Source organism: Natronococcus sp. A-GB1, assembly GCF_029688845.1.
GTDB lineage: Archaea > Halobacteriota > Halobacteria > Halobacteriales > Natrialbaceae > Natronococcus.
In genome coordinates this window covers 111,932-221,636 of the sequence record NZ_JARUKW010000003.1, presented here as the reverse complement: position 1 = coordinate 221,636, position 109,705 = coordinate 111,932, and the positions used below count along the sequence as shown (strand labels likewise).

Below are 109,705 nucleotides of genomic sequence, written 5' to 3'. Positions count from 1 at the left end.
CGAGGTACGGCGTCGTGTCGGTCATTACTACTGAACGTTTCCTCGCCGGGAACGCAAGAAGCTTCGTTCGATTACGAGCGGTGAGCCGTCAGACGGCGACGACGAACTCGACGAGGTACTGCGTCGCGGCGGCGACGACCGCACCGACCCACGTCAGGAGGACGAAGTGGACCAGCCCGCTGATGGGATGGCCGCGGTCCGTGAGTCGGATAATGACCGCCGACAGCGCCGCGTTGAGCAGGATGGTGAACGACAGCAGGTACTCGATGGCCGCGATGTTGTACTGTTCGGTGTGGAGCAGACCGTCGGTGAAATCGCCCGGCGTCGGCCCGCCGGCGACGTTGCTCTCGGGGTCCTCGGTGTCGTCGAGCTCCATCTCCGTGGTGATATCCATCATGATGTCGACGATCTCGAGCCCGATGAAGAAGGCGAAGACGCTCGCAGCGGTGATCCCGTACAGCACGCCGATGAGGGTCATCGTCTCCTGCTGGCGCTGCTCGCGGACCTTCAGCACCTGGTTGTAGTTCTTGCTGATGAGCTGCCCCAGCAGTTTCGGATCGCCGCCCATCCGGCGGCCGACAACGTACATGTCGCCGAACTTCTGGATGAGATACGAGCCGGTCTCGGCGGCGAACAGCCGCCACGATCGAACGCCGTCGATCCGCATGTTGAGCCGCTTGTACAGCGCGTCGATGTTCGCCGTCAGCGCGCCGAAGTCCTTGTGGCGCAGGCTCGAGAGGACGCTGCTCGTCGAGGTCTGTTTGACGCTCTCGACGGCCCCGAGCGTCCGGACGAAGCTCGGGAACTCGCCGTCGCGGATCTTGACCTTCTGCTCTTCCCGTCGCATCCTCCAGCCGGGATACAGAAGCGGCGTCACTGGAAGCGCAAGCAGGATCGGCAGCGGGACGTCGAGGTCGGGGACCGGCACGAATCCGGACAGGGCGACGAGGACGCCGAGTGCCAGTACAGCACTCGTCCCGACGCCGAGCGCCAGCGCGGTCGGGATCCCGTCCATCGGACCGAAACCGGCGGTCTCCTCTACGTACCAGACCGGGTCGGCGGGCGCGATCAGGTGGATCGCGTAGACGAAACCGAGCTGGACGATCAGGAACATGATGATCGTGCCGGCGATCAGCAGCGTCGGGTTCGTGCCGACGAGGATCGGGAGGACGATCGCGAACACGAGGACGAACGCAACCGACAGCATCATCGACATGTACAGCTCCTTCATGACGTCCAGTTTCGCCAGGTCGGCCTCGTAGCGGGTGACGAACTGCTGAATGATCGTATCCTGCTCGTCGATCAGGAACTCGCTGATCTGCTGGCCGCCGCCGACCGTGTACGCGAGTCGCTCGAGGAAGTCCGTCAGCAGCGGGCTCGAGGTCTGTTTGGCCCGTATCCGGCAGGCGTCGTCGAGGCTCATGTTCCAGGTGTCGACCATCGCGACGAGGTGGCCCATCTCGTCGGCCAGCGCGTCGTACTCCTCCTCCTCGGCCAGGGTTCGAAAGATCTCGACGCGGTTGATGTTCGTCATCGAGAGCACCGTAATGTGGGTCAAAAAGAGGTGAAAGCGCTGTCGGACCTGCTTTCGTTTGCGCTCCTGGAGCAGCTTCGGGTAGCTGACCGCGGCGGCGACCGCGAGCAGGCCGAGCAGGACGACCGGGAGCGTCAGCAACAGGGGGAGACCCAGCAACAGCGCCAGCACGGGCATAAACAGAAAGAACCCGACCGCGGGTGCGACGACAAACAGGAGGTACCGTTCGGTCGAGAACCCCATCTGTTCGTAGGCCATCCCGAGCTCGCGAAGCGCCGAACGGGCGGCGAGCTCCGGCGACGACTGGGTCTCCGAGGACATGTTAGGCGAACTGATCGAGCCCCCTGATCCGAACCGGCAGCCCCTGCAGGCCGTCGCGCTGGAAGTCGGCGATCGCCCGGTTGACCTCGTGGTAGCCCAGCACGTCGGCGTCGATCAGCTGGCGGACGATCTCCGCACGGCGGTCGAGTTCGTCGTAGATCCGGCGGGTGTCCTGGTAGCCCAGCAGCGTCGCGATCTGTTCCTCGAGGACGTAGGAGTTGTTCCGACCCGTAAACGAGACGACGTCGTCCCTGGGATCCCAGCGGAACGCCTGCCGGGTGACGACCCCGCCCTCGTAGTCGGAGTAGCCCTCGATCTCCTGGACCGAGGTGACCCGACGGAGGACGTCGTCGCCCTGCTTGACCCGGTTCTGGAACAGCGCGACGTCGCAGTTGTCCATGAACGTCTCCGGGACGTCGATCGGACTCCCGGTAAAGCGCTGGATCATCGAGACAATGTCGCTGGCGTGGAACGTCAGCATGACCGGGTGGCCGGTCTGGGCGGCCTGGAACGCCATCTGGCCCTCCTCGCCGCGGACCTCGCCCACGACGATGTAGTCGGGCCGCGAACGGAGCGCAGCCGCCACCAGGTCGAACATGTCGACGTCGGCGCTCTCGTCGCCCGACCCTTCCCGGGTCAGGAGCTGCTGCCAGGTGTCGTGGGGCGGAATTACCTCCGCAGTGTCCTCGGCGGTGTAGATCTTGGCGTCCCGTGGAATAAACGAGAGCGCGGCGTTCAGCGTCGTTGTCTTCCCCGAAGCGGTCTCGCCGACGACGAACACCGTCTGCTCGTTCTCGAGACAGAGCCAGAGGTAGGCCGCGAGCTCGGGGCTGAGCGTGCCCCACTTCGTGATCTGGAGGATCGAGAGGGGGACGTCCTCGCCCTGTCGGATCGTCAACGAGGGGCCCTGTACCGAGACATCGTCGGAGTAGATGATGTTGATCCGGGAGCCGTCGGGCAGCGTCGCGTCGATCACCGGATCGGAGTCGCTGACGGGGTGGTCCATCCGTTCGCCCATGTTTCGGAGCCACTGTTCGAACTCCGCTGGCGTGCCGAAGTCGACGGTCGCCTCGATCATCCCGTAGGTACCGTGGTCGAGGTAACACTGGCCGGGGCCGATGACGTGGATGTCCTCGTTGGCCGTGTCGGTCATCACCGGCTCGAGCGGGCCGAGCCCGACGATGTCGCGCTGGAGCTGGTAGCGCAGGCGGGAGAACTGCTCCTCGGTTACGGAGAGCGTGCTCGTCCCGAACGCGTCGAGTAGTCCGCTCGGAGTCGGCTCCTCGGTCGTCTCGGAACCGATCTCGACGACCTCATTTAACAGGGCGTCGATGTGTTCTTCGAACGCCTCGCTGTCGGTCGGGGCGGGCCGCGTGACGCTCTTGTCGAGGAGCCGCTGGCGGATCTCGTTGTACAGCTCCCCGTCGCTGTCCTCGAGAATCGGCTCGACGCAGTAGTACGTCGTCGAGATGCCGACGTCGCCGTGGATGTGACAGAAGATCGGCTCCTCGGGTGTGTAGATGACGTTCGGCCGAGGGGACTCCCAGCCGGGACCCGGCTCGTCGATCAGGACCGGGTACTCGTTGTGTTCGGCGTAGAACCCCTCGAGGTGTTCGCGGAGGTGGGGGTGGGCGTCGGCGAGGGCGGCCAGGTCGTCCTCAAGTCGCGGCGTTCCGAAGTCGGACATCTCAGGCGACCGTCCGGCTGATGATCGAGACGCCCCGTCCCTGCTGGACGCTGAAGCCGATCGTGTCGTCGACCGGGGCGTTCATGTTCTGGAACCGCCGGACGCGGACACTCCGCCTGATCTCCTGGCCGACTGCCGTCGTCTCGATGTCGAAGTAGACGTCGGCGACGCTTCGCAGCGGGTGCAGGGCGTCCTCGGCGATCCCCGACGGATCGACCGTCAGCACGATCGACTTGCCGCTTCTCGTCATCCGCCGGAAGAAGGTAACGAGTCGCTGGATGACCCGATCCTCGTCGTCGGTCTCGGCGCCTGCCTCGTAGTTCGGGTCGTGGCGCAACAGCGCCGAGAGGGTATCGACGTAGACGACGTCGGCCCGCCAGAGCCGCTCGGCGTCGACCAGCCGGGCGAGCAGCTGGCGGGTCGGCCCCGGGTCGTGGGTGTCGACGTTCGCGTGTAAGAACAGCAGCCGTTCGGCCAGCAGGAGATCGACGACGTCGTAGGACAGCGAGTGCATCTGGTCGATGAACTCGCCGGCCTCGAGCTCGCTCGAGACGTAGCTGACGTCGGTGCCCTCGGTCGCCATCCCGTAGGCGAACCGCTGGGAGAGCGCGCTCTTGCCGGCGCCGTCCTCGCCCTCGATCAGGACGATGCTTCCGGTCGGGATGCCGTCGCCGACGGCGTTGTTCACCCGATCTCGATCCGTCAGTCCGATAGAGTAGTGGTCAGTCATGGTTAGGTTCGAAATTCGAACACCGCGCGGCTGTCGTTTTTCGTGACGACCGCTCGGTGTTCCTCGCCGGTGCCGAAGCCGTCCTCAAGGCCGGCAGCCACGAGATCGATCTCGAGTTCGGCGACGGCGCCCGACCGCCAGTGGTCGTCGCCGTGGATCTCGATCTCGAGGTCCTCGCTCGAGACGTACTCGCCGTCGACGAGCACGTCGAGACCGGCGCCGTCGCTGGCGAGGGTCTTCTCGCCGGTGTTCTTGACGTACAGGCTGACGGTGTCGTCGTCCTCGTCGTAGACGGCGTCGCTGCCCGCGTCGCTGATGATCGCGATGTCGGTGTCGATCGCGTCCGCGGTGTTCCCGGTCTGGGTGCTGACGGAGCTGCTCACGTCAGTTACCGTCGTCACGAGGGTTCCGGCGACGCCCGCGGCGACGATCATCGCCGCGATGAACAGGATCAGACTCGAGATCGAGGTGCTCGACACCTCAGACCCCCTCCGTGGTTGCGACGCCGTGTTCGGTGACCAGTTTGACCCGCTCGGGGTCGTCGGGGAGGGCGGAGTCGTCGACGGCGATCGTCAGCTCCTCCTCGGGGAGCCACAGCTCCCGGTCGGGCTCGCCGTCGACTTCGACCTCTCGGTCGTCGGGGATCGTCCCGTCGACCAGTAGCGTCGTATCTGCCGCCGATAGCGACGTCGAGCCGTCGTTTCTGGCGGTCACCGTCAGCTCACCGTCGTCGTCGGTGACCTCGACGTCGTCGATCGCGGTGTTGTGCGTCTCGAGGGCACGGTCGTCCCGGTCCTCGATCGCATCCTGGCGTAAGTCTTGTGCCGCCTGCAGGGTCGGATACGCCACGCTAACGGCGACGAGAACGCCGATGAGGAGGATCGCGGTCGCGCCACTGGTGCTGAAGCCCATCTTCGATCACCCACTCGTCAGGGTTCGACGGTCCGTTTGATCTCATGGAGTTCCCGGAGCTGCATCACGTAGGCGTAGCTGTCGGCGTGGTCGTCGGCCGTCAGCTCCGTGGCCTTTGCGGATGCTTCGGTCTCAAGTCCCGGCCCACTTAGGACAGCTTCGAGCTGAACCCGGACTTCAGGGTCGATCCAGCCAAGTTCGACGTAGTACGACAGCGCCTCGAGGGTCGCCCGCGGCCCGCCCGACTCGAGCAAGTCCGCGAGCCACTCGAAGACAATCACGTCGGTCGCGTAGGCGTCGGGCAGCGATTGTAGCGTCGGCTCGTCGGCGTCGCGGTCCTCGAGCTGGGGGTCCGCGGTCGGCTCGGGTTCGGGTTCGTCTTCGACGGCGCCGGCGGGTTCGGTCTCGACCCCGCTTTTGAGGTCGTCGAACGAGATCGTCTCAGCCTCGGTCGCCTCCCCCGTGTCGGCGTGCTCGTCGCCGAAGACCTCGAACCCGTTGTCTGCCTCACCCTCGCCGGTGAAGGGGTTGATGTCGTCGGTCACCTGATCGTAGAGCCCGAGCATCCGCCGGACGCGGTCGTTGAGCTCGTCGACCTGTGAGACGACCTGCTCCTGGGAGTCCTGGATCGCGTCCAGGCGCATCTCCGTGTCCTCGATGGACTCCTCGAGGCCCTCGGTGCGGTAGTACAGATCGTCGATCGCCTCGTCGTCGGGGCCGTCCTCGCCGCCGTCAGCCTCGGCCTCCTGCTCGTGTCCGTCGTGGTCGTCCAGCGATGCAGGCTCGAGGTCGGCGAACTCGGCCTCGGCCTCGGCTTCGGCGTCGTCCTCGTGCGCCTCGGCTTCGAGTTCGCCGGCCGTGACATCCTCGTCGGCCCCCTCGGGTTCGGGGTCTGGCACGTCGTCCGAATCGGCGGGCGATACGCCCTCCGGGTCGGACTCGGCCTCGGAGCTTTCCCGACCGAGCCATCGGAGCAGCCAGTTCAGTCCCGCGGCCATCCTACTGGCCCTCCCTGGGATCCCCATCGCCGGCATCGGCCGGCCCGTTCCCTGTGCGATAGTACTCTGTCATACCCGCCTCTTCTAACAGGATCGCTAAAGTTCTCTCCACGAGTTCAGCGCTCGTTTCGAATCGTGAGTCGAGACTCGAATCGAGACGTGAGCTGACGATCAGCTTGATACTCACTGTATCTGATATTCTAGCGGGGACGAACCCCTGAATCCGCGCTTCCGTCAGATTCGCCCGAGCCGGCCTCGAGCACCGGTGCAGCTCTCAGCCCGCCGTCACAGCGTGTGGTCGCGGGGTGACGCTCGAGTCGGCGGCCGCCTCTCGAGTTCGTACTCGAGGTGGCTCGCGCACCCACGGGTGCGCTCGGGATGCGTGACACGCGGAGACACCAATACAATCAATGTTCGAAAATATAGCAGACAACGACGAACGTGGTCAGGTGGGTATCGGCACCCTGATCGTGTTCATCGCGATGGTGCTGGTTGCGGCGATTGCAGCCGGTGTCCTGATCAACACGGCTGGCTCGCTCCAGAGCCAGGCCTCCGATACAGGTACAGAGACCCAGCAGGCGGTGGCGAACCAGATCGAGGTAGTTCACGCGTATGGTGAAACCACTGACAGCGTCGACGGCGAGGACGGAATTGATAACTTAAATCTGGTTGTCAAGAAGTCTGCCGGCTCGGATGTTATCGACATGGAGTCGATGACACTTCAGTACACAAGCCCGAGTACGTCTGAAACCTTGGAGTACGATAGTGGCGGCGCAGGTGATGGAGTCTTCGGAACCGAGGCTCTCGCTGACACTAACGGTGACGGGGAGGCACTGACGGAAACGAGTGATCGGATCGAGATCGAAGTCGATATCGAGGAGATTGAAGCCGATGATGGCCTCGAAACTGGCTCCAGTGCAACCATCGAACTCATCGACCAGTCCGGTGCCCAGTTCAGCTACGGTGTGACTGTGCCCGCGACGTTCGACGAGGAGAACACTGACGTCGTGGAGGTCTAATCGATGTTCGAGCAGGTACACTCTGAGGATCAACGAGGTCAGGTCGGAATCGGGACGCTCATCGTGTTCATCGCGATGGTCCTGGTCGCAGCGATTGCGGCCGGCGTTCTGATCAACACGGCCGGTTCGCTCCAGAGTCAGGCATCCGATACTGGTTCCGAGACCCAGCAGGCGGTGGCCAATCAGATCGAAGTGACTCACGCTACCGGTTACACCAGTAGCCACGATGTTGTTGATGACTCGAATCTCGATGTTGATGACGACGAAATTGGATACGTCGACTTGATCATCAAGAAGTCGGCTGGATCGGATGTCATCGATCTCGAATCGATGACCGTTCAGTACACGAGTACGACAGCAGATGCGACGCTCGAGTATGAGACTGACGCAACTGGAGATTCACTAGATGACTTCGTTGATGATGAAAACGATGACAGTTTCGCGACGATTGAAGCCGGACAAAATCCAGATGACGATACAGTAGATGTGGACGAAGAAGGAATGGCCTTAACCGAAACTGGTGACCGCGTTCTCCTCCGACTCAATGCTGACGCAATCGAGGACGACTACGCACTCGAGTCCGGCGACAGTGCGACGGTCGCACTGACTGACCAGTCTGGTGCGCAGTTCACCTACGGCATCACGACGCCGCCGAGCTTTGTCGATAAAGACGTGGTGGAGGTCTAACGATGTTCGAGCGCATTCACTCCGAAGACGATCGTGGTCAGGTCGGAATCGGGACGCTCATCGTGTTCATCGCGATGGTACTGGTTGCGGCGATCGCAGCCGGCGTCCTGATCAACACGGCCGGTTCGCTTCAGAGCCAGGCATCCGATACTGGCTCCGAGACCCAGCAAGCAGTGGCAAACCAAATCGAAGTGACGCATGCTGCTGCCGAGAATCAGTTTGATTGGGATGAAGATGGAGTAGGAGACAGTATTGAGGACGACAACGCAGATGAAGTCGTCATCCCATTTGCTGACGATGATTCACCGGACAGCGCAGAGTATGAGCTCAACGATGAGTTCAACGAACTCAGACTCACCGTCAAGAAGTCGGCTGGATCCGACGTTATTGACCTCTCGTCGATGACGGTTCAGTATACGAGTGATGATGAATCACTCACGCTCTCTCACGAGAGTGTGGCTGAAAACCTCGATAATGGAGGCGGGGATGACGATGAAGCAGAACCGTTCTTCATCACTCAGGAAGCCGGTGAGCACGCCGATGGTACCGGTGAAACCTCGCTAACGGCTGGTGAAGAACGTATCGACGTAATCGTTCCGCTCGTTGGCGATGAAGACGAGTGGGACGCAGATCAGAACCAGCCGGAACACCTCGAACCCGGTGACAGCGTATCAATTCAGCTCGTTGACCAGTCTGGTGCCGAATACACCTATGGTGTAACGATGCCCCAGACGGTCGACAGCCCTGAAGAACAGACAGTCGTAACCGTATAAGATAATACTAATGATTAATACAGAACACTCGAACTCCGAAAACGATCGCGGTCAGGTCGGAATCGGAACGCTCATTGTGTTTATCGCGATGGTCCTGGTCGCAGCGATCGCGGCCGGCGTTCTGATCAACACGGCCGGCTCGCTCCAGAGCCAGGCCTCCGACACCGGTACAGAAACCCAACAGGCAGTGGCGAACCAGATCGAAGTCGTTCACGCGTACGCAGAGGACGACGAGGGAACAGATGGTGAGTTTGAGGAACTCAACCTCATCGTGAAGAAATCCGCGGGTTCGGATGTGATCGACATGGAGTCGATTACGGTCCAGTACACGGATTCCGATGACTCTCTGACATTGGAACACGACAGTGGTGAAGGTGACTCGGAATTCTCTACCGAAGAAGGGACCGACGACAGCGATGCGACCGCACTAACTGAAACCAGTGACCGCATCGAACTAACTGTTCCACTAGAAGGAGGTTCTGACCAACCTGAGGCACTGACACCTGGTGATAGCGCAACTGTCGAACTCGTCGATCAGTCCGGTGCACAGTTCAGCTACGGCGTGACGATGCCGCAGACTGTCGATGACGAGCAGGATGTCGTCGAGGTCTAACCACTAACAGTTTGGAGTCGGCTTGAGCCTTCACTCAAGCACACTCTGTTGCCGACATTTTTTGAACGTAGCGATATCGGTAGGGAGGTCTATGTTATAGCTTCTGATGTCGGTTCTCATTGAGGCCAGCCCCTTCCACTACTCACCGCTCGATATCGTCCAGAGATTTTTACACGCAAACTAACCACTGAGAGTATGATCGACGACGGCACTCCCTCGAGACGCCGCTTCCTCACTACAGCCGCCACCGTAACGGCGGCAGGGTTGGCCGGCTGTACCGGCTCCACCGGACAGATCACGCCGCAAGAACCGTCCGAGCCTCGAGAGGGCTCCCCGGAGGAGTTCTACTACTTCCTCGAGGACAACGGGGTCGCGGTCGAGGAACTCACTCGAGAGGACGACGAACTGTTCCTGACCTACGACTCCGAGGCCGAGACGATCGACGAATCGGACGAGGAGATCATGGTGATCTACGAGGTGTACAAGCTGGCGCTGATCCACCGGGGCTCGGAGATCGAGTACCTCTACAGCGAGATCGCGGACCCCTTCGAGGAGCAGGCGCTTGGCTGGGGGATCGACACCGAGTGGGTCCACCGGTTCGACGACGAGGAGGGCGACGAAACCGACGCCAACGAGTCGACGAACTCGAGCGTGGGCAACGAATCCGCCGAAGAGGAACTAGATATGGACCAGGTCACCCTCTGGAGCAACATCATGAACACCAAAGTGTACGAGGAGGACGTCGAGGCCGTCGGCAACGAGAGCGACGCGAACGAGACCGCGGCCAACGCGAGCGACGACGTCCTCGAGAACGAGAGCGACTAATCGTATGAGCGAGGAGTTCTCCCGCGACGAGGGCGTGCTCACCCCCGAGGAGCTCTCGCTCGAGACCGACGCCGTCGACGACCTCGGCGAGAACCGGTTTCTGGTTCGCTCCGAGGGCGACGATCCCTCGAGTGCGGTACTAACCGACGGCCGCGGCGGAGTCGAGCGCTCGAGCGCCGAGATCGGATCCGGGCTCGCGGACACTCCCCAGCCCCACGCGGTCGATATCGCGCTGAAAGTCGACGGCGAGGTCGCACGCCACCGGGCGTCCTCGAACGACGTCCGCGAGGTGTTCGCCGAGCTGCTGACCTGGTACGCGACCCAGCTCGACGACGAGCTCTCCCCCGAGGCGACCCTGCGGCTGATGCTCGAGCACGCCGACCTCGAGCGCTGACGAGGGGATGACGCGTCCTTTTTGGCCCTCGAGCGACGAAAGCGGTTCATGAGCAACCCACGCGAGGAGTTTCTGGCAGGGGAGCGTCCCGAGGACGTCGCCCTGTTCCTGGCCGACTCGTACGTCGCGGACGAGCGCTTCGAGAAGTTCGGCGACCCCGTCGACGACGGGATCGTGATGATCGTCGACGGCGAGAGCGGCCGCAACGCGTTCAAGGCCGCGACCGACACCGACGCGATGGGCTTCGCCAAGACCGCGATGCAACAGGAGGGTGAGATCAACGACGACCTCACCAGCGGCGAGTGCCCCGACGCCGACGCGGACGGCGACCACGACCCCCAGTTCGTCTTCGCGTTCGCCGAGGAACAGAACGAGGACGTCGGCGGGATCTACGCCGAGGGCGCGGTCGTCCACGCCTACGCGCAGTGTGCCTGCGGGACGGCCTACTCGGATCGCTGGAACGTCGCCGACTCGTAGCCGTCCCCACGCGTCGTCGCGACCGACAGCTCGTAGCCACGACCCGCAACTCGAGGACTCACACCGACCGACGACCCGGACGGCGACGAGCAGCGCCAAGGAGCAGCCTTTTCCTGACGGCCCGGCTACTCGCCCCCAATGAGTTCCTTCGAGACGCCACAGAAGACCGATCGCGGCTTCGGGCTGTCGCGACGCGAGGTGACGGTCGTCGGCGGCGCGAGCAGCCTGATGGCGGTCACCATCGCGCTGATGTACGCCTTCGCGATGACCCCGATCGCCGAGATCAACCAGCTCGTGTTCTCGGTGCCGATCGTCGGCGTTATCGTCTACGGCGCGGCGATCACGATCGGCGACCTGATCGCCGAGCGGGGCGTCAAAAACGACAACATGGGGACGGCGTTTATCGGAATGGTGATCCTCCAGGTCGCGTTCGCCGCCTTCGGCGCGGGCGTGATCGCCTTCGCCCCGCCCGATCTCCGGGTGACGATCCTCGGCATCACGGCGGTCATCACCGCGATCATGATGGCCGTAATCTCGGGGTACGTCTACGCCCGCTCGATCACGTTCGAACACTGGGGTCGGTTCTCGACGTACGCCTTCATCGGCGGCGTGATCGCGATCCTCGTCGGTAGCTTCGTCCTGCCGGAGCTGCTGCTGGCCGGCTTCGCGCTGTTCTTCCTTGGCTTCGTCCTCCGACTGGGTTACGAGATCTGGCAGGTCCGGGACAACCACAACGCCTCGGTCGGCCTGCAGACGATTGGCGTCTACGTCGCCGTCGCCGGGGTGTTCGTCCACGTCCTGCAGCTCGTCCGGGCCTACGTCCTCTCCCAGGAGTAGCTCCCACCGGCCGATTTACGTCACCGTTCGTGGAACCGTTTGCCGTGACACGTTACTACGAGGAGCTGACGGTCGGCGACGTTTTCGAAACCGGTGGCTACACCGTCACGAAAGACGAGATCGTCGAGTTCGCCGAGCAGTTCGATCCGCAGCCGTTCCACGTCGACGAGGAGGCGGCGGCGGAGTCGATGTTCGGCGAGCTGGTCGCCAGCGGGCTGCACACGCTCTGCCTGTCGGTTCGGCTGTTCGTCACCGACGTCGTTCAGGGCGAGGACGGGGTCGCGAACATGGGCGGGCTCGGGATGGACGACCTGCGGTGGCACGAGCCGGTCCGTCCCGGCGAGACGCTCCGCGTTCGCGTCGAGGTGCTCGAGAAGAACCCGTCGGAGAGCCGGTCCGACCGCGGCTACGTCACGTTCGGCCGGAGCGTCGTCGTCGACGAGACGACCGTGCTGTCGATCACCTCGGCGAACGTTATCCGGCGACGGGACGCCGCGAGGTAGTCGATTCCACCGTCGAAAGCGAGAACGCGTCTTCGGCCCCAATCGATCTCGAGGAACTACGTCTCGTCGGACGCGTCGGACGACTCGTCTTCGGCCGCCGACTCCGCGACGTCGCGGAACGCGTCGAGCAACACCTGCTTTGCGACCGCCCCCCGAGAAGTCCAGTGCATCGCGTAGTCGAGCATGTCGTCGTAGATATCGGGTTTGCAGCCCGCGGCCTTGGGGTGGCCGCCGCCGTTGACCTGGCCCGCGACCTCGTGGCAGCGTTCGAACTCGTCGGTTCCCCGGATCGAGGCGGAGCCGGCGGGTTTGACGATGATCGAGGCGTCGGCGCCGCGCTCGCGCATCGTCTCGGCGACCTCGTTTTGCGAGCAGCGCCCGTAGGTGATCCCCACGGTGTAGCCGCCGATCTCGCGGAACTCCGAGCGGCCGACGGCCTGCTCGATCAGCGCCTCCTTCTCGACGCGGCGCTCGGTCAGGTACTCCTGGACCCACTCGGGCAGGTCGACGCCGTACTCCCGGACGACCTCGACGTACTCGGCGGGGTCGGTCCAGTAGGCGTAGTCCGCGAGGTCGTCGCTGCGGGGGTCCTCGCGCAGCCAGAGGTCGTGATCCCGCGTCACCGCCGCCAGCTCCTCGTACATCGGGGCAAAGTCGTACTCGAGCGAGCGGTAGACGACGTCGGCCGAACACTCCTCCTCGGAGTCGCCGACGACGAGGTCGACCCCCGCCTCCCGAACTGCCTCGGCGACGTCGTCGTCCCACTGGTGGTGGTCGTACCACGAGACCCGGTCGACCGTCTCGAGGGCTGCATCGAGCTCCTCGTCGACGTACTCGTACCTGTCGGGACAGAGGTCGCAGACGAACAGGTCGATCCCCGGCTCCGCGTACTCGGCGACCCGCGCCAGCGCGTCCTCGACGTTGTGGGGACTCGCGGGGATGAGCGCGACGCCGTGGGGCGTCGGCTCGGGTTCGGCAAGCGGGTCGTCGGCCTCGCCTGCAGCGAGCGCGAGGTTCTCCTCGTGGGCGTCGTCGGCCGCTTCGGCATCCACATCGTCCTCCTCGTCCGTGTCGGGCTCCGGCACGTTCCGAACGTCGTCGTAGGCCTCCCGAAGCAGGGCAACGCAGGCCAGCCCGTCGGCGTCGGCGTCGGCGACGACCGCGACCTCGGCGCCCTCGAGGGCGGCCTTGGTCTGTTCGTCCTCGAGATCCTCCTCTAGGTCGTCGGGGAGGAAGAAGCCGGTTCCGGGGAGCACCGACTTGCGAGCGGTCGGCAAGTCGGCGCTGTCGATGAGCTCCTCGTACATACTCTTCACTGGAGGGGCTGGCCGGAAGTACCCGCCGATCGACGACCCGACCCGACTCAGGCCGCAGCGCCGTCGTTGGCCGTCTCGAGCTGGCGGACCGTCAACACTGGTACGGGCGAGCGACGAACGACGCGCTCGGCGACGCTGCCCAGCAGGAGGCGGTTCTCGCCGTGGCGGCCACGGGTCCCGGTAGCGACGACATCGGCGTCGACCTCCCGGACGTACTCGCAGATCTCGGAGGCGGGTCGACCCTCCCGAACCGCAGTGGTGACGTCGCCGTCGGTTCGGCCCTCGACGGACGCGAGCGCGGCGTCAGCGGTCGTCTCGAGTGCCGTTCGAAGTTCCTCGCGGAGCTGTTCGGGCGAGGCGTCGACTTCGCTGGCGTCGATTACCGAGAGCACGTGGACCTCGGCGTCGAACTTGTCGGCGAGGTCGAGTGCGATGTCGACCGCGCGGCTGACGCTGTCGGAGCCGTCCGTGGCGACGACGACCGTATCGAACATAGCCGACACGTACGGGCGCCAGGGCTTAAACGCTCCCGTCGCGCTCGAGGCGCCTCCGCTTCGGGGCGGCGAATCGTGCCACGGTGGCGTCCCCGCCGCTCGAGGACGGTGGGGAGTCTTTTTGACGCCGGAACACACACTGCCGCGTATGGATGCCAGCGAGTCGTTTACCGTCGACACGGTTCTCGCACCGGTCGACGGGAGCGAGGAATCCGCGACCGCCGTCGAGTACGCCGTCGCCGTCGCCGACCGCTACGACGCGTCGGTCCACGCACTGTTCGTGCTTGGTCGCGGCGTCGTACAGGGGATAGATGCCGGCACCGTCGAGGAGGAGGCCGTCGCCGACAGCACGCGGGGCTTTCTCGACGACATCAGCCACATCGCCGACAGCGAGGATGTCTCGCTGTCGACGTCGGTCGACCACGGGTTCTCGACGACGCGAAAGACTCGGCATCCGGGCAACGTCGTGCTCGACACCGCCGACGCCGTCGACGCCGACTTCATCGTCCTGCCCCGAGAGCCCGTCACCGGCGCCTCGGCAGAGATCCTCGAGAAGGCCGCCGAGTACGTGCTGTCCTACGCCAGCCAGCCCGTCCTCTCGGTGTAACAGGAGAGCGACGGTTCGTTGTCCGGACCCCGCTAATTCGGTGCGACGTGGATAGGCGCACCTAGAGCCATCTCCACGATCAACTCGTAAAGCTGCTGAGAGAGCCGTGTTGAATACACAGCGCGAACTTCGGGTCTCGTATAGTCCCACTGATCGACCAGCAGACCGGGTACCGCGAACAGCAAGTGGGCGTGACCGGGCGTACGGAACACTGCCGAAACGCCACTAGCTTCGAGGATTGCGGTAGCCGTTCCGATCCTCGAGATCAGGAGTGCGTGATCTTCGTCACTAGGAGTAACGGTCCGGACTGGATAGAGAGGGTCGATCTCGCCCCGGTCTGGGTGTCGAATCGACACTGGGTCCCCAGCACGAAACGCCGCGGTCGCGTCGCCAACGAGGATGACGACTCGCGACTACGCTTTGACAGGAATAGTGAGCCCCGCATCTCGTTCGAGAGTGACTGTTCGATCACTCGTGAACCGCCTCATCGTGCCGGTTCGATGTTCTGGTTCACCCGGAAGAAGTTGTCCGGGTCGTAGTTCGACTTGATCTCCCGAAGACGATCGTAGTTGTCGCCATAGGAGGCCTGAACCCGCTTCTCACCCTCGTCCATCATGAAGTTGACGTACGAGCCGCCAGCCGTGTGGGGGTGGACCGCCTCCCAGTAGTCGCTGGTCCAGTCGGTGATCAGCTCTTCGTTGGTCGGATCCGGATCGACGCCGACGATTGCCATCGAGTAGGTCGCGTCACGATGTCCCCAGGCGGTAGCGTCCGTGTCCATCTTGTGGACGGCACGGTCGATTGGATAGATGTGCATCCCGGACTTCGGGGTCGGAACCTCAGCGAAGCGCTCGTGTTCGGCGATCGACTCGTCAGTCAGTTCGTACACGAGATCCCCCTTCCAGTACCAGTGGTCGCCCGGGGGGTAGAGATCGTCGAACATGCTTTGGACTACCGGATACGGCATCGGATCAATGTGCTCAAACAGCGGTTCAGCGGTGTCTCGTGCCGGCTGAATAACGTCCTCGGCCTCCTCTTCCGGTCCTAGATAGCACCACATCAGGCCGCAGACGTTCTCACCGTGGATCTCTTCCGGGAAGGGATCACCCGGCACCTCGTGGATCAGGTAGAAGGCGTAGACGTCTTCGGGTTGCTCCGGCAGCCACTCGCGGTACCACTTCATCGTCTTTTCGAGGTCGTCGATCGGCCAGAACAGCGGGCCGGCGACGACCGTTTCGACCGGGTGCAACTCGAACTCGAACGAGGTGACGACGCCGAAGTTGCCACCACCGCCGCGTAACGCCCAGAACAGGCCCTCGTTTTCGTTCTCGCTCGCGTGTACCAGTTGCCCATCGGCCAACACGACGTCCGTACTCAGTAGATTGTCGATGGTCAACCCGTACTTGCGGCTCAGATAGCCGTGCCCGCCGCCGAGTGTCAGCCCGCCGACGCCGGTCGTCGAGATGATTCCGCTGACCGTTGCCAGCCCAAACGCGTGGGTGGCGTGGTCGACATCGCCCCAGGTGCAGCCAGGTTCGACGTGGACGGTCTGTGCCTCGGGATCGACACGGACTCCAGTCATATCCGACAGGTCGATAACCAGTCCATCGTCAACCGTAGCCAACCCTGCACCGTTATGGCCACCGCTACGAACCGCCGTTTCGAGGTTGTGATCGCGCCCGAAGTTCACGGCTGTGATCACATCGGCGACGTTGGAACACCGAGCAATCAACCGCGGGTGCTCGTCAATCATCGCATTGTAGATGACGCGGGTATCGTCGAACTCCGGATCGTCTGGCTGGATCAGATCGCCTCGGAGCGTCTCCCCGAACTGTTCGATTTCTGTATCGTCTGTCGTTGCCATGGGTTTCCTCCTTCCCCGTTCTCTTTTCGGAAGAACGGGTTGCTGCCCTCGGCACTGCGAATGCCATACGCTACCAAGTGCAGTGGTCGTCTACTACTTCCAGCGGAAAGTAGGCATCTGCTGATGATCCGGCAGCCACCGACGGTTGTGCAAACGATGGAACCCTCCACGAAGAAGTCGTAGACGTGGACTGTAATCGGGGGTGAGAGAACGAGCGCACTCCAACACCCGTCAGGTGTTCGGAGTGGGTCGCATTCGATGGGGTCGTCGCTGTTTGGTGAGTCGATACCCCGCTGGCCGGGACACTTCGGTTCAGACCGAAGACGATTTATTAGCCCGTTCAAGGTACGGTGGAACCGTGTTCGGATGATGGACAAACGATTGTCGATAGATCGGAGGAGAGCGTAAATGTGTACACGGCTAGTGTATCTCGGACCCGAGGACATCGTGATTACCGGTCGGTCGATGGATTGGCACGGCGAGATCGGAACCAATCTCTGGGTGTTTCCTCGCGGACTGGAACGAACTGGCGAAGTCGGTCCGAACTCCGTGGAGTGGACAGCTGAGTACGGCAGTATCACCGCCTCCGCGTACGACATCGCGACGAGTGACGGTATGAACGAGGCGGGTCTAGTCGCGAATCTCCTGTGGCTCACCGAATCCGACTACCCCGAGTGGGACGGCGACACGCCCGGACTCTCGATTTCGGTGTGGACGCAGTACGTCCTCGACAACTTCGCGACGGTCGCCGAAGCAGTCGAGAACCACCGAACCGAGGAGTTCGCCGTCGTCTCCGACGAAATCCCGACCGAGGACCGATTCGCCACGTTGCACCTCTCGCTGTCGGATATGACGGGTGACAGCGCGATCTTCGAGTATCTCGACGGCGAGTTGACGATCCACCACAGTCGGGAGTATCAGGTCATGACGAACTCCCCGCCGTTCGGCCGACAACTCGCACTCAACGAGTACTGGGCCGAGATCGGCGGCACCGTCATGCTACCGGGAACGAACCGGCCAGCCGACCGATTCGTCCGTGCAAGTTTCTTCGTGGACGCGATCCCACAGACACAGGAGCGCCGTATCGCAACGGCGAGCGTCTTCGGTGCGATCCGCAACGTCTCCGTCCCCTATGGGATCAGTACGCCGGACCAGCCGGAGATCTCTTCCACCCGCTGGCGCACGGTCGCCGATCACCGGGACCGACGCTACTACTTCGAGTCGGCGCTCTCACCGAACGTCTTTTGGCTGGACCTCGACGAAATCGACTTCACTTCCGATGCTGGTGTTCGGTGGTTGCCACTCGGCGGGAATCAGACGAACGTCTTCGCTGGGGAGGTCACCGATGAGCTCGTCGAAACCGAGCCGTTCAACTTTCTCGGCATTCCCGAACCAGCGGGCTGAGTTCGACCACCCCAGAGGCACCCTCCAATATGCACGCACCAGCGGTGACGTCCTCCCACAACTACAGTCGTGGGCTTCCGCTATGTTTGTGTCACTCCCGCACGAACACGAGTAGTCCGGTGGAAAAACGAGAGGTAAAGCGTCTCGTCGACGTCCTACAGAGCGCGATCCTCTCGCTGCGCGAAGATCGTTGCACTGCCGATACGTAACGAGACGTTGTGCGCTATTGCACTCGTTCCGGTCTCCGAACGCACACCGATCGTCAGGCGAGCAGGATCCCCATTTCCTGTTCGAAGTTCTCGGTGCCGGTAGGTTCGAACCCGACGCGTTCGTACAGCGCGATCGCGGGCGTGTTCCAGCGCTCGACGGTCAGCCAGACGTGGGTAATCCCCAGCTCGATCGCGTGTCCGAGCAGGTGTTTCAACAGCTTCGTGCCGATCCCCGACTGCTGGTAGGCCTGGAGGACGAAGATCGCCAGCTCCCACTCGACGTCGCCGACATCCTCGATCGAGTCGGGGTCGTCGGCGTCGGGGACGAGTACGGCGTGGCCGATCACGTCATCGCCGTGTCGGGCGACGACGTTGACGCTGTGTTCGGCGATCGTCTCGAGCCAGTTGCGGATCCGAGTCTCGCCCGTCGGCGGGATCCCCTGGGCGCGGTCGCTCGGGTCGAAATCGACGTACATCTCGACGGTGTCGTCGAGGGCTTCGTCCTCGAACTCGTCGACGGCCCGAAACTCGATCGTCCGACCCGACTGGTCCTCGGCGGTCGACGGCGGGGCGGGAAACGGTCCCGACGGCGTGTCGGGATACACTCTCTCGGGCATCGTTACCGCACCAGCTTGACTGTCGTCGGGGCGTTCAGCAGAACGAACTCCGCGATCGATCCCAGCTGAATCTTCCCCATCGGACTGATGGTCCCGCCGCCGATCACCAGCTGATCGAACTCGCCCTGTTCGGCGTAGTTGACCAGCGAGGCGCCCGGATCGCCCTCGAGGCGCTCGATCTCTGCGTCGAGATCGGCCTCCGAGAGCAGCTTCTCGGCCTGGCGGTACATCTCGTCCTGGGATCGCTCCGTGTCGGCCTTCTCGAGAACCGCGACGGTGAGGTCGTCGCCGACGGCGTCGGTACGTTCGATCGTTCGCCGCAACGCCGTGATCGATTCGTCGCTTCCGGCCAGTCCCAGCAACACGTTCATGCGTACGTGTGTGAGCTAATGGACGAAAACCATTGTGCCGCTCGAGCCGGCCTGCAAGCGTCGCCGCGTGACGACGACGTTAAGGGTGCGTAGAGAATACGTTGACCGAATGAGTGACGCAGCGCTCGATGTCGTCGAGTTCGTGCTCACGACGAGCGTGTATTCCGACGACAGGACGCTGGACGAGAACGATCTCCCGCCGTCGTACCGCCGCGTCTTCTGGACGGGCGGGAGCGGCGAGAGCGAGGACGACGATGACGGTCGAACGCGGGGCGGGATCACCCGACCGCTATCGGCGACCAACACCACCGCACGACAGGCGACGGACGTCGATCGACCCTGGGAGGCCGTCTCGGGGCTGATGTTTACCGACCGCGACGAGTTCTCCGGAACGATCACGTTCACCGAAGAGGGGATGGCCGAGCAGTGGTACCTCGACCGGACCGACGACGAACGGCTGCTCGAGAACCCGACACTCGCGAAACACTTCGCCGACCACGAGGAGTACGACGTCGACGTCAGCCACGAGGCGGCCCGCGAGCGAAACCGGCCGATCCAGGCGGATCGGGTCTGGATAGACGGCCTGCTCGAGGAGTACTTCGACGAGGAGGACGACGAGGAGATGCTCGATCTCGTCGACGTCCGCGCGCCCGAGGAGGTCGACGTCACGCTCGACGATCTCGTGTTGACCGAGGGCCAGGAAGCCGAGATCGACAAGATCGCGAAGGCGATCGAACACCGAGACTACCTCGCGGAGATCGGCCTTCGCGAGATCGGGAAGCTGCTGTTCGTCGGCCCGCCAGGCACCGGCAAAACGTCGACGGCACAGGCGCTGGCCCAGGACATGGACCTCCCGTTCGTCGAGGTCAAGCTCTCGATGATCACGAGCCAGTATCTCGGCGAGACGGCCAAGAACGTCGATAAGACCTTCGAGGTCGCCAAACGACTCTCGCCCTGTATTCTCTTTATCGACGAGTTCGACTTCGTCGCCAAAACGCGGCGCAGCGACGAACACGCCGCCCTGAAGCGCGCGGTCAACACCCTGCTCAAGAGCATCGACAACATCTCGCTGATCCAGGACGACGTGCTCCTGATCGGGGCGACGAACCACCCCGACCAGCTCGACGCGGCCGCCTGGCGGCGCTTCGACGAGATCGTCAACTTCCCCAAGCCCGACTACAACATGCGGGCCGACATCCTCCGGGTCATCACCCGGCAGATGCGTATCGACGAGTTCGACCCCGAACTCATCGCCGACGCCACCGAGGGAATGACCGGCAGCGACCTCCGGATGGTGCTCCGGGAGGCCGTCCTCGAGGCGCTGACCGAGGATCGAACCATGCTCACCCAGGAGGACCTCCTCAACGCCGTCGAGGAGTTCGAGGAGCGGGACAACCTGAAGAACATGGACATGATCGACGGCGACCACGACGCGCTCGTCGCGGGCGGCGACGTCGGCGACAGCAGCGACGGTCACGGTCACGATCACGACCACGACCACGATCACGATCACTGACGGCGTCAGTCGGACCCGTCACCGGTATCGAGAGCGCAACGACCAACTGTTCGGGTTCCGTCGAACCGGTATGTACGATTTCCACGCCCACACGAACTACTCCGACGGCTCCTTTTTGCCGGGGATGGTGCGGGCCGCCGAGGAGGCGGGGCTCGAGGGAATCGGCCTCACTGACCACTGTTCGATCAGCGCACGCGACCGGGCCAACGCCACTCGCAACCGCTACGCGTTCAACCTCGATCTCACCTACGAGCGGCGCCGCGACGCGATCGAACAGGTCCGCGAGCGCACCGGAATCGACGTCTACGACGCTGTGGAGATGGACTACGACCCTCGGGACGAGGCCGAGATCGAGCGCTTCCTCGAGGAGGCGGGGTTCCAGTACGCGATCGGCAGCGTCCACGCCGTCGAGGGCGAGAACGTCCAGGTGGCCTCGAACTTCGAGGGGCTCTCGGAATCCGATCGGGACACCGTCGTCGACGACTACATCGATCGGCTGGTGTCGCTGATCGACTCGGAGCTGTTCGACGTCGCGGCCCACCTCGACCTGATCGAGCGCACGCCGCCGCTACAGGGACGGACGACCACCGATCACTACGAGCGGGTCGCGAGGGCCTTCGACGACTCGCGGACCGTCCCCGAGATCAACGCCGGCCGGGCGACCCGCAAGGAGTCGATCGTCCACCCCTCGGAGGAGTTCCTCGAGGCCCTCCATACGTACGACGTCTCCGTGACGCTCGGCACCGACGCCCACGAACCCGAGGAGATCCGCGAGCGGACGACGTTCCTCGAGCAGTACCTCACGAGTCACGACCTCGAACCGGTGAGCCCGCCGAGCCTAGAGTCACACACGCGGGAGTGACGGTCTCCCTGGGGTCGCTGTAGTGACCAACCGCGACACACGTCCCGCCGACACCACGTTTTTCCGCGCTCCGTCCGACGGTTCGGTATGACCACCGATCCCGATCGGAACGTGTTCGGCACCGAGCTCGAGCCCTGTAGCACCGATCCGATGACCGGCTTTCTGCGGGACGGCTGCTGTCGACGCGTCGAGGGCGACCGCGGCCGTCACGAACTCTGTGCCGTCCTCACTGAGGAGTTCCTGCAGTTCAGCAAGGCCCGCGGCAACGACCTCACGACGCCCCGTCCGGAACTCGAGTTTCCCGGCCTCGAGCCTGGCGACCATTGGTGTCTCTGTCTGGGACGCTGGCTCGAGGCCGAGGAGGAAGGCTGTGCACCCCCGGTGGTGCTCGAGTCGACCCACGAGGCCGTCCTCCGGGACGTCGACCCGGATCTGCTCCGCGAACACGAGTACGACCCGCGAGACGACGATCCGTCGGGCTCGAGTTCCGGTTCGGCTTCGGGGTCGACGAACTGATCAGCGACACGCTTTCCCACTCTCTCCCCGTTTCCGAGAGGACCCTCGCTCCAGACTTTCAGCTGTATTGTGTATTTCCACTACCCCGAACTTCATCGATCCACCACGGAATTTCACAGAGGTCTTGCTCTAGCTCTTCCGGATCTTGCTGAGGACGGGGGCGGCTGATCTCGAGACCAGTATCGGTGATCCGAATGAGTCTGAGTACGTTCCCACCGTCACTAACTGTGCCCTCTGTCCACTCGCTTTCATCGTTCAGCCGTCCGCCATACCGATACGTTCCTGCCCGGCTGGGCCACTCACAGGGAACGCGCTCGTATCCTTCCTCTGGGAGCGTGAGCGATTGCTCGACGACGACGTCACCATCGGCGAGGACGCGAACGTCGAGTGTCTCTCGACGGTCCGTATGGTTCTCGATAGTTAGATAACGGAGCGTCGTCGGGTTGTAGGCCGAAACTGCACTGAGGCCGAGTACGCCGATCGCACCTGCTGCCAGCAGTGACCGTCGTGTGATCCACCTGTCTTTACTCATCGCTAATAGGTTGCTTGCACGTCACTTAAACACGGCTCTCGTCAAAAGAGCGTCTGAGACGTCAAACTGCGCTCTTCTCGCTAACTGCTGGATGCGTTTTCGATCACCAGCCCTTCGCCGACAGGGATCGAGTGCGTTGCAAGCGACCGCGTCACGTCGGTCTCCGATTCCGTCTACTCCTCGAGCAGCTCCCAGAACCGCTCCTGGTCGCCCTCGAAGCGCTCGAGCAGGTCCCGGACCTCCCGGCGCACCTCGTCGTCGACGACGACGTGGACCATCCCCTCGTCGGGTTGGCCGTAGACGACGCTGGCGCCGTCGGGCGCGACCATGATCGCCGGCAGCACCACCAGATCCTCCTCGCCGTCGACCAGGACCGTCGTCGGCTCCTCGCGCTCGAGGCTCTCCCGAAGCGTCTCGAGGACGTCGGCGGTGAGCTCGGCGGGCGGATTGCGGGCCTCGACGTTGACTCGCTCGGTGACGGTCTCGCGGATCTCCGCCTCGACGAGCTGGCGCTTGGTCCGTTCGTCGACGAGTGCGACGTCGGGGTCGCGTCCCGTCCTGACGATGTGGTAGGTGACGACGTCGCCGACGGCGATCAGCGGCCCCGAGACCCCCTCGAGCAAAATCTCGGCGTCGGTCTCGATCGGCCCCATCGGCTCCTTGAGCTCGTGGCGCAGTTCGTCGGGTAAAACCAGTAGCTGGTCGTCCGCGCGGACGTCGTCCCCGTCGTCGTCGCGAGCCACGTTACCGAACCTTCAGCGCGTACGCACCGGGTTCGGTGACCTGCATCTCCGTGGCGATCTCGCTGTCCTCGGGATGGGCGATGACGACGTAGCCGGCCCAGTCCTCGGTCAGCGAGGAGGAGTTACAGGAGTCGCAGGTGCCGCTGTCGGGATCGTTGACCCGGTGGCACTCACGACAGACGAGTCGATCGGATGCCATCGTTACTCACCCGTGGCCGCTTCGCGCTTCTCGTGGTCCTCCTCGAGCCAGCCGTGTTTGCCGAGTCCGGGCTGTTTCGCGGTGAGACCGATCTTCGAGTCGCGCGGGTTGCGTTCGTCGATGCTCTTGGTGACGATGCGCGCTCGAACGGCGTCGTCGACGCCCAGTGTGCGGTTGGACTCGTTCGAGGCGAGCTGCTGGTTCTCGCCGTCGAAGGCGAGGTATTCGTCGGAGATCTGGGAGACGTGGAGCAGTCCGTCGACGGGGCCGATCCCAACGAAGGCGCCGAACTCGACGACCTCGACGATCGTGCCGTCGACGACCTCTTGCATGTCGGGGTCGAACGTCACGGCGTCGAACTCGGCCTCGTAGTAGACCCCCGGCTTGTTCGGGAGCACGGCTCCCTCACCGATGTCGTGGACCTGGGTGACCGAGACGACGCTGCCGACCTGTTCGTCCATCCGACCCTCGAGTTTGTCCTGCAGCAGTTGCTTGACCAGCTTCGGCGAGACGTCACCGAGCGCTTTCGGCGGTACTTCGACCGTATCCTTCAGTTTGACCCGTTTGTACATCTATGGTTGAGTGATTGCCAGCTTGTTTCTCCCGCGTAATGCAAGTACCGGTATGCTCGCCTCGAGCACCCGGTCGCGCAGCGGGCGATCGTTCGTGACGACGTAGTCGACGCTTCCCTCGCGGGCGAGTTCGACCAGGGCGTCGTCGGCGTACGACTCCTCCGTGTCGACGACGAGACAGCGTTCGGTCGCCAGGTCGTGGCCGACCGACGCGGCGGTTCCTTCGGTGCCGCCCTTCTCCGAGAGCCGCCGGAGCTCCTCGATCACGGGCTGGGGTGCCACCAGCTCTGCAGAGCCGATCAGCCGCTCGAGTTCGTCGAACAGCCGGACATCCAGCTCGACCGGCATCATCAACGCGCTCGTGTCGAGGGCGACCCGGGTGCTCATGGCGCTGTCGTCGTGTTACTCGCGAAGCGTTCCCAGCCCGATCAGCCGCCAGCGGGCGCCGATCCGGCGATTGATCGCGATCTTCGCGCCGGGCTCGGCCGCGACGGGGCGTTTGAGCTTGACCTCACATTCCCCGCTGCGGGCGCTCGTGACCGCGCCGACGGTCGTCGCCGTGCCGACGGTCATCATCAGGGGCTCGCCCGTGCTGATCTCGTCGATGTCGGCCGCGTCGCCCGGCCCGCTCGTCTCCTCGACGTTACCGACGACGCGATCGAGGAGATCGACGTCCATCGTGAACTGCTCCCAGGTCGGTGGGAGCGACCCCGGCGGACCGGCGATCCGTCCCGCGAGAGCGTCGCCTTTCGTCAGCGAGGGATCGAGTCCGGTGCCGACCCCGAGCAGCCCGCCGGGCGTGACCGACTCCGCGTCGGCGCCGCCGGCCTGCAGCGACCGAACCGTCGTCTGGATCGGGACGTACTCGGTCTGGCCGCCCTCCTCGACCTCCCGTCCCGGACGGATCTCGAGGTCGTCGTCGAGCTCGAGCTCGCCTCGGACGAGGCTTCCGCCGAGGACGCCGCCGGCGAGGTTTGCGGCGGTCGTCCCGGGTTTGTTGATGTCGAAGCTCCGGGCGACGTGCATCCGGGCGTCGGTTGCGGGATCCCGCTCGGGTGTGGGAATCTCCTCTTCGATCGCCTGGATCAGCAGGTCGAGGTTGACCTCCTGGCCGGCCGAGACGGGGACGACGGGTGCGTCCTCGGCGACGGTGCCCTCGACGAACTCCTGGATCTCCTGGTAGTTCTGTCGGGCCTGCTGGGAGTCGACGAGGTCGACCTTGTTCTGGGCGATGACGATGTTGTCGATCCCGATGATGTCCAGCGCCATCAGGTGCTCCTCGGTCTGTGGCTGTGGGACGGGCTCGTTGGCGCTGACGACTAACACGGCGCCGTCCATCAGCGAGGCCCCCGAGAGCATCGTTGCCATCAGCGTCTCGTGACCCGGTGCGTCGACGAACGAGACCGTTCGAAGCGGCTCACTCGGCGAGCCGTCCGCACACTCCTGTTCGACGGTGTACCGTTCGGGCTCGTCGAGATCGGGACAGTGACGGAACGTCGCGTCCGCATACCCCAGCCGGATGGAGATACCGCGTTTCATCTCCTCCGAGTGCTGGTCCGTCCACGATCCGCTGAGAGCCTGCACCAGCGTCGTCTTGCCGTGATCGACGTGGCCGACGAGTCCGATGTTCACCTCCGGTTGTTGATTTCCTGCCATAAGACGATGAGTAATCTTAGGTAGGAGTTCCCTCGTGCGACTGATAAACCTACTGTTCTCGGAGCGTATCACGACACCAAACAGTTCCGCGCAGTCGGGCGATCTCGACCTCGTTACTCCTTGACGAAGGTATCGATCGGGGGCGCCTCCCAGATGCCGTCTCCGTCCTCGAGCAGCTCGAAGACGGTCGCCGTCTCTCCCGCCTGTTCGCCCGAAATCGAGACGGTCGCGGGGTCAGCGTCGATGTCGACGATTTCGTCGTCCCCGTCTGCGAGCTCGACACTCAGGCGGTACGGCTCGTCCTCGCCCAGCGGGAGTTCCTCGCCGTCTTTGGTGAAGACGGCTTCGAGTTCGATAGCCGAACCCGGCTCGATCGCCGGCAGTCCGCCCGTCTCGGTCTCGTAGTGCCAGTGGCCGGCGTGGGAGTTCGCGACCTGTTCGCCGTCACGGTCGTAAACGAGCAGTTCGGAGACGTCGACCTCGTGGTCCGCGTCGTCGACCGGATCGTCGACCAGGTCGTCGTCGAACTCGCCGTCGTCGGGATCGTCGGTCTGTTCGTCGTCTTCGTCACTCGAGTCGTCCGTCGACTCGCCGGGTTCGCCGTCGTCGAGACAGCCGGCGGCTCCGAGAACTCCGATCGAGCCCGCGCCGGCGAGTAGCCGACGGCGCGTCGTCGGGCGTCGGTTGTTGCTCATCGATTGCACACCGTTACAGCGACCGAAATTCCTTCCGATCGCGAACGCGTCCGTCGGTGGCTGGAGCCCGTGCTCCCTCTCAGATCGAGTCGGACTGAGCTCCGTCCTGACAAAGGCGACATAAATACTACAGAAACGGCGTTGAGCGAACGCTTTAGCTCGGTTGGGTGGTAGACCCTCACATGAGCGACTCATCCGTTTCGAGCGACACCGACTCCGAATCGGTTCTCGAGTGTGCAGAGTGTCTGGACCCGGCCGACGCGTTCGCGCTGATCGGCAACGAGACCCGCCTCGCGATCCTCGAGGCGCTGTGGGCGGCCGACGAGCGTCCGGTGTCGTTCTCGGAGCTGCGCCGAGCGGTCGGGATGCGCGACTCCGCACAGTTCAACTACCATCTGCAGAAACTCACCGGCCATTTCGTCACCCGTCGAGAGGATGGGTACGCGTTCAAACACGCCGGCCAGAAGGTCGTCCGCTCGGTGATCGCCGGGTCGTTCAATCAGCAGCCGACGCTCGAGCCGTTCCCCGTCACGGGGGAGTGTTTCGACTGCGGCGGTTCGCTCCGGGCCGCCTACGCGGACGAACACCTCGCGATCGACTGTCGGGACTGCGGGCAGTGCCACGGCGAGTACGGCTTCCCGCCCGGTGGTCTGAACGACCGGACGCCCGCGGAGATCGCCGACGCCTTCGACCAGCGCGTCCGCCACCTCCACTGTCTGGCGGCCGACGGCGTCTGTCCGGAGTGCAGCGGACGGATGGAAACCGGGATCGCCGAATCCGGCGAGTGCTGTCTCGGCGTCGGCGTTCGCGTCGATCACGAGTGCATCCAGTGCGGTCACACCCTCTGTTCGGCCGCCGGGCTCCGATTGCTCGATCACTCGACGGTGGTCCGCTTTCACGACGAGCGAGGCGTCTCGCTCGACGACCGACCCTACTGGACGCTCCCGTGGTGTGTCTCCGCCGAGTACACGCGAATCGTCGAGCGCGACCCCTACCGTCTCGAGGTGCGGCTGCCGGTGGCCGGCGACGAACTCCGGGTCAGGATGGCCGAGGATCTCTCGGTGCTCGAGACGAGTCGGTGAGCGAACGCGAGCGACGTACGGTCGGGTGACCGCCGCGGAGGAAGCGCGGGGACCGATCGTGGGGTCGACAGCGGACCGTCACCGCGTGGAACTGCGGCAGCCTCCCCTGGGAAGCCGTCGGTTCTCGAGGCCGAACGGCCGAATCGATCGAGTAGCCGTACAGTCGGCCACCCGTCCTGAAATCTCCTTCAGTAACGGACGTTACAGAAATGTTTTTCAGGTTACACTTAATCCGCATCGGCGCGTCGGTACGGTCGAGAACCGATGCACCCACCGTACTCCCCTCCCCCGACCGCACCGCCCGGCACCGATCGCAGTCTCACGTCGGCGTTCGCCTCGTGTGTCCTCACCGTCGTCGCGTTCAGCACCGCGCTCGTGACCGCGACGACCGCCGCGGCGACCGTCGCCGGACTGCCGCTGGTCACCGCCTCGGTCGCGTTAGCGGTCGGCTTCGCGACCGTCGTCGCCGTTCCCGTCGGAGCGTCGGTCGCCGGCCGATGGCTCCTCGAGTGGTATCGCCGACGCGGTCGTCGGCCGTCGACCGACGATCTGAACCATCCCAATCCGCAGCCAAAGGCGCGCTGAGCCTCGGTCCGGTCGAGGGCGTCGCGGCTCGTCGCGAACGTCACTCGGCGGTGTGGCTGTCTACTCCGCTTCGTTCGGCGGCACCGTCTCCTCGTCAGTCTCGACGAGAGCGAAGTCGGTACACCCACACTGACAGCTCTCACTTCCGATCGCCTTGATCGTCCCGTCTGGCCACCGTCTGGCCGCGTAGACCGTGCCACACTCCGTACACTCCCCGAGTTCTCTGGAAACGTCGTCCCTGTTCGCCATTCCTCATCGGCGGATGGTCTCGTTCGTAAATCAGCGTTTCGCTCGCGGTGAGCGACGTACTCCGGCCGTTCGGATCTCAGACGGCAAAGCCAAAACGACGTCAGAACTCGTAGTGTGCGATCTCGCGGGAGCCACAACCGGTACACTCCTCGGCGTCGGCCGTCAGCTCTCTCCCGCAGTTTCGACACTCGTAACGCGTCGTCCCATCGTGGCCTCGAACACCGAGTGCATCGAGTACCCCCATATACCATCCGGCTTTGGACCGCAGGGTGATTAATCCTGTTGTCTCTCGTGACACTGTCTCTCACTGGAGTGCGCGACCGGCCCCCTTTTTTCGCTACCGCCCGTTCGTCCCCTCGTGAGCGAGTTCGCTTTCGAACTCGAGCTGTGTGCCGCCCTCGAGTTCCGCGGCGACCGCCTCCTCGCCCGCCAGCTCGGCGCGGGCGTCGCGGATCCGGGCGGGCGCGTCCTCGATATCGTCGCCGTCGCTCCCGGCCACCGATTCGCGGATCGGACCGCGATCACGGCCGAGGCGATACCCACCGCGGCGATCGAATCAGCGGTCGGCCCCGGCCGCGCGCGGTACTGGAAAGACGCGTTCGACTGCCATCCCGAACGGGCGCGGCGGGCGACCGAGCGCGCCCTCGAGATCGGCTTCTTCGAGCCCGAGCGCCACAACGGCCGGGAGTACGTCCGCCAGGTCGCACGGTACCCCGACTGGTACGATCGGATCGTCGGCATCGAGAACAAACCGGATCTCGGCCGGCCCGGTGAACTCGAGGCTCAGCTCCGAACGGACGTTAGCCTCGGACTCGTCGACGAGGTCGTGCTGGCGACCGAGAGCTACGTCACGGGCGCCCACCGCAATCGCATCCCCGACGAGGTCGGGATCTGGCGTGTCCGTCGTGAGGAGGGCGCGGTCCGCGAAATCGACGTGCTCCGCGAGCCGACCCCCCTGGCGGTCGCCGAGCCGGGAGTCGAACCCCTCGAGACACACCCCGGTCGAACCGACGTTGCTGTCGTCTCGCCCGCGGCGAAGGCACGCGCCCGTCGGCGCCTCGCCGAGCGAGCCTACGGCAAGGGGTGGCGAACCTACGGTTTTCCCGACTGTGCCAGCTGTCGAGCCATGGACTCGAGCGGCGCGACGCTGCCGTACTGCGAGTGGGCGCACGGAGTCGTCGACGCGGAGACCGACTGCGGCACCGACTGCCCTGGGTACGAGTCCGAACCCGGACCGGAGGTCGACCTCGAGACCGAACGGGACGACCGAACCGACTGGGTCGCCGATCCGGACGGGAAACGTCACCGCCAGACCGGACTCGAGCGCTTCCGGTGATCGATCGCTGGTGAATACGGATCGCTTTCGATACTGAGTATCGAAGGCTCTCGTCCCCTTTCCCTGGAAAGTGAAACGCCGAGCCTTTTACGTGCGGAGTCGTTATATTTGGTTGACTTCGCGATACTATCTCTGTACGTTGACCGAACTGCCTCGGGCGGAACTGCCGGAAATTTAATTCATGGGAACCACTGAAAACTTCACGACACGAATCGCACAAGAGCTGTCAGATGCAGTACAGGAGTACGGGCTGGCGTTCGTCATGGTCGCCAGCTACTTCGGCTCCGGGTCGGTGTTCATCGCGAGCCAGGCCGGGGTCATGCACGGCTACACGCTGCTGTGGGCCGTCGTCGGCGCGGTGTTGCTCGGCGTCATGGCACAGGACATGAGCGCACGACTCGGGATACACGGTCGGCCACTCATGCCCTTCGTCCGTGAAAAACTCGGCAAGGGGCCCGCGACGGCGATCGCGGTGTTCCTCTCGATCGGCTGTGTCGCCTGGACGCTCGGCCTCGTTGCCGCCGTCGGCGCGGGGGTCTCCTTCGTTACCGGGGGTGCCATCGACTGGCAGCCGATCGCCGTCCTGACGACGCTGCTGGCCATAGGGGTCGGACTGTTGAACTACGAGAAGATCGAGAAGCTGATGATCATCATGATGCTGTCCGTGATGGTGCTCTATCTCGCCGTCGCCGGCCCGAGCAATCCGGACCTCGGCGCGGTCGCGCTCGGGTTCGTCCCGACGTCGGATTCGCTTGGCGCGCTCGCGATCGCCGCAGGTCTCCTGGGGACGACCGCGCTGTGGCCCAACTTCTTCCTCGAGTCGATCCTCGTCGAGGAGAAGGGCTGGACCGACGAGAGCGATGTCGCCGACGCCCGCCGAGACCTTGCCGTCGGCTTCACAGTCGGCGGGATCACCACGGTCGCGATCCTGGTCGTCTCGGCCGCGGTGTTACAGCCGATGGGCTTTACCGAACTCGAGTCGTTCATGACCCCCGGCGAGGCGCTCGTCGACGTGTTCGGAACGTGGGCGATGGTGCTTTTCATCGCGGGCGTGACGGCCGCGGCGTTCAACAGCATCATTCCGATCATGTGGACGCCGGCGTACATCATCCCGCAGGCGATGGACATCGAGGTCGACCAGAGCAGCCGACTGTTCAAGCTGATCTTCGCCGGCCTGACCGGGCTGGGACTCGCCTCGCCGCTGATCAGTAGCGTTCTCGATCTCTCGGTCGTCGACATGGTCATCCTCTTCCCGACGTACAACGGGATCTTCGGCCTTCCGCTGGCCGCCCTCCTGTTGTTCTGGGCGGTCAACGACAAGGAAACGATGGGCGAGTACCGGAACACGCCGATGCTGAACGTCGTTAACGCGTTCCTCGTGTTGCTTGCGTTCGTTCTGGCGATCTTCGCAGTCCAGGACTTCCTCGACCTGCTGCTCGGCGGCGGCTTCTAACCGCCGTCGCGATCGAGGCCGCTCACTCGAGGACGTACCGCTCGCCGTCGACCGCCAGCGGCTCCTCGAACGCCTCTTCTGCGGGATAGTAGTGTGCCAAGTGGACGAGTCGGGTACGGCTCGCCTCGAGTTCCTCGGCCAGCGTCAGCGCCCCCTCGCGGGTCATGTGTTTCGAGCCGAACGTATAGGGCGTCCCGTCGGGTCCCTCGTGGCGACCGCCGGCGGGGTGGGAGGCACAGAGGTGGGCCGGAACGATCGCGTCGGCCAGCAAGAGATCCGGACCTGCGAGGACTTCTCGGGAGCGGTCGGGAACGGCGTAGCTCGTATCGCCCGTGATAGACAGCTTCGCGTCCGTCTCGGGGTCCTCGATCGCAAGCCCGTAGCAGACCAGCGGCGGGTGGTCGACCGGGACGAGCGTCACGTCGAGTCCGCAGATCCGGGTCGGCTCGAGCGGCGACGTCGGCCGAACGGCGATCGTGTTCAGGTAGTGGTAGTCCTCGGCGACGGTCTCGGCGACGCTGTTCCCGGTTCGGGGGTCGGTCTCGTCGGCCGCGTACACCTCGAGCGAGTCGAACACCCGGAAGGCGTTGCCCAGACCGTCGAGGTGGTCGAAGTGGACGTGAGTGATGATTCCGGCATCGGGCATCGGCACCTCCTCGCGGAGGAACTGGGAGCGAAAGTCCGGACTGAAGTCGATCAGCAGCGACTCGTCCGTGCGCTCGTTCTCGACGTGAACCGAGAAGCGAGTGCGCTCGAGGCCGCGCTCGCGGGCCGTCCGACAGGTTCCACAGTCACAGCCCACGGTCGGCGTTCCGGTGGTGTCGCCGGTACCGAGCAGCGTGACCCGCATCGTCACCGATCCGTCACCTCGAGGGTGACGCCGCTCGAGCGTGCGCGACTCGATCCCGAACCGCCCGTGGGTGACCGCTGCCTATACATATACCTCTCCTTCGGCGAACGCTCGCTCGACGAACTCGGGGTCCGTTTGCTCCTCGTACCGATCCGCCGGCAGGACGTGTCCCGAGAGCACGATACCGTACTCGAGGCCGATCTCCCGGGCCAGCGCCTCGAGGTCGCGCTCGGGCTCCGTGTCCTCGAGTACCAGTAGGAGTTCCGCCTTGCTGTGGACGTTGCGGTCGCCGCTGCGAACGGCGCTGCCGAACACGACGAGGTGACGGATCGTCTCGCCGTACTCGGCCTCCGCCCGCTCGGCGAACGCCGCCGCCGCGTCCGTCGGGTTCGATCCATCGCTCATCGTCGGCCATTCGAAGCCGTCGTATAAAGGGTGTTCCCCGATCCGTCATCGGTCGGAATCCGGTGACTGAAAGGGGCCGGGGACTTCGCCAAAGATCTCGTACTACTCGCTTTCCAGGGACTCGCATACTCGCACCTCGCGACGCTCGATCGGTCGACAGCGTGCGCCACCACCTGTGAGTGGCCGAACTGGGTACGGAGGGGCCCGAAAACGACGATCGCTACTGGTACTCCGGCAGCCGGTCCGAGCGATCCGAGCCGTCGACGAACGGGAGATCGGTGCGCACGACGGAAACGTCCTCGCCGCCGACGCGAACCGTTAGTTCGTCGGCCTCGAGGCCGAACTCGACGACAGCGAGCGCGATCGGCTCCTCGAGCAGCGGGCTCGTCTCGGCTCGAGTTACCTCGCCGACCGAGGAGTCGCCGTCGAAGACCGCGGCGCCGGCGTCGGGAACGGCCTCGCCGTCGAGGGTCAGCCCGACGAGGCGCTTGCTTGGCTGGCCGCGGTTCTCGACGCGAGAGACGACCTCCTGGCCGACGTAACACCCCTTCTCGAAGTCTAAGGCGTTTCGCAGGCCGAGGATGTTCGGGATCTGCCCCTCGAGTTCGGTCTCGAACAGCGGCGAGCCGGCCTCGAGCGAGAGGCTGTCCCACGTTCGGTAGCCAAACGGGGCGGCGTTGAGTCCCTGGTTTAGGAGGACGTCATAGACGTCCTCAGCGGCGTCGACGGCACAGATCACCTCGTAGCTCTCCTCGCCGGTGAGCGCGTCGGTCCGGACGACGGTGACGCCGTCGTCGCCCATCGTCCCGCGGATGAACGAGTACCGTTCGTCGGGCGAGGCGGCGCCGTTGAGGACGCTCGCGATCTTCTCGGTCGCGTGGGGGCCGTGCACGCCGAAGACGGCGTAGTCGTCGGTCGCGACCCGGATCTCGACGTCCTGAATAAAGACCTTCTCGGCCCACTCCTCGGCGAGGTCGTCAGCGTGGGCGGGCGGCGTAAAGAGGAGCAGCCGCTCGCCGGCGTTGTAGATGTAGAGTTCGATTTCGATGCGGCCCTGCGGGCCGAGGACGAGCGCGTAACAGCCCTGCCCGTCCTCGCCCGGAACCCGATTCGAGACGACGTTGTCGACGTACTCGACCCGATCGTCGCCCTCGACGACGACGACGCCGTAGGCGGCCTCGAACAGGCCGACGCCGTTTCTGACCGCGCGGTGGGCCCGCTCGGGACGGCCGTAGTGTTCGACGACCGTTCGGCCGGCGCGATCGCCGAACGTGGCTCCGAGATCCGTGTGGATGGCCTCGATGACGCTCATGGATACCGAGAGGGGACAGGCACCCACAGGCGTTTCGATTCAGAAGGGCATCCGTTCGCGGAGCCAGTCGCCGATCGACTGCTCGTCGGCGTCGTCGGTCGGTATCTCCGGGACGACGCGCTCGTCAGGCTTGATCACCGTCTCGCTGGCCCCCGCGTCGACGTCGATCAGCCCGTCTTCCTTGAGCGTCGCGAGCGCCTCCTCGAGTTCGTCGATGTCGACTCCGGCCTCCGCGCGGAGTTCGAAGATGGTCATCCCGTCGTCGGCCCGGTCGACGAGCGCGTCGAGTACCGCCACCTCGGTCTCCGCCCGGTCCCGGTACTCCCGCTTTGCTCTCATCCGTCGGTCTATTCGTCGACCCGGGATTTGACGTTTGTCGTTCGGCTACCGTCCTCGAGCGATCGACAGGCGGGACCGACAGAGCCGCGACAGCGGCCATGCAGTACGTTTTTTATGGCCTGACTCGATACGGTGAGACAATGGTCCTGCGATGTTCGCTGCTCGGTCACGACTACGGAGACGTCGACGTCGAACGCGAGCGCGAAGAGCGGGGGAGTGAGGTCGTCGTCACTGTCCGGGAGTACGAGGAGTGTGCTCGCTGTGGCGACAAACACGTCGTCAGCGAGAACACCGAAGTTCGGAGCATCTCGATGGCGGACGCCGGCCCACGACCCGACGAACCCGAACCGCAATCGACACCCCGATCGGCGGAGCCGCCGGCAGCCGAACCCGGTGCCGACACCGGCGGATTCACGGCCGAATCGGGAGCAACGGACGCGACATTTATCGACGCCGACGACGCCGGGAGCGAGCCCCCGCCGCCACAGCCCTCGTCGCCGGACGGAACCGAGAAGGGAACACCCGAGACCGAACCCCCCGAGGGCGACGCCGCCGAGAGCGACTTCGCCGAAACCGACGCCACTAGCTTCGGCTCTACGGGGCCGAGCGCTACCGGGACCGACGCCGCCGACACCGGAGTCGAGCTCCCGACCGACGAGAACGGCGATCCGGTCACCGACGACGGCGAGATCCTCGAAGACGACGGAACGACGACCCGCGACCGCGAGTACGGCGAGTGGCCCGACTCCAGCGACGTCGGTCCACCGGTCGAGCACGGGAGCGACGACGACCCTGAGGACTGGCCCGACAGGGAGTCCGAACCGCTCGAGGACGACGCGATCTTGCTCGACACCGGTGCCGAGATGATCGAGGCGAACTCGAGCGACGGCGAGACCGAGCCTGAAACGGAACCCGAACCGTCCGGATCGGGGAGTTCGCCTGCGGGCGGTCCGCCGGCTTCGAGAAGCGGAGAGGCGACGGTCGACGCGGAAGCCAGTGCCGAACCCGGAAGCGGCATCGAGCGAGCAAGTGAGGCGCCGACGCCCGGCAGCGAAGGGGGGATTCCGGGTGGCGACGGCCAGGCGAAACTGCACTGTCCCCGCTGTGGCTTTACCGCGGGTAGCGAACGCAGCTCCCTTCGAACCGGCGATATCTGCCCCGACTGTCAGATGGGGTATCTCGGCGCACAGCCCGACCGCTGACGCCGGTTTCGCGGTTCGCGTTCGATCCCTTGCTTTCCTCACGATCGTGAGCCCGTTCCCGACTCGAGCGACGTTCGGGTTTGTCGCCCGACTGCAGCGGGAACCCCGACAGCGGCTATGAAAAGAGGTAAACACTCCCCCGTGTATCTCCAATTCATGAAGGAGTACAAGATGCGCCGCGGTGAGTATCTCGAGGAGCGAGTTCCCGATATGGAGGCCACTGTCGAGGACTACTTCGGACCGATTACGGACACCCAGGAGTTCAAGGGAAGCGACCTGTACGTGATCGCCGAGCCCGACAACCCTGTCTTCGAGAAAATCATCGTCGGCACCGTCGAATACTCCGGCAAGAAGGACAAGCTGGCCGTCGAGTTCCACGAGCGCGACCCGACCGAACTCGGCCCCGACGAACTCGAGGCCGCTGGCGAGGCCGTCGACGCGAAAAACGACTTCCTGCTCGAGGCGACGGGCCGGGACGCCAAATCCCGCCGTGACTCGATGAAGCGGACGGTCGAGGACGATCCGGATCACGACTTCGACTGACTGTACTCACCGAACGCGGCTCCGCCGCGTTCCCGACGATCGAATCGACGAGAGCCACCCCCGATTTTCGCTCGGGCGATCGGGACCCTTCTCCGACGGCCGGCTCGCAGCGTCGGCTACCCGCGGTGGATACCGAAGACCTCCGCTCTCGAGAGACCGAACCAGCGGATAACGGTCCGAAACGGCTATCTGGGCGACGCCGAACCCTACGAACGATGGAAACCGTTTCGTTCCTGCTCGCGATGGCGGTCGCGAACGTCGGCTTCACCGTCGTCATCGTCGCACACGCCACGTTGACCGACCACGACGCTGGCCGATGGCCCTACCTCACGCTCGTGCTTGGGCTCGCCGGGGTCGCCGGCTACCTCCTCTACGACGGAATCGGGCCGTCGGATCCCTTCTAGGCCAGGAAGACGTGTCGCGGTCGCTTCTCGAGGACGTCCCGACCGAACTCGACGGCGTCGGCGAAGGCGTCGCTGCGGAAGAACTGCATGGCGTCCTCGCGGGAGTCCCAGCGGCTGGCGATGAACATGTCGTTCTCGTCCTCGAGGTTGGCCAGCAGGTCGGTCTTGCGGTGACCCTCCATGTCTGCGAGCAGCGCGCCGGCGTCCTCGAAGGTGTCGACGAAGTCCTCACGGTGTTCGGGCTTGACAGCGTAGAACATTCCCATCGTCCCCCAGGAGTCGTCGCTCGCGGGGCCGTCGCCCCGCTCGCCATCGGCGCCAGCAGGCGCCCTATCGTCTCCCGCCTGCCGCACGATCTCGGGGAGGTCGGCGAGGAACCCGGCGGCGGTGTTGGCCGCCCGCTCGGTCTCCCAGAGGCTGACGACGGCGGTTTCGCTCTCCTCGTCGGCGAGTTCGCTCGGCTCGTAGACGGCGGTCTTGACGTGGGTGTCGTAGTGATCGAAGTTCGTCCGTAGGCCGTCGACCTCCTCGTACAGCTCCCCGGGGTCGGCCGCCGAGTAGAGCACGACGGCGTGGACGTCCTCGCCGTGGGGCTGGCCCGCGTAGACGCCCATCTCCTCGAGTTCGCTGCGGACCGACTCGTCGTCCCCGTCGTCTCCACCGTGGTGGCCGTCGGAGCCGTCGGAATCGCCGTGATGGTGGCCGCTCGAGTCGCCGTGGTGACCGCCGTGTGTGGACTCGCCGTGATGGTGGCCGTGATCGGACTCGTCCTGGGGAATCGGCTCACCCGCCAGGAACGCGTCTAACTGCTCGGGCGGGAACCGCCGTCCCGAGAGGAATCGGCCGAACTCCGCGAACCGGGAGGTCGAGGGGTCGAACCGCATCTCGTAGAGCAGGTCCTTGACGTCGGTCGGGTCGTCGGCGAACAGCGTCACACCCCACTCGAAGTCGTCCAGGCCGATGCTGCCGGAGATGATCTGGGTGACCCGCCCCGCGTACTCCTTGCCGATCTCGCCGTGGCTCGAGAGGTGGTCGGCGCGCTCGTCGAACGGTAGATCGTACCAGTTGTCCGCGTCGCCGCGACGTTTGTCCATCGGGTAGAAGCTGACGAACTCGGCCTCCGGGATCGTCGGCTTCAGCCGGGTCTCGATGTACCGGCGCATCCCGGTATCCTCGACCTCCGCGTCGTCCTCGAAGAACTCCTCGGACATGTACCCCGACACCTCGGTCACCGAGAGATAGGAGTCCGCTCGCTCGGTGTACTCCGCGAGCGCGGTCTGCTCGAACCCGCGCTCCAGCGCGTCGATGTCGGCGAGCGTCGGCCGCAGGTGGAGCACCAGCAGATCGGCCTTATGACCGATCATCGCGAACGTCGCCGACTCGCCCTCCTCGGCGTCGACGGCGTCCTCGGCGGCTGAGAGGTAGTTGACTCCCTCCTCGAGCGCGCTCGAGCGGTGTCGTTCGGGGGCGTCCCGCCAGGCGTCCCAGTCGATCGACCGGAAGTCGTGGAGCACGTACCAGCCCTCTTCGGTCTGTGGCGGTCGTCGTCGTTCCATACGCGCGGCTTAGACCGGCGCCGTCAAGAAGGACAGGGTTTCGCGCTGCCGTTCGACTATCGAACCCCCGCGAATGTCTGCCGCTACTTCAGGTGCCTCGAGAACGAACACCAACTGATGCCCCGAACCAACCCACGGTCGCGACGATCGACGCTTCGGCTAGTCGGCGCAACCGCCGGAGTCGCGCTCGCCGCCGGCTGTACCGAAGGAACGGGCGACGGCGAGGGCGAACCCGATCAGAACGAGAGCGACGAGACGGTCACTGACGAAGCCGACGAGGACGATCCCGACCCGCCCGAGGACGACGAGGACGAGTGGGAGGACGTCTCGACGCTCGAGTTCGAGGCCGACACCGACGGCTGGATCGGGATCGAGCCCGAGGCCATCGAGGACGAGGAGAACCCGGACATCGTCCTCTACGAGGGCCGTGAGTACGATTTCCGAGTTACGAACGGGGACGGCGACGTCCACAACTTCGCGCTGTGGGACGGCTCCAACCCCGTCGCGGCCTCGGCGTTCCTCGAGGACGAGGGAGAGACGGAGACGCTCGTCGCCGAGGCGACCGACGAGGTCGAACAGTACGTCTGTGAAACGCACCCGGATGAGATGGGCGGCGCTGTCGAACTCCGAGCGGAGTAGCCTAGCATCGTGAACCGAGTCGTTGCGGCCATCTCACCAACCGTCGGTGGGAGGAAGAACCCGGCTTGTCTTTGAGTTGACCTCAACAGTACACTCGCTACTCGGTACGAGATATCTCGTCCGTGGGGTACTCGGTACAATGGTGTCACCTGCACCTGGTCGCTCGAACTCGCCGAGACGATTCGAATCGCTGACGATGGCGATCGACGGAGCTGTTCAGCTCTCCGTCGGTCGCCTGCCTCCCGAGCCTTCGTGAACGGGGGTGACCGAAACCCTTTACGTACATCCGTCAAAATCTCGACGCACATGCGGAAGAGTGGACCGCCGAAGGGTGTGATCGCGTATCTCGTCCTCGAGCTGCTCGAGGAGAAACCCCGGTACGGCTACGAGATTCTCAAGGAGATCCGCGACATTAGCGGCGGCCACTGGGAACCGTCCTACGGCTCGGTGTACCCGATCCTCTACAAGTTCGAGGAGAAGGGGTGGGCCGAGCGGATCGAACGCGAGGACGAGCCCGACCGAAAGTACTTCGAGCTGACCGACGACGGACACGAGGAGCTCGCCGACCGCCGGGAGAGCGGCGCCGAGAAGGCTCGAGACTTCGTCGACGTCATCCTCGGGTTTTTCCACGTTTACGCGGCGTTCTCGACGGACGAGCGCTTCGAGATTCCCGAGATGGAGGGAGAGTGGCGCTTCAACGAGGAGTTCAGTGCCTGGATCGTCGAACAGGTCGTTCGTCACCACGAACACTACTTCGACGCCGACTTCGAGCGCATCGAGGAGACGCCCGAGGAGTTCTACGAGCGCCACGGGATCGACGAGGAGGAGTAGCCGTCCCGTCGGTCTCGAAGGCACGACGGTTCTTCTGACTCGCTTCGTGCGAATCCGATCGCCGTCGAGAGCCACCGCTACGGGCTGTCGGAATCGGTTCGAACGCGGTCACGCTCGGGCGGGAGGACGTCGGCGCTCGTCAAAGGTCGAAAGCGGCCGCTCAGTTCAACAGTTGCGGCCCGAACAGCATCAACACGAAGCTAGCGAGCATTGCTAGCCCGACCGTCGTCGTCACCATCCTGACCATCCCGCGGGTGGCGTCGATCGGCAGCCGTGACATAACCGCTTCCGTGCTGGTCCGGAGAATGTGGCCGCCATCGAGCGGGAACGCTGGAATGCAGTTGAAGAAGCCGAGCTGAACGTTGATCCAGCCGGTCCAGAACAGCAGATTGGCGATGACGAACACCGTCCAGTCACCAAGTATGGAGAGCGAGCCCTCGACCTGATAGAAGTTCTCGACCCCGCCGGTGAAGCCCGCGAAGTTGAACGGTAGGACGTCGAGAAAGCCTGCCAGCGGGAGGAACAGCGCAAAGCCGATCTTTCCGAGGAACGAGTCGACGAGCGGGCTGACCTGGTCGTCGCCGTCGCCACCGAGGACGGAGAGGTACGCCTCGGCGGGGTAGTGCTGGACGCCGAGCGCCTCGGCCGAGATGCCGGAGACACCCTCGACCGGCTGGTAGCCCGCGGTTCCGCCGCCGGTAACCTGGCTTCGCTCGCCGAGGCTGATCTCGTACTCGACGCGCTCGCCGTCGAGGTAGCCCGCGATCGTGACCTCGTCGTCGGGATCGGTGTCGCCGAGTCGGTCCTGGAGCACCGACGCGGACTGGGTACGGTCGCCGTCGAGTTCGGTGATAACCATCTGCTCTCCGGCGGGAGCGCCGGCGTCGGCGAGCGGTCCGTCCTCGACGATCGTAACGGCCGCGCCGATCGGAACCTCCCGTTCGTCGGTGTCGCCGTCCTCGCCGACGGTCAGCGTGACGATCTCGTCGTCGCCGGCTGCCTCGAGCAGTTCGTCCTCGGTCGCGACCGGTTCGCCGTCGACGGCGAACACCGACTCGCCGGTGTCGACGCCGGCCGGATTCCCGTCGATGGCCGCGGTCACGACCAGCGATCGCTGGACGGTCACGGTCTCCTCGTCGTTTCGCTCGAGTTCGACGCTCTCGCCGTCGGCGGTCTCGAGCAGCTCGAGGAAGTGATCGTTGTCCTCGATCTCCTCGCCGTTGATCGCGGTGATGCGGTCGTTGGGCTCGAGGCCGGCGTCGGCGGCGGGCGAGCCGGGGGCGACCCCGCCGACGGCGGCACCCGGGGCGACGGCGATCGAGCCGACGACGGGTCCGAAAAGCAGGGCGAACGCGACGATCGTGATCGCGAAGTTGTTGGTGACGCCGGCGGCGAACATCCGGGTCTGGGCCCCGCGATCGGCCTTCTTGCTGCTCTCCTGGTCGGGTTCGACGAACGCGCCGATCGGGAGGACCGCGAGCATCGCAACGCCCATCGAGTTGATGTCGATGTCCTCGACGCGACAGAGCAGGCCGTGGCCGCCCTCGTGGACGACCAGACCGACGAGCAGTCCGAAGACGATACCGGGCGTCGCGGAGAGCGGGAGAAAGTCGTTGACGCCGGGAATGATCAGGACGTTGCGGGGCTGCTGGACCGACGACGTCGGCTGGGGTGCCGACAGCGCGGCGATCGCCGCGAACAGCAGAAAGGCGAACATCGCGACCATGACGACGATCGCGATGCCGATTCCCACGTTGGCCCACGCTCGCCAGAACCGCTTCGGTCCGGAAAGCCAGTCCAGAAACTCCCGGCCGCGTTTGGTGTGAAACGTCGTAATCGGTCCCTGCGTCCCGACGTAGCTGGGCAACAGTCCGGCGTTGCGAAGCGAGATGATCAGGAACCAGTAGGCGAGAAGGCCGATAACTACCCACGTCAGCGTCGTCGAACCGAAGAGCTCCGGAACCGAGACGAAAGCTGGAGCGCCGTGTTGCATCTACCGTAGTTCGGGGAGGGGCTCTCAAATGGTTTGTGTTGGCCGGAGCCCGCCGGGCGACGGCAGAGAACCTGTTAACGATCCCGACGGAGTCGCGCGACGACGAACTCCCGGTCGACCTTCTCGAGGAACGGACCGAGCTTCGGTCCCTGTTCCTCGTCGAAAAAGAGCCGGTAGCCGGCGCCGAAGAAGTCGCCGATATCGACGTCGTGGCGCTTCGCCGTCTCGTAGATCTCGCCCTGGATCTCGTCGGGTCCGTGGCCCGCCGCGACGAAGTCGGCGAGCTCCTTGAGGGCGTCCTCGGTCGCCGCGTCGAACTCGTGGTCCGGAATCGCGCTGCGCTTGAGCTCGTAGTCGAACTCGTTTTCGGTCCGGCGGGCCCAGTTGCGGGCCTGCTCGACGCGCTCCAGGGCACCCTCGACGGCCCACTCGGGGGCGTCCTCGGGAATGTGGCCCTCCTTGCGGGCGACCTCCTCGCGTAGCTCGGGGTCGTCGAACATTCCGAGCACCGCGGCGAAGGTGTAGGGCAGGCGAATCCGCTCCGCTCGCGGTTCTTCCACGACGAGGGGATAGACCCGTTCGGCGAACGCCTGCTCGTCCTCGTTGGCGTCGACCTCGCCGAAGTACGTCGCCTCGAAGCGGTCGAACTCGTCGACGAGCTGGTCGAGGCGTTCGATGCTGAAGTCCCGTGCCTTCGAGGGGTCCTTCGCGAAGAAGTACCGCAGCACCTCGGGCTCGAGCAACTCGAGGACGTCCGAGACGAGGATGACGTTGCCCTCCGAAGAGGAGAACGGTTCGTCCTCGAGGGTGAACCACTCGTAGACCATGGGTACCGGAGGGTCGATCTCGAGGACGTTCCGCGCGACGTCCTGGCCGCTGGGCCACGATCCCTCGGCGTGGTCCTTGCCGAACGGCTCGAAGTCGACGCCCAGTGCCTGCCACTGACCGGGCCACTCGAAGCGCCAGGGCATCTTCCCCTCGCGGATCGTGGCCGTCCCCTCGTGGCCGCAGCCGTCGATAGTCCGGTCGCCCGCGTCCATGTCGGTACAGCGGTAGTCGACGGTCGCGGGGTCGCTCTCCAAGTCGATTCCTGTGACCGTTTCAGTGATTTTGCCACACTCCGCACAGATCGGGTTGAACGGGACGTACTCGGCGTCGACCTTGTCCTGGTACTGCGAGAGCACCTCGCGGGCCCGATCCCGGTTGGCAAGGACATGTCGTGTCACGTCGTCGAACTCGCCGTCGGTGTAGAGGTCGGTCGTCGAGACCAGCTCAATCGGGACGTCCATCGCGTCGGCACTGTCCTGGATAATCTGTGAGAAGTGTGCGCCGTAGGAGTCACAGCAGCCGAAAGGGTCCGGAATGTCGGTGTACGGCGAGCCGAGGTTCCGCCCGAGCGCGCCCGCGTCGACCTCGCCCAGATCGACGAGGTTCCCCTCGAGATCACACAGCGTTCGTGGGAGCTTCCGAAGCGGGTCGCGGTCGTCGGCGGTAAACACCTGTCGGACCTCGTGGCCGCGCTCGCGGAGCACCTCGGCGACGTAGTAGCCTCGCATCACCTCGTTGACGTTGCCCAGGTGCGGGACGCCGGAGGGAGAGATCCCGCCCTTGATCACGATCGGCTCGTCGGGATCCCGTTCCTCGACCCGGTCCGCGACCGTGTCGGCCCAGAAGACGTGACGAGCGTCGTCGTCCTCGCGCTGGAGGGTGTAGGGGCTCTCGGTGTCCGGCTCGCTGCCGTCGGTCGTTTCGTCCTCGTTCGAACTCATTGGTCGTTGCTCGCCCAGTAAGTCGGCTCCTCGCCGACGCCGTCGGGAACGACGTCGGTTCCCTCGTGGTCGCCGTGGCGGACCGCGCGGGCGATGCGGTCGGGGTCGGTTCCGTCGAGGACGATCGTTCGCATTCCGGATCGCTCGATGATCTTCGCCGCGAGCAGGTCGACCGGCGCCGAGGCGCCGGCGTTCATCTCGAGGCCGGCGATGACGTCGACCAGCTCCGTTGCGGTGAGGTCGTCGTACTTTGTCGCGTCGTCGACCTCGTTGGGATCGTCGCTGTAGACGCCGGGGACGCTCGTCGCGTAGACGAGCAGGTCGGCGTCGGCGTACTCCGCGAGAGCGGCGCCGACGGCGTCGGTCGTCTGTGCGGGCGCGACGCCGCCCATGACGGAGACGTCGCCGCGACGAAGCGCGTCGCCGGCCTCCTCGTAGTCCTCGGCCGGTGCGGTGACGGCGTCCTCACCGAGCGCGGCGATGAGCAGGCGCGCGTTGAGCCGGGTGACGTCGATCCCCAGCTTGTCGAGTTCGATCTCGTTGGCCCCGAGTTCGCGGGCGGCGCCGATGTACTCTCGGGCGACGCCGCCGCCCCCGACGACGGTCCCCACCCGACAGCCGTCCGCGATCAGGTCCTCGATGATCGCGGCGTGTTCGGAAACCCGATCGACCCCGGGTTCGGGGACGAGGACACTCCCGCCGATAGAAACGACCACTTTCATCCTAACGCGGTGTAACGGGGTCGCTATCTTAAGGATTGCCAACTCCGCGGCGGCTGTGACGGGATCCCGTGACGGTCATCCGGCCGCCTCGAGAGCCGCCGATCAGTCCTCGAGCGACAGGACCATCGCTGTGCCCTCGCGCTGGAAGGTGGTTCCGAACGGAGCCGACAGCTCGCGCATTCGCTCGCGGGACCAGTCGGCGGCGTCGGGACTCGCTTCGTGGACCGCACAGTCGTCGATCTCGGTCGGATACAGTCGGAGTTCGGTCGGCACCCCCGCCTCGGAGACGGCGAGGACGAACAGGAAGCTCCGATCGTTTCGTAGGTTCGAGTCGACCGCATAGTCGTCGACGAAGTCGCCCGTATCGTAGAGGATCGGCCGTTCCTTGTGAACCTCGACTCCCTGGAAGACGTGGGCGCTGTGGCCGTGGACGACATCGACGCCCTCTTCGACCAGCCAGCGGCCGAACTCTCGGAACGACACGGGCGGTTTCTCGACCATGTTGGGTCCCCAGTGCAGGGAGGCGATCAGCAGGTCGGGGTCGGCCCCGCGAGCGCGCTCGAGGACCTCTCGAACGCGCCGTCTCGTCTCCGGGTTCTCGCGGTCGATCTCGATCCAGACGGTCCCCGGCGAGGCGTCGTCGACCGCGTACTCCGGTGTGTTGTCGGTGAGGGCGACGACCGCAACGGTGAGTCTGCCGATCGAGATGACGGCAGGCTCGAGCGCCTCGTTGAGGGTTTCGCCCGCGCCCGTTCGGGCGATTCCGGCCTCATCCAGGTGCTCGAGGGTGTCCCGAAGCGCGACTGCCTCGTAGTCGAGGACGTGGTTGTTCGCCAGCGCGCAGACGTCGACGCCGGCTCGATCGAGAGCGGGCACGGCCCAGTCGGGATCCGCGCGGAAGTGAAACGGGCGGTACGTGCGTCGCCACTGTTGCCCTCGCGTCGAGAGGACGCACTCGAGGTTGACCACCAGCCCGTCGAGTTCGCGAAGCCGCTCGAGGACAGTCCCCCACACCGCGTCGGCGGGCCGTCGCCGCTGGCGGTCGTCGACGACGCGCCCGAGCATGACGTCGCCGGTGAAGCCGATTTGACTGGCCATACCCTCGTCTACGAGTCGCAGGGACAAAGATCGCCACCCGTCGACAGCTACAAACCGCAACCGAACCAACCGTCCGACATGTACGTACTCGGCTGTCTGAACCGCGGGACGAGCGAGGAACGGCTCGAGCGCGTCGTCGACCGGGTTGTCGACCGGCTCTCTCGGGAGGGACGTGTCGGCGTCGTTCGGTACGACGCGACGATCGCCGACGGCACCCAGGAATCGCTGACGATCGGCGGCGACGTCACTTACGGGCTCGGGGCCGACGGCGACTGGACGGCCTCGGGGACGGGGATGTCGGTCGCGGACGCGCTAGCGGCGCTCTCGACCGACTGCGAGTACGCCGTCGTCGTCGGTGTCCCTCGGCTCCGGCACCCGACGCTCGTCGTCGGAGAGCCGTCCGACGACGTCGAGGAGGTCCTCATGACCGTTTCCGGACCCGCCGACCTCGAGGAGGACGCCCTCGTCGAGGCCCTCGAGGCCCAAGAGCAATACGAGACCCTCGAGTCGCTCGTCGCGCGGGTCAAGCGTTCCCCGCGGGCCAACCGTGCAGGTGCGATCGCGACGTTCACTGGACGGGTTCGTGCGAAAGACGATGACGACGACGCTCGAACCGAGTACCTCGAATTCGAGAAGTACGAGGGCGTCGCCGAGGAGCGGATGGCCGCCCTCGAGACGGACCTCGAATCCCGGGAGGGCGTACTGGACGTCGAACTCTACCACCGAACCGGCGTCGTCGCCGACGGCGAGGACATCGTCTTCGTCGTCGTCCTCGCGGGCCACCGCGAAGAGGCGTTTCGGACGGTCGAGGACGGGATCAATCGGCTCAAGGACGAGGTGCCGCTGTTCAAGAAAGAAGTTACCGTGGAGGACGAGTTCTGGGTTCACGAGCGGTCATAGCTCTCGTTTCGGTGGGTTCTCGAATCTGGAACGCGGATAGGGTCGTTCTCGGACCTGCTATAGCAAGCAACCACGATCTCGTGTCGTTGTCCGGCATGACACTGCAAGCCCTCTCGAAACAGAATATTAAAATGATATTTCATGCCATTCTATACTAAAGAAGAGAATAATACGTTAGAAGCGGTTGTGAAAGTTCTAATGGATTCTCAGGCCATCGTGAAATGTCTCGATGGCGGCGATAAAGAACCTATTATTCGACTGTGCGCTAAATGCAACCAAAAACTCGCTAAACGTCCTTACTTTATAACATATACTGGCTGCAAGAGAGTGTTGTCGATGAGCACGACAGCCCAAACCTCCACGGAAAGCAAAGAACGGCGGCTGAAAAACTACCTGCGCGAACAGGTCGAAGACGGCGAGCTGTACTTCAAGGGGAAGTTCATCTCCGACGATGTCGGCATGTCCCCGAAGGAGATCGGCGCGCTGATGGTCAAACTCTCGGATTCGGACGGCGACCTCGAGGTCGAGAAGTGGTCGTACACGAGCGCGACGACCTGGCGCGTGCAGTCCGCCTGAGCTGTCGTCCACACAACGAACGACGCTCACCCGCGCCGGCGCGCCACGGACGCCATCCGGCGTGGTCTCCCCTCTGATCAAACGGCTGCGGTCTCGCCCGCGTCCGACTGACTGTCTCGGCACGCGGCTCACTTCTTCGAAGGCGATCGTCGCGGCTTAGGGAAGGCAATTTATACGAGCAACCGCTGACTTCGGACGATGGACGACGTTGATTCGTCCGACTACGGGACGGCGGGCGACCGGAACCCGTTCCCGGAGGACGGACCGCCGCTCGAGCGCGTCGAGTCGGTGTTTGCGGTCTACGAAACCCGCCGGGAGGACGAGCAGCTCGTCTACTACGGCGATCCGCTGGTCGCCCCCGAGCCGCTGATGCAGGAGCTGTGGCCGGTGTTTCGCGAGGCGGGGTACGACGTCGAGCTGACGCGGCGCCACGGGGAGTACGCCCTCGTCGCCGAGCCCCGGTCTATCGGGATCGACGGGATCCCCTGGACGAACGTTCTTCTGTTACTCGCAACCGTCGTCTCGACGCTGTTCGCCGGCTCGATGTGGTATCACATCGATCCGTTCGCGAACCCGCTGGCGATGTGGGAGGCCTGGCCGTTTATGGTCGCGATCCTGGGCGTTCTCGGCGTCCACGAGATGGGCCACTACGTGTTGAGCCGCTACCACGGGGTCGACGCTTCCCTGCCCTACTTCATCCCGGTGCCGACGCTGATCGGGACGATGGGCGCCGTGATCAAGATGAAGGGACGAATGCCCGACCGGAAGGCGCTGTTCGACATCGGCGTCGCCGGCCCGCTCGCGGGGCTGATCGCGACGGTCGTTATCACGATCGTCGGACTCCACATGCCTCCCGTCACCGCGCCCGATGACGTCGTCGCGGATCCGAACGCGATCCAGATCGACCTCGGCTACCCGCTGTTGCTCGAGTGGCTCGCTGTCCTCTTCGATCAACCGCTCTACCAGGATGACCCGGCGACAGCCGTAAATCCGGTCGTCATCGGCGGCTGGGTCGGGATGTTCGTCACCTTCCTGAATCTCATCCCAGTTGGCCAGCTCGATGGCGGTCACATCCTCCGAGCGATGGCTGGGAACCTCCAGGAGACGATCGCCGCGCTAGTTCCCGGCGCGCTGTTCGGACTCGCGGCGTACCTCTACTACGTGAGCGGCTACAGCGGCAACTCGGTCTTCATCTGGGTGTTCTGGGGGATCTTCACCGCGGTGCTGGCCTCGGTCGGCCCGGCGCGTCCGGTCCAGGATGAACGGCTCGGAACCGGTCGGTTCCTGCTCGGCGTCGTCACCTTTGGGCTTGGCCTGCTGTGTTTCATGCCGGTTCCGATCGCCATCGTCCAGTGATCAGTCATCGCCGTGGGTGTAGCCTCGATCCGCGAGCGGCTCCCCGTCGAGGCTGATTCCGTCGTCGCTCTCGAGAACGGTCCCGATCGTCGAGAGCGGAACGTCGACCGCGTCGCGAACGGCCTCGAGTGACGTCTCTGGTACTGTCGCGACGAGTTCGAAGTCCTCGCCGAACGTCGTGGCGCGCTCGAGGGCCTCCCGGTCGGTCTCGGAGACCGACCGGACGGCGTCGTCGACCGGAATCGCCTCGCTGTCGATCGCGAACCCGCAGTCGCTCGCCTCCGCGAGCTGGTGGAGCGACCGCGCCAGGCCGTCGCTCGAGTCCATCATCGCCGTTGCGTGCGGGGCGAGCGCCCGTCCGGCCGCGATCCGAGGTTCGAACCGGAACAGCTCGTTCGCGCGCCCGCTGGCGTCCGGATCGGTCTCACGCTCGCCGCGTCGAAATAGCTCGAGAGCGGCTGCGCTCCGTCCGAGCGTGCCGGTGACGCAGACGACGTCGCCGGGTCGGGCGCCGCTGCGCGGAACCGGGTCCTCGGTTCGCCCGATGGCAGTCGTCGCGACGGTAAACTCCTCGTGACCGTCGAGGTCGCCGCCGACGTACTCGCCGTCGACGAGGTCGCAGACGTCGCGTGCGCCCCGGACGAACGCCAGCAGTTCGTCCTCGACGAACTCCGGAGCCGCGTAGGCCGCGACTGCGGCCGTCGCATCGGCTCCCATCGCCGCGACGTCGGACAGCGAGGCGCCAACGGACCGCCAGCCGGCCGTGTAGCGGCTCGTCCCCGGCGGAAAGTCCGTCCGCTCGTGGAGCATGTCGGTCGTCACGACCAGCCCGTCGACGACAGCTGCGTCGTCGCCGACCGGGTCGAGTTCCCCCTCCAACAGCGCCAGTGCGGCGCGTTCGTCCATACCCGGCGTTTCGGGGCCAGCACGAAAAGCGATCCGGACCGCGAGAACGGTTCTCGAGGTCGAGCTCGCGGAAAGACGATGGTCTTAAATGCCGCGGCAGGGAACCCAACGCCAATGGCTACGATGTACGACGTTCCGGCGGACGACCTCATCGAGGCGCTCGCCGAGGACCTCGAGGACCGACTCGACGAACCCGACTGGAGCCAGTTCGCAAAGACTGGCGTCGACCGCGAACTCCCCCCCGAGCAGGAGGACTTCTGGGCGACCCGCGCTGCGAGCCTCCTGCGAAAGGTCGCCGACCGCGGCCCCGTCGGCGTCGAGCGGCTCTCCACCGAGTACGGCGGCGGCAAGGCCGGGACGAACCGTTACCGCGTCGCCCCGGACCGGCGAACCGACGGCTCGAAGAACGTGATCCGGACGATCCTCCAGCAGCTCGAGGAGGAAGATCTCGTCGAGACCGCCGAGGGCGAGGGACGACGCATCACGCCCGCCGGCCGAAGCCTGCTCGACGACACCGCCGGCGAGGTTCTCGAGGAGCTCGACCGCCCGGAACTCGAGCGCTACGCGTAAGGCTCGCTTTCGAGCACTCTTTTCGGACCGCTCGCCGGTCAGCGACGTCTCTCGCTCTCGTCGTCCGTAATCATTTTCTGCGCCCGCGCGCAACGTCTCCCTATGAGCGGCTCACCCGACGAGGAGAAACTCGAGGAGCTCCGACAGAAGAAAATGGAGCAGCTACAGGACCGCGCCGAGGGGGGCGGCGAGGCCGACCGGGCGAGCCAGGAGGCCGCCCAGCAGCAGGCCGAAGCCCAGAAGCAGGCGCTGCTCCGCCAGCACCTGACCGACGACGCGCGAAAGCGGCTCAACACGGTCAAGATGAGCAAGGAACAGTTCGGCGAACAGGTCGAACAGCAGGTAATCGCGCTGGCTCGCAGCGGACGCATCCAGGGCAAGATCGACGACGAGAAGATGAAACAGCTCCTCCAGGAGCTCAAACCCGACTCGAAGAGCTTCGACATCAAGCGTCGCTGATGGAGCTCGGACTGCTCTACAGCGGGGGCAAGGATTCGACGCTCGCGGCGCTGGTCCTCGAGGAGTTTTACGACGTCACGCTCGTCACGGTCAGCTTCGGCATCAGCGACGACTGGAAACACGCCCGCGAGACCGCCGACACCGCCGGCTTCGGGTTCGAACGCCTCGAGCTCGAGCGCGAGGTCGCCCGGGAGGCCGTCGAGCGGATCCGCGAGGACGGCTTTCCCCGCAACGGGATCCAGCACGTCCACCAGCACGCCCTCGAGGCCCTCGCCGAGGACCGCTTCGACGCGGTTGCCGACGGCACCCGCCGGGACGACCGCGTGCCGACCGTCTCGCGGGCTCAGGCCCAGAGCCTCGAGGACCGCCACGGCGTCGACTATATCGCGCCGCTGTCGGGGTTCGGTCGTCGCGCGGTCGACCGGCTCGTCGAGGCTCACCTCGAGGTAACCGTCGGGCCGAGCGAGTCGATTGACCGCGCAGACTACGAGGCGGAGCTGCGGGCGATCATCGCCGCAGAGGACGGCCCCGAAGCTATCGAGGAGCTGTTCCCCGACCACGAGCAGACGTACGTGACGAACGTCCGGTAGTATCCTACCGACCGCGGTTGCGTTTCCAGAGCCCGTAGTTCAGCGCCGTCGCGAACGCGACCCAGCACAGGTACGGCACCAGCAACAGCGCCGCCCGGCGATCGATGCGCGCGAACGCCGCGATCGTCACGGCGATCGCCGGCCCGAGCAACGCGATGACGACGAACCCCCCGAGAATCGATCGTCGGCCGAAGAAGACGAGCGACCAGAGGGCGTTCAACGCGAGCTGGGAGAGGAACACCCGTTCGGCCCGCCGTTTTCGCCTGGGGCTCGTCGTTCGTTCCCGACGAACCAGGTGCCACGCGATCCCCATCGTCGCGAACAGGGCCGTCCAGACGGGCGGAAACACCCATCCTGGCGGCGTTTTCGACGGTTGCTCGAGCGTCGGATACCACTCGCTCACGTCGTCGGCGGTCAGCAGACCGGGAACGACGCCGGCGAGCTCGCAGAAGCCGATGGCGAGACCCAGCTCCCGCCACTCGTCGCCGCCGATCGTCTCGGAGGGAGCCCGACCGATTCGTGGAGGCATACGACGTCTTCGTCAACGCCGTATAAATTCCTCCGCCCGCTCGAGAGACGAACCGTGCTCGTCGCAACGCCGTCCCGGATTCACGCGACCGACGCCCAAACGAAAGGTTAGAAGGTCGCCGTCGCCGAACGGTGGGGTATGTACGACGGCATCAAGGGGTTTCGTGACTTCTACCCCGGCGAGATGGCCGCCAGACGGGTGACCATCGACACGATCGAGGACGCCGCCCGCAGGTACGGCTTCCGCGAGATCGGGACGCCCGCACTCGAGCGCGCCGAAATGTGGACGGACAAGAGCGGCGACGAGATCGTCGAGGAGCTGTACGCCTTCGAAGATCAGGGCGGGCGCCACGTCACGCTGACCCCCGAGCTGACGCCGACGGTTGCGCGGATGGTCGTCGCGAAACAACAGGAGCTGTCGAAGCCGATCAAGTGGTTCTCGACGCGTCCGTTCTGGCGCTACGAGCAGGTCCAGCAGGGCCGCCAGCGCGAGTTCTACCAGACCAACGTCGACATCTTCGGCTCCTCGGAGCCCGAGGCCGACGCCGAAATTCTCGCGTGGGCCGCCGACGCGATGACTGGGCTCGGACTCACCGGCGACCACTTCGAGTTTCGGATCTCCCACCGCGACATCTTAGGCGGCGTGCTCGAGAGCTACGAGACCGACGTCGATACGACCGAGGCGATCCGGGCCGTCGACAAGTCGGGCAAGATCTCCACCACCGAGTACCACGATCTGCTCGTCGAGGCCGGCCTCTCCTACGACCAGGCCGCCGAGTTCGACGACCTGATCGCGGGCGGCGACCTTGAAGAAGTCGAATCCTTCGCGGGGACCGAGCGGGTTACGGCAGCCGTCGAGAACCTCCAGAACGTGCTCGCCGCCGCCGAGGACTTCGGCGCCCGCGAGTACTGCACGATCTCGCTCGAGACGGCCCGCGGGCTCGACTACTACACCGGCGTCGTCTTCGAGTGTTTCGACTCGACGGGCGAGGTCTCCCGGTCGATCTTCGGCGGCGGGCGCTACGACGATCTCATCGAGAGCTTCGGCGGCCAGCCGACTCCCGCGGTCGGGGTCGCGCCCGGCCACGCGACGCTGTCGCTGCTGTGTCAGCGTGCGGGCGTCTGGCCCGAGGAGGAAGTGACGACGGACTACTACGTGCTCCAAGTCGGCGACACCCGCCCCGAGGCTGCCCGCATCACCTGCGAGCTGCGCGAGCGGGGACACGTCGTCGAGACCGACGTCGCCGGCCGTTCTTTCGGTGCCCAGCTCGACTACGCGGACTCGGTTAACGCCGAAACGGTCGTCATCGTCGGCGAACAGGATCTCGCGAACGACGAGGTGACGGTCAAGGATATGGAGTCGGGCGACCAGCTCCAGACGCCGGTCGAGGAGTTCCCCGGCGACCTCGAGCGACCGACCTACGACGACCTCGCGTAGCGGTTCCCGTTTTCAGCTCGTCTCGGCGTCGGGGCGATACCGCCGGCTGACGGCCTTCCAGCGCCCGCGCCGGAACAGCCAGTAGTTGATCCCGCCGGGGACGTACGTCTCGAGCAGGAAGGCGAGGTAGAGCCCCGCGACGCCGAGCGGGGTGACGAGTCCGAGCGCCGCCGCGGGGAGCGCGAAGAGATACCGACCGATTAGCGAGGCCACCAGCGGCAGTCGGGTGTCCCCGGCGCCGAGCAAGGCGCCCGCGGCGGCGCCGTCGACGCCGAGTCCGATCGCGCTGACGGCACCGACCGCGACGAACGTCGCGGCCAGCGAGATCTCGTCAGGCTCGCTCACGAACAGCCCCGCGATCGGGTCGGCGAACGCGACGACGACGGCGGCGATCCCGACGTAACAGACCACCGAAAGGCGGACGATCCCCTCGCCGTAGGCGCCCGCTTCCTCCTCCTCGTTCGCGCCGAGGTGCTGGCCGACGAGCGAACTCGAGGCCAGTCCCATCCCCCAGTTGACGCTGTTGATCAGGCTGCGGACCCGACGACCGACCTCGAGGGCGGTGACGACGACCGGGCCGAACGAGGCGGCGATCCACAGCATGGGGAAGACGATGACACCTTGCGCGAGTCGGCGGCCGATCTCGGGCGTCGAGATCTCGACGAGGTCGCGGATCACGCCAGCCTCGAGCCACGGCCCCTCTCGGGTGATCGGAACGGGACTGGGCTCCATCCCGAGCGCGCCGTAGGAGCGTCCGACCATTCCCCAGGCGAGGACGACGGTGACGAAGCCAGTCGAGAGGGTCGTCCCGAGCGCAGCGCCGGCGACGCCCATGTCGAAGCCGAAGATGAAGAGTGCGCTGAGAACCACGTTTAGCACCGCGCCGCCGGCTCGAGCCATCATCTCGGTGAACGTGTCGCCGACGCCGGTGTAGGTGCGGCTGGCGATCAGATTGAGGAGTTCGAAGACGACGGCCGGCGCGACGTAGACGAGGTAGGTGCTGCCGTGGGCCAGCGACTCGGGGCCGGCGCCGAACAGCCCGATCAACCGATCGGGAACGAGGACGAACGCGGCCGCGAGCGGCAGCGAGATGATGACCGCGAGCAGGACGCTCTGGGTGACGACCAGCGACGCGCGCTCGTTCTCCTCGCCGCCGTAGTTCTGGGAGACGAGGCTGACGGTTCCGCCCGCCAGCCCGAGTCCGAGCATCGCGACGATCTCCCAGTAGGCAAGCGCGAACGCCAGACCCGCGGTGCCGGCAGTGCCGACGGCGATCCCGACCATCGCGAGGTCGGCAGTCTGCTTGGACATGATCGCGACCCCGGTGACGATCCGGGGCCAGGCGAGATCGACCGTCGGGCGCAGTCGCTCGGCGTCGATGATCCCCAGCCGCTCGAGGAGATTCGCGACGAGCGCGGCGATGGCCGCCAGCCGTCCGGTCATCGCTCGAGTGTTTCGCGACGAGGGGTTTCGGTTCGTTGCCTTCGGCTCCGGGAAGACACGTCCGAGCGACGCCTCAAGGGAGTCACGGCCGCAGTCTCGAGAGCATCGCCTTCAGGTGGGTCGGCGAAACGAGCGACGTCGGGCGATCCATGTGAACGCCGATCTCGCCCGACAGCGCGCTCAGTCCGATCCGCTGGATCGGCTCGGGCAGCGAGTAGGCCCGGCGAAGCCAGTGACCGAGCTGCTGGTCCCGTTCCAGGTCCTCGCGCCAGGCGTGTTCGTAGGCCGCGAGGCTGGTCGGACGCTCGGGGTCGATCTCGCGAGCAGCGTGGTCGGCAGCGGTCGTCCCGTAGAGGATCCCGCCGCCGGTGAACGGCTTGGTCTGGGCCGCAGCGTCGCCGATCAGGAAGCCTCGACGGCTCGTCACCCGATCCGCGGGGCCGATCGGGATCGCCCCCGAACACCGGTGAGCGACGTCGATCTCGTAGCCGTCGATCAGCTCCTCGAAGTGTTTGGTGACCTCGACGCCCGGCGGGGCCGCGAGGCCGTACTCGACGCCGGCCTCACCACGGGGGATCCGCCAGGCGAAAAAGGTCGGCGGCGTGAGGTGGACGTCGACGAAGTCCTGATAGTCGTCCTCCTCGGAGAACGCCAACACCCCGTGGAGCAGTTCGTCGGGCTCGGGGAGACCGAGCTCCTGGCGAACCCGCGATCGGGGGCCGTCACAGCCTGCGATCATCTTCGCCTCGTGGGTAACGGGCCCGTCGGGTCCGCTCGCGACGACCTCGACGCGGTCGCGCCGTTCCGTGACGCTCGTCACAGAATGGTTCTCTCTGACGTCGGCACCGGCCTCGCGAGCCAGGTCGGCGAGGTGACGATCCAGTCCGACGCGGTCGATGACGTTCGAGGCGGCCTCGCGTTTGTAGAAGGGGTAGGCGTCGCTGCGGGGGCCGCCGACGTGAAACCGCGCGCCGTGGATCTCGTTCTGGAGCAGTTCCTCGCGGGCGCCCTCGCCCGTGATACTCCAGATATCCGTACTGACGTGGCCCGAACAGGCCAGCGGCGTGCCGATCGTCCCCTGTTCGAGGGCGAGGACGTCGTGGCCGCGCTCGGCGGCTTGCCGGGCAAAGCGCGCGCCGGCGGGGCCGACGCCGACGACGACGAAATCATACATATTTCCTACGTCTCACTCGGACGGTAAGAAGCTCTCGAGTATCGCCCGCCGAGCGTCGACGGTCCTCACGTCAGTGTTACTGATTCCCGGTGAGAGGAGTTATAACCTGTCCGACAATACCTCGCACGTATGCAGACTGGGAACACGGTCGACGAACGAATGCTCGACCGCGAGCGACAGCTGCTCGCCGTCCTCGTCCTCGGTCCGCTCCTGCTCGCACAGGTCGTCCTGCTGTACGCAGGGTTTGGTGATCGCGGTGTCGTCGGATTCGTCCCCAGCCTGATTGGGGTCTACGCCTGCGGGGCAGTCGCCCTCGCCGTCCTCGTCGACCGCCACCGCACACTCGAGTTCCAGCTTCTGCTTTCGGGTGGACTGGCCGTCCTCACTGGAACCGCCGCGGTTCTGGTCCCGGCGACGACGTACACCGTCGGGGCGATCGGCTTCGCCGCGACGACGCTGTACTACGGCTGGCGCTGGTGGGCTCGAGAGGGTTCGGTTCGGCAGTAGTCGGGTCGAATCCGTCCCCTGGGTCGGGGCCGGTAGGAGAGAACACACTCCCGGGTCCCGGCCCGGGGTGGTACTGCTTGGCTATGGCGAACAAGCGCTCGATAGCAAACCTTCCTTTCAGCCGTCGATTTCGCGGGCGCTGAGTATATGTCCTATCACGTAGACGAACACGGAGGCGATCGCGCCGATTCCGAAGCTGGCCACGACTGCGGTCGAAACATCGAACTGAAACGCGATCACCGCTGCAACGAGTGCGGCCACCGCAGTCGTTGCGATCCGTCGGGCGCCACCGATCTCTCGGAACCAGTTTCCTGCCCGTAGACCACTCGCCGAGTTAGCCAGCGGTCCGAGGGAGCCGAGTCCCGTTAGAAACCCGATAGTCACCCATCCCCAGTGAATGGGGCCTGTCCCGATCAGGTGCCGCGACAGCACTATCAGTGCCAGAACTACGACGAACACGTCCGCCCACGTCGGCGCACGTTCCGGATACCACCGGTCCAGAACCATTGGATCAGCCATATCTAGATTTGGATATAAGCATTGGGGCACAGTATTGGTATCCGTAGTTGGGAGCACGGGTTCGGTATTCGGAGTAGGTGGTGAGACTCGCGTTCAGTAGAGGCCAAGTAGGTACCGCTGTAAATTGGGGATGTTGACTTTCATCAAGAGAAGCGCACGAATACAGTCCTGAATTATTTGTCAACTCTCGTCTGGGAAGGGAGAAATAGACTTACGAGCGTGAGTACCAGTCCACCCCAGAGTAATATATAGTGAATATTTGTAACAGCAGCAGTGGTGAAGTTCGTACTAACTATCCAAAACCCACCTACTATCGAGAGGTGTAGCCCAACGAGACTGAGGTGTATCCTGTTCATATAAGAATTGATTTATATTAGATATAAATTCTTTGTGCTTCAAAACTATCTCTTTGACAAGAATTGTAGTGTTCCGTTCGCATCTCTACGTAACGGACCGATGGTTCGGCCGAATCGTATCTACGCTCGAGGATCGACGTCCGGTCCCGGATACTCCCCGCCGACGGTCGCCTCGTAGAGGCTCTCGGGATCGAACAGCCGGGCGAACGCGTCCGGCGGACGGACACTGACCGAAACGCGGGGCTGAAGTGAGAGCCCCGCCTGCGCGGAGTTCAGCCGTTCGTCGTACGAGAGGAGGTGTGCCGCCTGCCCCTGGTAGGCCGAGGCGAGCGCCGGGTGGTCGTCCTCTGGCTGGTCGACCGCGATGCGGTCGGCCTCGAGGCGCTCGCGGTGGTCGGCCGCGAGCTCCGGGTCGGCCAGCGAGGCGACCAGCCGTTCGGTCTCGGCGAGCAGTTCGTCGCTTGCGACCAGCTCGAGCCAGGAGTGGCGACGGACGTGATCGAGCGCCTCGCGGGCCTCGCCGCCGACGAGCAGGTCGGCCGCGAGCACCGCCGGATCGGCGACGACTCGAGTGGGTTCGGGCTCGTCGCGGCGCTCACGCATCGTCGTCCTCGGTCCCCGCCTCGTACGTTGCTCGGACGTCCTCGAGGTTGACGTCGTACTCCGCTCCTCGCTCGAACAGATCGAACCATCGCGCAGTCATGGGTAGACCTTGGACGAGGACGGTGAAAACGGCACGGAAAGACGTAATTGAACGATGAGCGAAGACCGTGCCCGCAGCCGGCTCAGGCGTGCTCGAGGTACCGCTCGGCACACCAGACCCATTCGCTGTAGCTCGGAAAGTGAATACCCCACCAGGTGTAGCCGTCGTTGTCCTCGGGGCCGTTCATGATTTCGCCTTCCGTTCCCTCCGGGTAGGTCCGCTTGGTGTCGTAGTCGAGACCGGGACCGTCGCGGCCGTTGAGATCGACCGTCGTTTGGATCCAGTCACCGTCCTCGAACGTGTGACCGCCGCCACCGCCGTCGTCCCCGTCGAGAAACGACCGATATCGATCGTTCTCCCAGTCGGGGCCGGGACAGCTCTTGGCCGGCATATCCTTGCACGTTCCGTTCGACGTGTAGTCCTGGGGCGCGTGGCGGTGCGTGATGATGCCGCCCGGATGCTCGCACATCGCGGACGGGTGGTCGTAGAAGTCGGTCGGGACGTCGTAGTGATCGGCCAGGTAGCGGACGAGGTCGGCAGACGTCCGGTAACACTCGTCAGTGAAGTAGTTCCCGTAGTCCTCGTGCCACTCGTGTTCGATGCCGATCGAGTTGGCGTTCGACCCGCGGGCGTGGTGGGCGATGTCGGCGTGATTGACCATCTGCGTACAGTGACCCGGAGCGCCCGACGTGTGATCGTAGTTGCTGACCACGTAGTGAGCGCTGACGTTGCGGTCGTTGTCCCGCTGGAAGTAGTCGATGCAGCCCTGGTAGGTGGTCACCGCGCAGTGGACGACGATCCAGTTGATGTCCGCCGCGCCACGACTCGCCGAGGTGTAGTTGCTCGAGTGGGCCGAGACGTACTGGTCGGAGGGGTGGTCGTCCCGGTGGTGTGCACTCACCGGAACCGACGCGCCGCTTCCGATTCCCGTCACTACGAGCCCGGAGACGGCCGTCTTCTTCAGCAGACTCCGTCTCGAGCCCGTGCTATCGGTCGAATCTCGAGAGCCGTCGCCTGCCCCGCAGCCGCCCGCCGTCAGCCGATCGTCGTAGTCGTCGGTCGGTTCCGTCGCTTCGTCCGAATGGTGGTATCGACACATCGTTTCGTGTGGTTAATCGTCCCGGAGGATGCCGCCGCCGGCCCGTTGGTTTCACTATTCGAAAGATTGCTTTTACCTGATTCAGTTCTGTTGTTGTCCTGCTTTCCAGTCATGTATGCCAATATCAAACATAAGTTTTGGTGAACGTACGCTGATGAATACCGCGCGGATCCTCGCGCGGACGGTCGTGAAATGGCGTGCAGACGGGTGTACCGGACGAGAACAAGGAGCCGCCGTCACTCCGGGCGGGAAGCGACCCAGAAGACGACGGCGCCGAGCACGAACGCGACGCCGACGTTGACCGCGAGACCGACGACGCCGACACCGACGACCAGTGCGAGCGCCCGTCCGTCGTCGACGGGGGCGAACGCGGCCCGTCCGAGCTCAAGGGCGACGACGACCAGCAGGACGCCGAGCAGCGCCATCGGAAAGGCGGCGAGCAGGGCACCGGCGGCGACCAGCGCGAGGGCGAGGTAGCCGATCCCGAGCAGGACGTTCGCCCCGCCGGTTCGGGCGCCGAAGGCGTACTTGCCCGCGAGCCCGCCGCTGCCGTGACACATCGGGACCCCGCCGATCGGGACCGCCGCGAGGCAGGTGACACCCATGCTTTGCGAGAGGTCGTCGGCCCGAACGTCCCGATCGTAGAGGTCGCCGCAGAGCAGGGCGGTCGCGATGGCCGCGTTGCCGACCGTCATTCCGAGCTGGGCGACGGTGGCCTCGAGCGCCCCCGCCGTGAACGACGGCCCGCCGGCGGGGAAGAGCGCGGGCTCGGGCACCCGTGGTGTCGGGACGCCCGCGGTTGCGACGGCCGCGACGGCACCGAGCAGCAGAACGACGAGAACACTGGTCTGACGGTAGCCGACGACGGCGAGGACGGCGACGACGGCGAGCCCGGCCGCCGCGACGGGGAGGCTCTCGAGGGAGAGCCCGACCGCGGACTCGAGCAACAGCAGGGCGACTGCGAACTGCACGCCCCGGATGACGGGCTCGCCGACGACCCGCTGGAGGTGGCCGACGAGTCCGAACCGGCCGACGGCGAGCAACACGACACCGGCGAGTAGTCCGGCTGCGGCGAGTTCGGGATACGAGAGCGAGCCGACGATCGCCAGCCCGATCAGGGCCTTCATCGGCTCGACGGAGAGGGGCATCCCGTAGTACAGCCCCCAGACGATCTGGAAGACGCCGAAGCCGACGAGAACGTGGGGTAACGAAACGGACGTCGTCGCGGCCAGCGCGACGACGAGCGGAAGGACCGTAACCGAATCTCCTAGCGCACCCGTCAGTTCGGACGTCGAGAACTCGAGGTCTCGGTTGGTCTCCGAACCGATTGAGTACGCCATCTACCCGCCATTTGGCGGGGGAGAACTTGACGCTTTTCAGTAACCCTGTGCGATTCATTCGTCCGCCCTCAATAACTAAGTCTGGTTACGTTTGAGGGTTCGCTCGAGAATTGACTCGAGATCGGTTTTCGCGTCGGCTTCGAGTTCGCGAAGCGGTCGCCGAGGGCGGCCGACCGACTGCCCCCGCATCGCGAGGGCGGCCTTGACGCCGGGGACGCCGAACCGCGAGGTGACGGCGTGGTTGAGTTCGACGATCACGGCGTTTCGCTCGCGGGCCGCGCCGGATCGATCCTCGCGGTCGAGCCGGTAGATCTCGCTTGCGCGCTCGGGGACGACGTTGGCGACCGCGAGCACGCCGCCGTCAGCACCCACGGCGAGCCCGGCCGCGTAGACGCTCCCGCTGCCGACGAGGACCGAGAAGGCGTCGTCGGTGTGATCGAGCAGGCGCTGGATCGACTCGAGACTCCCGCTCGAGTCCTTGATCCCGGCGATGTTCTCGTGAGTCGCGAGCGCCGCGACCGTCTCGGGGGTAAGCACCCGACCTGTGAACTTGGGGACGCTGTAGAGGTAGATCGGGATCGGCGAGGCGCTCGCGACCTCCTCGTAGTACGCGACGAGGGCCGCCTCGTCGGTCCCGTAGTAGGAGGGCGTGACCACGAGCGCGGCGTCGGCGCCGGCCTCGGCCGCGCGCTCGGTCGTCTCGAGAGTCGGCTCGAGTCCCTCCCGGCCGGTGCCGGCGACCACCGAGAGATCGGTCGCCGAGGTGACCGTCTCGACGACCGCGACACGTTCGTCGGTCGTCAGCGCCGGCCCCTCGCCGGTCGAGCCACAGGGAACCAGGAAGTCGACGCCGGAGCGCTCGAGCCACTCGGCGAGCGCCCGCAGTCGCTCGTGATCGACCGCGCCGTCGGCGAACGGAGTGACAAGGGGAACGCCGGTACCGTGCATGGGTCGGGGTACGACCGTCGCCCACATGGAACGTGGGGTTCGGGCAGTTCGCTGTGGACGGATGGACGGAGCGGGTGTTCGAGAAACGAGGGTGGATGACACGCGACCCGAGCGACTTTGGGCGACGACGACGAGCCGAGAGTATGGAACTGCGCCGTCTCGAGCCGGGAGCGACGGACGCTCGAGCGATAACCCGCGTCAACGCGCTGGCCTTCCGCGAGGCCTACGACGGCCTGCTCCCCGACGAGGTGCTCGCGGGGTTCGGCGCCGACGCGTCCGACGAGCAGCTCCGGGAGTACGCCGACCGCCTGCGCGAGGATCGGAACGGGATCTTCCTGGCGGAACTCGAGGGCGAGGTTCGGGGCTACGGCTACGTCCGGTGGGGCGAGGGGACGAAGGCGTTCGTCGGCCCGGAGGAAGCGGGCCTCAAGGAGCTGTACGTCGAACCCGACTACTGGGGCGAGGGGATCGGAACGGCGCTGCTCGAGCGGTGTCTCGAGGTGCTACCGGGGGAGACCGAGCGACTGTGCCTCGAGACGCTGGCCGGAAACGAGGTCGGGCGACGGTTTTACGAGGCCCGAGGGTTCGAGCGAACCGGACGCTCGGAGTTCGAGATCGCCGGCGAGGCGTACCCGACGGCGATCTACGCGCTCGAGCTGGCACCGGAGCGCTGAAAGCGACGGACGGAGGCGTCAGTCGGCCGATATCGAACAGCTCCCCTTGTAAGCGACGTCCTCGACTGATTCGATCTCGGGCTCGTCGCCACAGACCGGACACTCCGGATTCGCGAGAACGTCGACGGTGTCGAACGTCATCCCCATCGCGTCGTACATCAGGAGCCGTCCCTCGAGCAGGTCGCCCTTGCCGAGGAGGTACTTGACGACCTCGGTGGCCTGGATGCAGCCCACCGTCCCGGGGAGGACACCGAGCACGCCCGTCGTCGCGCAGTCGGGAACGGTACCGGGCTGGGGCGCCTCGGGGAAGATACAGCGGTAACACGGCGGGTCGTCGGCCCCCTGACCCTCCGAGTCGGCTGCGTTCCCGCCCCGGTCGTTCGTAAACATCGTCACCTGCCCCTCGAAGCGGTAGATCGCGCCGTGAGAGAGCGGCGTTCCCGTCAGCACGCAGTGATCGTTGAGCAGGTAGCGGGTGCCGAAGTTGTCGCTGGCGTCCAGGACGACGTCGTACTCCTCGACCAGCTCTGCGACGTTCGCCGCCGACAGGCGGGTCTCGTAGGTGTCGACGTCGACGTCGGGGTTTAGCGCCGCGACGTAGTCGGCCGCGCTGTCGACTTTCGGTCGGCCGACGTCGTCGTCGGCGTGGACGATCTGGCGCTGCAGGTTCGAGCGCTCGACGACGTCGTCGTCGACGATTCCCAGCCGGCCGATCCCCGCGGCCGCAAGGTACTGAATCGCCGGCGATCCCAGTCCTCCTGCACCGACGACGAGGACGCTGCCCTCGAGCAGGCGCTGCTGGCCCTCGGGGCCGATCTCGTCCATGATGACGTGTCTCGAGTAGCGATCGAGCTGCGTCGCGTCGAGGCGGAGTTCGCTCATACCCGATCTTCGTGCGAGACCGAGAAAAGTCCGCGGGTCGGCCCAGTGGGTCAGATCGATCGCGAGATCCGGCAGATTACTGTGTGAACCGCGGCCTTTAATACCGTGGTTAGCATTACCACGGGTATGGCAACCTCACCCAACGATGCCGGTGACGATGTCTTCGATGAATTCCTTTCGGACCGCGGTCACACGGTAGAGCGAGTGGGGTGGGAACAGGAGTATAACAAGAAGCAGTGTCCCGACTGCGGCGGGCTTCACGAGCAGTCGGCCAGTAGCTGTACCGTCTGCGGGTGGACGCCGACCCCGTAGTCGGCGGACGTGACGACCGGGACCGATGGTATTCGGTCCAACAGCGGTTTTCCGGCCGTAACCCACGTCACTTATGGGTATTGCGACCCTGAACAGCTACAATGGCTACTACGGAGACGAAGGTCACCCGGCTGTTCGGTGGGCCGGGAAGCGGGAAGACGACCGCGCTTCTCGATCACGTCGAAGAGATCCTCGAGCAGGACGGGGTCACGTTCCGGGATATTCTCGTCGTCTCGTACACTCGAGCGGCCGCACAGGAGGTTCGCGAACGGCTGGCAGAGCGGCTCGACGAGAGCCCACGCGCACTGCAGGGCAACGTCTGTACGATGCACGCGAAGGCCTACGAGCTGCTCGATCTCTCTCGAAGCGACGTCATCGGCGAGAAGGACAAAGAGGAGTTCTGCGAGGAGTACGGTATCGAGTACGAGGACGAGTACTCGGGAGCGGGCCGTCGCACGGCCCGCTCGACGACGATCGGGAACAAAGTTATCGCGACGAGCCAGTGGCTTCAGCGGACCAGCCGTGAGGTCTCCGACTGGTACGACGTCCCCTTCCAGTGGGACGATGAGGAGGTTCGGCTCCCTCCCGAGATCGACGACCGCGCCCAGGAAGGCAACAAGTACACGCCGACCTGGCCCTCCGACGACGATCGGATCGACGTCCCCGAGGCGATCCGCGGCTGGCGCAGCTACAAGGGCGAGCAGGGCAAGATCGGCTTTGCGGACATGCTCGAGCGGGTCAAGCAGCGCTCGCTGCTGCCGAACGTCGACTACCTGGTGATCGACGAGTTCCAGGACATCACCACGCTCCAGTACGACGTCTACGAGGAGTGGAAACCCCACATGAAGGAGGTACTGATCGCCGGCGACGACGACCAGGTCGTCTACTCCTGGCAGGGTGCCGACCCCGCCTTGCTGCTCGACGAGGAGGTCGACGAGGACGTTATTCTGCCCAACTCCTACCGACTCCCCTCGAACGTTCTCAACGCGGTCAACAAGGAGATCCGCCACATCGATCAGCGCCAGGACAAGGACCTCAAGCCCCGCAAGGAGGGTGGCTCGGTCGAGGCCCGTGCGAACGCCTCGATGCTCGACGTCGTCCGGATGGTCCGGCGTACGCTCGTCGAGGGCGACGGGACGATCATGCTACTGTTTCGCGCCCGGTACCAGATGTTCCAGTTCATCGATGAGTTCATCACCGAGGGCGTGCCGTTTCGCTCGCTGACCGACCAGCGGATGTGGACCGACCGACTCACCCAGTACGTCCGTGCCGTCGAAGCGATCGACGCCGGCGACGACGTCACCGGACTCCAGGCCCGTCGCCTCGCGGACATGCTGCAGGACTCTGCGTTCGGTACCAACGAGCGCGACGCCCTCTTCGACGAGATCGACGAACGCCAGGAGGAAGCCGGCGTCGAGGACCTCGAGGAGCTCACCATCCCTGGCGACGTGATCGAGGACCACGCGCCGTTCATGCCCGGCCCCGCCTCCGCGGGGGATATGGTCCGAAAGGTGACGAACTTCCAGAAGAAGAGCATCCGCTCGTACTTCAACATCGGCGAGTACCAGGGGATGGACACCGACCGGGTTCGCGTCGGTACCATCCACTCCGCGAAGGGTCGCGAGGCCGACCACGTCTTCATCGGCACCGACCTCACCGAGAAGGTCGTCGAGCAGATGGTCGCGACCGTCGACGACCCCACCGACGTCCCCGGCTGCGAGGAGTTCACCAAGACGACCTCGCCCGTTCCCGTGCTCACGGACAACGAGCGACGGGTGTTCTACGTCGGCATGTCCCGAGCCCGCGAGCGACTGTACATCCTCGAGAACCTCGTCGACGGCGCGCCGACGCTACCGATCGACGTCCTCCTGACCAACCAACTGACCGATCTGAGCCTCGAGGAGCTGCTCGAGCAGGCACAGGCGCCCGACGGCGAGGCGGAGAAGCTCGAAGCCGAAGCGCCGTGACCGGCGACGCGCCCGTCGACTCCGCCCTGCGTACGGCCCTCGAACGCGAGGGCGCGAGCGCGTTCGTTCACGTCGGCTCCGCCGACGATCCCTCGATTCGGTACTGTCGACCCGAACTCGAGCGAAAGCCGGAACGAGGGCGCCGCGCCCTCGCGTTCGACGGCCGCGAGTGGCGCGTTCGATCGGCGACCGACACCGAGGCCGACCCCGCCAGCACCCTCGCCGACGACCTCGCTGCCGCCGGGCTCGAGGGAACGGTACTGACGCCGGCCCGGATCCCCCACGACGCCGCGCTCTACCTCGAGGGAGCGGGCCTCTCGCTTACCTCGACCGACGTTGTCGAACGAGCCAGGGCGACGAAGACACCGGCCGAGCGAGAGCGGATCGGAACCGCCCAGGCCGCTGCGGGTGCCGGGATCCGACGCGGCGCCTCGCTGCTCGCGGGCGCCGACGTCGTCGACGGACGGCTCGCGATCGATGGTGAGCCCCTGACCGGTCGGCGGCTCCGTACTGCGATCGACGGGGGAATCGTCGCTGCGGGCGGGTTCCCGGACGGCAACACCGCGGTCTCGGTTCCCGACGGCGACCCGATCCGCACGGGCGTTCCGATCGTCCTCGAGACCGCACCGCGGGAGCCGTCGGGCTACTACGGCGGGCTCGCTCGAACGTACGTTCGCGACGGCGACGGCGGGGACGAGCGACGCGCTCACGTCGGCGTCACGCGCGCGTTTCGCTCGGCCGCGTCGATGCTCACCGCCGACGCCCAGTCGGTGACCGCCGTCGAGGCCGACCTCGAGGCCGAAGTACGGGCGTTCGGGTTCGAAGACGAGATCCGAACCCGCGTCGTCGGCGTCGGTCTCGAGCCCGCGGAACGCCCGAACCGCGGGCGCCAGGAGATCGACGGCGGAGCCGTCGTTCGACTCGACGCCGGCGTCGAGATCGGGGACGGCCGAATCCGACTGGCGGAGCTGTTCGCAGTCGACGAGTCCGTCGACTGGCTCGAGTCGATCCCACAGTCGCTCGATCCGGCGGCGCTCGAGTGAGTCCGGCGATTTCGCCGATCGTTCCTAACATATATACTCAGGGGCTGCACACGCAGCCGGTCCCAACGTGTATAGTGATCGGTCTTATTGAGGCGTCTCGAGAAACTACCGTATGAGAACCGTGACTCCGTCAGAGCCAACCATCATTCTTCTCGTCGAGGACAATCCCGGCGACGCGACGCTGATCAGCGACGCGTTCGACCAGGTTGCCGACGACGTCCGAGTCCACACCGTCTCCGACGGCGCCGAGGCGATGAGCTATCTCTCCGATCGCCGCGACACCGGCTCGTTTCCCGATCTCCTGTTGCTCGATCTCAACGTACCGCGGGTAGACGGGTTCGAACTGCTCGAGACGCTCCAGGAGGGGGCAGACCTGACCACGCTCCCGGTGATCGTCCTGACCTGCTCCGAGGACGAGTCGGATATCGCTGAGAGCTACGATCGTCGCGCGAACGCCTATCTCACCAAGCCGAACAGCCACGACGAGTACGTCTCGCTCGCCCGCGCGGTCGACGAGTTCTGGGTCAGGACGGCCCAGCTACCGTCGGTGACGGCGGCATAGCGATTTCGTTCGGAAGAAGTCACTTCGGCGCCCTCGAGAGCGCTCGATCGCTGCTCACCGATCGTCGGCGTCGTCGGGGTCTTTGCGTACCGTTCCGGCCACTCGTTTTACGACGGCAGTCGGAACGTCGGAGGGGAGGGTGAGCCGGTGCTGGACGAGCACGAGTCCGATCGCGAGGCCGATCAGCACCGCGCCGACGGCCGTCTCGCCGCGGATCAGGAGGAACTCGAGCCCGGCGAGTGCGGCCGGCAGCGCGAGCACGAGGGTACCCGCTAGCTTGATCGTATCGATGATTCCGGCCATCGACGCCGGCTACGAAGGGGGCCGCCAAAAGCGCGGCGACTACCGGTCCGTCACGGAACTGGAACGCATCCGCATTCCGGAGCGGTTTTGTCCGTCGGCTCGAACCCTCAGATATGTTCACGGGAATCGTCGAGGAGACCGGAACGATCGACGCCCGCTCCCGAACCGAGGACGGGCTCCGGCTCCGGATCGGCGCCGACGAGGTCGCGACCGGGCTCGAGCACGGTCAGAGCATCAGCGTCAGCGGGGTTTGTCTCACGGTCGAGCGCTTCGAAGCGGGCGCGTGGTTCGAGGTCTTTCTCGCGAGCGAGACGGTCGAGCGGACGTATCTGGGCGACCTCGAGGAGGGTGAGTCGGTGAACCTCGAGCGGGCGATGCCCGCCGACGGCCGGTTCGACGGCCACGTCGTCCAGGGTCACGTCGACGCGGTGGCGACGGTCTCGAGCATCGAATCGGTGGAGGAAGACTGGTTCTTCGAGTTCGAGCTGCCGGCGGGCTACGAGCGCTACGTCGTCGAGAAGGGATCGATCACGCTCGACGGGATCAGCCTCACCGTTGCGGATCTCGCCGACGATGGAACCGTTACCGTCGCCATCATCCCCACGACGTACGAGCTAACGACCCTCTCCGAGAAGGACGTCGGCGACCCGGTCCACCTCGAGGTCGACGTTCTCGCGAAGTACGTCGAGCGGCTGCTCGAGGCCCGTTTCGAGTAGGTCGTACGGACTGCTGTACGTCGTCGACGGTGCAACCGCGGCCGTTCTGTGGTTGCACCAGCAAACCGTTGCGGCAGACCGTCTCAACGCTGCCGAGTCGGCGGATCGAACTCGGTTAGCTCCGGCGACGGCGCGTCGTCGGCGTCGCCTCGAACCTCCCGGTAGGTTCGCCGGTAGCGGGCGATCTTCCGGTAGAGGTAGTAGCCGATCGCGAGGTCGAAGACGATCACGTACGCGACGAACGCGACGCCGAACCCGATCGGGTACAGCGAGGTGAGGATCTCGGGAACGATCCCGACGGTAGTGTTGTAGGCGCCGTGGACGAACGCGGCGATCAGCAGCCCCTTGACGACGATCGGCCCGGCGTACTCGCGGTTGAACTTCGCCAGCCCGAGGTAGTAGCCCGCGATCGCCGAGTAGATGACGTGGCCGGGACCGACCAGCGCCCGCTGGGTCGCGATGTCGGTCGCCGCGGCGAGGGTGCCGACCTGGGCCTCCGCGACCGTGCCTGCGACGTAGATCGTGTTCTCGATGGCGGCGAAGCCGAGCCCGGCGATCGCGCCGTACACGGCGCCGTCGATAACGGCGTCGAACGTGTCGCTGCGGTACGCGAAGACTCGGACCGCGAGGAGCTTGACCGTCTCCTCGACGGGACCGACGATCAGGAAGAAGAAGAAGACCGTGCCGAGCGCGCCGAACAGCTGGAAGTACGGCCTCGTCACCGAGTTGACGATGGCCGCGAACGTCGCGAAGAGAACCGCTAGAACGAACGTCGCGACCAGCAGCCCCAGCGGCTCGTTCGTCGTGATGTCGGAGTACCAGATGAACGCCGCCAGCAGGGCCGCCGGGACGACCGAGAGCCCGAAGAAGAGCGCGAGCCACGGATCCTCGAGGAGGAGCACGCCGGGCTGGACGAGCAGGAAGGCGGTAATCGCGAGGGCGACCCCGATGATGATCGCGTGGAGCCCGTAGGCGATCCCGTTGTACGTCGCGACCGAGAGCCGGTCGAGGGCGTTCCGTGGCTCCCACGTCGAGACGTCCTGGAGGTCCGTCGACTCGTCGCTGGCCCGTTCGACCGGGTCCCGCCGTCGTTTCATGTAGCGTGATACTCCGTCCGGCCCGGTAATAGTTCGGCACGCCCCAGTCCGGGTCGACGCGTCCTAGTATGATATCAGATCTCATGATCCGTATTAGGATCGAGCTTATGTGTACTGGACCGTGAGAACGAATCACGATGTACAACGCGAGCCGCGGTATCCACTACACCGCCCCACCGGGTCCCGAGGACGAGACCGAGGAGACGACCGAGAACGCAACCGAATCGGCGACGCCCGCCAGCGCCGACGACGCCTCGTCGCCGGCCGAAACCGGTCTCGCCGCCGACGACTGAGACGCGACTTGTTCCTGTGGATTCGTGGGACTCGTTCCACCCAGCGACTGCTCCGGTAACGACGCGCGGCGGACGGTGTGCCGGAGAGACCGGCGACGAACCGAACGCACAAAGTGGCGTCGCGCCAACGTCCCCGCATGCACTTCGATCAGCGAACGCAGCGGGCGCTTCGCGAGGTCGGCCTCGAGACCAACGAGCTCAGGGCTGCCTCCGAGGCGGTCGTCGAGGCCGTCGAGGAGGACGTCACCGCGCTCGAGGCCTTCTTCGACGCCCACGAAACGGTGTACTCTGACATGGAGATGGCCCACTCGAGCGCCGACTACCCCGAACACACCGTCGAAGGCCTCGATCTGACGACCCACGCCGACGAGATGCGCGGCTGGCTTCGCTTCGACAGCTGGGGCGTCTACGTCGAGGACGGCCGCGTGCTTTCGGACGGCTCCGTCGAGCTGACGCTGGGGCCGACGATCCACGATCGAGTCCGGTTCGCCCCCGACTGCGAGACGCTGCGGTGATCGCCGTGTGGGGAACCGAACCGCGGCTCGCGGAGGAGCGGCAATGACGACCGCTCGAGTGCGGGGGATCTACACGACGGCGCTGACGCAGCTGTTGAACGACGACGGGCTTGAGGTCGTCCAGGCCTCCGACCCGATCAGCGAGCGCTTCGAGGAGGAGTCGTTCGCGGCCGCGCCCGCGGACGTCTCGCTCGAGACGACCCGCAACCGGCAGGGCGTCGAGGTTTCTGGCGCGCCGGAGGCGGTCACGACGGCCGTCTCGCGCCTTGAGGAGCTCGCCGTCGATACGTTTTGCTGGGACGGCGACGTCCCCCGCGGCGCGATCTTCGACGCCGAGGTGCTCGAGGCCGACGGCGGAGGCGGCGCCGTCGTCGACCTCGGCGACGGCCGTCGGGGCTACCTGAGCTACGACGACGTCGACGGCTACGTCGACTCGGGGAACCGCTACCGCGTGCAGGTTCGCGAGCCGACGCCGCCGTGGGACGACGACGATCCCCGAGTTGCCCCAGGGCTCGAGGCCGCGGGCGGGCTCTGCACCCTCTCTCGAGCCCGGAACGGCGTCTCCGCGAGTCTTCGCGGGGAGCGGGCCGAGGAGCTCGTGGGCATAACCGACCTCCTCTCGGTCGACGTCCCCGAGGGCTGGGGGCTGCGCTGGCACCGTCCCGCAGCCGACGCGGACCTCGCGGCGATGGAGCGGGCTCTCGAGGACGCCGTCGACCGCGCCCGCGGACTCGAGGATGCCCTCGCCGATAGCCCCGAGGAGCCCGGCTCGCCGGACCGGCTAGCGACGCCCGAAGCGACCCGCTGGCTCTGGTTCGGCCGGAAGTCCCGCTTCGCGCTCGACGAACACCGCCGCGAGGTCGAGTCGACGATGCCGGGCCACCACCGGACCAAAGCGGCGGATCGGGCGGCGAGCGCCGCGGTCGACTTCGCCGAAGCCGTCTGCGGTTCTGCCGGAAACGGGTTCGCCGACGAATTCCCGTTCGACGCCGTCTCCCGACAGTTCGGCCCGCTCGAGGGCGACCGCCTCGAGATCGGCCACGGGAAACCCGACGGGCGCCTGATCTCGCTCGGCTACGGCGACGTGACCGACTGGGATCCCGAGGGGACGATAACCCTCGAGCGCTCGATGCGCGGCGGCGGCACGTACGACGCCCTCGGCGTCCCCAAGGAGGGAGGCGACGTCGCGGTGACGAAGTTCCGCGAGGGTCGCTGGTGGTATCCGACGACCTACAGGGACAGCGAGGGGTCGGCGAAGGGCACCTACGTCAACGTCTGTACGCCCCTCGAGCTGTTTCCCGACTGCGTGCGGTACGTCGATCTCTACGTCGACGTGATCCGCACGCCCGACGGCGCGGTCGAGATCGTCGACCGCGAGGAGCTCGAGACGGCGATGGACGACGGGGTCGTCGCGACGCCGCTCGGGGAGAAGGCGCTCGAGGTCGCCGAGGCCGTCGAGCGCGCGCTCTCGAACTGAAGACGTCGATCGGGCCCGTCGGATCGTCTGTAGCAGTCGTTGAAAGCACGGCTCCGTTATGCAGTGTGAGCTGTGATACCCGCTTGCGGGCCCGCCAGTTCGGTGTAGGGAGCGTATACGACAAACTATTTTCAATTAGACACACTAATGAAGATATGAACAGAGGACGAATGGCTCTCATCAGTATCATCGGGCTTCTTGGCGGCGTCATCGTCTGGCTTCCAGTTTTCGGAGGAGATGGATTCGATACGAGCGCGTACTTTGATCCGGGAACGATCATCGCCATCGCGTTTCTGTTCCCGGTGTTTCTGGCAATGATCCTCTTTGGCTACATGGCAGCAGAGAAGGGACAGAGCGACAGCGAACAACACCGGTGATAGCATCAGCTATTCTCCCCGAGCAAGTTTCGAGATAGTTCGGATGAAGTGCGCTCGATGTGTACATGTAGTTGCCGAATTGCCTGTTTTGTTTCAAACGTGAAGCTGGGGAACGGATTCGAGTTACAGTTCATTGGTGGCGGGGACCGGACCCGATCAGGGGATCACCGGGGAGACGAACCGACAACCGAACTCCTATCACCTCCGCGGGCAAAACGGCTCTGTATGACAAAGCGGGACGTCTCGCTTCCCGACGAGGCGGAAGCAGGAATGCGCGAGTTCATCGACGAGGTCGATCGGCGCCTCTCGAGCGAGGAGGATACGTGCTCGGTCGTCGAGGACGTGCTGATCGACCTCTCGGGCGACCGGGAGGCCTACGAGCGCTGGCGGGGCGGCGAGTCGATGGCGCCGGCCGAACGGGTCCGACTCCAGAGCTACGACCCGTGTAACACCACCCTGGAGAGCGAGTACTACGCCGAGAAGGACGAGGAGGCGTTTCGCCGCTCGAAACACATCCAGTGGCTCTGGCGCCAGTTCGACAGCCTGCCGATCGCGGACAACGTCGAGTTCGCGCTGCGGTTCAGACGGATGCTCGCCGATCACCTCTTCGAGGAGTGTGGTGAGAACTGTCGGTTCTTCAAGGGCGTGACGTTCACCTACGGCCACAACATCACGATCGGGGATAACACCGTCGTCCACGACGACGTTCATCTTGACGACCGCGGAAAGCTGACGATCGGCGACCGCGTCTCGGTTTCCGACGGGGTTCACGTCTATAGCCACGACCACGACGTCGTCGACCAGACCGAGGTCCGCAACTACCACACGATCGTCGAGGACGACGTCCGCCTGACCTACGACTCGATGGTCCGGGCCGGCTGCAAGGTCGGCGAGAACGCCATCGTCGGCGCCCGCGCGATCGTCCAGCACGACGTTCCGGCTCACCACATTTCCATCGGCATGCCGGCCAAGAGCGTCAAGATCAAACCCGGCTGGGAGGACGTCGCCACGCCGATCGATGAGGCCGGCGTCAACCGCCAGGAACAGCGCCACCTCGAGTACGACTTGCCCGCGGACCTCGAGATTTTCGACGAGTTCCAGCGCGACCTCCGCCCGCCCCAGTAGTCGCGAAACGACGGATCGGCCCGAGCACGAAGTCGGGGTTCGTTCAGTGGCGTGGTACTGTCACGGAGCGATGAGGGAGGGAATACCCAAGTGCGTTGAGACCGTATCACACGGTGATGGAGCTCTGGGGCTGGCTCGTCGGCTACGTGGTGCTGTTTGCCCTCCTGCACCTGCTACTGTACTACGTCTACGTCCGTCGCGAGGACGGCGACGGCGTCCAGTCGCCGTCGGTCGCAGACCCCGGTCGGGGCCAGTCCCGATCCTCCCCCGGCTCCGACGGCTACCACTCGGCGTCAGACGGTGTCAGCGACACCGACGACGGCGAGGCTGACGCCGAGATCAACGGTGAGACGATCAGGTGTCCCCACTGCGGCACCAGAAACGACGCCGATCAGACGTTCACCTACTGCTGGAACTGCGTCTCCGGTCTCCGGCAGTAACGTCCGACTACCGCACTCGAGCCCCTTCAACGCCGCATTGAACGGTCGAAGAATCGTTACACCGTATCTAACACCGGCTTGACCCGCCGAACGACTGCAACCGTTCCCGGATCCATCGGAAACGATTTCCTCGCTTTATTCGCGACGAAACCCTCCCTCGAGTCGTTTCGGTGGCAACGCGAAGCGGCCACGAACGATTCGATATGGAACGAACGGAGCTCACGAGCGTCGACGAGGGAAAACGCGTGCTGAACGCCGACGGGACCGCAGTCGGCCGACTCGTCCGGGTCGACGACGGCTACGGGTACGTCGATCCGGATCCGACGATCGTGACCACGCTGCGAGCCAAACTCGGTCTTCGGCCCGACGGGACGGCCGCCCACCCCCTCGACGCGGGAAGCATCGAGGCGATTACCGACGACGCCGTCCGCCTTCGGGGGACGCTTTGATCGACTCGGAGAGCGACCCGACCCGCTCGAGCAGCCGATCGAGTCGGGACTCCGCCTGACCCTTGGCGAGGATAACCGGACACTCGGCCTCGCGGCCGACGGCGTCCGCGACGGAACCGATCACGGGCGGGCGCACCAGTCCGGTGCCGGTCGCGCCCAGGACGATCAGATCGTGCTCGGCCGCGGCCTCGAGGATCCCCGTCGTCGACGAGGGGGCGTCGACGAGCCGCTGGTCGACCGGAACGTCCGGGAACAAGGCTGCGGTGCGGCGAAGACGTCGTTGCGCGGTGGCTCGGTCAGCCATCGGTCCCTCGTCGGTCATCACCGAGAGGATGGTGACTCGAGCGCCGTTCATCGCGGCGATCGCCGCGGCGACGTCGCTGGCCAGGCCCGCGTGAGGGCCGCCGACGGTTGGGACCAGCACGGTGTCGACGCCGTCGGCGACCGTCCCCATCCGCTCGACCAGCACGTCACACGGGGGTCGGCGCAACACGGGATCGACGGAGGTTCCCAGGACCGCGTCGGCGGTGCTGGCGCGTTCGCGCCACCCCATGAGCAAGACGTCGGCGTCGACCTCGTCGACGACGTCCCGGATGGCTCCCGGCACGTCGCTGCCGACCCGGAGGTCGGTCGTGATCGGCACGTCCGAAACGCCCTCGGCTCGCTCGAGCAACTGCGTGCTCTCCTCGGCGTACTCCGCGGAGATGTAATCGTCGGAGAACAGCAAGAACGGAGAGTTGACCGGCTTGTGCTCGATCGCGATGGCGTGGATGCGACCGTCGTGTCGGATCGCCAGGTCCGAGGCCGTTCGCAGGAGCTGCTCGACGGCCGCGGGGTTCGATAGCGCGACGAGGATAGTGTACTGTTCCCCCATACCACACCTTCGCGGGCCAGGAGCAAAAGGCTCACCCGCTGGCGTCGACGGTAACGGTACGTTCGGCCGCGTCGTCGGGGCTCTCGACCCGAACGGGGAACGTGTCCGCGGTAGCGACCGGGTAGGTCTCGTATCCGAGGATGACCGTCTCGGTCGTCCCGAACGGCACGGTGACGGTAGCGGTGTCGACCCGTTCGCGATCCGTCCCGACCAGGAGTTCGATCTCCTGGGTCGTGTCGCCGATTATCATCATTCCGCCCTCGTTCTCGACCTCGACCGTGATCTCGAGCCGATCGCCGCCCGCGAGTGGCTCGTTGGTCTCGACGATCTCGACCGCGAACGGGGGTCGGATCTCGGGGCCGTCGACGGTCGGCTCCGCGCTCGTCCGGCCGTCCTCGCAGACGACCCGCGCCCCGGTCGGGTAGCCGGCGGCGACCCAGCCCGGACCCGCCCGGGCGAGCGTCGCCTCGTCGCGTTCCCCCTCGAGGTCGTCGACCCGGACCACCGTCCGGTTCTGTCCCTCGACCCAGACGACGCGGTCGAGCCGACCGTCGGGATCGCGCGCGACGAGCCTGTTCGCGACGACGTCGTCGACCCCGACGGTCGCGTCCGCGCCAGGATCGCTGTCGAACGACTCGATCGTCGGCGGCTCCCGACCGTCGGGAGCGACCTCGAGGGTCCAGTCGTGGCTCGCCGATCCCGTCTCCGTGGGAACGGTCGCGCCGACGTCGTAGCTTCCGGTAGCCTCGGGCGCCGCGAGGTAGGCCCCGGTTCCCGTCAGGAAGGTGTAGTCGCTCGCGAGCGCGAGGTCGCCCGCGATCGCGTCGTTGGCCTCCCACTCGAGGTCGGCGGGCTCAAGCCGTCGTCCCGCCGCGACCTCGAACAGCACTGTGGTACCCGGCTGCACCGTGATCTCGTCGGCGTCGGGCCTGATCGCCGCGCTCTCGCCGTCGTCAGTGCCGAGTACGGTGACGGTTCGCTCGTCGGCGTCGGCGCCGACCTCGAGTCGTACCGGAAACGACTGGGTACGCCGGACGCGAGGCGTCTCGTAGCCGAGCGTGATCGACGCCGTCTCGTCGGACTCGAGCGAGACGGTCCGTTCGTCGACGGTCTCGGGGTCGTGCCCGACCACGAGGCGCGCGTCGACCGTCGTCGTCGTTTGTCCCTCGAGGGCGGCCGTCACCTCGAGGCGCTCGCCGGCCGCGACGGGCGCGTTCGTCTCACGGAGGCGAACCGCAACGTCCCCGATTCGGGTTCGGCCGACGGCGCCCGACGTCGCCGCGAGCACCGTTCCGGTCGCGATACTGCCGAGGACGCGACGACGTCCGCATCGTCGCAGCTGTCGGTCCCCCCACATGGTGCTCGAGGGACGTCGGGCCGGAGCGATAACTCCCTGGGATCGTTACCCGAATAAGAGGCGGTTCACGGATTCTCGGTTGTCGAAAACGAGCTGTTCGGTCGCGGAGACCCTCGTAATCGGTGCCTACGCCGAGTCTCAGACGCCGGTGGAGTACCGGAGGATGCCGGCGAACCCGCCGAAGGCGTTGTAGAGCTGTTCGCCCTTCTCGAAGTCCGTCGAGATGAACTTCGTCTCGGTGCCGCGCTGTTCGGCGATCTCGATGAGGTGGTCGATGGCGTCCTCGCGGTCCTCGTCGCTCGCCTCGACTTCGCTGCCGCAGTCGGTGCAGCTGTGCTCGGGCGTCGCCTTCCGTCGGTCAACGACTTCGCGATCGGTGTTGCCACACTCCTCGCAGTCGTAGGTGATGACGTCCCGTCGCAGATCCTCGCTGATCAGCAGCCGGTCGACCGCGCCCATCATCAGATTGCGTCGGGTCTGTTCGAACCCGTACGTGGCGAGATCACCCGCGTTGAGTTCCTCGAAGAACTCCTCCATCTGCTTTTTATCCTTCATCACCTCGGCGTCGGCCAGGGCGTCCTCCGCGTTGTCGACGAGGTCCTTGAGGCCGGATTCGTCAGTGTAGGCGACGTCGAACTTGCCGATGACGTTGTCCTGGATCTCGTGGTGGAGGTAGTCGCCGTCGAGGAACTCGTCCTTGGTGGGGGAGGGGCCGCCCACGAGGATGCCGTCGAGTTCGTGGCGTTTGGCGACGAACAGGTCGTTTGCCATGCCGGCGACCTCCTGGTAGAAGTTGTCGATCGCCTCGAGGCGCAGCCGGGCGAATCGCTGGGCGGACTGGCCACCTTTCCGCTGCTTGCCGGGCACCAGCGAGGAGGCGGACTTGACCGCCTCGACGCGTTTGCCCTTCAGCCAGCCGACGTTCGCCTCCCGTCGATCGAGGACGATCAGCCCGTAGAGGCCCTTGTCGGCCATCATCTCCTCGAGCGGCTCGATGAGGAAATCGGAGTCGCAGTGGTACCGGAAGGACTCGACGGGCTGGGGCGGGCTCTCTAAGACCTTCGTGACCATCTCGGTGCGGCCGCCGCCGGAGTCGACGGCGCCCGAGAAGATCACCATCCCGTTCTCCGGCGGGAAGGTGTCGTAGTACCGCAGCCGGTCCTTGATGCTCGTCAGCGCGTCCTGGACGGCCGTCCGGGTCTGCTTGGACTTGATGTTGGCCGCCTCGCTGTGTTCCTGCGTGACGTGTGCGACGACGTCGCTGATCTGGCGGTCCTCGGGGATGTAGATCGAGACGAGCTGCGTGCCGGAGCCGTCGAAGTCCTTGAGATCCTCGATGACCTTCCGGAACTCGTACTTCTTCCGGTCGGATTGCTCCTGTTCGGCCTCCTGGCTCATTGGGCGTACAAAACGGAGCTGTAGCTAAGTATCCTTTGACACGCGCTACGCGTCCGTCGATGGTTCACGCGGCCCGCGGGTCCGGAGCGGGCTGTGATCCGTCGGTCTACTGTGAGCCGCGGGCCTACATCGACCGCGGGGCCGCGACGCCCAGGATCGAGAGGGCGTTCGCGACCGTGTGTTTCGACGCCGCCACGAGCGCGAGGCGGGCCTCCCGGACCTCGGGATCGACGTCCTCGGCCAGCACCGGACACTCCCGGTAGAAGGCGTTGAACCGGTCGGCGAACGTGCGCGTGTAGGTCGCGATCTGATGGGGCTGGAGGTCGTCGGCCGCCTCCTCGACGACCGCCGGGAAGCGGGCGATCGTCTCGAGCAGCTCCCGTTCCTCGGGGGTCTCGAGCAGGTCGGCGTCGACGGACTCGAGGTCGACATCCTGGCCCTCGAGGTCGGCCGCGGAGTCGAGGCCGGCCTCTTCGAGAATACCGCAACACCGCGCGTGAACGTACTGGACGTACGGCGCGGACTGGGCCTCGAAGTCGAGCGCCTGCTCCCACTCAAAGGTGATCGCCTTCGAGGGCTGTTTCGAGACGATGTCGTACCGAACGGCACCGATTCCGACCTGATGAGCGATGCGCTCGACGTCCTCGTCGCCCAGGTCGTCGTCGCGGATCCGATCGTCCATGCGCTCCTCGACCTCCTCGCGGGCGCGGTCGATCGCCTCGTCGAGCAGGTCGTCCAGGTCGACGCCGGTCCCGCGACGCGTCGACATCTTCCCCTCCGGGAGGTTGACGTAGGAGTACAGCACCTGCCGGAGCCCCTCGGTGTCGTTGCCCAGCAGCTCGAGGGTCGTCCGGAGCTGGTCGGCCTGGAGGGTGTGGTCCTCGCCCAGCACCGTCACCGCGTTGTCGTACTCCTCGAACTTCCACTCGTGGTGGGCTAGGTCCCGCGTGGGGTACAGCGAGGTGTCGTCGGCCCGCAGGAAGACGAGGTTCTTCTCGATCCCGTGGGCGTCGAGCTCGAGCTGCCAGGCCTCGTCCTCGTACACCGCCTCGTCGAGCTCCTTGAGCCGGGCGACGAGGTCGTCGGTGTCGCCGTTGCGCATGAACCGCGTCTCCTTGACGAACTCGTCGAACTCCGCGGGCAGGCGGGCGAGACACGCCTTCATCCCGCCGAGCACCTGGTCGACGACCTCGCTGACCCGCTCGTAGGCCTCGTCGTCGCCGGCCTCGAGCCCCTGCATGATCGACTCGATCTCGGCCTCCGCGTCGGCAACTTTCGGCTCCGAGGCGTTCTCGAGGAAGGCGTTGCCCTTGCGGTAGTAGCGCACGAGGTCGTACTCCGGGCGATCCCGCTCGGGCTCGCCCTCGAGGTCGTCCTCGTCGAACGTCTCGTAGGCCCAGGTGAAGACGGCCATCTGCCGACCCGCGTCGTTGACGTAGTAGTGGCGGTCGACGTCGTAGCCGGCGTAGTCGAGCAGGTTCGCGACCGCGTCGCCGATGATCGGGTTCCGCGCACGGCCGACGTGGACCGGCCCCGTCGGGTTCGCGCTCGTGTGTTCGACAACGACGCTCTCCTTGCGGTCCTCGAGGGCGCCGTAGTCGGCTGCCGTCGCCGTCTCGAGCGTGTTCTCGAGGTAGGCCTCGCTCGGCAGGAAGTTGAGGTACGGCCCCTGCGTCTCGATCGCCGCGACGTACGTCAGCTCGTCCGCGTCGATCTCGTCGGCGACCGCCGAAGCGACCTGTGGCGGCGGGGCGCCGGCCTCGCCGGCCAGCCGGAACGCCACGCTCGAGGCGAGGACGCTGTCGACGTCCTCGGGCGGTTCTTCGATCCCGAGATCGTCAGTCGGGTAGTCGAGCGCCGACAGCGCCGTCTCGAGGGCGCTCTCGACCTCCGCGCGTAGGGAGAGGAACATACCCGCCCGTATTCAGGGGGCAAGTAAAGGAATGTCGGGTTCCGTTCCGGACCGCGGCTATGACCGCGTCAGGTTCGGTTTCGAACTGCGGCGTCGGCCCCGTCGGGCGATTCGTGTTCGTGCCCTGAAATGGACGGCCGCAACATCAACCGTAGCGGTTTCTTCCGGAGAGTGCATGACGACGCTAACCGAATCTGACGAACCCGAGTCCGAGTCCGAATCCGAGTTCGACGATCTGGAGGCGCTCGAGGAGACCCCGCTCTCGTCCGGGGACCCGGTGTCGGTCGCAGCCGCGCTGTCGGTCGCGTACTCGTGGTACCTGTTCTACCTCAAGGAGGACAAGGTCGCCGGTCTGTTCGTCGGTCTCTGGGCCCCGACGCTGCTGGGCGCCGCGGCGTACTTCCAGCAGAAGGAGCTGTACGCGAAATTCGAGAAGGGTCTCACCTTCGCCTAACTCCGGTCGACTCGAGCGCGAAGAAACCGCAGGATTCTCACTCGCTTTTCACTCGATTTTTAGCCCGCTGCCGGTCAGCGGCACGACGACGTCCGAACCAGCATCCAGCACGCCGTCCTCGCGGTAGCGCTCTAGTGCCGCCGGCGCGACCGCGCAGGTCGGCTCGACGTAGAACCCGCCACGGTGGAGCCGTTCCAGGGCGGCCTCGATCGCGGCCGGCTCGAGGGCGACGGCGTCGCCGTCGGTCCGCTCGATCGCCTCGAGGATCTCGTCGAGGCGGGCGGGTTCGACGATCTGGATCCCGTCGGCGACGGACTCGGTGTGGCCGGGTTCGGCCGCGACCGCCTCGCCGAAGCGGTTCGCGACGGGCGCGTAGCCCGCCTCCTGTGCGGCGAGCAGCCGCGGCAGCTCGTCGATGATCCCCGCCTCGAGCAGCAGCGAGAAGCCTCGGTAGGCGCCCAGAAACAGCGTCCCGTGACCGACCGGGAGCACGACGGCGTCGGGCGCCGTCCAGTCGCGCTGGGCCGCGATCTCGAGGGCGAACGTCATCGTTCCGGCGTAGAAGGCGGGGTTCCAGGCGTGGCTGGCGTACCAGCCGTCGCCGGTCTGTCGGGTGGCGGCGTCGTCTTGATCGTCCCCGCCTCCGCCCTCGACCGCCTCGATGCAGGCGTCGGTGACGTCCTGGCGCGCTCCCTCGACTCGAACCGGTCGGGCGCCCGTTCGCTCGATCGCCCCCAGCTTCGCCGCCTTGACGTCCGCGGGAACGTAGATCTCCGCGTCGATTCCGGCTCGAGCCGCGTACGTCGCGATGGCGGCGCCGGCGTTGCCCGAGGAGTCCTCGAGCACGCGGTCGACGCCGAGTTCGGCCGCCCGAGAGAGCGTCGTCGTCGCACCCCGGTCTTTGAACGACCCTGTCGGGAAGACGTACTCGAGTTTGAAGTCGGCGTCCCACTCCGGGGCGTCGACCAGTGGCGTGAAGCCCTCGCCGAGCGAGACCCGCTCCTCGAGGGGGAGCCACGGCGCGAAGTTCCAGAGGCCGCGACCCGGCTCGAGTTTCAGTGCACCCGGATCCTCGGGAAGCGGTCGATCGGCAAACTCGAGAGGACTTCCGCAGTCACAGCGCCACGGCTCGTCGGGTCCGGCCGCGTAGACGGCGTCGCAGTCGGGGCAGACGAGGTCGCTCGCCATCAGTACTCGTCGATATCGGTTGCGACCGAGCAGACGTACTCTCCCGTCGCGACCTGTGGGAGCCGACGGCTCCGCCAGAGAATCCCGTCGCTGTCGGCAGTCACCGTCTGCTTTGACTCGCCGAACGGCGTCGTCACGGTAAACAGCGTCTCTCCAGACGTTACCCGGTCGCCGAGGTTGGGTTCGAGATCGACGAGCCCGCCGGCAGGCGCGCCGAACTGCTCGAACCCCTTCGCGCGGGTCTGGGGCTCGGGGCTTCGCTCGCCCTCGAGGAAGCCGTAGTAGCGAAGCACGTTGAACACGCCGTCGACGCCCTTCCGGATGCTCGTCTCGTCCCAGCCGACGCAGCCGCCGAGCTCGGGGTCGACGGTCGGGATCCCCTCGTCGGGCGCCGCGCGGGCGAGCTGGCCGTCGGGGCCCTTCTGGTCGAGGATGTAGCCGCAGCCGAAGACCTTCGCCAGCTCGAGACACTCGCCGTGAAGCCGGTGGCGGGTGCCACAGCGAACCCGGACCTCGTCGATCATCCGGCTGGTCGACCCCTGGTGGAGATCGAGGATGAGGTCGGCACGGGTAGCCGCCTCGAACGTTGCGGCCGCGATCCGTTCGCTCGAGGTTCCCGCCGCGTTGCCCGGGTACGCCCGATTCATCTTCGTGTCGTCGATCGGGTTGCGGTGCTCGGCGACCTGGAACCCGTGGTAGTTGACGATGCCGACGATCAGGATTGTGCCGCTGAGTTCCGTCGGATCGAGCTGCGGGACGACCTGCTGGACGACGCCGACGCCGTTGAGTTCGTCGCCGTCGCTGGCCGCCTGTATGTAGAGAGTCTTTCCGGGTTCCACACCGTTTACGACGGCCACGGGAAGACCGAACGGGCTCCCGTCTCGAGTCTCGCCGACCTCGAGACGACCCGTGTCGATCTCCCCGGGATCCGCGCTCGCCGTTCCGAGCGTCGTTGTCATGTGTAGAGGGGTTGAACCCGTCAGCCTTTATGGATTCGGTTAGATCCCGCCGGGGGCGGACTGATAGCCCGCTCGAGGCGACGACCACGAGAACGAAGTGGACGCAGATACCGTGGAAGCTTTTTATCCGCCGGAGCCGGAGAAACTCGCGTGAATCGACGCACGATCCTCGCGGCGTCCGGCGGAGCCCTCTCGGTGACCGTCGCCGGCTGTGCCGGCGTACTCGAGACGGGCGACGGCGGCGACGACAACCTCGCGGTCGAGGAGGTCGCCGGCGGCTTCGAACATCCCTGGAGCCTCTCGGTCGTCCCGGACGAGAGCCGGCTGCTCGTGACCGAACGGGAGGGATACCTCTCCGTCCTCGATCTCGACGACGGCGACGTCGAGGATGTCGACGGCACACCGGACGTGTACGCCGAGGGACAGGGCGGATTGCTCGACGCCGCCTTTCACCCGGAGTTCCCGGACGAGCCGTGGCTCTATTTGACCTACGCGACGGTCGATGGCGACGGCGAGTCGACCACTGCCCTCGGCCGCGGCGAACTCGATCTCGAGGCTGGGAGCCTCGAGGGGTTCGAGCAGCTGTACGCCGTCGAGCCGTTCGTCGACTCCACCCAGCACTACGGCTCCCGCGTCGTCTTCGGCGACGACGGCGCGGTCTACGCGACCGTCGGCGACCGCGGCTCCAAGGAGTTCGGCCTCGATCACTACTCCCAGGATACGTCCACCGCCATCGGGTCGACGCTGCGCCTCGAGCCGGACGGATCGATCCCCGACGACAATCCGTTCCTCGACGACGAGGACGTCCTCGACGAACTCTACAGCTACGGCCACCGAAACGCCCAGGGGATGACCGTCCACCCCGAGACGGGCGAGCTCTGGCAGTCCGAACACGGCGAGGAGGACGGCGACATGCTCCGCATCGTCGAGGCGGGCGCCAACCACGGCTGGCCGATCGCTCACTATGGCTGCGAGTACGGCACCGACGACCCGGTCGGCGACGGGTTCGACGAGCGCGACGACGTCGTCGACCCGGTCTACTACTGGGAGTGCAACAGCGGCGGGTTCCCGCCCGCGGGGATGAGCTTCTACAACGGCGACGCCTTCGAGGAGTGGGAAGGCGATCTGTTCGTCGGGAACCTCGCCGGCGAGTATCTGGGCCGGTTCACCGTCGACGGCACCGACGTCGAGGAAGTCGATCCGCTGCTCGAGGGCCAGGGGTGGCGAATTCGGGACGTCGTAACCCACCCCGAGACGGGCGCGCTGTACGTCGCCGTCGACGACGCGGACGCCCCGGTCGTTCGACTGACGCCCGAGTAGGGCAGCTGTCTCGAGAGGGAACGCGAGTCGTAGCGACGCCAACTCCGTGTGTCGGTGAGGACGGCGTCAGTCCTCGAGACGCATCGGCTGTCGCTTTCGATACGTGAGCGTCCGCCACATCCACTCGACCGGTCCGAACCGGAACCGTTCCAGCCACCACACCGACAGCGGGATCTGAATCGCCCAGATCAGGACGACCACGCCGAGCAGCTCCATGCGGCTCAGCTGTCCGAACAGGCCGAGTCCGTGGCCGTAGAAGATCGTCGTCGCCAGGACGGTCTGGAGCAGGTAGTTCGTAAAGGCGGTGCGGCCGACCGCCGACAGCGCCCCGACGACGACGCCGTCACGTGCCCGCCGACAGAGCAGCATGATCCCCGCGAGGTAGCCGAGTGCGAGCAGCAGGGAGCCCCAGTAGTTAAACTGGAACGCGAGCGTGATCACCGGCATCGTCTCCCAGGCGAACGCCTCCCGAACCCATACCCCGACGAGGACGAGCGCGATCCCGACCCCGCCGGAGCCGACGAACAGGCGTCGGTAGAAGCGCGTGCTCCGCCTATTGGAGATCACGCCCCACTTGTAGAGCGCCATGCCGACGATCATCAGCCCGCCGAGCATCCAGAACGCCTCGAAGAGGAATCCGAGCGTGTGAAACTCGAAGACGACGGGGACGCGGTGGGTCATCTGGTCGAACCAGCCGCTCTGGTAGATTTCGATCTCCCGCTCCGGCGAGAGCCCCCCGCCAAACGAAGCGAGCAGCTCCGCCTCGAGCTCGGCCCGGCCGTCCTCGGGGAGCGCGAAGTATCCCAGGCCGGCCAGGAGGTAGAGGAGCGAGGGGACCGCGAACATCGCGATCCCGAGAACGAACTGACGGGCGGGCCGCCACCGCCACACCCAGACGACGAGGAAGCCGGAGAGGGCGTAGAGAACGAGGATATCGCCGTACCAGAGCAGGTACGCGTGTCCGAGACCGATGACGAGCAGCCAGAACGTCCTGGCGAAGTGGAGCCGCCGGCCGGGCTGGCCCTTTCGGTCCTTCGACTCGAGGAACAGCACGATTCCGGCGCCGAACATGAACGTAAACAGCGTCACGAACTTCTGCTCGAAGAAGACGTGACTGACCAGCCAGGCGAGGTAATCCATCCCGGAGAAGTTCCCGTAGAGTGCCGGATTGATGGCCGCCACCGCCGGCATGCCGAACAGCCAGATGTTGATCACCAGGATCCCGAGTAGGGCGAACCCGCGAAGCGCGTCGAGGGCGACGATGCGATCGGTCGGCGCCGTCGGTTCGGGGTCGTTCGGAGCCGGCGTCGTCGCGGGGTCGTCGGGTGCCGCAGCCGACGCCGAACCGCCGTCTCCGTCCGTCATCTGCTGGAGTGACGGCTCCGGACGGTCGGTACTGTCAGCGGTAGTTCGCCGCCCGACGAAACGGGGCGGCTGTCGTTCCTCGGTTCCCCGCGTACGTGTGCCACAGCCCACGAAGCGGAATCTACGAGATCCCCGTACGAGCGCACAAGCCGTGGCATGATGCGGTCAAGTACGAACGAAGTTATATATTTTTACTGTTGTTTCGTCGCGGACACCGATCCCGTGCTGCGGACGATATCGGCCGCTATGTGACCCTCATCTCTATCGAAAGCGTGGCCGGTAGCGCGGCCTAGATGAACGGCTGATAGTAGTACGGACTGACGAACCCCTCGATGAACGCCGCGATCGCGAGGACGATCCCGAGGCCGACGACGACCCAGAACGCCCGCTCGAGAGCCTTGACGACGTCCTGTCGACTCGCGCGACCGCGGAACGCCCGCCAGCCGACGACGCCGAGCCAGAGCCCGAGCGCGCTGGCGACGAAGATCGCGGGTACCTCGAAGATTCCGTGGGGGACGACGAAAGCAAGCAATTCGATCGGTTCGACCTCGAGGCGGGCGACGGCACCGAGCACGACCCCGTTGAACGCCAGCGAGAACAGCGCCGGAATCGCCAGCGCGAGCCCGCCGAAGGCGGTCGTGTACGCCACCGTCCAGTTGTTTCCGAAGAACTCGAGGGCGGCCGTCGGCGGGATGTGCCCTTCGAGGCGCTCGTCGATGGAGGTCTCGACCGTCCCTGCGAGGGGCTCGGCCAGCTCCCAGCCGGCCCAGAACGTGCCAACGGCGGCGACGACGACGAACGCGTGCAGGAACGGCGTCGCCCGAACGAACGAGAACATTTCGGTCCAGCCCCGCCGAAGCCCGTCGGCGAAGCGACTCCGGAACGGACGCTCGGGGGCCGACGGCGGGGAGAGCTTATCCTTCGGGCCGCCGTACAGCGCCGTCTTCAGCAGATCGAGGAACGGGAAGACGAGCAGCGTCGTGAGCAGCGTTCCGAGAGAGGGGACCTCGGCGATCGCGAGTAGCCCCGTGAGGACCGACAGCGCGATCGACGCGCCGACCGCGAGGACGTAGTAGAAGCCGGCCGAGATCGGGTGTTGACGGAGGAAGCCGAGGGTCGCCGACAGCGAGCCGAACACGCCCGCGTCGTCGACGACGACGGCGACGGGAGCGAAGGCGAACACCGCCCGAATCGCCGCGATCGCGAGGCCCGCCACGAGCAGGGTCGGCAGGACCACGACGACGGCGGCGATACCGGCCCCGGTCGCGGGCGCGAGGGCGGCACCGAGCAAGACGGCGCCGACGAGCGCGATCGTCCCGACGGTGAGCCAGGCGACGATCTCGAGCAGGTAGAGCCCGACGAAGCGGAGCCAGAACCGCCCCGCGCCGACGAGACCGATGACGAGCCCGCGGTCGTCCCGCAGCCGCCCGTAACAGGCCGAAAGCTGGGCGGCCGAGACCGCCGCGTAGAGGGTTATCGCCAGGACGATCGAGCCGAGGATGACCGCAGCCGCGAACAGTTGGAGCTCGAGCGGCAGCAGCTGCTCGGCCAGCGGGGCGACCTCCTCGACCCAGGCGTCGAACGCCTCCGGATCCGTTTCGGGGTCGGGAGGGTCGGGAACGCCGGTCTCGAGCTCGGTAAGGACGGCCTCGAACCGGCCGGAGAACTCGAGGTAGACGAGGGCCGCGGCGATGCCCAGAAAGGGAAGGACGCGAACGATCGCCGGGATCGCGGCACCGAGCAGGTAAAAGGGCAGGATCTCGGCGGGCCGGCGACGAAGGACGGCGATGGCGGCAGTGACGGATTCGGAGAGGGCCATACCGACAGTTCGGTCTTCCCCGGGTTAAAATCAGTTGAATGTTCGGCCGAGGACGAACACAATCTTCATCCGGATTGCCACACCGAGTTATCGACGAACCGACGTTCGGTCGCGGTTACGCCGGAAATGACGCACAGCGAACCGTCTCACTCGTCAGTCGGTTGCCCGCCGTCGGTGGCGACGTCTTCCGCGGACTGCATCGTCTCCATCGGTTCGGGGCTGTGACACTGACGAACGAGACGTTTGACGTCCTCGGGTGGGTCGTCGGTAACCATCGAGACGACGATGATCGTGAGCATGACGGCCGGGACGCCGACGAGCGACGACGACGTCGCGGGAACGATCATCGCAAACGTCGGAAAGATCGCCTCTCCGGAGAGCGCGGCGACGTACTGCGGGAGGATCTCGTTGAGGATCGACCCGAAGCCGAAAAAGAGGCCGACGAACATGCCGGCGATCGCGCCCTCTCGAGTTGCATCTTCCCACCAGAGTCCGAGGAAGAACACCGGGAACAGTACGGTCCCTGCGAGCGCGAAGGACATCCCGACGACCTCGGCGATGAGTGCGGGCGGGTTGAGCGCCAGGTAGGTAACGATGACACCCAACCCGAGGATCGTCGATCGACCGACGATCAGCTGTTCCCGCGCGGTCGCGTCCTCTTTGTAGAGATTCGTATAGATGTCGTGTGCAGCGGCGGACGACGCGGAAATGAACAGGCCGGCGGTCGTCGCCAGTCCGGCTGCGATCGCGCCGGCAGCAACGATACCGACGAGCCACTCCGGAAGATTAGCGAGGTACGCGGTCAGTACGACGAGCGTGTCGGACTCCGTCCCGGTCATCTCGGTGTACTCGCCGACGTTGTCCTGGTACAGCAACGAGCCGAACGCGGCGTACGCCGTCGTTCCCAGGAACAAAAACAGGGTAAAGAGCAGCCCCCAGACGGTCGCCCAGCGGGCATTGCGCTCGTTGTCGGCGGTGTAGAACCGGACGAGAACGTGGGGCAGACCGCAGGTTCCCGCGATCAGGCTGACGCAGAGCGCAATCCAGTGGTAGTACCCGGCGTCCTGGAACGGCTCGGTGTACTGGCGCTCGATTTCGGCCATCGCGGTCGCCTGTTCGCCGTACTCGACGAACGGCACGACCGTCGACCACCCCTGTGTCCAGCCGGTCGCGTACAGTCCGAGCAGGAACGCACCGATGAGGATGACATACTGCAGTGCCATGTTCTTGGTCGCACCGAGCATCCCCGAGAGTGCGACGTACCCGATGGTAATCGCCATCAGCAGAATCACACCGACCTCGTAGGAGACGCCGAAGATGTACTGGGCCATCAGGCCGAGACCGTTTCCTTGCGCGATTATATAGACGAACGCGATCAGCAGGGTCGTCGACGCCGCGATCGCGCGGCCGAGATCGGAGTAGTACCGATCGCCGACGAAGTCGGGGGCGGTGTACTTCCCGAACCGGCGGAACTGCGCGGCCAGAAAGATCAGCAGGATGAAATAGCCGGCCGTCCAACCGACGACGTACGCCAGCCCGAAGTAGCCGAGCAATGCGACCGTCGAGGCAACCCCGAGGTAGGCGGCGACGCTCATCCAGTTCGCCGCGATCGCCATCCCGTTCTCGATCGCCCCGATCGAGCGGCCGGCGACCCACATATCGTCGACCGCCGCGACGCGGAAGAACCAGCCGACGCCGAGAAACAGTGCCAGCATCACCGTGAGCGTCAGCGCCGGAACGAGCTTGAAACCGCCGTCGAAGAGTCCGGTGTTGATCTCGAGAACCGCCGCTTCGATCACGGGCGTTCACCACCGTCGGCAGCGACGTGCTGGCCGGCATCTCCGTCGGCTTCGGCCGGCACCTCGTGGCTCACGCCGTACTGCGCGTCCAGTCGATCGCGCTGCCACGCGTAGGCCACACACAGGACGAACACGCCGATCGGGGAGCCGAGCGCGGTCAGGAAGTAGTGAAGCTGAAATCCGAACACCTGCGTACTCGTCATGGTGTCCGTCGCGATCCAGGTCGCCGTCACCGGCCCGAACGTGACCAGTACCCAGACGGCGAACAGTCCCCAGATCACCTTCAGGTGATCCCGCATGAACGGCGTTGCCGGCTTGAACATGTGTATCCTGCTGTCGAGGTAGTCGGCGGTCTCACCGTTCGACGTCTCGTCGTCAGTCATCGACCGGCCCTCTCCGTGGAACTGGTCAACGGTGTTCTGGCCGTCTTTCCGCCCGATTGGAGCCGCTGTCGTGGCTTCCGCCTCTCGAGGTGAACGCAGTGGGGTTCGGTATCGCAGCTGTCTCGCATACGGGTCGTTGTTGAATTATAGTGATCGTTAAACCGGACTTTGATCACAATTATTGCACGGTATTTCTACAAGAAAGTTCATAGTTAACACGTACCAGTATCGCCACCTGTAGTTCGGATGTGGGGACGAGCGGGTCGGGCGACGAAGCGCCCGGAAAGTGACAACGTCGTCGATCGAGATCGAATGCGATACGCGGTACCCCTTCCCCCTCGAGTCGACGACCGGCGTGTGAGGGTGTGAAACCGCCACTACCGAGATGAACGGTTAGGAACGTCGACGCCGGGGTCGCGGTCGAACCATCGTCGGTTATCGGTTCGTTCACAGGCGCCGCACAGATCCGGGCGCAGACGTAGGTGGCGGCGTTCGCGAGGTGAACGAGGACGATCAACCCCACCACGCCGAGTGCGCCCGTCAGCGCGGCTTCGGGCGCCATCTCGATCGTCCACATGGCCGGTTCGTCGTTCACCCCGCCGCACTCGGCGGTCGTCAGATACCGGAGCGGCGCCGCGAGCAGCGACGCGACCGACGCCAGCAGGAAGAGCCCGAGGACGGCGACGATCGCGATCGGGACTTTCAGCGAGAGGAAGCCGACCGCCCGCCAAGTCGAGGGAGCGTCGGGGTACGACCGGAGCCGCGAACCGCGCGGCCGTAGCGAGGATCAGTTGTACGTCCGATCGTCGAACGTGGCGTCGTCGCTCGAGTCCTCGGACCCGGAGTTCGACAGCCGGGGCGTGAACCCACCCGTGAGGATGACGGCGACGACGACCAGCGCCGCCGAGAGAACCACGAAGTCGGCGCTCGGGTCGTAGCCGGCCAGCCCTGCACCCGTCGACACGACGAAGATCGCGACCGTGAAGACGACCGTCGCGAGCGCTCCGACGACGACGATGCCGATCACGCTGCCGAGCAGCCCGCGGAGGACGTTTCGTACTGCTGTCATGGCTGTCCGTTTCCGGTCCGGGGTCGTAGTGGTTGCGGCTGGCCGTCGGCGTCGCGAGCCGTTTCACACCGATACGCCGGCACATGTCGTAGAGACGTTTAGGTGATTCACCGGCGTACCTCGCGTATGGTTACCACCCTCGCTGCGGATCGGCTCGCAGAGCTACAGGACGGCGACGAGGAGTTCACGCTCGTCGATACGCGTCCCGAGGACAGCTACGAATCCTGGCACGTCTCCGGCGCGCTTCACTTCCCGTTCGGCCCGGAGGAGGAACTCGACGGCCGTCTCAAGGAGTTCGAGGAGCTGATCGGCGACACGGAGCGGGTGATCACCATCTGTGCAAAGGGGATCTCCTCGGGGAACCTGGCGACCCAGCTCGAGTCGGCGACCGACGCCTACGAGGTCGAGACCGTCGACGGCGGGATGGAGGGCTGGAGCGGCGTCTACGACGCGGTCGAGCTCGAGGAAGCCGGCGACGCCCGGATCGTTCAGGTTCAACGCCGCGCGAAGGGCTGTCTCGGCTACGTCGTCGGCTGCGCGGCGAGCGGCGAGGCCGTCGTCGTCGATCCTACCGCGGACACCGACGAGTTCGCGGTCGCCGCCGAGGAGGCCGGGCTCTCGATCGTCGGCGTGATCGACACCCACGTCCACGCCGACCACGTCTCCGGCGGTCGCCAGCTCGCCGACGAGCTCGAGGTGCCGTACTACCTGGGCGAACGGGCCGAGGAACGCGACGTCGAGGTCGAGTACACCGCCCTCGAGCGCAACGAGGTGCTCGCGGTCGGCGAGCGCGAGCTGAAGGCGATCGCCGCGCCGGGCCACACCAGCGAGATGATCAACGTCCTCGTCGACGATCGAGCGCTGCTGACCGCCGACACCTTGCACGTCGACTCGACGGGGCGGACGGAGCTCGAATTTAGCAAAGACGAGGGCGAGGCGCCACGCGCCTCGGAAGGCTCGAGCGGTGGAACCGCGAGAGAGGGCGAGAAGGGCGCGCGAATGCTCTACGAGACGCTCCATCGGACGATCCTGGCCGAACCCGAGAGCGTTCGCGTCCTTCCGGGGCACGTTACCGTTACTACCGACGGGGAGTTCGAACACGGCTCGCCGGGCGAGGAGGTTTCGACGACGATCCGGGAGGCGCGTACGGGGATCGACGTTCTCGAGCTCGACGAAGAGGCGTTCGTCGACCGATTGGCCGACGCCGGCGAGAAGCCGGCGAACTTCGAGGAGATCATCGAGCGCAACCGCGGGGCGCTCGAGCTCGCTCCAGAAGAGCGGGTCGAACTCGAGATGGGGCCGAACAACTGTTCGGCGTAAGTGTCGCGGGCGCTCGGGTTGTCGCTCGAGAGTCGACTCAGTGATTCGGTACCGAGTCGTCGGTCCGTCGCTGGCTCACCGACCGATCGCCGGCTCGCCGAGCAACGCGGCGCTCATCCGTCCGCAGACGTAGGCGATCGCGTTCGCGACGTGGACGAAGACGACCAGCAGTACCGTGCCGAGCATACCGGCCAGCGCCGCCTCCGGGACCGTTTCGATCGTCCAGACGAGCGGCTCGCCGTTGAGTTCGCCGAACTCGGCATCGGTGGGGTATCGAAGCGGCGCGAGAAGGAGCTCGGCGATCCATGCGAGCGCAATCACGCCCAGGAGGGCGACGACGGAGACGAGCGTCTTCATCGAGAGGAAGCCGACGGCCCGCCAGGTCGAGGGCGCGTCGACGTAGGCGCGGAGCCGCGAGCGAGCCCCGGGAGCGTCGGCGACGTCCCCGTACCGCTCGAGGTCGAGCCCCAGTAGCGCGTTCGCGAGCCATCGTTCGAGCCCCGCGGCGAGCCTGGCGCCGAGGAGGGCGACGAAGAGGATCGCCACGCCGACGAGCACGAGCGTCAGGAGCAGGCCCAATAGGACCCCGAAGCCGAACGTGAAGTAGTACAGAAAGCCGAGCGGGATCGCCAGAAACAGGTACAGGAGGTTCTTGTACGTCTGGCGGGCGACGAGCGCGCCGACCGCCTGTCGTCCGGCGCGTCCGATTTGTTCGGCAGATGTCATTGGTAGTTGAATAGTTCAATTCTGACAGCAAAAATCCTCGGTCGCCAGCTACCGACTGTACGTCTCGAGGCGAACGATCGCTTCGTCCTCGAGTTCGAAAAAGTCGGCGAACTCGAACAGCGCCGACCCCGTTTCGTCGTCGACCACTCGCCCCCGAACCGCGACGCTCCCGTCGTCGACGAGGACGTCCTCGAGGTCGTGGCGCGTCCGCTTGTTCGGCCGGCCATCGCGCATGAACTCGACGAACGCCTCCCGATTCTCGAACCGGCGGTCCGGGCGCCGCTGGACGAACTCGGGGTCGAGAACCTCCTCGAGGGCGTCGTACTCGTGAGCGTCCAGCGCGTCGTAGTAGCGTTCGACGAGGGCGACGGCGTCCATACTCCACGTAGCGAGCCGCCTCTCAAAAACGGCGGCGGTCCGAAGGCGGTGTCGCCGTCGCGTTTTGTCGTCCTGCTCGCGTTTTGCCCTCCTGCTATCGCTTCCCGTACAAAAGCGAGCTTCAGCGAACCCTTACGACCGTGCGTGTCGACCCCACGTATATGGCGACGACCGACGAGTTCCGGACGGCGATCCCGCTCGAGGAGCTGCGAGAGCGGGGGCGCGCGCAGGTCAGCGTCGACGGGACGCCGCTGGCGCTGTTCCACCACGAGAGCGAGGTTCGAGCCGTCGACAACCGCTGTCCCCACATGGGGTTTCCCCTCTCGGAGGGGACCGTCGACGACGGCGTCCTCACCTGCCACTGGCACCACGCGCGGTTCGAACTGGCCTGTGGCGACACGTTCGACCCCTGGGCAGACGACGTCCAGACCTACCCCGTCGAGATCCGCGACGGCGAGGTCTGCGTGAATCCGAACCCCGAACGGGACCTCCCGCCCGACGAGCACTGGGCGGACAGGCTCGAGACCGGGCTCGAGGAAAATCTCGGGCTCGTCCTGGCGAAGGCGACGATCGGACTGCTCGATGCCGGCGTCGACCACCGCGAGCCGACGGCGACGATCCTCGACTTTGGCACCCGCTACCGCGAGGACGGCTGGGGACCCGGGCTGACGATCCTGGGCTGTCTGGCGAACGTGATCGACGACCTCGCGGTCGAGGACCGAAAGCGGGCGCTGTACATCGGCGCGCGCCGCGTGGCGAACGACTGCGCGGGCGAACCACCGAACTTCGACCAGCCCTCCTTTTCGACCCGCGAGGTCGAGTTCGACCGGCTGAAGCGCTGGTTCCGCGACTGCGTCGAGGTCCGGGACGCCGACGGCGCGGAGCGGTGTCTGCGAACCGCCGTCGCCGCCGACCGCTCGGAACGCGAGCTCGCCGAGCTGGTCTTCGCCGCCGCGACCGACCACCCCTACCTCTCGACGGGCCACGTGCTGGACTTCGCGAACACGGCCTTCGAGAGCCTCGAGCACGCCGGCTCCGAATACGCCGACGACGCCCTCGCGGCGCTCGTCGAGCCGCTGGTGACGGCCGACAGAAGCGACGAATGGTCGTCGTGGCGCCAGCCCGTCAACCTCGTCGCCCTGCTCGAGGACGTCTACGGGGGCGACGTCACCGAGACGAGCGGGCTCGAGGCGCTGGTCGCCGAGGGCGCGAGCGCGGACTGGGAGCCACAAGCCGACTTCCGGGAGACGCTGCTCGCGGACGACCCGGAAGCGATCGTCGACGCGCTGGCGGACGCCGTTCGAGAGGGGGCGACGAGCGAGGCCCTCGCGGGCGAGGTCGCACACGCGGCCGCGACGCGGGTCGCGCGGTTCGGCACCGCAAACGAGTTCTCCGACTGGAACACGGTCCACCACACGTTCACCTACGCGAACGCGGTTCACGGCGCGACCCGCCGGACCGACGCCGTCGAACCCTACCGGGGCATCTTCGACGCCGCGATGAGCGTCTATCTCGATCGCTTTCTGAATACGCCCCCCGCACCGGTCCCGGAGCCGGGCGCGAACGAGACCGGGCGAGATCCCGAGGACGTTCTCGAGGATCTGCTCGAGACGTTCGACGTTGAGGGCGAGGTCAACGAGGCCGGCCGGCTCGTCGGCGAGTTCCTCGACTGCGGCGGGAGTCCGGCGGCGTTGAAGCGGGCGCTCGGCCACGCTCTGCTGCGCGAGGACGCCGGCTTCCACACGATCCAGAACCTCGAGGCCGCGTTCCGGCAGTTCGATCTCGCGGACGAGCGCGTGTCAGAGGGGGCCGACGAGGCGCCTCGTCTCGAGTCCCGCCGCCGAATTCCGATGATCGCGACGGCCCGGTACATGGCCGCGTACTTCCCGACCAGACGCGAGGCCGAGCAGACGTTTACGATCGCCGTGCGGCTCAATCGCGGCGAGGCGATCCACGAGGAGTAACGGGACGAAGCGACGCACGCACAGGAGCATCGACGAGAGTTCGAGGGGGCGCTCGAGGGGACGGACTCGGCGAAATGGCCTCGAGGAGCGGTCGGTATCGGCGGGAGTGCCAGTACCGTTTTGACCACACCGGTCGTATGGCTGTCAGATGCGACTTCGCTATCTCGGGTTCGTCCTCTTCCCCGTCGCGATGCTCGCCTACCTCGGCGCGGTCGGCTACGACCCCTCACTCACGGCGTCGGCGGCCAACCTGTTCGTCGCCGCGACGGGCGGATTCGCCCTCGTTGCCGCTCTCGCGGTCCGTGCCGGTATCCGGTTCTCGGTTGCCCTCTCACTCGCGGCGTTCGCGCTCGTCCCCCACCTCGGCGACCTCGGACTCGGCCCACACTTCGTCTCGTTCGCCGCGGTCGTCCACGCGCTCCTGTTCGTCGCCGTCGGCGGCATCGTGCTGATCACGCTCGAGTACGCCGTTCGAAACCAAGGACGAGCGACCGAGTCGGTCTCGAGGCGGGGGCTCCTCGCGAGTCTCGCGGTCGGCATCGGTCATCTGCTCGCCGTGGCTCTCGTCGCCGAGGCGGCCGGCGACGGCGTCTCCGGGATCGCCACCGAGCTGTTCGCCGCACAGCCGGTCGAGTACGCCATGCTCGCGCTCGTGGTGGCCGGCCTCGTCGCGCTCGGCGCGGTCCCGACGCTGCTGTTCGTCCGCTGGCAGCTGCGGTTGCCCGTGGTGGTCGTCGCGGGCGGGTTCGCACTCGTGACCCTTTGGACGTGGCGCTACGTGCGGGAGACCGTCCACCTGGGCGCCTCGCCGTCGCCGATGATCACCTACGCCGTGCTCTGGTTCGTTCCCTTCGCACTCGCGCTGGTGGTCGGCGGCCTCGAGTATCGCCGGTTACACGGGCGATCGAATCGGGGTGTGACGCCGAACTGAGTTATCGTGGACGCATCGACCGTCTTTTCTCGACGGCGCGCCTATCTCGCCTCGACCGTGGACTGTCACGTCTACTACGAGGGCGACGACGACCCGAAGAAGTGCACCGCGCGCCGACTCGAGCAGTTCGACGAGGCGACGCTCTACCGTACCATGCGGCAGGTGCCCTACGGCGTCGTCCTCAACCCCCACGCCGAGCAGGCGCTCTCGCCGGCCGACGCCGACGAGGCACTGGGGACGCTGGTCGCCCTCGACTGCTCCTGGGAGTCCGCCGAGGAGGCCGCCTTTCGGATGAACGGCGTTCACCGCGCGCTGCCCTTTCTGGTGGCCGCGAACCCGGTCAACTACGGCCGTCCGTTCCGGCTGACGACCGTCGAGGCGCTCGCGGCCGCCTGCTGTATCCTCGGGGACCGGGAACGCGCCGAGGAACTCCTCGAGCCGTTCCGGTGGGGGGAGACGTTCCTGACGCTGAACGAGGAGCCCCTGCGTCGGTACGGCGAGTGTGCGGACTCGAGCGAGGTCGTCGCGGTCCAGAACGACTACCTGGCCGACGAGGAGTCGGCGTAGAGCCGGTGTCGCTTTCGACCCGATCATTCTGGTCGGCTACTGGCGTGAACGGATTCGTTCCCGACGCGCGAGCAACGACTGGTAGCTCGCGTACCAGAGCGTGACCAGTCCGAAGAAGAGCAGCGTCGAAAGGCCGGCCAGAACCCGTCCGGTACCGGGACTACCGGCGTCGTAGACGAGATAACCGATCGCGCCCGCGACGGCGAAGAACTTGAGCGACACGACGACGAGCACGATCCGCATCGGCCGCGTCGTGTTCGGCGTCTTCGGTTCCGCGGTCGGCGTCACGTCGTCGGCTTCCTCGAGCGCCCGCTCGAACGCCGATCGGTGGCGCTCCGGAACGGAAACGGTGACCGGACTCGCACCGACGCGTCGGCAGACGTACAGCGAGACAACCCCGAGCGGCACCCGATAAGCAGCCGTAACGTTCGCGAGGTCGATCCGCTTCGTCCCTCCGCTGTCTCGGCGTCGCTCGTTTCTGACCACGATCCGACCGGCCCCCGGATCGAACGCGACCGTCGCCTCCGCGGAGTTCGAGACGAGCGCCAGTACCCCTGTCCCGAGGAAGACCAGCAGTACCGTTCCCCGGGGCGAGAGGACCCCGACAATCCCGACGACGGCGACGCCGACGGCGATCGCGAGCGCGAGTCCACGGCCGGTGAGCCTGTCGGTCAGGTACAGCCCATCTAGCCACTTCGGAAGGCTGTCGTGACGAACGAGCAGCCACAGGGCAACGACCGAGACAGGACCCCCGGCGAGTACCGCAAACATCGCGAGTGCGAGCGGCGAACCGGCGAGCGCCTGACCGACGGTAAGCAGGACGGCGGCCGCGACGATCCACGCAGCGAACCCGCCGTACAGCCCGTACGGGGCGTACACCAGGGCGCGACGGAGTGGGGTCTCTTCCGGCAGCATCGACCACTCGCGAACGGAGCCCGGCATAGGTGACAGACCGTGTCGCCGAAGCATAATTATTCGGCTCGAGACCGGTTCGCGACCACAGCGGTTATATGGACGACGGGCCAACGGAGCGACATGCCAAGTTTCGACGCCGCCGAAAACCGGACGCTCCAGAAGATGATCTGCATGCGCTGTAACGCTCGTAACGCGAAGGACTCCGACCGCTGTCGCAAGTGCGGTTACAAGAACCTCCGACCGAAGGCGACCGAGCCGCGAGCGGCCTAACTCGGTTCTCTGCGGCGTTTTCGATCCTCGAGCGAGTTCTCTCTAGCTCCGCCCTCGTGCGGCTCGGTCGGTTGCCCCCTCGAGCGAGCGGTGGACGGTCGACTCAGTTCGGCAGCAGGGCTGGGGCCCATCCTCCGTACGCTCGAGCAGGATCCCGCTTTCGCGGCCGACCGACGACGCCAACGCAGCGTTCGACGGCTGGAACGAGTTCGTCCTCGCTCACCTCCCCGATCCCGGACCCTTCCTGGAGAGCCACGCGCTCCTCGAGGAGAGGATCAGACGGTGTTTCACCGGCTCACCTGGGACCTCGGCCCCACTCGGTTCGGAAAATCTGGACCAAGAAGCCGCTCGCTGCCCCGGTCGCTCGCGCGTGCTATTCGTCGGGATACTTCGGCTCCCGTTTCTCCGCTCGCGAGAGCGACGTCTCGACAACGTCGCGCACGTCACCGTGAAAGACGTCGCCGTGGCCCGCGTACATGTGCTCGACGCCGGCAGACTCGCTTCGCTCGTCTCCCGAGGCCGTGCTCGCATCGTTTGCGCGACCGCCGTCTGGCATGCGCTCGAGGAGATCCTCGATGCTCTCGATGAGTCGCTCGCGGGACTGGCCGGCCATGTCGGTGCGGCCGAAGCTGCCGTAGTCGAAGGCGCCGTCGTCGTGGACCACAACGTCGCCCGAAAACAGCGTCGACTCGGAGACGAACGAGACGTGGTCGTCCGAGTGGCCGGGCGTGTAGACGACGTCGAACTCCTCGTCACCGATCTGTATCGTGTCCCCGTCCTCGATCGCGTGGTCTCGTTCCGGGTGGTGGTCGTAGGCGTACACCTCGGGGTCGAAGGCCTCGCAGACGGACTCGAGCTGTTCGACGTGGTCCCCGTGCTGGTGGGTCATCACGACGGCGTCGAGCTCGTCGGTGTGCTCGCGGATCTCGTCGACGATCCCATCCCACGAGCCGGCGTCGACCAGCGTGGTTCGGTCGCCGACGACCAGATAGGCGTTGCAGGTGAACGTCTCGGCGTTCTCGGTGACGTGGTAGACCTCCATACGGAGTCGGTCGTGAGCCGACGGCAAAACGGTACTGCCGGAATCCGTGAATTTCCTCTCTCGGAGCGGGCGTAACTGTGGCGTCGTCGGAACGCCCCGCGAGAACGATGTTGGCCCGAATATGTGCTGTTTAAGGGGATTGAAGGTGGGTCACCCCGGGACTTTTCAGTTCCGCTCTCGAACGTAACACTGTATGGGATTCGGGAGCTACGACGAGTCCGAACAACAGGAGGTCGACGCCGATTTTGATGACGACGACGCTGTCCAGTCGGAACAGAACCATCACCACGGCTCGATCGAGTTCGAGAACGGCGCCTCGAGCGACGAGCTGCTCGATCGCCTCGAGGAGATCAAGGACGACCCCGAATGAAGGCCGGGACGCGGGCGCTCGGCGTCGCCGAGTCGTTCCGCGTCGAATCGGACGCTCCGAGTGAACAGGGTCGAAGTACGATCGCCGGTACCGTCGTCCGCGCCGATCGCGTTCTGGACGGCGTCGGCTACCGAAAGTGTACCGTGGGCGACACCGACGCGACCGAGGCGATCTGCCGACTCGTCGACGACCTCGGTCGCCCCGACGTTCGGTACGTGCTGATCAGTGCCGTCGCGCCCGCCTGGTTCAACATTCTCGATCTTTCGACGATACACGAACGCGCCCAGCGACCGGTTCTCGCGGTCACCTTCGAGGAGAGCGAGGGACTCGAGGCCGGCCTCGAGGACGCTTTCTCCGGCGCAGCCCTCGAGGAGCGCCTCGAGCGGTATCGCCGGCTTCCCGAGCGACGCCCCGTGTCGATCAACGACGAGACGGTGTACGTCCGCAGCGTCGGCCTCGAGTTTGGCGAGGCCGTCGACGTCGTCCGCGGGTTCACTCCCGAAGGCGGGCGCCCGGAGCCGATTCGGGTCGCACGACAGGCCGCTCGAGCGGCCGATGCATACGCGGACTCGCTCGCCCACGGCGGGTGAGGTCGCCGTCAGCCGACGACCGTCGATCCTCGATTCGTCGACCGGCAGCTGCGACCCGAAAGGCGTAGTAGGAAGCCGTCTGAGGGACGGCTATGGGAACGATGGAGGATCTCTGTGTCACGGAGTGTACCCGGTGTCCGAAACTCGTCGAGTCGCGAAGTCGGATCGTCAACGGCACCGGTCCAGAGGACGCCGACGTGCTGTTCGTCGGCGAGGGCCCGGGTGCGCAGGAAGACGAACAGGGCGAGCCGTTCGTCGGACGAAGCGGCTCCGTGCTCGACGAACAGCTGCGGACGGTCGGCCTGGATCGGGAGACGGTTCGGATCACCAACTGCGTTCGCTGTCGCCCCCCGGAGAACCGCGACCCGACGAAAAAGGAACTCGAGAACTGCCGTGGCTACCTCGAGACGGAGATCGATCGGCTTGAGCCGGACGTGATCGTCACGCTCGGAAAGGTGCCGACCGAACACCTGCTGGACCGATCGGTGTCGGTGACGAAGGAGGCCGGTTCCGTCGAGGAGGTTCGCATCGAGGGAACGCCGCGTCGACTGCTGATCTGCGTCCACCCCGCGGCGACGCTGTACGACCGCAGCCAGGAGGAGACGTTCGCGGACGCGATTCAGCGTGCTGCAGAGCTCGCGGACGTCGACGGGTCGGAGGGCGGCCAGACGCGCCTCGACGGGTTCTGACGGTTCACTCCGTTTCGAGCGTTGCAGAGAGGGTTCACGAGGGTTCTTGCGGTGGCGCACGCTGTCGATCAGGTTCGAGCGACAGCGAGAACCGATCGACAACGCCGTGCGAGGGATGAGCGAACGGGCCGATAGCCCGTGAGCGAATCGGCTGGGGGGTGTGGAAACTCCCGTCGTCGGTGTGAGCAGAGACTCGACTTCGAGACAGCGTTGTGCGACAGCGAGGCGACACCGAAGAAACAACGCTGTGCGACGGTCGGCTCCGACATGGCGATCGCACCTTCGGTTCTCGGCACCGTCTCGGCGGCGAGGATAGGTTCCGCTCCCTACACCTCGTCGCGGTCCGTAAACGAGTAACGACGCGCGATCGTCCCGTCCTCGAACTCGTGGAAGTCCGCGAAAGCGAAGGCGACGTCCTCGCCGTTCTGACGACCCGCAAACGTCCCTCGTACGGCGACCGTGTCGCCGTCGACGATCAGGTCGTCGACCTCGTGGCTGCCCTCCTCGAGCGGCCGTCCCTCGAGGTAGAACTCCCGGAGCTCCGCTCGGCCCTCGATCGCGCCCTGTCCCGGACGCTCGTAGCGAACGTCCTCGGCGAACAGCGCGACGAGGTCGTCGTAGCGTTCGTCGTCGACGGCGTCGTAGTAGTCCCGTACCACGGTTTCCGGATCGACTTCGGTCATACGGGGACTACGGAGGTGCGGGTAGTAACTCCTGGGTTCGCGCTCGAGTGGTGAGACGACTGCCGGGTCGGCTCGAGTCAGGTGGTTTGGTTCGGACGGATCGGATGGGTTGGCTCGAGTCGTCTGGGTCGGCTCGAGTGGTTCGGTTCGCCGTTTCTGCGCGGCCTCTCGAGCGGATTCGAGCGCCGAGAACTGCGCGAATGACAACACACTTCTTTCCACCCGACCGAGGTCGGTACATGAGCACCGTTACGGCCGACCAGCAGCAGTCACTCGCCGACGTCGTGGTCGTCGACTACGGCCTCGGCAACCTCCGCAGCGTCACCCGCGGGCTCGAGCGCGCGGGCGCCGACGTCGAGATCACCGACGATCCCGAGGCGTTCGCCGACGCCGACGGGGTCGTTCTGCCCGGTGTGGGCGCGTTCCGCGAGGGCGTCGAAAACGCCGACCCGCTTCGGGAGGACTTACTCGAGGTCGCCGACTCCGGCACGCCGCTGTTCGGGATCTGTCTCGGCATGCAGATGCTGCTAACGACCAGCGAGGAGGGAGCGAACGAAGGCGAGTCGGCCGTCCAGGGACTCGACCTGATCCCCGGAACGAACGTTCGCTTCGCCGAGGGCCAGAAGGTCCCTCACATGGGCTGGAACCAGCTGTCGGTCGAGCGCGACCACCCGCTCGTGAGAGGAGTCGACGGCGTCGGGTCGGAAACCCAACGGGAAGATGGATCCGCCGCTGGCGGATCCGTCGACGGCCGGTACGCTTACTTCGTCCACTCCTACTACGCGGTTCCCGACAACGAGGACGCCACGGTGGCGACGACCGACTACGAAATCGACTTTCCCGCAATCGTCGCGAACGAAGCCGGCAACGTCTTCGGTACCCAGTTCCACCCCGAGAAGAGCGGCGAGACGGGATTGAGAATCCTGCGGAACTTCGTCGAAATCTGTAGCGAGGAGTAGCGCTTCCACGAACTCTGGGGAGGATAACGGTTTTTGGTCCAGATTTTTGCCGTGAGCGGTCGACGGAGTCGATCCGAACGGCAAAAAGGTGGCTGTCGGAGATTCGTCGAGATCTGCAGCGAGGAGTAGCGATTCGGGAGTCGCGATCGCGAGTAACGTTTTAAGATCGTTCGCACGGCACTTCGAGTCATGTATGCCATCCTCACCGACGATCGTGATCTCGCTCGAGCCGGGATCGGCGATCGGTGCTACTACTTCACGAAGTACGTCGACGGACGACGGCAAGAGCCACTCGAGGGGGCGGTCAGCTCCGTCGCCTGCTGGGGCGATACGGCGACGGTCCGTGACGAACCCAAGCGGGCGGCCGTCGACGCCGACGGAACGCGGGCCGCGCCCGACGTCGAGGGCCACCACTGGGGGACCGTGTGTCCGACCGATCCCGACTACCGCCAGGGGCTGCTCGAGCGGCTGGGGGGAATCGAGGGCGACGTTCGGCTGACGACGCTCGGCTTTCCCGGACCGGGGTTCTGTCGGTGCGAGCGCTGCGAGCGGCAGTTCGAGGCGAGCGAATTCGGCGAGCGCGAGGCGTGGAGAGCCGACGTTCTCACGACCTTCGTCGCGGCGGTAGCGACTCGAGTCGGTGGCGATCTGACCGCGACGCTGTACCCCGATCCCTATCCAGGGAACCTTCGAGCGCGTACGGGGATCGAGCCGGAGGCGCTCGCGACCCACGTCGACGGCTTCCTCGTCCCGCTCTGTGATCCCGGCTACGGGACGAGCTACTGGGCCGAGTCGCTGGCCCGCGGGTTCGCGCGCCGGCTCGCGGAGTTCGAGGTCTCGCTTTCGATCCAGCTGTCGGGAGCGGAGATCGACCCCGAGCGACTCGCAGGGGTCACGCGGCGGGTCGAACCCCACGCGGACGAGATCGTTTACGGAACGCACCCCGAGGACGCCGAAACGGTTCGGGAGGCGATCGAACGACTGCGCGAGGGGAAGGCGGCATCCGCGTAAACCGGGGCTGTGAGCGAAATTGCCGGGGGGTCGTCGCTCGGGGCGTTCGGAGATCAACGAGCCGACTGCGGACTCCGGTGGGCAAGCCGACTGCGGACGTGGAAGTGGAAGAGACACACCCCGCGTTGCCGCTGTATAGCTCACGTGAGGAGGGACGGGATGGAAGACCGAACGATCGTTACGTGGAGGGGAAACAGCTTCTCGAGCGGTTGCGAGACCCACGGCGGGCGAGTTGGATTGTCGCTTCTCGTCTGAAGATATCAATCCGCTCGACCTGACTCTCACCCGCGGATATCACCATACCTAAATACTATTGCTGAGTCAAAGTCCATTAGCAGTATCGAACGTTGCTTCGTTCGATCGTATCGAACGGGGGATGGCTCGAGTCGAATCCGGGGTTCAGACTCGAGTCGGTTTCCGTTTCGGTCGCGTTCTTCGACTCGTCGCTCGAGTCCGGGCGGCAGTCGCCGTGAAACCCCTCGCGGTCGGGCAGGTAGTTTGTCGCGGTCGGACGGGTAGTTCGTCGCGGTCTCTTTTGCTTGTACGGCTACCGACGGCCGTTTCGAGGCATCTGCGATTCGTTGCGGAGGCTGCCCAGCATCCTCGAGGATATCGTATAGGAGGCGGCATCCACTATCGCGTCGCCGCGGACGTCAGTTCCCGAGCACCTCCGTTTCGACTCCCCCACTTCCGTCCCGTTACAGCGGCACTGCGGGGTGTGTGTGTATCTATACAGCGGCACCGAGGGGTAAGAACCGGGCGGATCCGACTGTTTATCCAAGAATTTGTCCTCATACAGAAGAACTCCGGTGTATACCGACTCCCCGAGAGTCGTCGGTGGTACTCAAACTTCGCCGATCCGGTCGCCGATACAGCGGCACCGAGGGGTGTCTCCTCGAGCACACCTTCGACCAACTTACCGCGAGAGACACACTCATACAGCGGCACTCCGGACTCCTTGGACGGCCTATACAGCGGCATCGTGGGGTGTCGTTCCCGTTTCTCAGAACGCGACACAACGAAACCGAGGGAATTACAGCGGCAATCCGGTTCCGAACGTTTACAAGCACCCTCTCCCGATAGTCGGAGTAGCTGAATGTCGGATTCGATGGACTACTTCGGCAGCGAAACCGAGATCTTCCGGAACAAGGAGCTGCTGCAGGTGTCACACCTCCCCGACGGCGACCGCATCATCGGTCGCGAGGACGAGCTGACGAACCTCGCGAACGCGATCAAACCGGCCACGCGGGGAAACACGCCGAACAACGTTCTCGTCTACGGGAAGACCGGGACCGGCAAGTCGCTGTGTTCGAAGTTCATCACGAACCAGGCGATCGACCGCGCCGAGGGTAACGACATTTCGATCGGCGTCGCCTACGTCGACTGCCTCCAGGAGTCGACGGAAACCCAGGCCGTCCAGTCGACGGCCCACCAGCTCAACGACCAGCCCGCGACGGGGATCTCGATCCCCCACTCGGGGCTGAGCACCGCCGAGTACTACCGGCGGCTGTGGCGGATCGTCGACACCGAGTACGACGTCGCGCTGATCATCCTGGACGAAGTCGACAAGATCGAGGACGACGACATCCTGATGCAGCTGTCGCGGGCGGTCGAATCCGGCAAACTCACCGACAGCACCGTCGGCGTCATCGGCATCTCGAACAAGGTCCGGTACAAGGACTCGCTGGACGAGCGGATCAAATCGAGCCTCTGTGAACGCGAGTACGTCTTCTCGCCGTACGACGCCTCCCAGATCCGTGAGATCCTGCGCTCGCGATCCGATGCCTTCCACGACGACGTCCTCGAGGACGGCGTCGTCCCCCGCGTCGCCGCCCTCGCCGCGCGCGAACACGGCGACGCGCGCAAGGCGATCGACATCCTCCGCTTTGCCGGCGAGATCGCCGAAGAGGACGACCTCGAGGCGGTCACCGAGGCCTGCGTCGACCACGCCCACGAGCGCGAGGAGACCAGCCGGCTGGCCGAACTCATCTCGAAGAGTCCGAGCCACGCAAAGCTCGTCCTCGAGGCGATGGCACTGCTTACCCAGCAAAAAGAGGGTGAGGACGCCCCGGTGACGACCAACGAGGCCTACGACCTCTACAAGCGACTTTGTGACCGGGACCGATCGGATCACCTGAAGCTCCGGCGGGTGCGGGATATCCTCTCGGAGCTCGAGTTCCTCTCGATCATCGAACAGGAGCGCAAGTGGGCGGGGAAGGGGAAGGGAAACTACATGGAAAACCGGCTGATCGACGATCCGGAGGTCATCATCGCGGCCTGTAACGAGTCCGACTAACAGTTCTGACTCCGACTAACGGTTCCACCCCGCACGTGCGGTTCTCAGAGCAGCTCGCGGACGTCGGAGTACCACATGTCGTGGTAGTCGACGTGGCCGACGCGACGGGCGATCGCCACCGCGAGGGCGTGCCAGCACAGCTCCGTGGGGTCGTCGTCGTCCAGGTTGTACTCGCTGTCCTTGCAGGTACAGCCGCCGTCCTCGACGATGTACTCGTCGTCGTAGCCGACGACGATCGTAAAGTCGCGGTAGGACTTCACGCGGTGTTCGCCGACCGCCTCGATGGCGCGAACCCCGCGGTCGCCGTGAAACGTCGAGATCCGATCGACGATCTCCGGCGTGAGCTCGCCGGTCTCCTCGAGTCGGGCCTGCCAGCGCTCGACGGGGTTCGCTTCCGGCACGTCCGGAATTCGGGAACGGACCGTGAAATCGGTTTGGTTGTTCGCCCGGGACCGACCGGAGGATCGGCTCGGGCATCGATCGGTGTCGGCCCCTCGACCGACGAGAGAACGCAGACCCCGTCGACGAAAGCGTCGCTCAGCGTCCGAAAGAATAGAAAGAGCTTCGGCACGGGACGGATGTGCTACTCGTCGTCGTCGGTCTCGTCGCCGGCTTCGTCCTCATCGTCGCCGTCTTCGTCCGCTTCACCGTTCTCGTCGTCGCCACCTTCGTCGTCCGCCTCGCCGTCGTCGTCGGTCTCCTCCTCTTCGTCGTCCGCTTCGTCTTCGCCGTCTTCCTCGTCTTCGACCTCGGAATCGGGCGTCGCGCCCTCGAGGACGATCGTCTCCTCTTCGTCTTCCTCTTCCTCGAGCGTGACGGTCTCCTCGACGTCGTCGAACTCGCCATCCTCGCTTTCGACGGTGATCGTGTACTCGCCCTCGTGGAGGAGGTTGACGTCAGAGAGTTCGCCGTCCTCGATCTCTTCGGCGTGGGTGGAGCTGTAGTCTTCCTCCTCGTGTTCGATCAGGACGCTGAACCCGGTCGAAACCGGCTCGCCGTCCTCGGTCTCGAAAAAGAGCGTGAGTGCGCCGGGATCGTCCGTCTCGAACATGTCGTCGTCGCCGTCGTCGCCGTTGTCGCCGTCATCGTCCGAACAGCCGGCGAGTCCGACTGCGGTCAGGGCCGCGGCAGTCGTTGTGAACTGTCGCCGGGTGAGCGGTTGTCGTTCCATACGCTATCACGTTCGTTCCGCGTGATAAATTTTCAGATTTCCTACCTATTGGGGATTGATACCTTTCACCATCCCCGTACGAGAGCCCGCGAGCCCGACGGAAGATCACGCGCTTTTTCGACCTCCGCGGACGAGAGACGGTATGCGCGTCACCGAGGGCGGAGTCGAACTCGAGGTCCCCGGCGAACAGACCGAGGGGATCGAGGAGTCGGTATTCTACAACCCGAGACAGGAGTTGAACCGGGATCTGACGATCGCGACGCTGCGGGCCTACTGCGAGCGCGAGCCGCGCGCCGAGTCGTACCTCGACGCGATGACCGCGAGCGGGGTTCGCGGGACGCGCGCCGCCGCGGACGGCTGGGACGTCACGTGCTGTGACGTCGACGAGGAGGCCGTCTCCCTCGCCCGAGGGAACCTTGAACGAAACGACTGTGAGGCAACTGTCGTCAACCGCGACGTCAACGCCCTCATGCACGATGACGTCTTTGACGTGATCGATCTCGACCCCTACGGGACGCCGATGCCGTTCGCTGACGCCGCGTTCGCGAACTGCCGGGATCTGGTCTGTGTGACCGCGACCGACACGGCACCGCTGTGTGGCGCCCACTTCAACAGCGGCGTCCGCTCCTACTCCGCAGTGCCACAGAACACCGACTACCACGCCGAGATGGGCGTCCGGATCCTGCTGTCGGCGCTCGCGAGAAGCGGGGCCCGCTTCGACGTCGGCGTCGAGCCGATCCTGACCCACGCGACGAGCCACTACGTCCGCACCTACCTCGAGCTCGAGCACAAACCCACCGCGGCCGACGCCGCCCTCGAGGAGCTGGGCTACCTCTCACACTGCGAGGACTGTCTGTACCGCGAGACGAATCAGGGGCTGATCGCCGACCCGCTCGAGCGCTGCCCGCACTGTGACGGCACCCGGATCCTCGTCGCCGGCCCGGTGTGGCTCGGTCCGATCCGCGACCGAGCGTTCGTCGCCGACGTTCGCGAGCGCGTTCCCGAGTCGTTCGGCACTGCCGGGAAGGCTCGAGAGCTGTGCGAGACGCTCGAGGCCGAACTCGACGAGCCGACCCACTACGACCAGCACAAGCTCTGTCGCAACTGGGGACTGCCCGCCAACGCGATGGACGACTTTCTCGATGATCTGCGGGAAGTCGGCTACGACGCCTCGAGAGCCCACTACGGGGGAACGGCGTTCAAGACCGACGCCTCGGTCGGAGAGATTCGGACGGCGACCGCGGCGTCCCTCGAGTAGGGGTCCCGTTCCGGTTCGTCCGCGAGCCATCCATCAACTCGTCCGACGGGCGCTGCAGGCCAGTGCCACACGACCACATATTTGAGTTCGGCCCGAACGGTCTCTCGTGCTCGATTACAGCCGCGCACACGAGCTTGGAACACGGCTCGTCCAACTGGCCAGACAGGAGCAGCTGACGCTTCTGGCCGCCGGGGTCGCCTTCTACGCATTTCTCTCGCTCGCGCCGTTAGCACTGCTCTCGCTGGCGCTTGCGGCCTCGGTCGGCGGAGAAGCGCTCGCGGCGCAGGTGACCGACACGACCGAGGATGTACTGACACCGTCGGCACAGGCACTCCTCACAGAGACGATCGTCGACGAGACGGGCCAACAGGGTGCGACCGTCGTCGGGGCACTCGGTCTCCTCTGGGGCTCGAGCCGCGTGTTTCGTGGCCTCGATCGCGCCTTCTCGGCAGTGTACGGCACTGTGGCTTCGAAGTCGCTGATCAATACGTTCTGGGACGCGACGATCGCCGCCGCCGCGATCGTGATCGGACTCTCGATCGTCGCCGGCATCGAACTGGCGGTCCGATTCGTCCCCTTTACCGGACACCTCGTCCTCGGACCGCTGTTCGTCCTGCTGGGGCTGATCGCCGCCTTCCTGCCGCTGTACATGATCTTTCCCGACGCGAATATCGACGTTCGCGAGGCGCTTCCCGGAACGCTTCTCGCGGCGATGGGATGGTTCGTCCTCAGTCGTACGTTCTCGTTGTACGCGGATCTCGCCGGACAGTACGCCGTCTACGGCGCGCTCGGTGCCGTCTTTCTCGTTCTCATCTGGCTGTACGTCGGGGCGATCATCCTCGTTTTCGGGGCGACCCTCAATGTGGTGCTCGCGGATCGGGAACTGGATCGGCAGCTACAAAGTCCCCGCCCTCGACAGCTTTCGACAGAAGCGATGACTGATGACGCCACGGGTGCCGACGAGGGGACCACGAGAGATCGTCCGGATCCGGACGATGCGGATCGTACCAGGACGCACTCGAGCGCCCGCACTCGCGATCGGGCCGACGACGCCGACGCGCTCCGCGAGGAGATCGAACGGCTCCGCGACCGGGTCGACGAGTTCGAGACGTCGGTCGAGCGACGCACCGTCGAGAAGGAGTCGCTCGAGGCCGAACTGAAGCGGTACGTCCGTCGCCGAGTTCGACGCGGCCACGCCCACGGCTGGGGTCCCTACCTCGTCTTGTTGTACGGAACGGCGATGTCGATCGCGGCGTTTTACTTTCTCAGCGGGGGCTGGGCGATCCTGGCGCTACTGGTCGTCTTTACCTCGACGCTCGGGCTGTACGTCCTGATGGTGTTGCTCGGTGCCGGCCTCACCGTCCTCGGCGTTCCAGGCCGGCTCCGAAACGCGATCGGCGAGCGACGGTCCTGAGAACCGACCAACCGGACAGACCGTTGATTATAACCTCCCATCCGCTGTAGGTGCTCCCGATGTGGTTCGAGTCGGCGCGGGTCGAAGCTGTCAGGGATGCGTTCCCTGAGTGGCTGGCGTTTCTCGTCGCCTTTCTCTCTCATCTCGGAAGCGTCTGGTTCGTCGCGCCAGCGGTCGTCCTCGCGTTCTGGTATCTCGACCCTCGTCGGTTCGCCTCCTGGATCGGGATCGTGCTAGGGTGTTACGCCGTCATGATCGGGCTCAAGGGGTTCTTCGAGACGCCACGTCCGGGCGTCGACCCTGCCGTCGCGGTCGAGTCACTCCCCCTGCCGGTCGCGCTCGTCTACGCCCCCGCCGTTGAGATCAGCACCTCGAGCTTTCCGAGCGGCCACGCGATGGCAGCGGTCGTGATCTGGACGATGCTCGCGCTCGAACTCGACGTCGGAACGCGGCGCCAGCGGATCGCAACCGCGGCCGCGATGATCGGACTGGTCTCGCTCTCGCGGGTCGTCGTCGGTGTCCACTTCCCAATCGACGTCGTCGTCGGGACGCTGGTCGGCCTGGGGTACGTCGCGGCGATGCTAGCGATCCGACGTCGGATGCGGACTCGAGGCCGTCACGCGGCCACGACCGCCGTCTTCGTGACCAGCGTCGTTCTGGCGTCGCTGGCGCTGGTGACCGACGGACGGGCCGATACCGCAGCCCTGCTCGGTGGGTCGGTCGGTGGCGCACTCGCCTGGCGGTACGCGCCGCCGCCGCGGGAGTCCTGGGATCGGACGCTTCGAGGGGCACTCCCGGCCGTGCTCGGGTCGAGCCTGCTCGGCGGAATCGCCCTGACGCTGCTCGTCGTCGACAGCCATCTCGTCTGGTTTCTCGTCGGGCTGATCGGCGGCGCAGTCGTCGTCGGCCTCCCCGCGTTCGCTGCGACGCGGTCCCCGGTTGCCACGTTCCGGCAGCCGGCGAACTAACGCCGTGTTCTGTGCGACGAGGCGCCGTCTCCCGGTCGATCGAACTTCGAACGATTCCACACCGTACGTTCGGAGTCGAGAACACGGGATGTTCCAGGTCGTTGGTTTTCTCGCGTTGCTCTCCGGGCATCTCTATTACTAATTCTCACTGGCTCGATCAAATCACTCATCTACGCCTTCCAATTGGATATTCGTAAACTTCTAAAGGGTGGCATGTGAGGAATTATGTGATGACCTACGAAAATCTCGACGCAAAGCTAGTAAACGCCCTGCTTGGCGACGGGCGGGCGAGCCTCCGGAGCCTCGCCGAGGAGCTCGACGTTTCGGTAACGACGGTCTCGAACCACCTCTCGGATCTCGAGGACGAGGGCGTGATCGAGGGGTACACGCCGCGGGTCAACTACGACGCAGTCGGCTACGACGTCACCGCCATCATCCAGCTGCAGGTCGAGGGGAACGCCCTTCCCGACATCACGGACACGCTTCAGGACCACCGACAGATGACCAGCGTCTACGAGGTCACCGGCGACTACGACGTCATCGCCATCGGCAAGTTCAAAGATACCGACGGGATGAACGACCAGATCAAGCAGCTCCTGACCGATCCGGACATCAAAGCGTCGAACACGAGCGTCGTCCTCAACGCCGTCTCCGAGAACGAGCAGTTCGAACTCGACGTCGACGACGCCTGAGGGGGCCTACTGTCCTCGTCCGCTTTCTCGTCCGAGCTCTCAGTCGTCGGTCTCGAGCAGCGCCTCGGCCGCTCGCTCGCGATCGCCCGCCTGAGCCGCCCACAGCCGCGCGTACGTCCCGTCCCGCTCGAGGAGCTCCTCGTGCGTTCCCCGTTCGACGACCCTGCCGTCCTCGAGGACGAGGATCAGGTCGGCGTCCTTGATCGTCGACAGGCGGTGTGCGATCGCCAGCGTCGTCCGATCCTCGGTGAGCCGGTCGATCGACCGCTGGATCTCGAGTTCGGTCTTCGTGTCGACGGCGCTGGTCGCCTCGTCGAGGATGAGCACCTCGGGATCGGCCAGCACGGCCCGGGCGAGCGCGATCCGCTGACGCTGGCCGCCCGAGAGCTTGATGCCGCGCTCGCCGACGCGGGTCTCGTACCCCTCGGGAAGCTCGGCGATGAACTCGTGGGCTTGCGCTGCTCTCGCTGCGTCCCGAACCGCGTCGTCGGACGCCTCGAAGTGACCGTACCGAACGTTCTCGGCGATCGTGCCGTCGAAGAGGAATGTGTCCTGGCTGACGTAGCCGACGGCCGACCGCAGATCGGCGAGCGCGACGTCGCGGACGTCGTGGCCGTCGATCCGCACCGACCCCTCCTGGACGTCGTAGAGCCGCAACAGGAGTTTCAGCAGCGTCGACTTCCCGGCCCCGGTCGGGCCGACGAACGCCACCGTCTCGCCCGGCTCGGCCTCGAAGGAGACGTCCTCGAGGACGGGTTCCTCGAACGCGGGGTCCGAATCTCCGTCCGCGTCGGCGTGCTCGGTGTCGGCGTAGCTGAAGGAGACGTCGTCGTACGCGACCCGACCTTCGACGGGCTCGAGGGCGACCGGATCCTCCGGATCGGCGACGTGGACCGGGATGTCCATCAGCCCGAACACTCGCTCGCTCGAGGCCTTGGCGTTCTCGTACTGGTCGACGATGTTCGAGACCTCCGCGAGCGGGTCGACGATCCGCTGGGTCAGAAAGAGGAAGACGACGAAGTCGCCGACCGAGAGCGTCCCCGTTAGCGGGCCGGGCGCGGTCCCGGTCGTGAGCCAGAGCCCGCCGACGAGGAAGGTT

Annotated in this window: 122 protein-coding genes (2 of these 122 cut by a window edge); 61 read left to right on the top strand and 61 right to left on the bottom strand. The window is 65.6% G+C overall.

The genetic code is table 11. From position 1 onward, the window contains the following. The 7 genes from QA600_RS05625 to QA600_RS05595 form a co-directional block, all read right to left on the bottom strand. Positions 1–25 carry the beginning of a FlaD/FlaE family flagellar protein gene (locus QA600_RS05625; protein ID WP_278290977.1) on the bottom strand. Its footprint begins 401 nt before the window's first position, so the window shows 25 of its 426 coding nt (coding positions 1–25); it begins with the start codon at positions 23–25; the stop codon falls past the left edge of the window. A gap of 63 nt (positions 26–88) precedes the next feature. After that, positions 89–1,855 carry an archaellar assembly protein FlaJ gene (gene flaJ / locus QA600_RS05620; RefSeq protein WP_278290976.1) on the bottom strand — a complete coding sequence of 589 codons (1,767 nt, stop codon included), beginning with the start codon at positions 1,853–1,855 and terminating at the stop codon, positions 89–91. A 1-nt stretch (position 1,856) separates the two neighbouring features. Continuing rightward, positions 1,857–3,542, bottom strand: a complete 1,686-nt coding sequence (locus QA600_RS05615) for a type II/IV secretion system ATPase subunit (protein ID WP_278290975.1) — start codon at positions 3,540–3,542, stop codon at positions 1,857–1,859. Position 3,543: 1 nt separating this feature from the next. Beyond that, positions 3,544–4,272, bottom strand: a complete 729-nt coding sequence (locus tag QA600_RS05610) for an ATPase domain-containing protein (protein ID WP_278290974.1) — start codon at positions 4,270–4,272, stop codon at positions 3,544–3,546. Between the two features lie 2 nt (positions 4,273–4,274). Next, positions 4,275–4,751 carry a flagellar protein G gene (locus QA600_RS05605; protein ID WP_278290973.1) on the bottom strand — a complete coding sequence of 159 codons (477 nt, stop codon included), beginning with the start codon at positions 4,749–4,751 and terminating at the stop codon, positions 4,275–4,277. Between the two features lies 1 nt (position 4,752). After that, complete coding sequence (locus QA600_RS05600) at positions 4,753–5,184, bottom strand: flagellin (RefSeq protein WP_278290972.1); 432 nt, start codon at positions 5,182–5,184, stop codon at positions 4,753–4,755. Between the two features lie 17 nt (positions 5,185–5,201). Continuing rightward, positions 5,202–6,182: a FlaD/FlaE family flagellar protein gene (locus QA600_RS05595; protein WP_278290971.1), complete on the bottom strand. Its 981-nt coding sequence runs from the start codon at positions 6,180–6,182 to the stop codon at positions 5,202–5,204. 410 nt (positions 6,183–6,592) lie between these two features. On the opposite strand from QA600_RS05595, the gene QA600_RS05590 reads away from it, so the two are divergent. From QA600_RS05590 to QA600_RS05550, 9 genes are all read left to right on the top strand, one after another. After that, a complete protein-coding gene (locus QA600_RS05590) occupies positions 6,593–7,201 on the top strand; it encodes an archaellin/type IV pilin N-terminal domain-containing protein (protein ID WP_278290970.1) in 609 nt (202 codons plus the stop codon). Positions 7,202–7,204: 3 nt separating this feature from the next. Then, a complete protein-coding gene (locus QA600_RS05585; protein WP_278290969.1) occupies positions 7,205–7,888 on the top strand; it encodes an archaellin/type IV pilin N-terminal domain-containing protein in 684 nt (227 codons plus the stop codon). Positions 7,889–7,890: 2 nt separating this feature from the next. Continuing rightward, entirely contained in the window at positions 7,891–8,661 is a 771-nt protein-coding gene (locus tag QA600_RS05580) for an archaellin/type IV pilin N-terminal domain-containing protein (protein WP_278290968.1), read from the top strand. Between the two features lie 10 nt (positions 8,662–8,671). Then, entirely contained in the window at positions 8,672–9,274 is a 603-nt protein-coding gene (locus QA600_RS05575; protein WP_278290967.1) for an archaellin/type IV pilin N-terminal domain-containing protein, read from the top strand. Positions 9,275–9,469: 195 nt separating this feature from the next. Then, positions 9,470–10,099: a hypothetical protein gene (locus QA600_RS05570; RefSeq protein WP_278290966.1), complete on the top strand. Its 630-nt coding sequence runs from the start codon at positions 9,470–9,472 to the stop codon at positions 10,097–10,099. 4 nt (positions 10,100–10,103) lie between these two features. After that, entirely contained in the window at positions 10,104–10,493 is a 390-nt protein-coding gene (locus QA600_RS05565) for a hypothetical protein (RefSeq protein ID WP_278290964.1), read from the top strand. 48 nt (positions 10,494–10,541) lie between these two features. Next, positions 10,542–10,970 (top strand): DUF5807 family protein, encoded by a 429-nt coding sequence (locus tag QA600_RS05560; RefSeq protein ID WP_278290963.1) that lies wholly within the window; start codon positions 10,542–10,544, stop codon positions 10,968–10,970. Between the two features lie 138 nt (positions 10,971–11,108). Further along, positions 11,109–11,807, top strand: a complete 699-nt coding sequence (locus tag QA600_RS05555) for a hypothetical protein (RefSeq protein WP_278290962.1) — start codon at positions 11,109–11,111, stop codon at positions 11,805–11,807. 44 nt (positions 11,808–11,851) lie between these two features. After that, positions 11,852–12,310, top strand: a complete 459-nt coding sequence (locus QA600_RS05550; protein ID WP_278290961.1) for a MaoC family dehydratase — start codon at positions 11,852–11,854, stop codon at positions 12,308–12,310. Between the two features lie 56 nt (positions 12,311–12,366). Here the strand turns inward: QA600_RS05550 and QA600_RS05545 are convergent, their stop codons facing one another. Both QA600_RS05545 and QA600_RS05540 read right to left on the bottom strand, forming a co-directional pair. Next, positions 12,367–13,617 (bottom strand): phosphohydrolase, encoded by a 1,251-nt coding sequence (locus tag QA600_RS05545; protein ID WP_278290960.1) that lies wholly within the window; start codon positions 13,615–13,617, stop codon positions 12,367–12,369. Positions 13,618–13,673: 56 nt separating this feature from the next. Next, the gene (locus QA600_RS05540; RefSeq protein ID WP_278290959.1) at positions 13,674–14,120 is read right to left on the bottom strand and encodes a universal stress protein; all 447 of its coding nucleotides are present in this window, start codon (positions 14,118–14,120) and stop codon (positions 13,674–13,676) included. 148 nt (positions 14,121–14,268) lie between these two features. On the opposite strand from QA600_RS05540, the gene QA600_RS05535 reads away from it, so the two are divergent. After that, positions 14,269–14,727, top strand: coding sequence for a universal stress protein (locus QA600_RS05535; protein WP_005553115.1), 459 nt, complete (start codon positions 14,269–14,271; stop codon positions 14,725–14,727). 484 nt (positions 14,728–15,211) lie between these two features. Here QA600_RS05535 and QA600_RS05530 read toward each other — a convergent pair whose 3' ends face one another. After that, on the bottom strand, positions 15,212–16,591 hold the full coding sequence (locus QA600_RS05530) for an FAD-binding oxidoreductase (protein ID WP_278290958.1): 1,380 nt from the start codon (positions 16,589–16,591) through the stop codon (positions 15,212–15,214). Between the two features lie 408 nt (positions 16,592–16,999). Between QA600_RS05530 and QA600_RS05525 the strand changes: the two genes are divergently transcribed. Next, on the top strand, positions 17,000–17,995 hold the full coding sequence (locus QA600_RS05525; protein ID WP_278290957.1) for a linear amide C-N hydrolase: 996 nt from the start codon (positions 17,000–17,002) through the stop codon (positions 17,993–17,995). A 262-nt stretch (positions 17,996–18,257) separates the two neighbouring features. Here QA600_RS05525 and QA600_RS05520 read toward each other — a convergent pair whose 3' ends face one another. Further along, complete coding sequence (locus QA600_RS05520) at positions 18,258–18,821, bottom strand: GNAT family N-acetyltransferase (protein WP_278290956.1); 564 nt, start codon at positions 18,819–18,821, stop codon at positions 18,258–18,260. A gap of 2 nt (positions 18,822–18,823) precedes the next feature. Beyond that, complete coding sequence (locus tag QA600_RS05515; RefSeq protein ID WP_278290955.1) at positions 18,824–19,192, bottom strand: universal stress protein; 369 nt, start codon at positions 19,190–19,192, stop codon at positions 18,824–18,826. A gap of 109 nt (positions 19,193–19,301) precedes the next feature. Here QA600_RS05515 and QA600_RS05510 point away from each other — a divergent pair, with 109 nt between their 5' ends. The 3 genes from QA600_RS05510 (at position 19,302) to QA600_RS05500 (ending at position 22,086) form a co-directional block, all read left to right on the top strand. Further along, positions 19,302–20,708 (top strand): ATP-binding protein, encoded by a 1,407-nt coding sequence (locus QA600_RS05510; protein ID WP_278290954.1) that lies wholly within the window; start codon positions 19,302–19,304, stop codon positions 20,706–20,708. 70 nt (positions 20,709–20,778) lie between these two features. Further along, positions 20,779–21,570, top strand: coding sequence for a PHP domain-containing protein (locus QA600_RS05505; protein WP_278290953.1), 792 nt, complete (start codon positions 20,779–20,781; stop codon positions 21,568–21,570). Between the two features lie 87 nt (positions 21,571–21,657). Then, entirely contained in the window at positions 21,658–22,086 is a 429-nt protein-coding gene (locus QA600_RS05500; RefSeq protein WP_278290952.1) for a DUF2237 domain-containing protein, read from the top strand. A 705-nt stretch (positions 22,087–22,791) separates the two neighbouring features. Here the strand turns inward: QA600_RS05500 and QA600_RS05495 are convergent. The 6 genes from QA600_RS05495 to QA600_RS05470 all read right to left on the bottom strand — a co-directional run bounded on the left by QA600_RS05495 (position 22,792) and on the right by QA600_RS05470 (position 26,483). Next, on the bottom strand, positions 22,792–23,361 hold the full coding sequence (locus QA600_RS05495) for a GTP-dependent dephospho-CoA kinase family protein (protein WP_278290951.1): 570 nt from the start codon (positions 23,359–23,361) through the stop codon (positions 22,792–22,794). Between the two features lies 1 nt (position 23,362). Beyond that, positions 23,363–23,560: a transcription elongation factor subunit Spt4 gene (spt4, locus tag QA600_RS05490; RefSeq protein WP_005553101.1), complete on the bottom strand. Its 198-nt coding sequence runs from the start codon at positions 23,558–23,560 to the stop codon at positions 23,363–23,365. A 2-nt stretch (positions 23,561–23,562) separates the two neighbouring features. Beyond that, on the bottom strand, positions 23,563–24,132 hold the full coding sequence (locus tag QA600_RS05485; RefSeq protein ID WP_005553099.1) for a DNA-directed RNA polymerase: 570 nt from the start codon (positions 24,130–24,132) through the stop codon (positions 23,563–23,565). Then, a complete protein-coding gene (locus QA600_RS05480) occupies positions 24,133–24,519 on the bottom strand; it encodes a DUF188 domain-containing protein (RefSeq protein ID WP_005553098.1) in 387 nt (128 codons plus the stop codon). Positions 24,520–24,534: 15 nt separating this feature from the next. Then, on the bottom strand, positions 24,535–25,788 hold the full coding sequence (locus QA600_RS05475) for a translation initiation factor IF-2 subunit gamma (protein ID WP_278290950.1): 1,254 nt from the start codon (positions 25,786–25,788) through the stop codon (positions 24,535–24,537). Between the two features lie 113 nt (positions 25,789–25,901). After that, positions 25,902–26,483: a hypothetical protein gene (locus QA600_RS05470; protein WP_278290949.1), complete on the bottom strand. Its 582-nt coding sequence runs from the start codon at positions 26,481–26,483 to the stop codon at positions 25,902–25,904. Between the two features lie 182 nt (positions 26,484–26,665). Here QA600_RS05470 and QA600_RS05465 point away from each other — a divergent pair, with 182 nt between their 5' ends. Next, positions 26,666–27,565 carry a winged helix-turn-helix domain-containing protein gene (locus tag QA600_RS05465; RefSeq protein ID WP_278290948.1) on the top strand — a complete coding sequence of 300 codons (900 nt, stop codon included), beginning with the start codon at positions 26,666–26,668 and terminating at the stop codon, positions 27,563–27,565. A 264-nt stretch (positions 27,566–27,829) separates the two neighbouring features. After that, positions 27,830–28,150, top strand: a complete 321-nt coding sequence (locus QA600_RS05460; RefSeq protein ID WP_278290947.1) for a hypothetical protein — start codon at positions 27,830–27,832, stop codon at positions 28,148–28,150. Between the two features lie 60 nt (positions 28,151–28,210). Here QA600_RS05460 and QA600_RS05455 read toward each other — a convergent pair whose 3' ends face one another. Both QA600_RS05455 and QA600_RS05450 read right to left on the bottom strand, forming a co-directional pair. Continuing rightward, on the bottom strand, positions 28,211–28,399 hold the full coding sequence (locus QA600_RS05455) for a hypothetical protein (protein ID WP_278290946.1): 189 nt from the start codon (positions 28,397–28,399) through the stop codon (positions 28,211–28,213). Between the two features lie 100 nt (positions 28,400–28,499). Beyond that, positions 28,500–28,643 (bottom strand): hypothetical protein, encoded by a 144-nt coding sequence (locus tag QA600_RS05450; protein WP_278290945.1) that lies wholly within the window; start codon positions 28,641–28,643, stop codon positions 28,500–28,502. Positions 28,644–28,757: 114 nt separating this feature from the next. Here QA600_RS05450 and QA600_RS05445 point away from each other — a divergent pair, with 114 nt between their 5' ends. Both QA600_RS05445 and QA600_RS05440 read left to right on the top strand, forming a co-directional pair. Continuing rightward, positions 28,758–29,735 (top strand): DUF5787 family protein, encoded by a 978-nt coding sequence (locus tag QA600_RS05445; RefSeq protein WP_278290944.1) that lies wholly within the window; start codon positions 28,758–28,760, stop codon positions 29,733–29,735. 181 nt (positions 29,736–29,916) lie between these two features. Beyond that, a complete protein-coding gene (locus QA600_RS05440; RefSeq protein ID WP_278290943.1) occupies positions 29,917–31,188 on the top strand; it encodes a divalent metal cation transporter in 1,272 nt (423 codons plus the stop codon). 22 nt (positions 31,189–31,210) lie between these two features. Here QA600_RS05440 and QA600_RS05435 read toward each other — a convergent pair whose 3' ends face one another. The 4 genes from QA600_RS05435 to QA600_RS05420 form a co-directional block, all read right to left on the bottom strand. Continuing rightward, positions 31,211–32,038 carry an MBL fold metallo-hydrolase gene (locus QA600_RS05435; RefSeq protein ID WP_278291017.1) on the bottom strand — a complete coding sequence of 276 codons (828 nt, stop codon included), beginning with the start codon at positions 32,036–32,038 and terminating at the stop codon, positions 31,211–31,213. Between the two features lie 81 nt (positions 32,039–32,119). Continuing rightward, on the bottom strand, positions 32,120–32,443 hold the full coding sequence (locus QA600_RS05430; protein WP_278290942.1) for a hypothetical protein: 324 nt from the start codon (positions 32,441–32,443) through the stop codon (positions 32,120–32,122). A gap of 220 nt (positions 32,444–32,663) precedes the next feature. Continuing rightward, complete coding sequence (locus QA600_RS05425; RefSeq protein WP_278290941.1) at positions 32,664–33,755, bottom strand: aminomethyltransferase family protein; 1,092 nt, start codon at positions 33,753–33,755, stop codon at positions 32,664–32,666. A gap of 39 nt (positions 33,756–33,794) precedes the next feature. Beyond that, a complete protein-coding gene (locus QA600_RS05420; RefSeq protein ID WP_005553080.1) occupies positions 33,795–34,094 on the bottom strand; it encodes a DUF6432 family protein in 300 nt (99 codons plus the stop codon). Positions 34,095–34,234: 140 nt separating this feature from the next. Between QA600_RS05420 and QA600_RS05415 the strand changes: the two genes are divergently transcribed. The 3 genes from QA600_RS05415 (at position 34,235) to QA600_RS05405 (ending at position 36,243) form a co-directional block, all read left to right on the top strand. Continuing rightward, positions 34,235–35,296, top strand: coding sequence for a hypothetical protein (locus QA600_RS05415; protein WP_278290940.1), 1,062 nt, complete (start codon positions 34,235–34,237; stop codon positions 35,294–35,296). A 156-nt stretch (positions 35,297–35,452) separates the two neighbouring features. Next, positions 35,453–35,839 carry a DUF5611 family protein gene (locus QA600_RS05410; RefSeq protein ID WP_278290938.1) on the top strand — a complete coding sequence of 129 codons (387 nt, stop codon included), beginning with the start codon at positions 35,453–35,455 and terminating at the stop codon, positions 35,837–35,839. 215 nt (positions 35,840–36,054) lie between these two features. Then, a complete protein-coding gene (locus tag QA600_RS05405; protein WP_005553076.1) occupies positions 36,055–36,243 on the top strand; it encodes a hypothetical protein in 189 nt (62 codons plus the stop codon). On the opposite strand, the gene QA600_RS05400 is transcribed toward QA600_RS05405, so the two are convergent. Continuing rightward, positions 36,240–37,799: a heme-binding protein gene (locus tag QA600_RS05400; RefSeq protein WP_278290937.1), complete on the bottom strand. Its 1,560-nt coding sequence runs from the start codon at positions 37,797–37,799 to the stop codon at positions 36,240–36,242. The genes QA600_RS05405 and QA600_RS05400 overlap by 4 nt on opposite strands. A gap of 117 nt (positions 37,800–37,916) precedes the next feature. Between QA600_RS05400 and QA600_RS05395 the strand changes: the two genes are divergently transcribed. Then, positions 37,917–38,438 carry a hypothetical protein gene (locus QA600_RS05395; RefSeq protein ID WP_278290936.1) on the top strand — a complete coding sequence of 174 codons (522 nt, stop codon included), beginning with the start codon at positions 37,917–37,919 and terminating at the stop codon, positions 38,436–38,438. A 306-nt stretch (positions 38,439–38,744) separates the two neighbouring features. Then, the gene (locus QA600_RS05390; RefSeq protein ID WP_278290935.1) at positions 38,745–39,269 is read left to right on the top strand and encodes a PadR family transcriptional regulator; all 525 of its coding nucleotides are present in this window, start codon (positions 38,745–38,747) and stop codon (positions 39,267–39,269) included. A gap of 160 nt (positions 39,270–39,429) precedes the next feature. Here QA600_RS05390 and QA600_RS05385 read toward each other — a convergent pair whose 3' ends face one another. The 4 genes from QA600_RS05385 to QA600_RS05370 form a co-directional block, all read right to left on the bottom strand. After that, positions 39,430–41,262, bottom strand: coding sequence for a site-2 protease family protein (locus QA600_RS05385; RefSeq protein ID WP_278290934.1), 1,833 nt, complete (start codon positions 41,260–41,262; stop codon positions 39,430–39,432). A 74-nt stretch (positions 41,263–41,336) separates the two neighbouring features. Beyond that, positions 41,337–43,031, bottom strand: a complete 1,695-nt coding sequence (lysS, locus tag QA600_RS05380; protein ID WP_278290933.1) for a lysine--tRNA ligase — start codon at positions 43,029–43,031, stop codon at positions 41,337–41,339. Further along, positions 43,028–43,753 carry a UMP kinase gene (gene pyrH / locus QA600_RS05375; protein ID WP_278290932.1) on the bottom strand — a complete coding sequence of 242 codons (726 nt, stop codon included), beginning with the start codon at positions 43,751–43,753 and terminating at the stop codon, positions 43,028–43,030. The genes lysS and pyrH overlap by 4 nt, the downstream gene beginning before the upstream one ends. Before the next feature lie 102 nt (positions 43,754–43,855). Next, the gene (locus QA600_RS05370) at positions 43,856–44,851 is read right to left on the bottom strand and encodes a CapA family protein (protein ID WP_278290931.1); all 996 of its coding nucleotides are present in this window, start codon (positions 44,849–44,851) and stop codon (positions 43,856–43,858) included. A 78-nt stretch (positions 44,852–44,929) separates the two neighbouring features. On the opposite strand from QA600_RS05370, the gene QA600_RS05365 reads away from it, so the two are divergent. The 3 genes from QA600_RS05365 (at position 44,930) to QA600_RS05355 (ending at position 47,683) form a co-directional block, all read left to right on the top strand. Continuing rightward, a complete protein-coding gene (locus tag QA600_RS05365) occupies positions 44,930–45,751 on the top strand; it encodes a molybdopterin synthase (RefSeq protein WP_278290930.1) in 822 nt (273 codons plus the stop codon). Positions 45,752–46,081: 330 nt separating this feature from the next. Beyond that, positions 46,082–46,327 (top strand): hypothetical protein, encoded by a 246-nt coding sequence (locus QA600_RS05360; RefSeq protein ID WP_049891360.1) that lies wholly within the window; start codon positions 46,082–46,084, stop codon positions 46,325–46,327. A gap of 198 nt (positions 46,328–46,525) precedes the next feature. Further along, positions 46,526–47,683, top strand: coding sequence for a site-2 protease family protein (locus QA600_RS05355; protein WP_278290929.1), 1,158 nt, complete (start codon positions 46,526–46,528; stop codon positions 47,681–47,683). Here QA600_RS05355 and thiL read toward each other — a convergent pair whose 3' ends face one another. Further along, positions 47,684–48,589, bottom strand: a complete 906-nt coding sequence (thiL, locus tag QA600_RS05350; protein WP_278290928.1) for a thiamine-phosphate kinase — start codon at positions 48,587–48,589, stop codon at positions 47,684–47,686. A gap of 114 nt (positions 48,590–48,703) precedes the next feature. Between thiL and QA600_RS05345 the strand changes: the two genes are divergently transcribed. From QA600_RS05345 to QA600_RS05335, 3 genes are all read left to right on the top strand, one after another. Then, positions 48,704–49,159 carry a 30S ribosomal protein S19e gene (locus tag QA600_RS05345; protein WP_005553061.1) on the top strand — a complete coding sequence of 152 codons (456 nt, stop codon included), beginning with the start codon at positions 48,704–48,706 and terminating at the stop codon, positions 49,157–49,159. A 102-nt stretch (positions 49,160–49,261) separates the two neighbouring features. Next, a complete protein-coding gene (locus QA600_RS05340; protein ID WP_005553060.1) occupies positions 49,262–49,618 on the top strand; it encodes a DNA-binding protein in 357 nt (118 codons plus the stop codon). Further along, entirely contained in the window at positions 49,618–50,208 is a 591-nt protein-coding gene (locus tag QA600_RS05335; RefSeq protein WP_278290927.1) for an alpha hydrolase, read from the top strand. Before QA600_RS05340 ends, QA600_RS05335 begins: the two co-directional genes overlap by 1 nt. Positions 50,209–50,212: 4 nt before the next feature. On the opposite strand, the gene QA600_RS05330 is transcribed toward QA600_RS05335, so the two are convergent. Beyond that, positions 50,213–50,737 carry a TspO/MBR family protein gene (locus QA600_RS05330; RefSeq protein WP_278290926.1) on the bottom strand — a complete coding sequence of 175 codons (525 nt, stop codon included), beginning with the start codon at positions 50,735–50,737 and terminating at the stop codon, positions 50,213–50,215. Positions 50,738–50,875: 138 nt separating this feature from the next. Here QA600_RS05330 and hisS point away from each other — a divergent pair, with 138 nt between their 5' ends. Continuing rightward, entirely contained in the window at positions 50,876–52,174 is a 1,299-nt protein-coding gene (gene hisS / locus QA600_RS05325) for a histidine--tRNA ligase (protein WP_278290925.1), read from the top strand. 12 nt (positions 52,175–52,186) lie between these two features. On the opposite strand, the gene QA600_RS05320 is transcribed toward hisS, so the two are convergent. Together QA600_RS05320 and QA600_RS05315 are read right to left on the bottom strand one after the other, a co-directional pair. Next, positions 52,187–53,617, bottom strand: a complete 1,431-nt coding sequence (locus tag QA600_RS05320; RefSeq protein ID WP_278290924.1) for an MATE family efflux transporter — start codon at positions 53,615–53,617, stop codon at positions 52,187–52,189. 82 nt (positions 53,618–53,699) lie between these two features. Next, positions 53,700–54,791 carry a geranylgeranyl reductase family protein gene (locus QA600_RS05315; protein ID WP_278290923.1) on the bottom strand — a complete coding sequence of 364 codons (1,092 nt, stop codon included), beginning with the start codon at positions 54,789–54,791 and terminating at the stop codon, positions 53,700–53,702. Positions 54,792–54,920: 129 nt separating this feature from the next. On the opposite strand from QA600_RS05315, the gene QA600_RS05310 reads away from it, so the two are divergent. Further along, entirely contained in the window at positions 54,921–55,298 is a 378-nt protein-coding gene (locus QA600_RS05310; RefSeq protein ID WP_278290922.1) for a hypothetical protein, read from the top strand. Between the two features lie 117 nt (positions 55,299–55,415). Here the strand turns inward: QA600_RS05310 and QA600_RS05305 are convergent, their stop codons facing one another. The 5 genes from QA600_RS05305 to QA600_RS05285 form a co-directional block, all read right to left on the bottom strand. Beyond that, positions 55,416–55,805, bottom strand: coding sequence for a hypothetical protein (locus QA600_RS05305; RefSeq protein WP_278290921.1), 390 nt, complete (start codon positions 55,803–55,805; stop codon positions 55,416–55,418). Positions 55,806–56,293: 488 nt separating this feature from the next. Continuing rightward, positions 56,294–56,776, bottom strand: coding sequence for a hypothetical protein (locus tag QA600_RS05300; RefSeq protein ID WP_278290920.1), 483 nt, complete (start codon positions 56,774–56,776; stop codon positions 56,294–56,296). Positions 56,777–56,958: 182 nt separating this feature from the next. Then, on the bottom strand, positions 56,959–57,975 hold the full coding sequence (locus tag QA600_RS05295; RefSeq protein ID WP_278290919.1) for a peptidoglycan recognition family protein: 1,017 nt from the start codon (positions 57,973–57,975) through the stop codon (positions 56,959–56,961). Positions 57,976–58,211: 236 nt separating this feature from the next. Beyond that, complete coding sequence (locus QA600_RS05290) at positions 58,212–59,315, bottom strand: putative sulfate/molybdate transporter (protein ID WP_278290918.1); 1,104 nt, start codon at positions 59,313–59,315, stop codon at positions 58,212–58,214. A 75-nt stretch (positions 59,316–59,390) separates the two neighbouring features. Beyond that, a complete protein-coding gene (locus QA600_RS05285; protein ID WP_278290917.1) occupies positions 59,391–60,263 on the bottom strand; it encodes a dihydrodipicolinate synthase family protein in 873 nt (290 codons plus the stop codon). A gap of 143 nt (positions 60,264–60,406) precedes the next feature. Here QA600_RS05285 and QA600_RS05280 point away from each other — a divergent pair, with 143 nt between their 5' ends. Further along, positions 60,407–60,937, top strand: coding sequence for a GNAT family N-acetyltransferase (locus QA600_RS05280; RefSeq protein ID WP_278290916.1), 531 nt, complete (start codon positions 60,407–60,409; stop codon positions 60,935–60,937). Between the two features lie 18 nt (positions 60,938–60,955). Here the strand turns inward: QA600_RS05280 and moeB are convergent, their stop codons facing one another. After that, positions 60,956–61,819, bottom strand: a complete 864-nt coding sequence (moeB, locus tag QA600_RS05275; RefSeq protein WP_278290915.1) for a molybdopterin-synthase adenylyltransferase MoeB — start codon at positions 61,817–61,819, stop codon at positions 60,956–60,958. Positions 61,820–61,945: 126 nt separating this feature from the next. On the opposite strand from moeB, the gene QA600_RS05270 reads away from it, so the two are divergent. From QA600_RS05270 to QA600_RS05255, 4 genes are all read left to right on the top strand, one after another. Beyond that, positions 61,946–62,131 (top strand): HVO_0416 family zinc finger protein, encoded by a 186-nt coding sequence (locus QA600_RS05270; RefSeq protein WP_278290912.1) that lies wholly within the window; start codon positions 61,946–61,948, stop codon positions 62,129–62,131. A gap of 101 nt (positions 62,132–62,232) precedes the next feature. Then, complete coding sequence (locus tag QA600_RS05265) at positions 62,233–64,098, top strand: ATP-dependent helicase (RefSeq protein ID WP_278290911.1); 1,866 nt, start codon at positions 62,233–62,235, stop codon at positions 64,096–64,098. Beyond that, positions 64,095–65,141, top strand: coding sequence for a M24 family metallopeptidase (locus QA600_RS05260; RefSeq protein WP_278290910.1), 1,047 nt, complete (start codon positions 64,095–64,097; stop codon positions 65,139–65,141). Before QA600_RS05265 ends, QA600_RS05260 begins: the two co-directional genes overlap by 4 nt. 112 nt (positions 65,142–65,253) lie before the next feature. Beyond that, positions 65,254–65,703 carry a response regulator gene (locus QA600_RS05255; protein WP_278290909.1) on the top strand — a complete coding sequence of 150 codons (450 nt, stop codon included), beginning with the start codon at positions 65,254–65,256 and terminating at the stop codon, positions 65,701–65,703. A 54-nt stretch (positions 65,704–65,757) separates the two neighbouring features. Here the strand turns inward: QA600_RS05255 and QA600_RS05250 are convergent, their stop codons facing one another. Further along, positions 65,758–66,006, bottom strand: a complete 249-nt coding sequence (locus tag QA600_RS05250; RefSeq protein ID WP_278290908.1) for a hypothetical protein — start codon at positions 66,004–66,006, stop codon at positions 65,758–65,760. A 113-nt stretch (positions 66,007–66,119) separates the two neighbouring features. Between QA600_RS05250 and QA600_RS05245 the strand changes: the two genes are divergently transcribed. Continuing rightward, on the top strand, positions 66,120–66,722 hold the full coding sequence (locus QA600_RS05245; protein WP_278290907.1) for a riboflavin synthase: 603 nt from the start codon (positions 66,120–66,122) through the stop codon (positions 66,720–66,722). An 83-nt stretch (positions 66,723–66,805) separates the two neighbouring features. Here QA600_RS05245 and QA600_RS05240 read toward each other — a convergent pair whose 3' ends face one another. Next, complete coding sequence (locus QA600_RS05240) at positions 66,806–67,819, bottom strand: PrsW family glutamic-type intramembrane protease (RefSeq protein ID WP_278290906.1); 1,014 nt, start codon at positions 67,817–67,819, stop codon at positions 66,806–66,808. A 137-nt stretch (positions 67,820–67,956) separates the two neighbouring features. Here QA600_RS05240 and QA600_RS05235 point away from each other — a divergent pair, with 137 nt between their 5' ends. The 7 genes from QA600_RS05235 (at position 67,957) to QA600_RS05205 (ending at position 72,495) form a co-directional block, all read left to right on the top strand. Next, the gene (locus QA600_RS05235; RefSeq protein ID WP_278290905.1) at positions 67,957–68,112 is read left to right on the top strand and encodes a hypothetical protein; all 156 of its coding nucleotides are present in this window, start codon (positions 67,957–67,959) and stop codon (positions 68,110–68,112) included. A gap of 137 nt (positions 68,113–68,249) precedes the next feature. Then, entirely contained in the window at positions 68,250–68,627 is a 378-nt protein-coding gene (locus QA600_RS05230) for a hypothetical protein (protein WP_278290904.1), read from the top strand. A 43-nt stretch (positions 68,628–68,670) separates the two neighbouring features. Beyond that, entirely contained in the window at positions 68,671–70,104 is a 1,434-nt protein-coding gene (locus QA600_RS05225) for a DUF402 domain-containing protein (protein WP_278290903.1), read from the top strand. 155 nt (positions 70,105–70,259) lie between these two features. Continuing rightward, positions 70,260–70,481, top strand: a complete 222-nt coding sequence (locus QA600_RS05220) for a hypothetical protein (protein ID WP_278290902.1) — start codon at positions 70,260–70,262, stop codon at positions 70,479–70,481. 225 nt (positions 70,482–70,706) lie between these two features. Next, positions 70,707–71,606: an acyltransferase gene (locus QA600_RS05215; RefSeq protein WP_278290901.1), complete on the top strand. Its 900-nt coding sequence runs from the start codon at positions 70,707–70,709 to the stop codon at positions 71,604–71,606. Between the two features lie 116 nt (positions 71,607–71,722). Then, positions 71,723–72,046, top strand: a complete 324-nt coding sequence (locus QA600_RS05210; RefSeq protein WP_278290900.1) for a hypothetical protein — start codon at positions 71,723–71,725, stop codon at positions 72,044–72,046. A gap of 203 nt (positions 72,047–72,249) precedes the next feature. Continuing rightward, the gene (locus QA600_RS05205) at positions 72,250–72,495 is read left to right on the top strand and encodes a PRC-barrel domain containing protein (protein ID WP_278290899.1); all 246 of its coding nucleotides are present in this window, start codon (positions 72,250–72,252) and stop codon (positions 72,493–72,495) included. On the opposite strand, the gene QA600_RS05200 is transcribed toward QA600_RS05205, so the two are convergent. The 4 genes from QA600_RS05200 to argS all read right to left on the bottom strand — a co-directional run bounded on the left by QA600_RS05200 (position 72,458) and on the right by argS (position 78,036). Continuing rightward, positions 72,458–73,369: a universal stress protein gene (locus tag QA600_RS05200; RefSeq protein ID WP_278290898.1), complete on the bottom strand. Its 912-nt coding sequence runs from the start codon at positions 73,367–73,369 to the stop codon at positions 72,458–72,460. The genes QA600_RS05205 and QA600_RS05200 overlap by 38 nt on opposite strands. Before the next feature lie 31 nt (positions 73,370–73,400). Then, positions 73,401–74,726, bottom strand: a complete 1,326-nt coding sequence (locus tag QA600_RS05195) for a hypothetical protein (protein ID WP_278290897.1) — start codon at positions 74,724–74,726, stop codon at positions 73,401–73,403. 138 nt (positions 74,727–74,864) lie between these two features. After that, positions 74,865–76,124, bottom strand: coding sequence for a peptide chain release factor aRF-1 (prf1, locus tag QA600_RS05190; protein WP_005553023.1), 1,260 nt, complete (start codon positions 76,122–76,124; stop codon positions 74,865–74,867). A gap of 124 nt (positions 76,125–76,248) precedes the next feature. Then, a complete protein-coding gene (gene argS / locus QA600_RS05185; protein WP_278290896.1) occupies positions 76,249–78,036 on the bottom strand; it encodes an arginine--tRNA ligase in 1,788 nt (595 codons plus the stop codon). Positions 78,037–78,211: 175 nt separating this feature from the next. On the opposite strand from argS, the gene QA600_RS05180 reads away from it, so the two are divergent. Further along, positions 78,212–78,490: a hypothetical protein gene (locus tag QA600_RS05180; protein WP_278290895.1), complete on the top strand. Its 279-nt coding sequence runs from the start codon at positions 78,212–78,214 to the stop codon at positions 78,488–78,490. Positions 78,491–78,538: 48 nt separating this feature from the next. Here the strand turns inward: QA600_RS05180 and QA600_RS05175 are convergent, their stop codons facing one another. Both QA600_RS05175 and QA600_RS05170 read right to left on the bottom strand, forming a co-directional pair. Further along, positions 78,539–79,678, bottom strand: a complete 1,140-nt coding sequence (locus QA600_RS05175) for a pyridoxal-phosphate dependent enzyme (protein WP_278290894.1) — start codon at positions 79,676–79,678, stop codon at positions 78,539–78,541. Then, positions 79,678–80,637 carry a succinylglutamate desuccinylase/aspartoacylase family protein gene (locus QA600_RS05170; RefSeq protein WP_278290893.1) on the bottom strand — a complete coding sequence of 320 codons (960 nt, stop codon included), beginning with the start codon at positions 80,635–80,637 and terminating at the stop codon, positions 79,678–79,680. Before QA600_RS05170 ends, QA600_RS05175 begins: the two co-directional genes overlap by 1 nt. Before the next feature lie 150 nt (positions 80,638–80,787). Here QA600_RS05170 and QA600_RS05165 point away from each other — a divergent pair, with 150 nt between their 5' ends. Continuing rightward, complete coding sequence (locus QA600_RS05165; RefSeq protein ID WP_278290892.1) at positions 80,788–81,957, top strand: PQQ-dependent sugar dehydrogenase; 1,170 nt, start codon at positions 80,788–80,790, stop codon at positions 81,955–81,957. 66 nt (positions 81,958–82,023) lie between these two features. Here the strand turns inward: QA600_RS05165 and QA600_RS05160 are convergent, their stop codons facing one another. From QA600_RS05160 to QA600_RS05135, 6 genes are all read right to left on the bottom strand, one after another. Then, positions 82,024–83,322, bottom strand: a complete 1,299-nt coding sequence (locus tag QA600_RS05160) for a DUF418 domain-containing protein (RefSeq protein ID WP_278290891.1) — start codon at positions 83,320–83,322, stop codon at positions 82,024–82,026. 289 nt (positions 83,323–83,611) lie between these two features. Next, entirely contained in the window at positions 83,612–85,141 is a 1,530-nt protein-coding gene (locus QA600_RS05155) for a stage II sporulation protein M (RefSeq protein ID WP_278290890.1), read from the bottom strand. A gap of 146 nt (positions 85,142–85,287) precedes the next feature. After that, positions 85,288–86,940 carry a cation acetate symporter gene (locus QA600_RS05150; RefSeq protein ID WP_278290889.1) on the bottom strand — a complete coding sequence of 551 codons (1,653 nt, stop codon included), beginning with the start codon at positions 86,938–86,940 and terminating at the stop codon, positions 85,288–85,290. Beyond that, positions 86,937–87,323: a DUF4212 domain-containing protein gene (locus tag QA600_RS05145; RefSeq protein ID WP_278290888.1), complete on the bottom strand. Its 387-nt coding sequence runs from the start codon at positions 87,321–87,323 to the stop codon at positions 86,937–86,939. Before QA600_RS05145 ends, QA600_RS05150 begins: the two co-directional genes overlap by 4 nt. Before the next feature lie 178 nt (positions 87,324–87,501). Beyond that, positions 87,502–88,029: a hypothetical protein gene (locus QA600_RS05140; RefSeq protein WP_278291016.1), complete on the bottom strand. Its 528-nt coding sequence runs from the start codon at positions 88,027–88,029 to the stop codon at positions 87,502–87,504. An 81-nt stretch (positions 88,030–88,110) separates the two neighbouring features. Next, entirely contained in the window at positions 88,111–88,392 is a 282-nt protein-coding gene (locus QA600_RS05135; protein WP_278290887.1) for a hypothetical protein, read from the bottom strand. Between the two features lie 126 nt (positions 88,393–88,518). On the opposite strand from QA600_RS05135, the gene QA600_RS05130 reads away from it, so the two are divergent. After that, positions 88,519–89,712: a rhodanese-like domain-containing protein gene (locus QA600_RS05130; protein ID WP_278290886.1), complete on the top strand. Its 1,194-nt coding sequence runs from the start codon at positions 88,519–88,521 to the stop codon at positions 89,710–89,712. A gap of 75 nt (positions 89,713–89,787) precedes the next feature. Here the strand turns inward: QA600_RS05130 and QA600_RS05125 are convergent, their stop codons facing one another. Continuing rightward, entirely contained in the window at positions 89,788–90,438 is a 651-nt protein-coding gene (locus QA600_RS05125) for a sensor domain-containing protein (RefSeq protein ID WP_278290885.1), read from the bottom strand. 48 nt (positions 90,439–90,486) lie between these two features. Then, positions 90,487–90,816: a nuclear transport factor 2 family protein gene (locus QA600_RS05120; RefSeq protein ID WP_278290884.1), complete on the bottom strand. Its 330-nt coding sequence runs from the start codon at positions 90,814–90,816 to the stop codon at positions 90,487–90,489. A gap of 161 nt (positions 90,817–90,977) precedes the next feature. Between QA600_RS05120 and QA600_RS05115 the strand changes: the two genes are divergently transcribed. The 3 genes from QA600_RS05115 (at position 90,978) to QA600_RS05105 (ending at position 94,278) form a co-directional block, all read left to right on the top strand. Continuing rightward, a complete protein-coding gene (locus QA600_RS05115; RefSeq protein WP_278290883.1) occupies positions 90,978–92,780 on the top strand; it encodes a Rieske 2Fe-2S domain-containing protein in 1,803 nt (600 codons plus the stop codon). A 148-nt stretch (positions 92,781–92,928) separates the two neighbouring features. Next, entirely contained in the window at positions 92,929–93,711 is a 783-nt protein-coding gene (locus tag QA600_RS05110) for a hypothetical protein (protein WP_278290882.1), read from the top strand. Between the two features lie 57 nt (positions 93,712–93,768). Then, positions 93,769–94,278, top strand: coding sequence for a DUF367 family protein (locus QA600_RS05105; RefSeq protein WP_278291015.1), 510 nt, complete (start codon positions 93,769–93,771; stop codon positions 94,276–94,278). 36 nt (positions 94,279–94,314) lie between these two features. Here the strand turns inward: QA600_RS05105 and QA600_RS05100 are convergent, their stop codons facing one another. After that, entirely contained in the window at positions 94,315–95,220 is a 906-nt protein-coding gene (locus QA600_RS05100) for a hypothetical protein (RefSeq protein ID WP_278290881.1), read from the bottom strand. A gap of 93 nt (positions 95,221–95,313) precedes the next feature. Between QA600_RS05100 and QA600_RS05095 the strand changes: the two genes are divergently transcribed. Continuing rightward, positions 95,314–95,463 carry a 50S ribosomal protein L40e gene (locus tag QA600_RS05095; protein ID WP_278290880.1) on the top strand — a complete coding sequence of 50 codons (150 nt, stop codon included), beginning with the start codon at positions 95,314–95,316 and terminating at the stop codon, positions 95,461–95,463. Positions 95,464–95,836: 373 nt separating this feature from the next. Here the strand turns inward: QA600_RS05095 and QA600_RS05090 are convergent, their stop codons facing one another. Further along, positions 95,837–96,505 (bottom strand): MBL fold metallo-hydrolase, encoded by a 669-nt coding sequence (locus QA600_RS05090; RefSeq protein WP_278290879.1) that lies wholly within the window; start codon positions 96,503–96,505, stop codon positions 95,837–95,839. 193 nt (positions 96,506–96,698) lie between these two features. Between QA600_RS05090 and QA600_RS05085 the strand changes: the two genes are divergently transcribed. From QA600_RS05085 to QA600_RS05075, 3 genes are all read left to right on the top strand, one after another. Further along, entirely contained in the window at positions 96,699–96,875 is a 177-nt protein-coding gene (locus QA600_RS05085; RefSeq protein ID WP_278290878.1) for a DUF5786 family protein, read from the top strand. Continuing rightward, positions 96,872–97,465, top strand: coding sequence for a DUF99 family protein (locus QA600_RS05080; protein ID WP_278290877.1), 594 nt, complete (start codon positions 96,872–96,874; stop codon positions 97,463–97,465). The genes QA600_RS05085 and QA600_RS05080 overlap by 4 nt, the downstream gene beginning before the upstream one ends. Before the next feature lie 92 nt (positions 97,466–97,557). Next, positions 97,558–98,154, top strand: a complete 597-nt coding sequence (locus QA600_RS05075) for a uracil-DNA glycosylase (protein WP_278290876.1) — start codon at positions 97,558–97,560, stop codon at positions 98,152–98,154. A gap of 326 nt (positions 98,155–98,480) precedes the next feature. Here the strand turns inward: QA600_RS05075 and QA600_RS05070 are convergent, their stop codons facing one another. Continuing rightward, the gene (locus tag QA600_RS05070) at positions 98,481–98,837 is read right to left on the bottom strand and encodes a nuclear transport factor 2 family protein (RefSeq protein ID WP_278290875.1); all 357 of its coding nucleotides are present in this window, start codon (positions 98,835–98,837) and stop codon (positions 98,481–98,483) included. Positions 98,838–99,076: 239 nt separating this feature from the next. Between QA600_RS05070 and hisH the strand changes: the two genes are divergently transcribed. The 3 genes from hisH (at position 99,077) to QA600_RS05055 (ending at position 103,103) form a co-directional block, all read left to right on the top strand. Further along, the gene (gene hisH, locus QA600_RS05065; RefSeq protein ID WP_278290874.1) at positions 99,077–99,796 is read left to right on the top strand and encodes an imidazole glycerol phosphate synthase subunit HisH; all 720 of its coding nucleotides are present in this window, start codon (positions 99,077–99,079) and stop codon (positions 99,794–99,796) included. Positions 99,797–99,985: 189 nt separating this feature from the next. Next, on the top strand, positions 99,986–100,807 hold the full coding sequence (locus QA600_RS05060) for a hypothetical protein (protein WP_278290873.1): 822 nt from the start codon (positions 99,986–99,988) through the stop codon (positions 100,805–100,807). A gap of 1,096 nt (positions 100,808–101,903) precedes the next feature. After that, complete coding sequence (locus QA600_RS05055) at positions 101,904–103,103, top strand: orc1/cdc6 family replication initiation protein (RefSeq protein ID WP_278290872.1); 1,200 nt, start codon at positions 101,904–101,906, stop codon at positions 103,101–103,103. 44 nt (positions 103,104–103,147) lie between these two features. Here the strand turns inward: QA600_RS05055 and QA600_RS05050 are convergent, their stop codons facing one another. Then, positions 103,148–103,504: a hypothetical protein gene (locus QA600_RS05050; protein ID WP_278290871.1), complete on the bottom strand. Its 357-nt coding sequence runs from the start codon at positions 103,502–103,504 to the stop codon at positions 103,148–103,150. A 182-nt stretch (positions 103,505–103,686) separates the two neighbouring features. Beyond that, positions 103,687–104,274, bottom strand: coding sequence for an S-layer protein (locus QA600_RS05045; protein WP_278290870.1), 588 nt, complete (start codon positions 104,272–104,274; stop codon positions 103,687–103,689). A 142-nt stretch (positions 104,275–104,416) separates the two neighbouring features. Between QA600_RS05045 and QA600_RS05040 the strand changes: the two genes are divergently transcribed. The 4 genes from QA600_RS05040 (at position 104,417) to lrp (ending at position 108,606) form a co-directional block, all read left to right on the top strand. Continuing rightward, positions 104,417–105,532, top strand: a complete 1,116-nt coding sequence (locus QA600_RS05040) for a tRNA (guanine(26)-N(2))-dimethyltransferase (RefSeq protein ID WP_278290869.1) — start codon at positions 104,417–104,419, stop codon at positions 105,530–105,532. Between the two features lie 106 nt (positions 105,533–105,638). Continuing rightward, a complete protein-coding gene (locus tag QA600_RS05035; protein WP_278290868.1) occupies positions 105,639–106,946 on the top strand; it encodes a YihY/virulence factor BrkB family protein in 1,308 nt (435 codons plus the stop codon). Between the two features lie 59 nt (positions 106,947–107,005). Next, complete coding sequence (locus tag QA600_RS05030; RefSeq protein WP_278290867.1) at positions 107,006–107,914, top strand: phosphatase PAP2 family protein; 909 nt, start codon at positions 107,006–107,008, stop codon at positions 107,912–107,914. Between the two features lie 230 nt (positions 107,915–108,144). Then, a complete protein-coding gene (lrp, locus tag QA600_RS05025) occupies positions 108,145–108,606 on the top strand; it encodes an HTH-type transcriptional regulator Lrp (protein ID WP_278290866.1) in 462 nt (153 codons plus the stop codon). A 39-nt stretch (positions 108,607–108,645) separates the two neighbouring features. Here the strand turns inward: lrp and QA600_RS05020 are convergent, their stop codons facing one another. Then, positions 108,646–109,705, bottom strand: partial view of an ABC transporter ATP-binding protein gene (locus QA600_RS05020; protein ID WP_278290865.1) — the 3' portion only. The gene runs 869 nt beyond the window's last position; 1,060 of the gene's 1,929 nt are visible here — the last part of the coding sequence; its start codon lies beyond the right edge, outside the window — the gene reads right to left on this strand; it ends in the stop codon at positions 108,646–108,648.

Coding starts and splice junctions, on each gene's coding strand:
- QA600_RS05205 (WP_278290899.1), top strand. CDS start 72,250: ATGGAACGAACGGAGCTCACGAGCGTCGACGAGGGAAAACGCGTGCTG.
- QA600_RS05480 (WP_005553098.1), bottom strand. CDS start 24,519: ATGAGCACCCGGGTCGCCCTCGACACGAGCGCGTTGATGATGCCGGTC.
- QA600_RS05295 (WP_278290919.1), bottom strand. CDS start 57,975: ATGTGTCGATACCACCATTCGGACGAAGCGACGGAACCGACCGACGAC.
- QA600_RS05175 (WP_278290894.1), bottom strand. CDS start 79,678: ATGGCGAGCGACCTCGTCTGCCCCGACTGCGACGCCGTCTACGCGGCC.
- spt4 (WP_005553101.1), bottom strand. CDS start 23,560: ATGGCATCCGATCGACTCGTCTGTCGTGAGTGCCACCGGGTCAACGAT.
- moeB (WP_278290915.1), bottom strand. CDS start 61,819: ATGAGCGAACTCCGCCTCGACGCGACGCAGCTCGATCGCTACTCGAGA.
- QA600_RS05440 (WP_278290943.1), top strand. CDS start 29,917: ATGGGAACCACTGAAAACTTCACGACACGAATCGCACAAGAGCTGTCA.
- QA600_RS05555 (WP_278290962.1), top strand. CDS start 11,109: ATGAGTTCCTTCGAGACGCCACAGAAGACCGATCGCGGCTTCGGGCTG.
- QA600_RS05595 (WP_278290971.1), bottom strand. CDS start 6,182: ATGGCCGCGGGACTGAACTGGCTGCTCCGATGGCTCGGTCGGGAAAGC.
- QA600_RS05485 (WP_005553099.1), bottom strand. CDS start 24,132: ATGTACAAACGGGTCAAACTGAAGGATACGGTCGAAGTACCGCCGAAA.
- QA600_RS05590 (WP_278290970.1), top strand. CDS start 6,593: ATGTTCGAAAATATAGCAGACAACGACGAACGTGGTCAGGTGGGTATC.
- hisH (WP_278290874.1), top strand. CDS start 99,077: ATGAGCACCGTTACGGCCGACCAGCAGCAGTCACTCGCCGACGTCGTG.
- QA600_RS05225 (WP_278290903.1), top strand. CDS start 68,671: ATGACGACCGCTCGAGTGCGGGGGATCTACACGACGGCGCTGACGCAG.
- QA600_RS05305 (WP_278290921.1), bottom strand. CDS start 55,805: ATGGTTCTGGACCGGTGGTATCCGGAACGTGCGCCGACGTGGGCGGAC.
- QA600_RS05220 (WP_278290902.1), top strand. CDS start 70,260: ATGAACAGAGGACGAATGGCTCTCATCAGTATCATCGGGCTTCTTGGC.
- QA600_RS05265 (WP_278290911.1), top strand. CDS start 62,233: ATGGCTACTACGGAGACGAAGGTCACCCGGCTGTTCGGTGGGCCGGGA.
- QA600_RS05530 (WP_278290958.1), bottom strand. CDS start 16,591: ATGGCAACGACAGACGATACAGAAATCGAACAGTTCGGGGAGACGCTC.
- QA600_RS05565 (WP_278290964.1), top strand. CDS start 10,104: ATGAGCGAGGAGTTCTCCCGCGACGAGGGCGTGCTCACCCCCGAGGAG.
- QA600_RS05435 (WP_278291017.1), bottom strand. CDS start 32,038: ATGCGGGTCACGCTGCTCGGTACCGGCGACACCACCGGAACGCCGACC.
- QA600_RS05395 (WP_278290936.1), top strand. CDS start 37,917: ATGCCCCGAACCAACCCACGGTCGCGACGATCGACGCTTCGGCTAGTC.
- QA600_RS05385 (WP_278290934.1), bottom strand. CDS start 41,262: ATGCAACACGGCGCTCCAGCTTTCGTCTCGGTTCCGGAGCTCTTCGGT.
- QA600_RS05615 (WP_278290975.1), bottom strand. CDS start 3,542: ATGTCCGACTTCGGAACGCCGCGACTTGAGGACGACCTGGCCGCCCTC.
- QA600_RS05370 (WP_278290931.1), bottom strand. CDS start 44,851: ATGGCCAGTCAAATCGGCTTCACCGGCGACGTCATGCTCGGGCGCGTC.
- QA600_RS05340 (WP_005553060.1), top strand. CDS start 49,262: ATGAGCGGCTCACCCGACGAGGAGAAACTCGAGGAGCTCCGACAGAAG.
- QA600_RS05505 (WP_278290953.1), top strand. CDS start 20,779: ATGTACGATTTCCACGCCCACACGAACTACTCCGACGGCTCCTTTTTG.
- QA600_RS05585 (WP_278290969.1), top strand. CDS start 7,205: ATGTTCGAGCAGGTACACTCTGAGGATCAACGAGGTCAGGTCGGAATC.
- QA600_RS05060 (WP_278290873.1), top strand. CDS start 99,986: ATGTATGCCATCCTCACCGACGATCGTGATCTCGCTCGAGCCGGGATC.
- QA600_RS05475 (WP_278290950.1), bottom strand. CDS start 25,788: ATGGCAGGAAATCAACAACCGGAGGTGAACATCGGACTCGTCGGCCAC.
- QA600_RS05270 (WP_278290912.1), top strand. CDS start 61,946: ATGGCAACCTCACCCAACGATGCCGGTGACGATGTCTTCGATGAATTC.
- QA600_RS05145 (WP_278290888.1), bottom strand. CDS start 87,323: ATGACTGACGACGAGACGTCGAACGGTGAGACCGCCGACTACCTCGAC.
- QA600_RS05310 (WP_278290922.1), top strand. CDS start 54,921: ATGCAGACTGGGAACACGGTCGACGAACGAATGCTCGACCGCGAGCGA.
- QA600_RS05415 (WP_278290940.1), top strand. CDS start 34,235: ATGGTCCTGCGATGTTCGCTGCTCGGTCACGACTACGGAGACGTCGAC.
- QA600_RS05100 (WP_278290881.1), bottom strand. CDS start 95,220: ATGCCGGGCTCCGTTCGCGAGTGGTCGATGCTGCCGGAAGAGACCCCA.
- QA600_RS05410 (WP_278290938.1), top strand. CDS start 35,453: ATGAAGGAGTACAAGATGCGCCGCGGTGAGTATCTCGAGGAGCGAGTT.
- QA600_RS05210 (WP_278290900.1), top strand. CDS start 71,723: ATGGAGCTCTGGGGCTGGCTCGTCGGCTACGTGGTGCTGTTTGCCCTC.
- QA600_RS05235 (WP_278290905.1), top strand. CDS start 67,957: ATGTACAACGCGAGCCGCGGTATCCACTACACCGCCCCACCGGGTCCC.
- QA600_RS05515 (WP_278290955.1), bottom strand. CDS start 19,192: ATGAACGTGTTGCTGGGACTGGCCGGAAGCGACGAATCGATCACGGCG.
- QA600_RS05095 (WP_278290880.1), top strand. CDS start 95,314: ATGCCAAGTTTCGACGCCGCCGAAAACCGGACGCTCCAGAAGATGATC.
- QA600_RS05320 (WP_278290924.1), bottom strand. CDS start 53,617: ATGACCGGACGGCTGGCGGCCATCGCCGCGCTCGTCGCGAATCTCCTC.
- flaJ (WP_278290976.1), bottom strand. CDS start 1,855: ATGTCCTCGGAGACCCAGTCGTCGCCGGAGCTCGCCGCCCGTTCGGCG.
- prf1 (WP_005553023.1), bottom strand. CDS start 76,124: ATGAGCCAGGAGGCCGAACAGGAGCAATCCGACCGGAAGAAGTACGAG.
- QA600_RS05245 (WP_278290907.1), top strand. CDS start 66,120: ATGTTCACGGGAATCGTCGAGGAGACCGGAACGATCGACGCCCGCTCC.
- QA600_RS05345 (WP_005553061.1), top strand. CDS start 48,704: ATGGCTACGATGTACGACGTTCCGGCGGACGACCTCATCGAGGCGCTC.
- QA600_RS05045 (WP_278290870.1), bottom strand. CDS start 104,274: ATGGAACGACAACCGCTCACCCGGCGACAGTTCACAACGACTGCCGCG.
- QA600_RS05125 (WP_278290885.1), bottom strand. CDS start 90,438: ATGACATCTGCCGAACAAATCGGACGCGCCGGACGACAGGCGGTCGGC.
- QA600_RS05580 (WP_278290968.1), top strand. CDS start 7,891: ATGTTCGAGCGCATTCACTCCGAAGACGATCGTGGTCAGGTCGGAATC.
- QA600_RS05390 (WP_278290935.1), top strand. CDS start 38,745: ATGCGGAAGAGTGGACCGCCGAAGGGTGTGATCGCGTATCTCGTCCTC.
- QA600_RS05240 (WP_278290906.1), bottom strand. CDS start 67,819: ATGAAACGACGGCGGGACCCGGTCGAACGGGCCAGCGACGAGTCGACG.
- QA600_RS05030 (WP_278290867.1), top strand. CDS start 107,006: ATGTGGTTCGAGTCGGCGCGGGTCGAAGCTGTCAGGGATGCGTTCCCT.
- QA600_RS05180 (WP_278290895.1), top strand. CDS start 78,212: ATGACGACGCTAACCGAATCTGACGAACCCGAGTCCGAGTCCGAATCC.
- QA600_RS05230 (WP_278290904.1), top strand. CDS start 68,250: ATGCACTTCGATCAGCGAACGCAGCGGGCGCTTCGCGAGGTCGGCCTC.
- QA600_RS05300 (WP_278290920.1), bottom strand. CDS start 56,776: ATGCGTGAGCGCCGCGACGAGCCCGAACCCACTCGAGTCGTCGCCGAT.
- QA600_RS05255 (WP_278290909.1), top strand. CDS start 65,254: ATGAGAACCGTGACTCCGTCAGAGCCAACCATCATTCTTCTCGTCGAG.
- QA600_RS05080 (WP_278290877.1), top strand. CDS start 96,872: ATGAAGGCCGGGACGCGGGCGCTCGGCGTCGCCGAGTCGTTCCGCGTC.
- QA600_RS05420 (WP_005553080.1), bottom strand. CDS start 34,094: ATGAGAGCAAAGCGGGAGTACCGGGACCGGGCGGAGACCGAGGTGGCG.
- QA600_RS05120 (WP_278290884.1), bottom strand. CDS start 90,816: ATGGACGCCGTCGCCCTCGTCGAACGCTACTACGACGCGCTGGACGCT.
- QA600_RS05335 (WP_278290927.1), top strand. CDS start 49,618: ATGGAGCTCGGACTGCTCTACAGCGGGGGCAAGGATTCGACGCTCGCG.
- QA600_RS05570 (WP_278290966.1), top strand. CDS start 9,470: ATGATCGACGACGGCACTCCCTCGAGACGCCGCTTCCTCACTACAGCC.
- QA600_RS05040 (WP_278290869.1), top strand. CDS start 104,417: ATGCGCGTCACCGAGGGCGGAGTCGAACTCGAGGTCCCCGGCGAACAG.
- QA600_RS05470 (WP_278290949.1), bottom strand. CDS start 26,483: ATGAGCAACAACCGACGCCCGACGACGCGCCGTCGGCTACTCGCCGGC.
- QA600_RS05085 (WP_278290878.1), top strand. CDS start 96,699: ATGGGATTCGGGAGCTACGACGAGTCCGAACAACAGGAGGTCGACGCC.
- QA600_RS05560 (WP_278290963.1), top strand. CDS start 10,542: ATGAGCAACCCACGCGAGGAGTTTCTGGCAGGGGAGCGTCCCGAGGAC.
- QA600_RS05405 (WP_005553076.1), top strand. CDS start 36,055: ATGGAAACCGTTTCGTTCCTGCTCGCGATGGCGGTCGCGAACGTCGGC.
- QA600_RS05500 (WP_278290952.1), top strand. CDS start 21,658: ATGACCACCGATCCCGATCGGAACGTGTTCGGCACCGAGCTCGAGCCC.
- QA600_RS05425 (WP_278290941.1), bottom strand. CDS start 33,755: ATGAGCGTCATCGAGGCCATCCACACGGATCTCGGAGCCACGTTCGGC.
- QA600_RS05400 (WP_278290937.1), bottom strand. CDS start 37,799: ATGGAACGACGACGACCGCCACAGACCGAAGAGGGCTGGTACGTGCTC.
- QA600_RS05135 (WP_278290887.1), bottom strand. CDS start 88,392: ATGACAGCAGTACGAAACGTCCTCCGCGGGCTGCTCGGCAGCGTGATC.
- QA600_RS05610 (WP_278290974.1), bottom strand. CDS start 4,272: ATGACTGACCACTACTCTATCGGACTGACGGATCGAGATCGGGTGAAC.
- QA600_RS05600 (WP_278290972.1), bottom strand. CDS start 5,184: ATGGGCTTCAGCACCAGTGGCGCGACCGCGATCCTCCTCATCGGCGTT.
- QA600_RS05160 (WP_278290891.1), bottom strand. CDS start 83,322: ATGACGGACGGAGACGGCGGTTCGGCGTCGGCTGCGGCACCCGACGAC.
- QA600_RS05545 (WP_278290960.1), bottom strand. CDS start 13,617: ATGTACGAGGAGCTCATCGACAGCGCCGACTTGCCGACCGCTCGCAAG.
- QA600_RS05450 (WP_278290945.1), bottom strand. CDS start 28,643: ATGGGGGTACTCGATGCACTCGGTGTTCGAGGCCACGATGGGACGACG.
- QA600_RS05540 (WP_278290959.1), bottom strand. CDS start 14,120: ATGTTCGATACGGTCGTCGTCGCCACGGACGGCTCCGACAGCGTCAGC.
- QA600_RS05510 (WP_278290954.1), top strand. CDS start 19,302: ATGAGTGACGCAGCGCTCGATGTCGTCGAGTTCGTGCTCACGACGAGC.
- QA600_RS05200 (WP_278290898.1), bottom strand. CDS start 73,369: ATGGGGGAACAGTACACTATCCTCGTCGCGCTATCGAACCCCGCGGCC.
- QA600_RS05155 (WP_278290890.1), bottom strand. CDS start 85,141: ATGGCCCTCTCCGAATCCGTCACTGCCGCCATCGCCGTCCTTCGTCGC.
- QA600_RS05465 (WP_278290948.1), top strand. CDS start 26,666: ATGAGCGACTCATCCGTTTCGAGCGACACCGACTCCGAATCGGTTCTC.
- QA600_RS05195 (WP_278290897.1), bottom strand. CDS start 74,726: ATGTGGGGGGACCGACAGCTGCGACGATGCGGACGTCGTCGCGTCCTC.
- QA600_RS05535 (WP_005553115.1), top strand. CDS start 14,269: ATGGATGCCAGCGAGTCGTTTACCGTCGACACGGTTCTCGCACCGGTC.
- QA600_RS05130 (WP_278290886.1), top strand. CDS start 88,519: ATGGTTACCACCCTCGCTGCGGATCGGCTCGCAGAGCTACAGGACGGC.
- thiL (WP_278290928.1), bottom strand. CDS start 48,589: ATGGACGAACGCGCCGCACTGGCGCTGTTGGAGGGGGAACTCGACCCG.
- argS (WP_278290896.1), bottom strand. CDS start 78,036: ATGTTCCTCTCCCTACGCGCGGAGGTCGAGAGCGCCCTCGAGACGGCG.
- QA600_RS05280 (WP_278290916.1), top strand. CDS start 60,407: ATGGAACTGCGCCGTCTCGAGCCGGGAGCGACGGACGCTCGAGCGATA.
- QA600_RS05250 (WP_278290908.1), bottom strand. CDS start 66,006: ATGGCCGGAATCATCGATACGATCAAGCTAGCGGGTACCCTCGTGCTC.
- QA600_RS05090 (WP_278290879.1), bottom strand. CDS start 96,505: ATGGAGGTCTACCACGTCACCGAGAACGCCGAGACGTTCACCTGCAAC.
- QA600_RS05115 (WP_278290883.1), top strand. CDS start 90,978: ATGGCGACGACCGACGAGTTCCGGACGGCGATCCCGCTCGAGGAGCTG.
- QA600_RS05460 (WP_278290947.1), top strand. CDS start 27,830: ATGCACCCACCGTACTCCCCTCCCCCGACCGCACCGCCCGGCACCGAT.
- QA600_RS05365 (WP_278290930.1), top strand. CDS start 44,930: ATGTACGTACTCGGCTGTCTGAACCGCGGGACGAGCGAGGAACGGCTC.
- QA600_RS05215 (WP_278290901.1), top strand. CDS start 70,707: ATGACAAAGCGGGACGTCTCGCTTCCCGACGAGGCGGAAGCAGGAATG.
- QA600_RS05330 (WP_278290926.1), bottom strand. CDS start 50,737: ATGCCTCCACGAATCGGTCGGGCTCCCTCCGAGACGATCGGCGGCGAC.
- QA600_RS05525 (WP_278290957.1), top strand. CDS start 17,000: ATGTGTACACGGCTAGTGTATCTCGGACCCGAGGACATCGTGATTACC.
- QA600_RS05430 (WP_278290942.1), bottom strand. CDS start 32,443: ATGAGCGATGGATCGAACCCGACGGACGCGGCGGCGGCGTTCGCCGAG.
- lrp (WP_278290866.1), top strand. CDS start 108,145: ATGACCTACGAAAATCTCGACGCAAAGCTAGTAAACGCCCTGCTTGGC.
- QA600_RS05290 (WP_278290918.1), bottom strand. CDS start 59,315: ATGGCGTACTCAATCGGTTCGGAGACCAACCGAGACCTCGAGTTCTCG.
- QA600_RS05315 (WP_278290923.1), bottom strand. CDS start 54,791: ATGTATGATTTCGTCGTCGTCGGCGTCGGCCCCGCCGGCGCGCGCTTT.
- QA600_RS05355 (WP_278290929.1), top strand. CDS start 46,526: ATGGACGACGTTGATTCGTCCGACTACGGGACGGCGGGCGACCGGAAC.
- QA600_RS05285 (WP_278290917.1), bottom strand. CDS start 60,263: ATGCACGGTACCGGCGTTCCCCTTGTCACTCCGTTCGCCGACGGCGCG.
- QA600_RS05455 (WP_278290946.1), bottom strand. CDS start 28,399: ATGGCGAACAGGGACGACGTTTCCAGAGAACTCGGGGAGTGTACGGAG.
- pyrH (WP_278290932.1), bottom strand. CDS start 43,753: ATGAAAGTGGTCGTTTCTATCGGCGGGAGTGTCCTCGTCCCCGAACCC.
- QA600_RS05055 (WP_278290872.1), top strand. CDS start 101,904: ATGTCGGATTCGATGGACTACTTCGGCAGCGAAACCGAGATCTTCCGG.
- QA600_RS05070 (WP_278290875.1), bottom strand. CDS start 98,837: ATGACCGAAGTCGATCCGGAAACCGTGGTACGGGACTACTACGACGCC.
- QA600_RS05170 (WP_278290893.1), bottom strand. CDS start 80,637: ATGACAACGACGCTCGGAACGGCGAGCGCGGATCCCGGGGAGATCGAC.
- QA600_RS05075 (WP_278290876.1), top strand. CDS start 97,558: ATGGGAACGATGGAGGATCTCTGTGTCACGGAGTGTACCCGGTGTCCG.
- QA600_RS05110 (WP_278290882.1), top strand. CDS start 92,929: ATGCGACTTCGCTATCTCGGGTTCGTCCTCTTCCCCGTCGCGATGCTC.
- QA600_RS05520 (WP_278290956.1), bottom strand. CDS start 18,821: ATGCCCGAGAGAGTGTATCCCGACACGCCGTCGGGACCGTTTCCCGCC.
- lysS (WP_278290933.1), bottom strand. CDS start 43,031: ATGAGTTCGAACGAGGACGAAACGACCGACGGCAGCGAGCCGGACACC.
- QA600_RS05575 (WP_278290967.1), top strand. CDS start 8,672: ATGATTAATACAGAACACTCGAACTCCGAAAACGATCGCGGTCAGGTC.
- hisS (WP_278290925.1), top strand. CDS start 50,876: ATGTACGACGGCATCAAGGGGTTTCGTGACTTCTACCCCGGCGAGATG.